Here is a 115,343-nt window from a genome sequence, read left to right as displayed (position 1 = left end):
AACCTATATGTGCTCGGCCATTGTGCAGAAAGTAACGGGACAAAAGATCGTTGATTACCTCAAACCCCGTTTATTTGAGCCGTTAGGCATTGAAGGAGCGGATTGGGAAGAAGATTCGCAGGGTATCAATACCGGAGGTTGGGGCTTGCGGGTACGTACCGAAGACTTAGCCAAGTTTGGCCAATTATACCTGCAAAAAGGCCTATGGAACGGCAAACAGTTGATTCCGAAAGCGTGGGTGGAAGAAGCTACAACCTTTAAAATACAGCAGCCCGCTCCCGCCAAACCTACCCGCTCCAATGACCAAAACGACTGGTTGCAGGGATATTGTTATCAATTCTGGCGTTGCCGACACAATGCCTTTCGCGGTGACGGCGCTTTTGGTCAATACACCATTGTAATGCCCGATCAGGACGCCGTCATTGCCATCACAAGCGAAACCTCCAACATGCAGGGAATTCTTGATCTGGTTTGGGAACATTTATTGCCTGCCATGAAGTCGCAATCACTGCCTGCCAATGCCTTAGCGAATAAGGAATTAAAACAACAACTGGTCGCACTGGCATTATTGCCTCCCAAAGGAGGGGTAATCCGCTCAACTGCCGCCAAAGTGTCGGGCAAATTGTTTCAGATAGAACCAAATTCATTGAATATAGAGAGCATATCACTGGCTTACCGCGAAGGCGACACCTACCAATTTTTCATCAAAGACAAGGCAGGAGAACATAGATTTATCTGCGGATTAGAAAAATGGGCCTTTGGCGAAACCGACCTCTCTCAACCAAACCTGGTTGTTTCTCCCAAAATAAAGAGAGAACGTATCTCTAAAATTGCCGCAAGCGGCAGTTGGAGAGAACCGAATACCTTTGAGATCACAATGCGTTATTATGAAACGCCTCACCGCGATTTTATCACCTGTAAATTTGAAGGAGATTCGGTTCAGGTAAGTTTTGATAACAGCATGAACCGTATGTCAGGAGCCAAAGATAAAAGGCCGGTATTGCAGGGAAAAACAAGCGTTTGATTCGGTGAAAGTGCAGAGGGTTGCTCACAACCCGACCGGTTGGGTTGTGAGCAACCCTCTGCACTCTTTATTTCCTCAAAAAGAAAGGCCTTCCAAATTTATTTGGAGGGCCTTTCTTTTTACTGTTGATTACCTATTAAAGAGGATTCTGCACAATGGCTTTGTTAGCATTCATCTCTCTTCTTGGAAAGAGGAATTCCCATTGCTTATCACCCGCCGGCATATCAAAAAGAACTGCGATAGACGCGATGGCGTTGGTTCCGTTTCTGTTCAAAGGTTGATTCAGGCGTTTCAAGTCAAGGAATCTGAAACCTTCACCCCACAATTCAACTCTTCTGTGGAAATATATCTCGCTTAACAATGTAGCACCGGTGCTTGTTGAAAGTTTGTAAGCAGCATCTCTTTTGCTGATCAGGTCAAACAAAACCTTGGCAGCATTGGCATCCTGTCCTAATTTAGCTTTGGCTTCTGCTTCAATCAAATACATTTCAGCGGCTCTCATGTAAGGCACATCACCCATAGCACTGGTAGAAGGAACACCCGGAAGTCTGAATTTTTGGTTTAGATAAGGTACTCTTACCCCACCCGGAGGAACGATTGAGTTGGCAGCAGTAGGTGCTTTTACCCACATTTTAGACCGAATGTCCGTAGTTGGGATGGCGTTATAAAGCAAACTGTTGATCACTTTAGGATACGTTCTGATAACGGTTGAGTTGTAATTGCAGGAAATATAAGAATGGTACCCTCCAAAGAACTCTGACTGATCTTCCAAGTGGTCAAAGCCCCACATCCACTCAGGGTTGCTTAAATCCTGAAAACCGTCCTGATATTGAGCTTCTGACATTGGAGCATAACCGGTTCTGGCTTCTGCGGCGTATTTCGCGGCATCGGCCCAGTTTTGTTGCGTAAGAGCTACCCGTGCCAAAAGGCCTTTTGTTACTTCCAGGTTTATGTGCGACTTGAAGGCTCTTGTTGTCTTTAACAATGTTGCCGCTTGTGCCAAATCTTTGTTGATTTGAGTATAAACCTCTTCCACCGTATTTCTTGCAAGACCTTCAGTAGTAGGTGTCAATACCAAAGGCACGCCCAATTGAGCGTTTGGTTTGGCAGCAGCATCGTACCGTTTGCCGTACAATTGAATCAGATTGAAGTAAGCCCAACCGCGCAAAGCCAGTGCTTCTCCTTTTATTTGATCTTTTTCAGCTTGTGTACCTGTTGCATTATCAATGTTGGCAATGGCAATGTTGGCATTGCCGATGGTTCGATAATACATCTCATAAGGAAAAATAGTCATCACGTTGGTGTCGGAGCGGTGAGCAGTCCATCTTGTTTCGCCCACGTGCCAGCTGGCGGCAGTTGCACCAATGATAACGTCTTCACCCATATGATCCAAAATGATCATCAGCGCAGGGTGTCCTGAATGCCCCTGTGAACTCTGGTAGCGGAGAATGAGTGCCCGATAAATACCGTTGATGGCGGCAGCTGCGTTTTTGGTGGTCGCATAAGCCGAGGCAGCATCAACGCTGGCAGTAGGTACAGTATCTAAATAAGTGTTCTCGCAGGAAGTAGCTACTGTACACAGCATAGCTACGAATGCTATTAATAATTTATTCTTCATGATTTTGTTGATGTTAAAGTGAAAATGAAATACCCATTACCACAGCTTTGGCAGAACTATACACGTTGCCGGTTGTACCGGAAAAGTTTTGCTGTACGTTCATACCGCTCCGGCGAGACTTTATAAAGAAGTTCTCACCACTGACATAAACTTGAGCGTTTTCCAAATAGAGTTTCTGAGCAATCAGTTTGGGTAAAGTATACGAAAGCGTTACAGTACGGATATTGAGATAGCTTGCATCGATCAACCAGCGGTCAGAATCGGCATTGAAATCAGTAGTACGACCGGCATCCATTCTTGGTACATCGGTAACGTCACCCGGTTTTTGCCATCTTCTCAAGATATCAACGTGCTTGGCATTATGATAACCGGAGCCCATCAAACTTTGGTAGGCGCCATCGTAAATTTTGCCGCCGATTTGATAGACGATCAACGCCGACAATGAGAAACCTTTGAATCTGAGGGTATTGGTAAAACCTCCCGTTGCTTTAGGGATAGAAGTACCGTTGTAATGATAGCGTGCGTTGTTAACGTTTGTAGTTACAGTATCACCCTTTTCGGTAACGAAAGAATTGGCCGTCTGAAAAGCGGAAGCTCTGTAAAGTACTTCCCCCGTAGCCGAGCTTATGCCCATATACTCTCTCAACCAAAAATCATAAATAGAACTGCCTTCTGTCAATTTTTTAGTTCCGTCAATGATCTCCTTACTCTCGTCAGGCATCTTGGTGATCTTGTTTTTCAGGCTGGTCACATTCAAATTAATGTTCCAGCTAAAGTCTTTCGTTTGAACCGGAGTAGCATTTAATTCAAACTCAACACCTTTGTTATACATTGTACCAATGTTTCTGGTTACGGTAGCAATACCGGCCGACAATGGTAAAGGAACGTCAAATATCAGGTTGGACGAGCGACGATCAAAATATTCAATAGTACCTGATATACGATTTTTCAAAAGACCAAACTCCAAAGCTACGTCGAACGCATTGCTGGATTCCCACTCAAGGCCACTGTTTCCTAAACTTAATTGAAGGATACCCGCTTCTGTAGCATTATTACGACCCAACTCAAAAAGCGGTTGCCATGCATAGTTGCTGATACCGCCGTCGTTACCTGTTTGGCCATACGAAGCTCTCAATTTCATCATGCTGATGACAGGAACCGCTTTCAGGAAGTTTTCCTGATCGATACGCCATGCACCGCTGGCCGAGTAAAAAGTACCCCAACGAACATCTTTGTAGAACTTACTTGAACCATCTCTGCGCGCTGAAAACGACAGGAAGTATTTTTGGTTGTAGTCGTAGTTGATACGTGAGAAAAAGCCTTCCACTCTACGTCTGTTGTATTGCGAATTAAGGTTGGTCGTAGTAGTAAAGTTTACCAATTCATAATTCCCGTCCACAACTTGTTGTGATCTTGAACCCTCCAGAATATTGTCGGTATAGTTATAATTTTCATGACCTACCAATACTTCAACGCCATGAGAGCCAAATGTCTTGCTGTAATTCAACAATTGGGACAGGTTGTAGCTTGTTATATTCTGAAAATCGTGGGAAGCTCTACCGGCAGGGGCGCCATCGCCGATTTCAGGGTTTCCAAAAGTTACATCGTTCAGGTTTGTAATGTCAGTACCCACATTGGCTGTAAACTTAAAGTTTTTCAGGAATGTGATTTCGGCAAAACCCCGACCGCCCAATACATTTCTACGGAAGTAATTTTGGTTAAGGATCGTTTCGGCAATTGCATGACGTCCACCGTTTTGAGGTCTGCTTGGAAGACCAAGAGCCGACAAATTACCATAATCCCATCTTCTTTGTCCGTTTTCAAGCGTCAGGAATGAGCCTGGGTTAGCAGGGTCATACGCATAAACAGGATAGATCGGAGCCATTCCTCTGGAGAAAAAGAAGGGGTTTACAAATGTAGTTCCACCATTGGCAGGAACATCGGCCTGATTGGACTTAGTGATCGTAGCTGAAATATTGGCTCCCGTTCTGAACCAAGGTTTCATTTGGCTGTTGACGTTCAAACGTGCCGTATAACGCTCATAATCAGAACGAATCAAAAATCCTTTGTCACTCAAATACGACAATGAAAGAAAATAATCTGAGTTAGTGTTGGAACCTGAGAAGTTAAGGCCTATTTCATCCCGATTTCCCTGGCGCATCAACGGTTTTTCCCAATTCAAATCATCGGCGCTGTAAATTAATTTTGCGTTTGGATTCAATTTTCCGTCGGTACCAACCAACTGCGCAAAGGGAACGTCATATACATTATAACCAACAAGGGCTCCCAGACCGGCAGAAGCATCGGCGCTGGCCTTATTGATCTCTACAGGGTTGGCGGCTCTATACGCAAAGTTGTTACGGTTAGCTTCCCACATCAATGGATAATAATCAGCCGGCCCAACGCGATCGTACTCAGGCAAAGCCCTGGTACTGAAACCTTTGGTGTATTTTGCGCTGATGGTATTTTTACCTTTTACTCCTTTTTTAGTGGTGATCATCACCACACCATTGGCCGCCCTGGCTCCGTAAAGCGCCGTAGAAGCCGCATCTTTAAGAATCGTAATGCTCTCAATGTCATCGGTGCTGATGTTGGCGATGCTGGCACTGTAAGGGATTCCATCCACTACATACAATGGATCATTTGAAGAAGAAATAGAGCCAAAACCTCTGATACGAATATCAGGAGCGTTGCCCGGCTGTCCGCTACCTGCGGTGGCCTGCACACCCGCAGAAGACCCTGCCAGTGCCTGAGCAACGTTGGTAATAGGCCGAGGTCCCAGTTTTTCTGCATCAATTTTAGCCGCAGAACCCGTAAATGAGGCTTTTTTAGCTGTACCAAAGGTAGTGATAACGACCTCATCCAGACTGGCCGCATCAGGAAGCAGTTTTACGGTGAAAGTAGTTTGGTTACCTACCGCAATTTCTTGGGCCGTAAATCCAACGTAGCTGAACAATAAACGGGCATTGGCAGGAACATTAATTTTAAAATTCCCTTCTCCATCGGTGTTAGTTCCGCGAGTGGTACCTTTCACAATTACGCTCACGCCCGGTAAGGCAGAACCATCGTCGGCGGTTACTTTCCCTGAAATTGATTTGTCTTGGGCAAGTACGGATGTACCTACCATCCCCCCCCAAAGGAGGAGAAACAGCAGTAAAGCTTTTCTCATAATGATTTAGTTAGTTGATAAAGTGTAACAGGAATGGATTTTTTTGGTGTGAAAATCCTTGCAATTTTAATGAATAAAACTCAATACCTTATTTTTTTGTTCATTTTTTTGAAAATTTAGGTACGTTTTTTGCTAAATATAATTTTTTCAGTTTTTAAAACTTCAAAAAATTATATTTAAAATAGTTTTTATTTTAAATATCTATTTTTTCCAAAATTGAAAATATTATAAAACAGACTTGGCTGACAATGCTTCCTTATGGCGATAACCCTAAAATGCCGGGTATTCCTCAGATTGAAAAATACCCGGCATTTTTTGGAGCGGACAATCCTGTTTTGAATACCCAAGTGCTCATCTTTATCTCTCCATCTCAGAAGTAAAAGAATAAGTCCCTGACCCGACTGCAAAAACGGCAAAGTTATTCTCGTATTTTATAAACCGTAATGCAACCGTATCGACAATGAGTTGCCCGTTTTCGGTGATGCTGCTTTTGTTTTTGGCAGGCAACCAAATTTCGGCTGTTGTGTTGGCGGGAATGGAAACTGTTAGTATAAAATGCCCGTTTTCAGTCTTCCATTCACTTCCTATTTTTCCTCTTACGGAGTTATAACTGCCTTTAACCCAGGTGAGATCGGCGGTTGGCTGCGGTTTGATCAGTATTTTTCGGAAGCCTGCTTCGGCAGCATTGATCCCTAACAGAGAACGATAAAACCATTCTGTGACCGAGCCAAACATGGGATGATTTTGAGACGGTGCATTGTCAGGATACTTCCATGTTTCCCAAAGTGTTGTAGCACCTTTGTCAAGCATGTACCCCCAACTTGGATAATCCCGTTGGTTAGCCACACGGTAGGCCAGATCATTTCGCTTTTGCAGACGCATCACATCAAAAAACATTTTTGTCGAGAAAATCCCCGTTGATACATGCCATCGGTGCCGCTCCAATTCGGCAATAAGCGCATTCAATGAGGCTTCTTTTTCGGGCGTGAAATCATACCAAAGTGCAAATAGCTGGGCAGCTTGCGTACCGTTGTCAAAGCGACCTGTACCGGGAATCAGGTATTTACGAATAATTGCACTTTTGACAGTTTGCGCTACTTTGGCGTATTGCGTAGAATCTATTTTTTTACCCAAAAGACCGGCAAATTCGGCCGCCAATTGCAAGTGATGATAATAAAACGCCGAGGCAGTAAAAGCTTCCGGTTTAGGGTCAATGGCTTCGTGGTCGCTGATGTCCCAATGAAACAGATTTTGGTCGGCTTTACTGCGCAAAAACGCGATTTGGCGCACCAACGCAGGATAACTTTCTTCCAAAACGCGCAGATCTCCGTAAAACTCGTACAATTGTTTTTGCAAAAATGGGAAGGCTAACTGCCAACCTAAAGGCCCGGATTTGTCACCCAACCCTCGGTCATCAATGCCCGTATTTGGGGCTATTTCGGTCATTCCTCCTTCAGGACGTTGGTCATTGATAAAATCGCGTACGGCTTTACGGTAAAAATTGGCCATGTCAAAATGGTACATAAAAGCTTCGGTAGTTACGACCATATCAGCTCCATAGCCCATTTTTTCCCTGCCCGGACAGTCGGATTGTACACTGAAAACGTTACTCAAAAAAGTCCATTGAGCGGTTTTATCCAATTGATTGAACATGGCATTGGAGCAACTGAATTCACCATTCGAAGCTAAGTCGCTGTTCATGCGTAAGCCTTCCAATAGCTGGAGCGTTGGCTTTTGCGTAAGCCCCGTCACTTCTACATATCGAAATCCGTGAAAAGTAAAACGCGGTGCCCACGTTTCAATCCCCTGTCCTTTTAAGATGTAACTATCTTCCTGCCAAGCGGTTGGTGGAGCACCCGGCCCGCCCTTAAGGTTCCATATCTGTTTGATTTGTCCCGCCACGGTCGTTAGGTAATTCAACGTTCCGTCGGGATGGACATCTTCACCATAACGCAATGTAATTTTAGTACCTGCCGCGCCCTGAACGTTGATGCGGGCAACGCCTGCAAAATTTTGCCCCAGATCGAAAAGATACACTCCCGTTTTAGGTTCAGTGATACGCACCGGTTTCACAACGGCCGTCACTCGAATCGGAGGTTGCATCTGCACAGATAATTCGCCGTCAGGGCCATTTGTAACAACGGCATTTTTCCAATTTGTCAGTTTAGCCTCAGGGCTGAGCCACTCTGTCTGCTCCAAACGAGCATCATACTGTTCGCCCAAATACACATTGTTACGCACAACGGGGCCGGGAGCTGTTTGCCAATATTCATCGGTCTTGATGCGTTCCGTTGTACCATCCGTATACACTATTCGAAGTTCGGCCTTCACACACGGCCGACCGGTTTGCTGCACATCGCGCAGATTAAAGCGACCGAACAACCGCAGCGGAAGCGGATTGTACCAGCCATTGCCGAGCATTATTCCGGCAACATTATTACCGGAACGTACCAACGCAGTAATGTCATGCACTACATACAAAGCCTGTTTTCGGTGGGCTGTCCAACCGGGATCAAGTACATTATTACCGATTTTTTGGCCGTTCAGATAAGCTTCATAATAGCCTAAACCACAGATGTATAGGCGAGCAGAGGCTACTTTTTTATTCGTTTTAAACGTACGACGAAAAAGCGGCATCGGGTCATTTTGATAAAAATCTTCGTCGCGATCAAACTGTTTACTACCATCACCGATCCATTTTGCCTGCCGGTCAGCCAAGGTAAGCATGGCCGTTTCAAACCATGCCGGTTGGCTCCACGCAGAGGCTTCACCGTTGGCATCATATACCCGAACCCGCCAATAATAACGCGTAAAAGATTGCAGTGCCTGACCGTTGTATTCAATATGAAGGCTTTGATCTGTGGTTACTTTACCGCTGTTCCATACAGCACCTTTGCCTTGGGAGATTTCTTTGAGATTTTTACTTACAATAAGCTCATACGCCGTTTGTCGCTGATTTCTTATTGAAGCTGTTAGCGTCCAACTTAAGCGTGGTTTGGGAGTATCAATGCCAAGAGGATTATCAATATATTCGCAGGTAAGCCGGTCCGGCTGCAAAGGAGAAACCGCCATGACCGACACCGAATGTATTATAAATAGAAAAGCGGAGGCAAAAAGGGCTTTCAAACGAGTACAGATTTAATTTTACCTTGGTAAAAGGCGCTGACTCGTAATAACTATTCATAGTTTGTCTTAGGTAACTGATCTATTTATCAGGTCCATAATTATTGGCAAGTAATTTAAACTCTGTTATAATCTCCTGAAGATAAGGGTGGTCCCAGCGAAAAATAAGAGAAAGATAGTGGGTGACATCCGTATCCGGAATCTGAGCATCTATCTTTAGAAATTGGCTGTCGTTAAATTCTCTAAACCAACCATCAAATTTTTTAGCTCGTGCTGTGTGTTTGAAATCTGCTGTTTCACAGAGATATAGTAATATTCTTTCCTGTTGATGACTAAAAAAATCTTTACAGATTGCGGCAACTGTTATTGGGATCAAAATATCCGGAGGAACTTTAGTAACAGGAGTTTTTATCCTTTCTATCACTAATTCATAAATTTGATCAGCAATTTCTGCTTTATTTTCAAACAGATAAGGAGTAGCTTTAAATCTTACTTCATAAAAAACACTGTGAGCAGTACGAAAAACATATCGAAGGTTATCATGTTCCAGTACTGCAAAATCATACTCTTTCCTCATTAAGCTGATGTTTCTTTACTTCTCTTTTCCAATTCAATTACTACTTTTTGAATTTGTGGATCAGTGGCAAATTCTTCCTGCATTTGACGCTGTATTTCACGTTTTTCAGCTGCCAATCTACGCACAAGCATCAAACCCTTAGATGGCATTTTTGAAGAAGTATTTTCAGCCGTTTTCATTGCTTTACTAAAATTGTTAGTTTCAAAAATAATGATTTGCCTTCTTAAAAACAATAATATACATTTTATCCCTGCGCCAACAACGCCAGCCAAGCATCTTTTAGCCTTCCTTCGTGAAGAAACTGTTTTGCCAACAGAATAAAATCTCCCCCTAAATTATTACTCTTAAAGCCTTCTATTTCAAACAATTGAGGCAATTGTTCAATATTCCCCAATCGTCCTAAGTCATTCTTGGAAAATGCCGGATTGGATTTGATAAAGTCAGGAATGTTGTCTACGCCAATGCCTCTTTGAGTGCTTGGCTTGGGAATTTCGAACAGCGCCTCTCCCGATGCGCGTGCGTACCAATCGCCGCCCATGCGGGCTACCCAGTCGGTTTTGCGTTGGTCAATGCGCCCGTTCTCGTCCAGAATATCTTCTGAAAAGTGTGCTAACAACACTTCGCAGATCACTAAATTGGCCGCGCCGCCTTCTTCGCCCAATGAAATAATTTGCTTTACCTTACATTCAAAAACCGCCTTCGATTCTCCTACGCGCGGCGGCTTTACCACTTGTGAAGGCACTTCCGTAAATCCTGCTTTTACAAACTCATTCGTTCCTCGTGGATATTCACAACTCGCTAACGACATTTGCTCTACCATGGCATAATCGACCATATTGATCACAACTTCGTCCACTTCCTGCACATTTTCGAAGGTGTGTTTATTGGTAGCGTCGCGCACGCGGCGATTGGGTGAAAAAATGAGCGTAGGAGGTTTTGTACCAAACAAATTGAAAAAACTGAAAGGACTTAAGTTAACATTTCCGTCTTTGTCAACCGTACTGGCAAAGGCAATCGGGCGCGGGGCCACCGCTCCCTGCAAATAATGATGAATGACCGGAACAGGAACGTCCTGTGGATTGATAGTAAGCATGACACTTTTTTATTTGGCCGGCAAGATAGTCGTTTTTACTTCTCCAAACCCGACTCTGATTTCTCCTTTTTGAGCAAATCCACGAATAATGATCGTGTCATAATCTTCCACAAACTTCCGTACCGAGCCATCCGGAAAGGTAATGGGATTTTTGCCGCCCCAAGTCAATTCCAGTAACGACCCAAAACTGTCGGGATCTTTACCCGAAATTGTGCCTGAAGCCAGCATATCTCCTACATTCAAATTGCACCCATTTACCGTGTGATGCGCTATCTGTTGTGCCACCGTCCAATACATATTTTTGAAGTTGGAACGACAGAGAAGATATTCGGAATTCTGATTTTCTGATTTTGGCAGAAGATACACTTCTAAGGTAACATCAAAGTTTTGACGGTTTTGCCCATTTAAATACGGTAAAACTTCGGGAGCTTGCTCAGTTGCAGGCACGCGGAAAGGCTCCAGAGCCTCCGGCGTGACTACCCATGGCGAAACCGACGAAAAGAAGTTTTTCGCCAAAAAAGGCCCCAATGGCACATATTCCCATTTCTGAATATCCCGCGCCGACCAATCATTGAAAAGCACAAATCCAAAAACATGATCTTCCGCTTCATCGACCGAAATACTGTCCCCGATCTCGTTACCTGTGCCAATAATGGTCGCCATTTCCAATTCAATGTCGAGGCGTTTGGTTGGGCCGAAAATGGGCGGTTGCGTTTCATCCGGGCAGGTTTGTCCTTTGGGGCGATGGAAGTTTGTACCTGAAACATAAATGGAAGAAGCTCGTCCATGATAGGCCACCGGCAAATGTTTCCAATTAGGCAATAAAGCGTTTTGAGGATCACGGAACATGGCCCCTACATTGAAGGCATGTTGCTCACTGGAATAAAAATCAGTGTAATCGCCCACTTTGACGGGCAAATGTAAAACCGCATCTTTTTGAGGGATCAAAAAATCTGACGCATACGTTTTAAAAGGGCTGCAGGAATCTTCAAAAATTTGCTGCAAAACCTGCCTCACTCCCACTCGAACAGCTTTGCCGGTAGCCATAAAATCATTAAGAAACTCTTGTTTAAAAACACTTTTGTCGAAATCAATACCCCCAAAAGCGCCCAGATCGGCTAATTTCGGCATATCAATGATCCAAGGGCCAAGTGCTACACCAACTCTTTTAGCACTTTTTGACGTTGAAAAAATGCCAAAAGGCAAATTATAAATGGAAAAATCGGAGTTTTTATCAATGGAAATCCACATAAAGAAAAGGATTGGATGAGTACTGAAACATGAACGAAAAACGACGCTTTTAGCTTGATAATTTTACTCCAACCAACTTCGGTAATACTGCCCATCGTCAATTTTCAGCGCCTCTTCGGTGATCATTAAAGGTTTGAATGTATCGATCATGACGGCGAGTTCAATGGTTTCTTTTTTGCCGATGCTTCGTTCGTACGCGCCGGGCGCCGGGCCGTGCGGAATACCGCCCGGATGAAGCGTAATGTGTCCCTGTTCAATATTATTACGGCTCATAAAATCGCCATCCACGTAGTAGATCATCTCGTCGGAGTCAATGTTGGAATGATTGTAAGGCGCCGGAATGGCTTTGGGATGATAATCATATAAGCGCGGACAAAACGAACACACCACAAACGCACTTGTTTCAAACGTCTGATGCACAGGCGGCGGCTGATGAATACGGCCGGTAATGGGTTCAAAGTTATGAATAGAAAAACCGTAAGGGAAATTATAGCCGTCCCACCCGACCACGTCAAAAGGATGCGTAGGATAAAGCATTTCGTAGATCTTGCCTTGCTTTTTGATCTTCATTACAAAATCTCCTTTTTCATCGTGTGTTTCGAGTTCTTCGGGAAGCTTATAATCACGTTCGCAGTAAGGTGAATGTTCAAGCAACTGTCCAAACCAATTTCGGTAGCGTTTAGGCGTATAGATCGGATGAAATGATTCTGCAATGAGCAGCCGATTATCTTCTGAATCAAAGTCAATTTGGTAAATCATTCCGCGCGGAATGACCAGATAATCACCGTATTCAAAGGAAATATTTCCGAATTGAGTGCGCAATTTTCCTGAACCGCGATGAATAAATAACAGCTCATCCGCATCGGCATTTTTATAGAAATAAGTCGTCAATGAGTGTCGCGGTGCGGCCAAACTGATATGAACATCATTGTTGACCAACAACCGTATTCTACTTTCCGGATAATCATCTTTGGGCGGTACTTCGAAGCCTTTCAATAAGCGCGCTTTGATGCCTTTCTCAACCGCAATTTTGGGCGAAACATCCGTCTCGGACAAAATCTCTTTGACCATCGTAGGCCGATGAATATGGTACATTAATGACGACATTCCGTCGAAGCCGATCGTACCAAACAGTTGTTCGTAATACAGTCCTCCGTTGGGCTTCTCAAATTGCGTATGCCGCTTGGGAGGAATTTTGCCGAGTTTATGATAAATAGGCATGACTTTTCTTAGTAAGATACAAAAAAGTATGCGCTAAGTTACAAAATAAAAATGCTAAGGCAATAGTTGCCTTAGCAAATATTCAATAAAATAGAACGCTGATTATTACGATTTTTATGTTAGCTCATATCAATCAGCGTTCTGAAAACTCAGGCCATCTGTATGGATTTTAGCCCTTTTTGTTGTAAAAATGCCATAGCGGCTACCCACAGAGCCACACCACCGATAAGCAGGTCACCCCAAAACGACAGTCCAAACAGCTGAAGAGCTACGATCACAAGGCTGTCGATCACCCAAAGAATGTCCAGCACGATGACAAATTTTACCATTCCTACACGCAACGGTTGCTGACGTGATTCGAACAAAACCAATCCCGCAAAAACCAACAGAAATACCCCTACACCAACAAAAGGCAAGGTAGATGTGATGCCAAAAATATTGGCAATGGCATTTGGAAAAAGAATGAGCAAAAGTGCTGTAGCGCCCGAGCTGACGCCATTGAGAAGCAATACATTTTTTAACGTTGTCATGTTTTATCAATTGTTTAATTCGGTAGCAAATGTAGATTTGTCCTGAAACTCGCTATTGATATTTTACGACAAAATGAAATTACTCGCATTACATCTGCACAGCATCATGGAATATGCCCGGTGGAAAGGGGTGTCATTTTCCGTTATGACTCAATTGATGCAACATCCACCCCATGATTTTTTTGCGGAAGCAGCGGTTGTGAGTGAGGAAGATTTTTATGCTGTACTGGAATATGTTGTCAAAAACAATGATGACGATTCGTTGGGAATTCATTTGGGGAAGTTTCTGAATCTGAATGCGTTGGGCCTGATTTACCGAATTTCGCTCCAAGCTGCCACTGTGGAAGAGGCTTTGCATTATTTGCAAACGTATCTGAATACAACCTTTCCGATCATTGAGATTAAAACTGCCGTTAATGAAACTTCGGCAGTTATTCAACTTAACATCAATAACAATAAATCGCTGCTCAATCGCATCATTTTGGAATATGCATTAACAGTCATGAGCCGCGAACTTTCGATGATGACTGCCGAGCAGGCACAAATACGACTGTATTCTCCTTATTATCAGGTAGATTACCCTTCGCCTTGGAATCATGACCTTTCGTTTTCATTGGATTTTACAGCAACAATTTTGAAGGCCACGTTGCAGGACAAGAGCCGCCTTCAATTGGATATTTTGATTCCTGAATACCTTAAATTGCTGGAAAGTTTAAAAGCCGAGCAAAGTTTCAGTAATAAAGTAAAAATCGCTTCTCTCCACATGGCACGCCCCGAATTGCCTGATCTGGAAATGATTGCCGACGCTTTTCATCTAACTCCGCGCACGCTTCAACGCAGACTGGGCGATGAAAACGTCACTTTTCGCCAACTCACAGATGACCTCAAACGTCAGATCTCTGCGTTGCTCATTCGCCATGATCGTTTTTCAGTCTCGGATATTTCCTACGTTTTGGGCTATTCAGAACCCGCCGCTTTTATTCATTGCTTCAAAAAATGGCACGGCGATTCACCGGAAAGAGTGCGAAAAAGCTTTTCAGGTGGATGGAATAAGTAAAGTTGAATTTACCTCGCAGCCAGTTCGGGAAGATTCAGATTTCCTTCCTGATACAGCAAGTTAAATTTCAGACTCGTGGTTTTCCATTGTTCACCCAGTTTTGCCAATTCAAATTCGTAGGTTCCGTACACTTTCCATACATCGCCGCCTTCCGCATTTGGTAAGTGATGGATCGCGGAGCCTTTGCAAAAAACGTTAGCTATGCCGCCTTGAATATGAATTTCAAAATTGGAAAGGAAATGCAATGTAAAGGCAAATTTGGGCAGAAAACCACTCCATGCCGCAATGATATCATCAGCCTTAGTTGGAGCGGCAGGTTGCCCGCTCATTGAAGAGTAATCCAGCAACACTTCATCGGCCAAACTATGTCGAACGGTTTCCCATTGATGCTTATCGGAACCGTTAAAAATGGCAATGATATTTTTGGTTATCAATTGTTCAACAAGTAGTTCTTCCATGATCTTTTATTAGTTAAAACTGTAAAAAGGCAGTAAGTTCATCAACCAACATTGCAATAACGCAACGTTGATTTCTCTAAAGCGGGACTAAAATGTTATGCCAAGCTACCACTTCAACGGAGACATTCTTAAACCTCAACTGCCCAAATTGACGCGGTCGCCGTGGGATTTGGGTTCTGAAATAACCAAAAAACATAAATCCATTTCCTGCTCATTGCTGATCTGATGCGGAATTTGGTTGGGAATATGAATACTTTCATTGGCACCTACACGGTGCGTTTGGCCATCGATCAGAAATGTGGCGATACCCGACAGAATATAGAAAACCTGTTGGGTCTTTTGGTGAAAATGCAACTGCTCGGCCGTATGTGGCGGCATTCGTTCCTGAATCACACTCAGGCTATCGGACTTCAGCAGGTGCCAACCGTCGCAATTATTTCCCCACGTATAATGTTCGGCGTTTTGGACGGAAAGGGGCGTGATTGTATCTCTCATTGAGTAAAACCGGAAAATAAATGTTTTTAAAGATTGACGCGCATCTAAAAATGTCAAAATCAATCACAGAACAATGATACTCAAAAATCGAGTTTTTGCGGATTTCAGCAAAGTATTTAGCTTTTCTATTTTTTTCGCAACACTTTTCACGCTTACCCTCAATGCCCAAGATCTCCGTCCGCCGGCCTATCCGCTCATTACGCATGACCCGTATTTCAGCATCTGGTCGGAAGCCGATCGTCTGACAGACGTAGCCACCACACATTGGACGAGCAAGCCGCAGTCAATGGAAGGAATTATACGCGTGGATGGAAAATCCTATCAGTTTTTAGGTGCCACACCGATCAAATACCGATCTCTTTTACCCACAGGTGCCGATGCCAATGTATCGGTCAAATATACGTTCGACGCTCCGACCGAGGCATGGAAACAAAACAATTTTGACGATTCAAAATGGCAAACAGGACGCCTTCCTTTCGGTTCTCACGCCAACCGCTGTCACCTCTCCTGGACCAAAGGCGGCGTTTGGATCCGGCGAATATTTGATTGGGATGGAGCTGCTGATCTCAATGCGCTTCGACTTATGCTTGCTTACAACGATGAAGTGGAAGTGTTTCTCAACGGCGTTCCGGTCTTTGAACACCACAACGTAGCCGAGGATTATCGTTCGTATGTTATCCCTGCGAAGGCATTGGAAACCCTCAAAAAAGGTCAGAATATCCTGATGATCTATGCCCTTCATACCAGCGGCAACGCGTTCATTGATATGGGTTTATCGCAGGAGATCAAAGAAGCGCCACTGCCTGCCGCCGAGCAAATAAGTGCGGGACTAACGGCTACTAAAACCTTTTACAATTTCAAAGCGGGGGGAGTTAACTTAGCGCTCAGTTTTCTGTCACCACTGCTATTGAATGACCTCGAAGTAACTGCCCGCCCGGTGAGTTATGTCACGTTTGATGCTCATTCCAACGACGGCAAATCGCATGATGTACAACTATTCATGGGTCTTTCCGGCGCCATCGCCACCAACCTGCCCAATCAGGAAGTGGTAGCGCAAAGCGGCAAAGGTTCGGGTTTGCAATGGTCGTCTATCGGCACGAAAGAACAACCGATGTTGAAAACCAAAGGCGATGATGTACGCATTGATTGGGGCTATGCTTACTTAGCCGTTTCCCAAACTGCGAAAGCTCAACTTACAACCGGCAACTTCTCGGCCTTGAAAGAAAACTTTGTTAAAAGTCAAAATTCTTCCGCAAATACCTCCTCAGGAGTAGCTTCGGATCTGGCGATAAGCGCCGTTATTGATTTAGGAAAAGTGGAAAAAATCAACAAAATACAGCACGTATTAGTGGCGTACGATGATTTGTTTTCCGTGCAATATTTTGGCGAAAACTTACGTCCCTGGTGGAATCGAACGGGCAAAGTGACCGTTGAGCAACTCTTGGCCTCTGCCGAAAAAGACTACGATAAAGTCCAAACAAAATGTATAGCTTTCGACAAAACAATAGAAACGGATGCGTTGAAAGCAGGCGGCAAAGAATACGCTGACTTGTGTAAGTTAGGATATCGTCAGGCCATTGCCGCGCACAAAATAGTCGCTAAATCCAACGGCGAACTGCTGTTCTTTTCAAAGGAGAATTTCTCTAACGGCTCTATTGGAACGGTGGACGTAACCTATCCATCGGCACCTTTGTTTTTGGCGTACAATACCGAATTAATGAAAGGGATGCTGCGTCCTATTTTTGATTACAGCGAAAACGGGCAATGGACCAAACCTTTCCCCGCGCACGACGTAGGCACCTATCCACTCGCCAATGGTCAGACCTATCCTGAAGATATGCCCGTGGAAGAAGGCGGAAATATGTTATTGCTTACGGCAGCCGTGGCGGCTGCAGAAGGAAAACCGGATTTTGCAAAAAAACACTGGGTTACGCTTTCTACTTGGGTAAAATACCTCGAAAAAGACGGATTTGATCCTGCCAATCAACTTTGTACCGACGATTTTGCGGGACATTTGGCGCGCAACGCCAACCTCTCCATCAAAGCCATATTGGGAATTGCCGCTTATGGACAACTCGCTCAAAAATTAGGCGACGCTGCCACGGGCAAAAAATACCTTGCGCTGGCCCGCGATATGGCCACCCGCTGGCAGACAATGGCAGACGTAGGCGATCACTACGCCCTGACGTTTGACAAAGGCAATACATGGTCGCAGAAGTATAATATTGTTTGGGACAAACTGTTGAACCTTAACATTTTCTCAACTTCAGTAGCGGCAAAAGAAATCAAGTATTACCTCAAAATGCAGCAAAAATACGGCCTCCCACTCGACAGTCGGAAGACATATACTAAATCAGACTGGATTTTATGGACAGCGGTATTGACTAAATCTCCTGCTGACTTTCAGGCGTTTGTTTCTCCTCTTTGGAAATTTGCCAACGAAACCCAACCCCGCACACCCCTTACCGACTGGCACGAAACCACCGACGGTAAACGTGTAGGCTTCACCGCTCGCTCAGTAGTAGGCGGGTATTATATGAAGGTATTGGAAGCAAAGCTCATGAAAAACCAGACGAAGTAACGTCTTTAAAATAGGGTTACAGATCGGGACAAATCCCAAGAAAGATGACCGGTCGGGTTGTGAGCAACCCTCTGCACAGGACTGCACTGTCCGCCGCTGCTCACAACCCGACCTTTCAAATGCTCTAAAATTTATACCAATATATCCTACACTATACTTCTGCCAAAACAGGCATTTGCACATTTTTCAAGGTATATTCAAACTGATTCAATTCTTCTTTCATCTCTTCCAAATACCGTTCCGCCTCATTCCTGAGCGACGGAATGAGTTCTTTATAATACGCGATGCCTTGCAGGAGATTCGCTTGGAACAATTGCAGGTAGCGCATTTTTTTAGTTGTCAGGCTGTTCCTGTTTTTCTTCAATTCATCGTCGAAGTATTTTACGTACATCTTGAGTTCATTCACAAAAAAGTTGGAACGCTTCACCGAATTGAGCAAGTTGAGGCGACCGTAAATATGATCTACCATCTGCTGTAACGTAAATATTCCCGAAAAATACGCCAGATTTGGTCCGGGACATATCGTGACGGCTTTAAGGTTATGAGCAGGTTTGAGGCCTTCACTCAATAACATCGAAGCTCCAAGTCCCTCGCATAAACAATCCTTTTCGGTCACTTCAGCCAATTGTTGTTCATATTCTTCCGTTGAAAGGTTCCGGTCTTTCAGTTGATTGATCTTTAAATGCTGGTATTGGCGCGAAGCCGCACAAATAGGTATTTCGGTAAATTCTGTATTGGCTACCAAAAACTTCTTATAACAAGGGCTTCCGGGTCGATTTTTGGCAATACGCGCTGCCAGTTGATACTGCGCCGAGCTTTTTCGAAAATTATTGAACGGAATACCCAACGGTGACGCATAGCTCAGGTAGTAATCGTCCGGTTTGGCCGTAGCCAAAGCGTTAAGCGTACTTTCGTCCACACTTGTTGCTTCGGGAACAAGCAAAAACGGACTTCCCCAGCCGGTAGCATCTGCCTGATAATGATCCAATAAAAAGGCATTTTCGTTGGCCGTACCAATGCCTCCCTGCACTGTAATACGAAGGGCCGGCTGCGTTTCAAAAACAGCAATTCCTTTGGCGGTCAGTGCCTGATTGCACATTGTCCATAGCTCTGCTGCCAGTGCTTCACGGTTGGATTTGAACTCTTCCATAATAGGTCCCAACAAAAGACCATCCGTAGCAAACGCGTGACCTCCGCAGTTCAATCCTGATTCAATTCTGAACTCTGATACCCAAAGACCTTTTTTTGCCAGTATTTTTCCCTGCGTCAGAGCTGAGCGATAATCACTTACTTTCAGCACGATTTTCTTCTTTAAGTAACCTACGGCATCAGGGAAAAAGTCGCTGAATGAATCAATGTAACCATACAGGCGTGGATTATAACCGGCGGAAAAAACCACCGACGATTCCAGATCACTTTGTGCAAAACCCCGCAAACTAGAAAGAGCATCCGAAAATTCTTTGGGAAGCATTTCTCCGGCTTTGGTATAATTATTTCTATCCACCTTCGCCATGATATTAACGTCTATCGAACCGGCTTTGATCTCACTACGCAATTGTTGTTGCAATTGCTGTTTGGTTTCTCCTTCTTCGAGTTGCATCATTTTTTGATAAAGCACTTTGGCTGCTGAGTTCTCAGGCAGGAGTTCAAAATACTTTACAATTTCATTTCCAAGTGCAAACGGCAGGTTTCTCAGGGTTTCAACCTGCTGTTTCACAATCCGATTGACCAGATTTAGGTAAGATTGAATGCGTTTGGCGCGCCAATCTTCCACCTGAGTGGTAATTGGAATAAACGATTCATTGACCCAAGGACTGTATAACTCACGAAGGCGCTCCATTAGCTCATCTTCAATGATGGATATAACCGATGAAATCCCAAAGCGCGCTACTTTAATGGGTGTTTCCATCGTAAAACCCAAACCCATGACAGGAATATGAAAGCTATGTTGTGTTGACATATTAAGAAACGGCGTTTTAATAAATGATTTAAATGGTGGGTTGAATCTACCCGCACATCAAACATCGACGTTTCTCTCTATCAAAACGATGACATCCATCAGGAATACCTCTCTTAACCATAAATGGCGGCCTGCTTATTTGTATTTTTTTTGAATCATTTAACAAATTAGTAAGTTTACACTTCGGTGTATAGTCTATCGACTACTAACACTAATTCTCTAAACAAAACACTCAAAAATCAAATGAAAAAAGTAGTTGTACTTCTTTTTGTTCTCATTTCAGCAGGTGCATCGGCACAAGGTATCAAGACGCCGTCTCCCAGCCCTACCCAAACACTTAAACAGGATTTTGCGCTTTCTTCCATTGAGATCAATTATTCCCGTCCGGCCGCAAAAGGACGGAAGATTTTTGGGGATCTGGTACCTTTCGGTAAAATTTGGAGAACAGGCGCCAACGCCGCTACCAAAGTAACCTTCGGAGAAGATGTAAAAGTGGGCGGAATGCCCGTAAAAGCAGGTTCTTACGCTATTTATTCCGTTCCAACGGCCAACGAATGGGAAATAATCATTAACAAAGGTGCCAACAACAGCGGTTTGACAGGCTATAAAACCGAAGACGATGTAGCTCGTTTCAAAGTCAAATCTATGCAATTGCCGATGATGATCGAATCTTTCACCATCATTTTGGGCAATTTGACCGCTTCTTCTGCCGACATTCAGATCCTGTGGGAAAACACGGCCGTACAAATCCCCGTGGAAGCTGATATTGATACTAAGATCATGGCGCAGATCAATTCAGCCATGACGGTAGACAGTCGTCCGTATTTCCAAGCGGCTACTTATTACTTTGAAACCGGCAAAGACATCAACAAAGCATTAGAGTGGGCTAACAAAGCCGTCGAGGCACAGCCTACTGCGTTTTGGGTAATGCACCTAAAAGCAAAAGTTCAGGCAAAAGCAGGTGACAAAACAGGCGCAAAAGCCACTGCTATGAAATCCATTGAACTGGCGAAAGAAGCCAAAAACGATGATTATGTAGTTTTGAATCAAAAGTTGATCGCAACTCTATAGTGCCGTGCCGGTTCTTATTTCAACGCTCTTCTCTAAACAGGAAGAGCGTTGTTTTTATAGAGATTGCATTTATCTTAAAGATGAGCTAATTATATTATAAAGAAGCAACTACCGAAGTAACTATCTCGAAGTGAATCACCACCTCAGAGAGGTGCAACATTTGTAGCAATGATTTGAGTCTCAAACGTTAAAGCTTCGGAGAAGCACAACCTGAATTTTAGGTTGTGCTTCTCCGAAGCTTTGTCAATAATGGATGATATTGAACACTACAAATCTTATGCTTCTCCGAAGCTATACCAGTGACGCAGCTCTCCGCAGGTTGTGTCTCCACAGCCCTTCACTGTAAGTAAACAATCTCAGGGCTTCGCCAATAAAAACTCCTTCACCAACTCCAATTGATCGGTACTGAGAAAATCAGCGCCGGCTTCGCGGAGTTTTTTCCAAACGACGGGATCTTCCGGGCAAGCCCACAGACGGAGTTTTTTGCCTTCGGCATGTACTTTTTTTACCAGTTGGCTCAGTTTCTGAAACTGCTCCTCGGGCATATCGCCTTTACCCCGCCACGAAAGATGATTGGAATAATTATCACTCACCACAGGCATGAGCTGAGCGCTGAGTTTCTTGCCCAAATCCACCGGACGGCCATCCAGAGAGGCTAATCTTTCTTTTGAATTTTTCAGCGTTTCAATGGGTCGGTTGCCCGAAATGAACAAGGTCACCGGACCTGCTTTCGCGCTGTTACCTTTATAAGAAGTAAAGACAGCTCGGTAATTTTGGAGTAACTTTTCCAATGCTTTATACGTACTTTCGGCTTCGGTCTTGAAATCTATCATGAGGTATACCGGTCCTTTATAACCTGCATATACCTGATTCCCATTCAGTGCCAGCCGCTCGGCCAACGGCTTTAAATATAGGTTTTCCAACGAATGCGCCGGATTAGTAAACGTTGGGCGTTCGTGCGAAACAAACAGTGTATCGTTGATCAAATATACATCAGCTTCTACACTCGTAAATCCCTGATCTAAAGCATCCCACAATGGGCGCGACTGTTCGTAATCATTGTGCGCATGGGCGTTGGGGAGCGGTATTACATCTGCCTTTACAGGCGGTGTTTGTAGCCTTGCAATGGGTTGAACCCAAGCCGTTTCCATGTCTCCCGCGCTGAAAGGGTTGTATTTGGGCTTGTTCGAAATGATCTTAGCGCGCACCATCAGATCATTTTCGCCTAATGTATAACTTGCCTCAGTACCTTTGATTTCTTGAAAAACCTCTGTTTTTGCCTTTCCTTTTTTCAGCCCGATCAACTGAATGGTATAACTCACATTTGGTTCAGCTTTTACCCGAAATGCAAAACTCACGGGTGTTTGGACAAGATTTTCCAATTCCACGCCCGAAGTAGCATAAAACCGCCCTGCTTCCAACGATTCGATCAGTGAACGAGGCGACAGATCTGCGGCATTGACCATCACCCAGCCACGGCCGGTGTTGCTGTATTCCAAACCAAAAAATTGATAGTTATGACTGTCATCCGTTGCTAAGCCGTACATCAGCGGGCGGCCCTGTTGCAGAAAATGCGTATTGATCTTATCCCACATTACCTCTGTTCCGTCACGTTTTTCATCTCCATAATTATGCACTAATGGATGCCCATTGAAGACCTCAAAGAAACGCTCATACCGCAATTGCATCAGATCCTGCGCCGTAATGGCATAATAAAAATTAGGGTGATTGATGTGCGGAAACATCGGCTGCCCTGTTAAGCGACGCTGTGCCACCACCAGATCAATGTTATTCTGCATTACCTCTGCCACGCTGTTGCCTCGTTGCGGGCGAATGAGATTTTGCACGTTGGTCATGTTGATGTGAATCGGCTTGCTGTCATAACTTGTCGAAACCTCTTCACTTTTAATGATCAGAAATTTTCCGGGATCATCAAAATAACTGCGGTACTCCTGTAGATTTTTAAGACGTACTTTCAGCGAGTCGTTGGGGCCTTTTTTGTAAGACACCCAATCAGGGCCAAACGTGCGCAAATAGCGCTCAAACGTACGCCGCCGCTCAGGAACGCGCGGCACATTGACCCACTTTTCTCCTTCCTGAAATGTATTATGGTCCGATAAACCCACGAAATTGTAGCCATTGGCTTTGTACCAATCCATAATCATTTCGGGATAATCGTCGCCATCGCTCCAGAGCGAATGTGTATGCAAATTGCCTTTGTACCAGTTTTGGGCGTAAGTCGTGGAGAAAGTGGAGAAAGATGCAATGACCAGAAGTAAAGAGAGCAGTCTCATGTGGGGTAGAAATTACGTATAATGGAATAAGGCTTTTCCAGGCAATTTCTAATACTACCTTCAGTTTAGTGGAAGGGACTATTTTTGCTAAAAAATAGAACGCTGATTTTTATGATGTTTATGCTAAATCATGCTGTTTTACATAATAATCATAAAAATCAGCGTTCTATTACCAAAACTACAATTTCCTTTTAGCTCGTTCGTATTGAATCGGCCAATGCACATCGTGCCCCAATTCATAGGCCGCCAAGAGCGGGAAAGTCGGATTGCGAAGCGATTCACGGGCAATGAGTACTAAGTCCGCTTTATTGGCAACGATGATCTCATCAGCTTGGGTCGCTTCAACGATCATGCCTACTGCGCCTGTTTTGATACCGACTTTCGTCTTAATGGTTTCGGCAAAAGGCACCTGATAATTAGGCCCGGCTTTGATCACGCCCGGAGGAACTAAGCCACCCGAAGAACAATCAATCAGATCAACGCCGTTTTCGTGAAGGATTTGCGCCAAGGCAACTGAATCATCAATGTTCCACCCATCGTCTACCCAATCCGTGGCAGAAATTCTTACGATAAGCGGAAAATCTTCGCCAACAATGGTTCTCAGTTCATTGACAACCGTAAGCAGTAGCCGAATACGATTTTCAAAACTGCCACCGTATTCATCACTTCGTTTATTGACCAATGGCGATAAAAACCCATTCAGTAAATAACCGTGCGCCGCATGAATTTCAATTACCTGAAACCCTGCTGCCAACGCGCGATGCGCTGCCGCTTTAAAATCTTCAACGACCTGCTGAATTCCTTCCGAAGTAAGCGCCAATGCGTATTTATTCTCCGCCGCTAACGGATATTCACTTGCTGCTACAGGCTGCCAACCGCCTTCTTCGGGAATGGCATATCGGCCACCGTCCCACGGTTTATGTGAACTGGCCTTATGTCCGGCATGAGCCAATTGGATTCCCGCGACGCTGCCGTTTTGGCGAATGAAATCGGTAATACGTTTCAGAAAAGGAATGTGTTCATCTTTCCAAATTCCCAGATCACCGGGTGAAATACGGCCTTCCGGCGAAATAGCCGTGGCCTCGGTCATCACTAAACCCGCACCGCCTACTGCTCGACTGCCCAGATGGACCAAATGCCAATCGTTGGCAAAACCATCGGTAGAAGAATATTGGCACATGGGCGAGATCGCAATTCGGTTTTTTAATTCAATGCCTCTAAGGCGCAGGGGAGAAAATAAATCAGGCATAAACAAAAACAGTTATGTAAAGCAATGAAGTGAGGGGCTACTTTGCTTTACATAACCAATAACGGTGTGCATTTAGTTTTATGTGTTAGGGCATTTTTCCAAGCGTGGTCACCTGCGTCAGGGTATCAGCCTTCTCCTCATTCTGTTTCTTCTTTCTGAAATATCTTCTAAACAGGATATTATGTTGTAATGCCTCCATGTTTTCGTCCAGCTTGGCCGAGCCGCTTTCCAAATTCTGAAGTAGCCCTCTTACGTTGTTGGCCGTTTTTTCGTCATGAAGAAGAACGCCAACCGTACCGGTTCTGTCGTTGGCAATTTGATTGGTGGTTTGCTGTAAATTGGAGACCAATGCCTTGGCCGAAGTGGAGGTTTCATTTAAATTTCCGGAAGTTGTTTTCAACGAATTGACCGTTTGTTTCAGATCATTGTACATCTGTTTGTCGGTCATAAGATCATTGACAAAATTACCCTGCGTGTTCAGGTTTTTGGAAAACTGCGCCAATGCTACCGTCGTGGCCTTGGCATTGACCGTGGCCGATTCCAAGCCTGTCAGGGTTGAATTAACTTTTTGGTACAGATCATCTTTGGTGAGCAACTTACCGATAGAGCCTTCGCCACCTTTGATTCCACGCACCAATTCTTTAAAATCGGCGGTAATAGCCAGTAAATTCTTGTTATTTTCCTGTAATGTTTTCAGCATATCCTGCTGAGAATCTTCCTTTTGCACATGAAACTGATAGCCATCTTCTACTTCTTCCGAGGCTGCGGTGCCGCCCGATAACACAATAATGGTATTACCGATCAACCCATCCGTACTGACTTTTACATGGGCATCTTTTTTAATAAACTTCTTAGAGGATTCTTCAATACCGAAAGTAACTTTTACTTTGGAATTTTCGACAAAGTCAACGTGTTTTACGGTTCCTACTTTAACCCCCGAAAACCATACATTGCTTCCTTTGGTTAAGCCGTTTACATCATCCAATATGGCGTAGGCGTCAATTTTGCTGACGAAGGTTTTTCGCAGGGTTCCTACCATCAGAATACCTCCGACCAAAATAAGAACGCCCAGCACCACAAAAATGCCTACTTTTACTTTATAACTTTCAGACCGTGTTGCAGATTTCATATTAATCCTGAAGTTTTGGTTCTATAAAATTGTAATCATAAAAACTGCGAATGCGAGGGTCGGCATTTCCGAAGACCTCATCAAACGTGCCTTGGTAGGCAAATTTTCCATCAAACAAGATGGCTACTCTATCACCTGTTTCTTTGGCACAGGTCAGATCGTGCGTTATGATGATGGAACTGGTGCGGTATTTTTCTTTTACCTGATTCATCAAATCGTTGATTTCCTGACAGGTAATCGGATCCAGGCCTGCCGTGGGTTCATCATAGAGCATGATCTTTGGATTCATAATGAGCGTACGTGCTATGCCGATCCGTTTGCGTTGCCCCCCCGAAAGTTCTGAAGGCATTTGATCCAGTGTTTTCTTCAAACCCACAGATTCAATCACCTCGTCTACCGCTTTGTCGATTTCTTTGCGGGTCATGTTTTTAACATTTCGAACGAGCGGAAATTCTAAATTTTCACGCACCGTCATACTGTCATACAGAGCACTGTTTTGAAAAGAAAAGCCGATTTTCATTCGTAACTGATCAAGTTCCTTCGAATTCAGATGGGAAACTGATTGACCAAAAACATTTACTTCTCCACGGTCGGGGGTTAGAAGCCCGGCGATGATCTTGATCAACACCGACTTGCCCGTTCCAGAACGTCCCAACACTACCACATTTTCATTTTCATACACATCCAAGTTCACGCCCGACAATACATGCAGACTGCCGAATGATTTATATAAATTCTTTATTTCAATCGTCTTATCCATGATTGTATGCGATTTTAACGGAACCAGTTAGTCACTTGAACAATAAATAATTCTTCCAGAAAAATCAGAAACATGGATAATACCACTGCCGAATTGGCGGCCTGTCCTACTCCCTGTGTGCCGTTGGCCGCATTAAAGCCTTTATAAGACCCAATCATGCCAATCGTAAAACCAAAAGAGATGGCTTTGATCACCGCCGTAGCCAGATCCAGAAATATAATATTGTCAAACCCCCGCTCCAGGAAGGCCACCAGATTGGTATTTTCGTTAATGGTTACATTAAGAAAAGCCCCCGTTAATGCCAGAATAGCGCAATAGAAAGACAAGATCGGGATAGTAAGCGTAGCAGCCGCTACCCGTGTAACCACCAGAAAACGAATGGGATTGACCGCCGAAACCTCCATGGCGTCGATTTGTTCGGTTACTTTCATAGAGCCTAATTCTGCCCCGATCCCGGAACCGATCTTACCCGAACAGATCAAAGACGTAACAAGTGGTGCCAATGCTTTTACAATGGCAATGGTCACCAATGAAGGCAACCAGGAAGTGGCCCCAAATTCCAACAATGAAGGGCGTGATTGTTTGGTAAAAACGAAACCCGTCACAAAGCCTGTCAATGAAATCAGGGGAAGTGACTTCAAGCCGATGGAATAACATTGTCGAAGAAATTCATTAAACTCAAAGCTGCCGGAGAAAGCCTCTTTGAAAAATAACTTCATAAATTCAAAAGCATCGTAAAATCCTAATAACCAATCATCTATTTTTTCGGAGAAGACATGTTTCGCAGATTCGCCGTTCATAATTCAGTAAGTGCTCACGCACGGGTTAATCGTTCATACGATGAATTATGAAAAAAGCATTCCAAGGAAAATTGTAGAAATTTTTCCCCACAAGCCATTTAGGAGTTAAAAAAATGGCCTAAATGCCCCAAAATGAGTAAGAAATGAAGGTCACTAAAAAAGAATAGTGATTTGAGGACAGCTTATATGGAAGAAATGTTTAAAAAGTCCGCGTCATTTTCATGTAGGGAATATCCCCTTTGAAGAAAAGGTCGCCCTCTTGCTGCATACCGAAATGCTCGTAAAAAGGTTTGGCGTCCAATCGCGCATCACACCAAATAGCGATAGCTTTAAGTGCTATAGCGCGCTCAAATACGGTTTGAAGTAAGGCACTTCCTAAGCCTTGGCGTTGAAAATCGGGGTGCGTGGCAAATTTCCTAAAACGTGCAATGCCCTGTTCATTCACAAACAAAGAAATCACCGAAACCTGTTGATCATCTACAAAATAGCCAAAATGGAAACCCTCTTCGTCTTCGGGGACTTTAACAAAATCAAGGGATTTGTCGGGCCACAGTACTTGGTGACGAAGTGGATACGTATCGGCAGCAGTAATGGAACGAATCATAGTTGCAGAAATAAACTTACCCGGCTGACGAAACTACGGGAGAGGTATCTGAAGCACCCGTCCGATGATCTCAAACCGTTAGACGGATAGAAAATCTAATTTTGAGTACTGAAGATGCCTTGCGGGTCGCACTTTTTGGCCAGAAGTTCTTTCATAAATTCATAATCAAGCAACTCAATGTCCATTAGGCGGGTCTTATGCAAATTTGCCCAAGCGGCATCATAATTCCCTTTATGAAACTCCAGCACGGATTTTTTGAGGTATGCGGTCGCAAAAGTTGAATCAAGACGTATAGCACGGTCAAGGATTTGTTCTGCTTCCAGAATTTCCCATTTATCGCTGCTTTCCTTAAAATGTATCAAATCAACGGTGGCCAGATCGACCAACAACCCCACATTGGTAGAATCAAGATCAACACCTTTACGAAGCATACGTTCTGCATCGGTGATATGGCCCTGTTGAAAACATACTACCCCTAAGCCCCAGAAAGTATCGGCATTTTGTGGATTAAGCAAATAGGACAAATTGAAGCGATAGCAAGCTGTATCAAGATCCCCTTCATCCAGGTACTCCCAAGCACGAGCCGAGAAAAACTCGCTGGCTTCTTTACGATTGGCGAAATTCTGATCACAATCGTTCAAAAAATTTATTTCAAATTCAATTTGTTCGACACTTTTGGTGGCTTCACCAAAAAGCGGCAAAAGGTGAAGGTTTTTCACCACAGTAGCCTCGGAAGCGGCACCGGTTGCTTTGTTACTTGTATCTGCCGGACGGCTGCTCGTAACAAACTGCATTGTTTGTGCTTTACTTTCCAGCACAATAAACAAACCGAATACCAAATAACTAAATGCCTGTATTTTTTTCATCGCTACCAACTCATCAGAACGTCTTATAAAACGCTGCTTTCAAAGGGTTATTATTCAATTTTTACTTTTTTCGTCTTTTAAAAGTATTTTTTGGCGGCGCGGAAGTCTTCTTTTGAGACTTCGCCTGTTGGGGTTTCGAATGTACAACTTTTTTGTTTTTCTTTTCATGAAAAGCGCCCTTAAAAGTTGGGTCATCTTTTCGTCGCTGATCATCCAGTTCCCGCAACATTCCCTGTTGTTCTTCAAAAGGTGTTTCAGGTACTTCCAATGCTTCCGGCAAAGGCTCGCGCGGAATGGTCATTCGAATGATCTTTTCGATCTTGCAATGTGATAATCATCCGCAATGGTCACAAAAGTGATGGCATTTCCTTCCTGATTGGCGCGTCCCGTCCGTCCGATTCGGTGAACATAATCTTCATAGATCAGCGGCACGTCAAAATTAACAACATGACTCACTTGGGTTACATCAATGCCACGGGCAGCAACGTCGGTTGCGATCAAAATTCGAACGTTTCCTTCTTTAAAGGCTTCCATTGCGTTAATACGCGTATTTTGGCCTTTATTGGCGTGAATGACCCGTACTTCGTCTTCAGAAACTACCTTCCGTTTCAGGAACTTATAGATATTCTCAGCGTTTTCGCGAGAGCGGACAAAAACCATCCCCCGTTCAAAAACAGCTTTATCCTGTACCAATAATTCAAGAAGATTGATCTTTGTTCTAAAGTTAGGCACATCGTAAATGATCTGATGAACGCGTGCAGCGGTGGTAGCCTGGGGCGTCACTTCAACACGAATGGGCGCTTCCAAAAAATTCTCCGAAAGCCGTACCACTTTTTCAGGAAATGTAGCCGAGAACAGCAGATTCTGGCGTTTCCGGGGAATGACTTCCAAAATCCGATTTATCTGCGGCATGAAACCCATGTCCATCATCTTATCGGCTTCGTCCATCACCAAGGTCGTCAGTTGCTTAACCACGATCTCGCCCCGCAGGTATAAGTCCAGAAAGCGTCCGGGTGTAGCCACTACGATGTCAACGCCTTTTTGAAGCGCTTCAATCTGGGTTTTAGGGCCTAAACCACCATAAATGGCAATATGCCGCAAATCAGTATATTTTGCCAATTCTCCCAGTGCCGCACCGATCTGCATCACCAATTCACGCGTAGGCGCAAGTATAAGTGCCCGCGGGTGTTGGCCCTGCGCATACTTGATACGCATCAATAACGGTAATACATATGCGGCGGTTTTTCCCGTTCCGGTTTGTGCAATTCCCAATACATCATGCCCCTGCAATACAAGCGGAATCGCCTGTTCCTGAATGGGTGACGGCACCTCATAGCCCGCATCAGCAATGGCATTAAGCAACTGGCGGTTGAGGTCAAAATCTTCAAAATTCATCTGAATTCAATAAATCAATGTTGAATGCGGAGCAAACGCCAAAGGCTGTTTTCGCTCCGCTACTCACGCAAAGTACACGAATTGTACGTAAAGCCCAAGTGTAAGGTTAGCAAAATATACCGCGATAAGGTTCATTAACTTGGTGATTTTCACGATTTAAAACGAGGAGAAGTTGCCCAAATTACACAAAGTAAGACTGTCCCGATAAAATAGTATCCCTACACCTTTCTTAAGCTCTTCTGTGATATTTTTCTAATTTTGTTCAAAATAAAACAAAGCAGATGTTTCTAAAAACCATAGAAGTTCAAAATTTTCGAAGCATTTCAAACCTAAAAGTTGAAGATTTAGGACAGATAAATATTTTCACGGGGAAAAACAACTGTGGAAAGACAACTTTATTAGAAGCTGTTTTTCAATTAGTTGCTTGGCATATTGGGGGCTTACAGCAGCTAAACTCTTTAAGAACCTTATCAAAAAACAATACTGATTTTTCAGGTTTTTTCTATAATATGAAGGAAGACTCTTCAATAGTTATAAATGGCATTTTCGATGAAAAATCCTATCAGCGAACTGTAACTATTCACTTTACCAAAGCTATAAACATTTTCAACGAAGAAAATACTAAATATTTACAATCAAACCTATCAGAAAGGCAAAAAGGCAGTAAACAGTCAGAACCTATTGTAGGTAAAGCTAAAATTAAAGATGGAGATATAATATTTGAAGATATAATGCAAGCACCAACTTTGTCTTTACGTTGCAATTTTCCAATTTTCAAAGTTTTTGAACATGGCAATTTGATTAGAAGTTTATCAGATATTATAATAAATAAACAAAAATCTAAAGTACTTGAGTTGTTACAACAGATTGATAATCGCATCAAAGATATTGAAGTTGTTGATAATGGAATTTTTCTTGATTTAGAGAATTTTCCCAAATTTATCCCTATTGAGATTAGTGGGGATGGCTTACGAAGAATCTTAAGCGTTATTCTATCTATTTACGGCGTTGGAAAGGGAGGAATGGTAATGATCGATGAAGTTGAAAATGGCCTGCATTTTTCCACAATGCCTAAATTCTGGCGAGGCCTTATCAACGCTGCCCAAGATATAGGGGTTCAGTTGTTCATCACCACACACAATGAGGAATTATTACAATCATTGAGTAAAACTGCTCAAGAGGGCCCGTATAAACAAATGCAGCCTAAAATAAAATACTACAATTTAAAACGTTATGAGAATGACGAAATAGTGGCTTATAAGTACGACTTTGATAAGTTTGATTTTTTAATTTCAAACGGCAACGAGATACGATAAGGTCATGAATAGAATTTATATTGAGACTACCAATCCCGAAAACGATAAGAAAACCAATGAATATCGTTTTTTTGAATATCTCTTAAGGTTATTGGGTTTGGAAGCTGAACTTATAGGAATTGGGGGTAAAGAGAAATTAAGAGCGTTTGAAAATCAATTCAAGGACACTACTAAAAGTGGAGATAAGAACCTTGTTATTATTGATGCCGACGGTGAGTGGAATATTGATAACTGGGATTTTGAATCAGAATCCGAAAAAATAAGTAGTTTAAAACAAGAACTAGGGGTAGAATTTGAGTTATTCTTTTTACCAAATCATGAATTGCAAGGCGATTTTGAAACCCTTTTAGAAGCAATTGTTGCTGTTGGTCATAAAAGAGTCCTTGATTGTCATATTCAATTTGAGAATTGCATTGAAGGCTATGAAGAATATATAACCCCTAATCGAAAAGCTCGTCTATATAGCTACATTACATCTTTTAGGAGAAGTCATAAACAAAATGAAAATTTCAAAAATAAAGGAGATTGGTTCTTTGACAATGAAGAGCTTTGGGATTTTAACGTTGATGGCTTAGAACCGCTAAAAAGCTTCATATTGAGTCATTTTTAACAAAATTAAATTCTCCTTAAAGGGGTAATTTTGCGACCTTCGTGTCGGTCTTTGCGATCTTCGCAGTTAAATCTAAATTCTTTTTTCATCGACAAATAGCCTATTTTTGTGGTTTGATATTTATCTCCAATCCGGTCAAAGATGAAAAAACTTTTACTCTTTTTGCTTCTCCCCTTCTTTGTTCATTCACAAGGATTTATCAACAGAAAACTGCTGAAATCTCTCAATAAAATAGATTCCAACCAAATCAGAGCACATGTCGAATATTTGGCGGATGATAAATTAAAGGGACGTATGCCGGGGCAGGAAGGGTACCAAATGGCCGTAGATTACGTAAGCGCACAATTTAAATCGATGGGTCTGCTCCCTGCCGGTGAAGCAGGAGGTTATACGCAAAAAGTACGCTTAAGGAGATCAATTCTGAAAAAAGAAGGGTTGGCTCTTCGCATGAATTTGAAGAACGGTGAGTCAAAAACACTAGAGTACGGCGCTGAATACCTGCTGTTTCCTCATCCGGAAAAAACTTCGGTTGACCTCTCAGCTCCGATGGTTTTTGTAGGTGCCGGGTTTGATCGACCTGAAATGGGCTTTAATGATTATAAAAATATTGATGTTAAAGGCAAAGTCGTGGTTGTCATGAAAAAAATACCCGACAGCTTGGCCGCAAATGTGAAGCTGCACCTCAACTACGCCGCTACTACCCAGGAATATGCCATAAGAAATGGTGCTATCGGAATTTTGACCTGTAACTATATCACCACTACGGCGCAATTTAAAGCACAAGCCAATACCATGACCTCCACCGGACAAATAGCTTCCATGAATGAGAATCAAAAAGTGGTAGGGTCTATTTCGCACCGTGGACTGCCTTTACAAATTGCGGGTTCTATCTCCATAAAAATGTTGAGTGATCTTCTGAAGGCAGAAGGGTTGAATTTTGAAAAGATCGGCGAGAGAATGGATCGCGGTGAAAACGTGAGCATTGATCTTGTATCCACGCTCCAATCAAGCTATACTACTCAACACGAGGACTTTATAAGCTATAATATTATTGGAAAAATTGAAGGAAGCGACCCTGAACTGAAAAATGAATACGTAGTTCATACTGCCCACCTTGACCATTTAGGCATAGGAAAAGCAGTAGATGGAGATTCGATCTATAACGGGGCGCACGACAATGCTTCCGGGGTAGCATGCGCGTTGGAAATGGCTCGTATGTATACCAACTTGAAGAAAAAGCCCAAGCGTTCTGTCCTTTTTGTGATCGTAACTGCCGAAGAAATGGGATTGTTGGGTTCGGCCTATTTTGCCTCTAATCCTACGGTGCCCAAGTTTTCGTTGGTTGCTGATGTAAATACCGATATGCCTACCATCATTGCTCCTTTGGAATCAATTTCGGCGTTGGGTGCCGAGCACAGCAGTTTGTCCGAGGTGGTGGCGCAAGCGGCAAAAGCTCTGAAATTGGGCGTGGAGCCTGACTTAGAACCCAAAGAAGGGCGTTTTGTGAGAAGTGATCAGTATAGTTTTGTAAAAGCAGGCATTCCGGCTCTGCATGTCAAATACGGCAGCAAAACTTCAGTGCCCAATTTCAATCTTCTGGAATCAGTCAAAAAATGGCGTGAAGCCACCTACCATAAACCTGCCGACGGCTTCGCAAACGGCATTTTTTATTGGTCTGCCGGACGCAAATATGCTCAACTCAATTTTTTGATCGGCTATTTAGTAGCGCAAAATCCCGAACGACCCACTTGGAAAAAAGGCGATTTTTTTGAAGTGAAATAAAGAATTAAGCGCGTCTCAGTTTCTCGTCAAGACACTTAAGCCAATTCCTTCAAAGCCTTCACCAATGCGTCCAGGTCGTCAGTTGTGGTAAATAAATGCGGGGTTACGCGCACGCCGTGAACGTTGGCATAGTCGATGGCAACCGTCCAGATTTTGTATTTGTCCATGAGCATTTTGGCGAGATCGGCAGGTTTGAGTTTAGTTACGCCTACGTTGGCAATCGCACCGTGGCGTTTGGGGTCGGCGGGTGTGTTAACCACAATCCCCGGATGATTTCTCACTTGCGATGTCCAATAACTTTGTAAATAACGAAGACGTGCTTCTTTGCGTTGAATACCGATCTTTTGGTGAAATTTGATAGCATCGGCCAAGGCCAAATCCGTATGAACCGGATGCGTACCGGTGTGGTTTAGTTTACGAATATCATCGTCGGGATAATTGGTCTCACCTATCAGCGGCCAAATCTGCTTGATTTTATCTTTTTTGACATACAATAATCCTGCTCCCAACGGGCAGCCGAGCCATTTGTGCAAACTGCTTCCGTAATAATCGCAATGCAGATCCGGAATTTTAAAATCAAAATGACCTACAGCATGGGCACCGTCTACCATTACTTCCACGCCTTTGGCATGCGCCATGTCGGCAATTTTTTGAACGGGCAGAATATGACCGGTCACGTTGATGATATGACACACCATCAGCATTCGCGTTTTGGGCGTGATGGCCTGCGCATACAGTTCCACAATTTCTTCATCGGAAGCAGGATGATTGGGCACTGAAATTATTTTATTGACAATTCCGTAACGACGTGCCTGCTGTTTGAACATATCCACCATCGCACCATAATCCTGCACTGCCATCACGACTTCATCTCCTGATTTCCAGTCTATCCCGGAAATAATCGTATCCAACGACTCGGTGGTATTGCGAGTAATGACCACTTCCTCGTGCGAAGCTCCTACCAAATCGGCCAGTTGTTTTCGCACTGTTAATTTATCGTCAAATTGCCGCGTCCGCATATAGCGTGACGAAATCGGATTAATGTCGCGAATATGTTGAATGTACGACTCAAGAACTTCATTAGAAGCCAACACGTAATAACCGTTCTCTAAGTGAATGAAATCTTTGGTTACGGTAAAACCTTTACGTAACTCAGACCAAAATACTTCATTTTGAGCCACTTGCTGAGGCGATTGTGCTTCCACAGATGACATAAGTACCTCTAAATTAATTTGCGGCAAAGCGGCCAAACCGGTCAGCGATTGGAGAAATTGACGTTTGTTGATGAGCATGAAGAGGACGGCGTTTAGAAAGAATAAGGATAGTTTTCTGTAAAAATAGGGAAAACAGCGCTCAAACTTCAATGTTATCAACAGTAAAAAAAATAGAAGATAGAATCAGGTTATTGATTACTTTTGCAACGTGAAAGCAATTATTTCAAGACTTTTATTAACCATTTACCTGTTTTCAGCTACTGAGTTCAGTCAGTTGTTGAAGCTGCCGGTACTTATTATACATTTTCAGGAGCATCAGCAAAAGAACCCTTCCATTTCGTTTTTTCAATTCCTCCATCATCACTACGCCATTAATCACGCAGACGACGGCGATGCCGAACGGGACAATCAACTCCCTTTTCAGTCGCACGATAATTGCAGTTCGTTTCAAGCCCCCATTTATCTCTTTTTGACGTTCGTACCACTAACCCCGAGTGTGGTAATTCTTTCCAAAGAAAAAACGTCTTTTTATTCGGATTCGCATCTTCTTTCGGCGCACTTGGATTCCATTTGGCAGCCGCCCCAATTCGTTTAATGAATAACTTCTGAGCGAGCTATTCAGCTCACTTTCAATCCTTCATCGGTTTCGATGAGGGTGTTCTGTTATTTCATTAAATTCTATTTTTATGTTAAATTCAATCATTGAGTTTTCCGTCAGGAATAAACTCATCATCGGGCTGTTTGTCATCGCCCTCCTCGGCTACGGCACCTACGAAGTCACTAAACTCCCTATTGACGCCGTTCCCGACATTACCAACAATCAGGTTCAGGTCATCACCATTGCTCCGTCTTTTGGCGCGACCGACATAGAACGTCTCATTACGTTTCCCATTGAGCAAGCCAACAGCAATATTTCCGGAATGCACGAAATCCGAAGTTTTTCCCGATTTGGCCTGTCGCTTGTGACCATCGTGTTTGACGACGAAACTGATATTTATTGGGCTCGTCAGCAGGTATCCGAACGCTTGCAAAAAGTACAATCAGCTATTCCTCAAGGGGTTGGTGTACCCGAATTGGGACCTGTTACGACGGGTTTGGGTGAAATTTACCAATACGTGGTGCGTCCCAAAGACGGCTATGAGAGCAAATACAACGAAACCGACCTGCGCACCATTCAGGATTGGATTGTCCGTCGGCAATTGTTAGGAGTAAAAGGCGTGGCCGAGGTCAGCAGTTTTGGCGGCAAACTCAAACAATATTCCATTGAAGTAGACCCCGCAAAGTTACAGGCCAACAACATCACCATCAACGACGTATTTAAAGCCCTCGAAAACAACAATCAAAACACCGGCGGTTCGTACATCGAAAAAGCTTCCACCGTTTTGTACATCCGCAGCGAAGGCTTGGTCGGTGGCATGGATGACATCAAAAATATTTCCATCAAAAGCCTCAGCGGCGGTACGCCCCTATTCATCGGTGACGTGGCCGACGTAAAAATCGGTTTTGCCACTCGTTTCGGCGCCATGACTTACAACGACCAAGGCGAAGTGGCCGGGGCCGTGGTGATGATGCTGAAAGGGGCAAACAGCAGCGAAGTGATTAAAGTGGTAAAAGAGCGCATTGCCCAAATTCAGAAAACCCTGCCCGAAGGCGTAGTCATTGAGCCGTTTTTGGACAGAACCAAAATGGTGAACAACGCCATCGGAACGGTAGAAAAAAACCTCTTGGAAGGGGCGTTGATTGTGATTTTTGTGTTAGTGCTGTTTCTGGGTAATTTCCGAGCAGGGCTTTTGGTGGCATCAGTGATTCCGTTGGCGATGTTGTTTGCCATTATCATGATGAACCTCTTCGGCGTCAGCGGCAATTTGATGAGCTTGGGGGCGCTGGATTTTGGGTTGATTGTGGATGGAGCCGTGATCATTGTCGAAGCCGTCATGCACCAACTGTCTCACAATAAGAAATTCAGCGGCATTGCACAGCTTAGTCAGCCACAAATGGATGCTGAGGTAAATCAATCGGCAGGCAAGATGATGAACAGTGCCGTGTTTGGTCAAATCATCATTTTGGTGGTGTATCTACCCATTTTTACCCTACAGGGCATCGAAGGAAAAATGTTCAAACCCATGGCGCAGACGGTGGCGTTTGCGTTGTTGGGGGCATTCATCCTGTCACTGACCTACATTCCGATGATGAGTGCAGTGTTTTTGAGTAAGAAAATCAAACACGACCTCAATTTCTCGGATCGACTCATGGCTAAGGTGGAAAATGCGTATCAAAATGCCCTGAACAAAGTCGTTGATTTTCCCAAAACGGTCTTAATCGCTACGCTCTCGCTTTTCGCTCTTGCACTTTTTGTGTTTTCAACCTTAGGCGGTGAATTCATTCCTGCCCTCGAAGAAGGCGATTTTGCGGTAGACACGCGGGTGCTGACGGGCAGCAACTTGACGACGACGATTGTCAATACTCAAAAAGCGGCTCATATTCTCAAAAGTCGCTTTCCCGAAGTGGAAAAAGTGGTGACCAAAATAGGCAGCGGCGAAGTTCCGACCGACCCCATGCCGATGGAAGCCAGCGATATGATGGTGATTTTGAAGGACAAAAGCGAGTGGTCTTCGGCAAAAACGTTTAACGAATTGGCCGAAAAAATGGGAGTCGCCTTGTCTGAAATCCCGGGCGTAACGGCCGGTTTTCAGTATCCGGTGCAGATGCGGTTCAATGAGTTGATGACGGGAGCGCGGCAAGACGTGGTTTGCAAGATTTTTGGCGAGGATTTGGATACGTTGGCGGCTTATGCTCATCAATTGGGAAGCCTCATCAGCACCGTGGAAGGGGCAAAAAATCTGTACGTAGAGTCGGTATCGGGGATGCCCCAAATAATTATTCAGTACAATCGGAATGCCATTGCCCAGTACAACCTCAACATCGCCGACATCAATCGGGTGGTCAATACAGCTTTTGCGGGACAAAGCAGCGGAATGGTTTTTGAGGGAGAAAAACGCTTTGATTTGGTTGTACGCCTCGGCGGTGAGCAAAAAAAGGACGTAACCGCCGTTCAAAACCTGCTGATTCCTACGCCGCAGGGAACGCAAGTTCCGCTGTATCAATTGGCTGATGTTCAAATCAAAGAAGGCCCGAATCAAATCCAACGCGAGGATGCCAAACGTCGGATTGTGGTAGGGTTCAACGTTCGAGGCCGCGACGTACAGACAATTGTCACCGAACTGCAAGCCAAAGTAGAGAAACAAATTCGTTTTCCTGCGGGCTATTACGTGACTTACGGTGGTGCATTTGAAAACCTCAACGCTGCCAAAGCCCGCCTCATGATTGCCGTACCCGTGTCGCTGATTCTGATATTTTTACTGCTCTTTTTTGCCTTCCATTCGGTCAAACAGGGCTTGCTGATTTACTCGGCCATTCCGCTGTCGGCCATTGGGGGTATTTTGTTTTTGGCGATGCGCGGGATGCCGTTCAGCATTAGCGCAGGGGTAGGATTTATTGCGTTATTTGGCGTGGCAGTGCTGAATGGCATTGTACTGATTGCAGAGTTTAATCGTCTCAAAGCAAGTGGATTAGATGATACAAAAAACATTGTTTTGAATGGCACAAAAGTGCGCCTTCGTCCCGTTTTGATGACGGCGTTTGTTGCATCCCTCGGCTTTTTGCCGATGGCTCTCAGCAACGGTGCAGGGGCCGAAGTGCAGCGCCCCTTGGCCACAGTCGTAATTGGCGGTCTGCTGATAGCTACTTTTCTGACGCTGTTTGTGCTGCCCGTTTTGTACATGGTTTTTGAAAAAGTGGGTATTAAACCTGTTAAAAAAACTACTGCGATTATTCTTTTATTGTTAGGTTTTTGGGGCAACAACGTCCATGCTCAAACGCCCATCACCTTGCAGGCGGCTATTGATACAGCTCTAAAGAACAACCTGTTGGTAAAAAATGAAAAACTGATTTCGACCTACCAACAAGCGTTGCTGAAAACGGCCAAGAACTTACCGCAGGCCAATGCCACCGCCGAAATCGGGCAAATCAACAGCGCCTACGTGGATTCAAAAATCAGCATCGGGCAGGCATTCAGTTTTCCGAGAGTCTATTCCACGCAAAAAAGTTTGTTGAACGAAGAATGGAAACGAAGCCTTTTGGCGGTCAATGTACGGGAAGTTATGTTGAAAAAACAGGTGACGCAGGTTTTTTACGGCTTAATGTACCTGCAACAAAAACGACAATTGCTGCAATTTGCCGACACGCTTTATACCGATTTTTTCAAAAGAGCCGAGTTGCGTTTGTCGAAAGGTGAAAGCAATGTGTTGGAAAAAGCCACCGCCGAAACTCAATTGGGACAAATTACGACGCAACTCAATCAGCTTTTGCAGGATATTGACATGATGCAGTTGCAGTTTCAGTTGTTGCTCAATACTTCCACCCCTTTTACCCCTTCTGCCAACAACTTCAAACTCGCAAGAACGGCCGCTGAGATGTCATTAAACGAGCACCCGTTTATGCAGTTGCTGAAACAGCAACAAGCCATTACGACCGCCTCCGTCGAGGTCGAAAAAGCACGACTGCTGCCCAATCTTTCGGTGATGTACAGCAACGGTAGCATCCGGGGCGTGGGGGCCGACAATAAAACCTATTCGGGCATGCACCGATTTCAGTCGGTGCAGTTGGGGGTAGGGATTCCTATTTTTACGGCGGCTCAAAAAGCCCAAATCAATAGTGCCAAAGTGCTTCAACTTGTGGCCGAAAGCAATTATTCGGTGGGTTTGCAGTCGCTCGATATTGAGTACAAAACGGCTCAAAATCAATACGATAAATTCGCCCAAACGGTGGCTTATTTTGAAAGTACGGCCCTGGCTAACGCCCGTTTGATTACGTCGACGGCCAACCAACAGTTATTTGCGGGAAACATCAATTACCTCGAATGGGTGCAATTGGTGAATCAGGCCACGACCGTCCGAAACGATTACGTAGATGCCGTTCGAAACCTGAATGAGGCCGTTATCCAACTCAATTATTTCAACAACAAATAGACAATCCCCATGAAAAATACCATCATATTCATCGCATTGCTTGGCTTATTGACCGCCTGCGGCAGCAAGACGCCCGAAGAACAAACGGCGGCGGCGCCAACCAACGAAAACGCCATCAAACTCACCGAAATTCAAATCAAAAACGCAGGAATTGTGACGGGGCCTTTAGAGCAAAAGCAAATTTCCTCGGTTTTGAAAGTAAACGGGAAGATAGAAGTACCGCCACAAAACGTGGTTTCCATCAGCGTACCGATGGGCGGTTATTTGAAAAACACGGATTTGTTGGTGGGAATGAACGTGCGCAAGGGGCAATTGTTGGCTGTGATTGAAGACCAGCAGTATATTCAGTTGCAGCAGGATTATTTGACGGCCAAATCAAAAATCAATTTTCTGGAAAACGAGTACCTGCGTCAAAAAGACCTGAATCAAAGTAAAGCCAGCAGCGACAAGGTCTATCAGCAATCGGAAGCGGAATTTAGAGGGCAGCGGGTATTGTTGAGTGCTTTGGCCGAAAAGTTAAAATTGGCGGGTATAAATCCAGCGAAATTGACCGAAGACAATATTTCCCGAACTGTCAATATTTATTCACCCATCAGTGGTTATGTTTCAAAAATCAACAGCAACATCGGCAAGTACGTTTCACCGACCGAAGTGATGTTTGAACTCATCAATCCGACCGATATTCACCTGGCGCTGAAGGTGTTTGAAAAAGACGTAGATAAACTCTTTATCGGGCAAAAAATCATGACTTTTACCAACAATCGCCCCGATAAAAAATACCTTTCTGAAATTATTATGATTGGAAAAGACCTCACCGCAGACCGCGTGAGCGAAGTACAGTGTCATTTCAAAAACTACGACAAAGCCCTCATTCCGGGAACGTACATGAACGCCGAAGTAGAGATCAAAAACAACAGCGCTTACGTATTGCCCGAAAATGCCATTGTGCGCTACGAAGGCAAACAATACGCTTTTCTTAAAAAAACAGCAACGCAGTTTGAAATGAAAGAAGTACAAATCGGCAACACCGAAAACGGCTTTACTGAAATTTTCAACTCTGACACAACCCATCAAAATTTTGTGGTGAAAGGAGCGTATACGTTGCTGATGAGTCTTAAAAATAAGTCGGAAGAGTAATTGAAAATCACAACGCGGCTGATACTGATTTTTCGCTCGTTTGCGTAGGCAACGCGAACGAGCGAAATGTGCGTTTGTAACGCTTTCCTTTTATATGTTACCCTTCCGCATCTCCTTCACGGCATAATCTGCCGCACGGGCGGTAAGCGCCATATACGTAAGGGATGGATTCTGGGTAGAAGTGGAGGTCATGCAACCTCCGTCGGTCACGAATACATTTTTACAGGCGTGCATTTGATTCCACTTATTAAGCATGGACGTTTTAGGGTCTTTCCCCATGCGAATCCCGCCCATTTCGTGGTTTTCGTTGCCCGGCACTCGCTTGGTATCCATCGTTTTGATATTGGTGAAGCCCGCCTTCGTAAACATTTCCGTAAACTGTTCGTAAAAATCTTTCACCATTTTCATGTCGTTATCATCAAAATCGACCGACATGCGCAATTGCGGAATACCCCAATCGTCTTTCAAATTAGGGTCAAGACGTATAAAATTGCTTTCTTTTGTCAACACTTCGCCCATCATATTGGCACCCATATTCCAGCCATTCTCCGAAGGTTTCTCCAAATGTTCTTTCAGGCTTTCGCCCCAAAAATCATCGTTTGAATTGCCGATTTTAGACGACCCAACTGACGCCGCATAGCCCCGAAGAAAATCCGTTTCCTGTTTAAATACATTTCGAAAACGCGGTAAATAAGCGCCGTTGGGACGCTTACCTTCGGTCGTAGTATCATGAAATCCATCGTATTCAGCCGAAACTCTGCCGCGATAATTATGAAACCCAATGTATTTTCCCAACACACCGCTGTCATTACCAAAGCCGTTTGGAAAGCGATTGGACTGAGAATTGAGTAAAATCAAATTGGAATTAAGTGCCGAAGCATTCAGGAAAATGATTTTAGCGTAATATTCCGTCATCTCCTTGGTGTTGGCGTCAATAACGCGTACACCTGTTGCCTTCTTTTTTTGTTCATCGTAAATGATCGAATGCACTACCGAATGAGGTCGCAGGGTCATTTTGCCGGTTCTCTCGGCCCACGGCAAAGTGGAAGAATTCGTACTGAAATAGCCACCGTAGGGGCAACCACGCTCACAAAGCGTCCGATGTTGGCACTTGGCACGGCCTTGTGCATAATGAATTTGTTTTGGCTCGGTGAGATTAGCGGTTCGACCAATAATAATATGGCGGTCTTTATAATTCTTCGCAACCTGTTGACTGAAATGTTTTTCAACACAGCTCATTTCGTGAGGTGGCAAAAATTCACCATCGGGCAGACTTGGCAGACCGTCTTTGTTACCCGAAATTCCCGCAAATTTTTCTACATAACTGTACCAAGGTGCAATGTCGGCGTAACGAATAGGCCAATCGACCGCAAAACCATCACGGGCGGGGCCTTCAAAATCAAAGTCCGACCAACGCTGCGTCTGGCGTGCCCACAACAACGACCGCCCTCCTACCTGATAACCACGCATCCATGAAAAAGGCTTATCCTGCACAAACGGATGCTCATAATCTTTAACCACAAAATGCAGCGTAGCTTCGCTAAATATGTAATGACCGCTCGACGCAGGGCTTTTTTGTTTGATCTCCAGCGGGACTTGTCCTAAATGCGGAAATTCCCACGGATTTTTCATGGCCGTTGGGTAATCGGTAATATGCTTTACATCGCGTCCGCGCTCCAGAACGAGCGTTCTTAATCCTTTACCGGTCAACTCTTTGGCCGCCCAGCCTCCGCTTATTCCTGTGCCGATGACAATGGCGTCGAAAGTACGTTCTTTAATGGAATCAATGTTTAAAAAGGACATCTGCTTGTTCTTAATTTCTGAGTGGGTTACTTCTAAAAAAGTCAACTCGGTTTTGACTTACTGCCTCTTCAACAAAAATAACAGAAATTCATTTCTAAATACACATACTGAAAGGTTGGATGCACCCGTTCCAAACTTTAGAAAATTGACGCATTATCACCAAAAATATCCATTCATCAAGCCCCGATTCCATTGCTTTAAATTGCGTTGCAGTCGATTGAATTACTATCTACTTTTGATACACAATAACAGCCTGAAATAACAGAGAAAGCATTCAAAAAACTAAAATAGCCATGGAAACAAACAGATTATATCGTATTACTAATCAATCAGTTATTGGTGGAGTTGCCGCAGGGATGGCGCACCATTTCGAGATAGATCGTGCACTGGTACGCTTCCTGTTCGTGATGGCCTTTTTCTTTACCGCAGGAATACCCGTTGTAATGATCTATATTATCTTGTGGGCAGTATTACCCCCGGCCATCAAAGAGTCAACGGATACGAACGTGATTCGTATCTAAGGGTTGAAGTGAAACAGTGTTTGCAACTGAATGCCGACTTTCTCTCGAAAGTCGGCATTTTTTGTTCCGGTGAAGTGCTGCAATAAGTGTTGCCGGATTCTCAAATCCAACATGTGAAATATTCAAATCCAACTATATACTATGGTCTCAAACCCACTTTCTTTATTTTTCAGTCAGAAACTTTACCCACCGAAAGCCAACAAAAGCCACCAACATAAATCCGATGATCACGCCCCAAAGGACATAATAACCGTAAGCCGCAGCGATTTGTCCACCCAAAACAGGAGCCGCCACCTGTGCAATCGAATAGCACATGGAGTACAGGGCAGAATACTGCCCACGCGTTTGAGGAGTAGAACGTTCGATTGAAAACGAATTCATGAACGGCATTGCGAGCATTTCGCTAATGGTAATGGTAACAACAGCAAAGGGCAGTATCCAGACAAATCCCTGAAAAACAATGAATAATAGATAACTGAATCCGCAAAAAAGAATGCCCCAGCTAATGAAAGTAAGTTTAGGGCGCAACGGCTCAATGTTATAGATCAAAATCATTTCAAAAAGAGCCACCAACAAGCCGTTGGCACCCAACAGCAACCCAATATGAAATTCGCTGACGTGCAGTTGCGTTTTCCAGAAAACGGGCACAATGCTGAAAAACTGCATAAACCCAATGGCAAACAAAATAGTAAATACCAGGAAACGCATATAAATACCGTCCCGAAAAGCCGATTGCGGCAACGTTATTACGGCATCGGTGTTTCCCTCGGAAGCATGCACTTTGTTCCGATTTTTGAGCAATAAAACCAATACCAGCGCGGCAGAAATATTGGTGATACCGTCGGCAATGAAAAGGTATTTGTAACCAATGGTTGCGAAAAAACCACCCAATGCGGGGCCGATCGCCCAACCCAAATTGATAGCCAAACGATTGATGGCATAAGAACGTGTTCGATTTTCGGGCGTACTGTAAAAAGCAATGGAGGTAGAATTGGCCGGACGAAACGCTTCTCCTACCAGGCTCAAACAAAAAGTAGTAGCACACAAAGTAGGCAACGTATGCATTTGCATCAACACAAAAAACATCATCCCGCCCAGCGCTAAACTCCCAAACTGAACGTAATAATGGCCTACTTTATCGGTCAATTTACCCCCAAAATACGTCCCCAAAATACCTCCTGCTCCCGCACAACTCACGACCAAACCGGCATTGGGAAGGCTGAAGTGCAACGCCTGCGTCAGGTATACGCTCATGAATGGAATGACCATCGTTCCGGAACGATTAATAAACATGACAAAGGCTAAAAGCCAGATCTCGCGGGAGATACCGCCGTAGGCATTTCGATAAAGAGTGGCTGTTTTCTGTAACATGATGCAGCAAAGTTACATAGAACTCTTTTTGATAAGGCTTTCATCAACCAATAAAATCGCAGAAATCAGCCCTTTGTCGGTTACTATATATTTACCTATACTTTCAAAATACAGGTTTCCATCGAATTGAATTACAGGTGAATGGAGATTTACGAGCGTCCGAAAATACCCGAATTTTGTCTCAATCAAAATCAATCTTTCACCTTACAATTCAACAACCATGAAAACGCTTAAATTATCCATCGCCTTGGCTTTACTGCTTACTGTGTTCTCTTGTTCAAAGAAAAATGACCCCATGCCCTCGTTCGACATTACGAGTGCCACTCAAAGTCTGGTACGAGTCAACGGATGTCAAAATGGGAACAGCCTGTTTGAAATCAGTTTGTTTTATACCTCATCACGGGATTTGAGTCGCTACTATGTTGATCTTTCCGTAGATTATCTTTTTGCCAATGGACAAAGCGGTAATTACAGCGATAATACCGCTCAATGGGATGGCCGTAAACTAATGGCCCAAAGCTGTACGGGTTTTGGAAGTAATAATTACATTGATCTGACGATCTATGCGATGCTTTTTGAAAAAGATGCGGAGGGTAATAAAACAGGTAATCCAATCGTGAGGGCTAACCCCGTAACAGTGCGTTTAGGAAAGCCTGCGGGGAGTAATTAAAGGGTGTTCTATTAACTATCGGACGGTTTGAAACCGTCCGATAGTTAATAAATCTACAACGAAACGCCTCGTTTCCAAGGGATAAAATCATCCTGTGCTAAGCGCTGAGCGTGAGTGAGTTTGCCGCTGGCTACCTGAATAATTTCTTCCAACAATGCATCGGCATTTTGTTGAATGGTTTGCTCTCCCGTTACTACAGGGCCGCAATCAAAATCAATGACATCCGACATTTTATTGGCTAATGTTGAATTGGTCGCTACTTTCATTACCGGGCAAATCGGGTTTCCCGTTGGTGTTCCTAAACCTGTCGTAAAAAGAATCACGGTCGCGCCGGCCGCTGTTTTACCCGTAGTGGCTTCTACGTCATTGCCGGGCGTACAAACGAGTTGTAACCCTTTTTCCGAAGATATTTCGGTATAATTTGTCACGTCCTGAATCGGAGCAGAACCACCTTTTTTGGCGGCGCCCGCCGATTTGATGGCGTCGGTAATGAGTCCGTCTTTGATATTTCCCGGCGAAGGGTTGAACGCAAACGCTGAACCGACAGCGTCGGCTTTGCCCGAATAGTCGCGCATGAGCTTTTCAAACTTGGCGGCTTTTTCTTCCGTGACGCAGCGATTCAATAATTCCTGTTCCACACCATGCAATTCAGGAAATTCTGCCAACAATGTTTTTCCACCCAAGGCCACTAAAATATCCGACACTTGGCCCAATACAGGATTGGCCGAAATTCCCGAAAATCCATCTGAGCCGCCACATTTCAACCCTATCACCAATTCCGTAATAGGCACATCTTCGCGCTCATGTTGATCGGCTTTGATCAAACCTAAGAATGTTTGTTTGATCGCCCCTGACATCATCTCGGCTTCAGTGCCCTGTTGTTGTTCAAAAATGTACAACGGCTTATCAAAATGCGGACTGCGTTTGTGTATTTCATCCATCAAAATCTTTTCTTCGGAATTCTGACACCCCAAACTCAACACCGTAATACCGGCAACGTTAGGATGTACAGCATACGACGCAAACAACGAACACAGCGTATGCGCATCCTGCCGCGTACCGCCGCAGCCACCTTCGTGGGTCAGAAATTTGATACCGTCTACGTTCTTAAAAGGCCGCTTTGTTTCACTTAAAGTACCGGGGGATACCATGCCAACAAAAGGCTCGATCTTTTTGATGACATCCATTTGGCCGTGCTGATACAGATGCAGAAATTCACGTACCTGATCACGATAAAGATCAGGTTGGGCATATCCCAATTCACGCTCAAAAGCGTCTTTTAGGGTCAACACATTGCGGTTTTCGCAAAATACCAACGGTATCACCAACCAATAGTTATACGTACCCACTTTGCCGTCTGATCGTTTGTATCCTTTGAAAGTACGTCCTACCCATTTGCTCACATCAGGCGGTGTCCAGCTATACGGTTGGCGCTTGGCAGTGCTGTAAGGCTCCGAATCATGTTTCAAATTATAGGTTGTAATGGGCTCACCACGTTTAATAGGTTGCGAGGCGCGGCCCACCAACACCCCATACATCATGACGGCATCGCCAATGGCTAAGTCCTGCGTTACGAACTTATGCTTGGCGTAAACGGTATAAGGCAATTCGTACTTTTCTCCTTCAAAATCAACCACTTCTCCCGCCGGCAGATCGCGCAGGGCTACAATAACGTTATCGTTAGAGTTTACTTTTAAGACTTTATGCAACATTTTAGATGGGTAAATTAAGGAAAAAAGCGATAGATTTCTTTACGGGGCATGATTCGGGCAAACACCAATATTTCCCTTCCACATAGAGACCGATACGATAGTCTCCTATCCGAATTCGATACGCATTTTTATAACCGGATAATTTCTTGAGGTTTGGAATATCCTGAAGCTTCTTAGCTTCTCTAACTGACAGGATTATATTTTGAAGCAATGAAATTACTGAATCAGGTAACTTTTTAGCATCTCTCAAATAAGCATTTTCGTAATCGTATTTCATAATGCTACTTCTCAAAAAGCCATTTTTCAAATTCCTGTTTATCTTTTTCGGTAGCCCTTCCCTCTTTCTTTCCCTCCTCCATTGCCAAATACAAGGCTGTATCTTCTTCTTCCTCGGTAAGTTCGCGTTGCTTTATTTCAATATCCAATGCTTTAAGTACACTCATCAAAGCCTTTTTTTGTTTAGGAGTTACTTGTATGTCCAGCATGAGGCGTTGTTTTCGGAGTGTTGCTGTTGCTGCCATTCTCTTTTGTTTTTTTGGTAAATTTAGAGAGATTATGATTTCTATCAAAAGCGATTCAGCGTTTTGTGTTTACTTTTGCGCAACTGATCTTGATTAAGCATTCCCATAATCACACATTCAATCAATCAAAATAATGGAATACCGTATCGAAAAAGACACCATGGGCAAGGTAGAAGTACCGGCCGATGTGTATTGGGGCGCACAAACCCAGCGTTCTATCATGAACTTCCCGATTGCACAAGATATTAACAAAATGCCCAAAGAAATCATTCGGGCATTTGCATACCTGAAAAAAGCCGCTGCTATCACAAACTTCGAAGCCGGCATTCTTCCTGAAGACAAGAAAAATCTGATTTCGCAAGTATGTGACGAAATTCTGGACGGCAAACTAAATGATCAATTTCCGTTGGTGGTTTGGCAGACAGGTTCCGGAACGCAGTCAAACATGAACTGCAACGAAGTGATCGCCTACCGCGCGCACGTTATCAATGGCGGCTCATTGTTGGATGAAAAGAAATATTTGAATCCCAACGACGACGTCAACAAATCGCAATCGTCTAATGATACCTTCCCCACAGCAATGCACATTGCGGCCTATAAAATTCTGGCGGAAGTGACCATTCCCGGCATCGAAAAACTCCGTAATACGCTCAAAGCCAAGTCAGAAGCGTTCAAAGATGTGGTAAAAATCGGCCGTACGCACTTCATGGATGCAACGCCTCTGACACTCGGGCAAGAGTTTTCAGGCTATGTTTCGCAATTGGATCACGGTCTTCGCGCCATTAACAATACCTTGGCGCATTTGTCAGAGTTGGCGTTAGGCGGTACTGCCGTTGGAACGGGAATCAACACTCCGAAAGGTTATTCCGAAAACGTAGCGGGCCACATTGCCGCTTTGACGGGTTTACCTTTCATTACTGCCGAAAACAAATTTGAAGCCTTGGCCGCTCACGATGCCATTGTGGAAGCGCATGGTGCCTTGAAAACGGTAGCTGTAAGTTTGATGAAAATCGCCAACGACGTTCGGATGCTTTCATCAGGTCCGCGCGCGGGAATAGGCGAAATCTATATTCCTGACAATGAGCCCGGTAGTTCTATTATGCCTGGCAAAGTAAACCCTACGCAGTGCGAAGCCATGACGATGGTGGCCTGTCAAGTGATGGGCAATGACGTAACCATCAACATTGGCGGCTCAAACGGCCATTTTGAATTAAACGTATTTAAGCCTGTCATGATCTATAACTTTCTGCACTCGGCGCGTTTGATCGGCGATGTGTGCGTGGCTTTCAATGATAAATGTGCGGTTGGCATCGAACCTTTGACCGAAAACATCCGTAAACACGTGCATAATTCATTGATGTTGGTAACGGCCTTGAACCCAAAAATCGGCTATTACAACGCCGCCGCCATTGCCCAAGACGCCCACAAACGCGGCATTACGCTCAAGCAGGCGTCGCTCGAATTTGAACTCAAAGGACTTGACTTCACACACATGACGTCCGAGCAGTTCGACGAATGGGTTCGCCCTGAGGATATGGTGGGTGGCTTGAAGTAAGTAATACTTAGAATCGAAAAAGTTTAAATGTAAAATTTCAAATGTAAAAGTTTGGTTCTTGTTCCTGTGGAAGTCGGCTGCACTTGTAGCCGACTTTTTTTGTTTGCTTCAAAATATATACAAATTTGTATATATACATTTTTGTATATATTTTTGTCCGTATAAATAGTTTAAAACAATGAAGAATCAAGTAGGCCCTCCGGTAACAGGCAATGACTTTTTTGGACGTAAGAAGGAACTTTTGCAAGCTTGGGATTTGCTGGACAATGGCAATCACTTACTATTGCCGGCACCAAGGAGGGTAGGCAAAACATCTTTTGTGCTCCAACTGAGAAAAGATGCTCAAAAACACGATTGGAAGGCCATCTATTTTAATGTGGAAGACGGCAACGATGAAACAGGTTTCATGCGAATGTTTGTGGAAGCCCTCAAAAAGGAAGAAAATTGGTTCAAAAAAAATGCTAAAAATACGTTTGATTCCATCGGTAAAATAATGTCATCGCTGGAAGCCGAAGTAGAAGTACAGGGAGTAAAAACAACACTAAAATGGAGCAACGCCGCTAAAAGCGACTTAAAACGTGAATTGGAAAAGTTGTTAGAGGATACGGGAAAATGCCTGATTATTATTGATGAGCTTCCTGTTTTACTTTCACGGTTAGCCAATATTCCCGAGGGCAAAGGAAGAACTGGCGATTTTCTGCACTGGTTGCGGTCATTTCGGCAAAATCCTGATTCTGAAATACGTTGGATTTTTTGCGGCTCTATCAGCATGGATACTTTCGCCGAACGTCTGGGTATCACCAAAACCATCAATGATTTGTACTCTTTTTCATTAGGTGCTTTCGGTGAGGAAGAAGCTCGACAGTTTTTGCAACAATTGGCCACTGACCAAAAAGTTTCGATGCCTACAGAAGTGCAGGAAGCGTTGGTTAAAGCCGTAGGATGGCCGTTGCCATACTATTTACAACTGCTTTTTGCACAACTCAAATTCATTCATAATCAACCAAATGGACTGGCGCTTACCACTGAACACGTGGCTTTGGCCTTTGAAAGGGCCTCCGATTCTTCCAACTTAAACACATGGATTGAACGTCTGGAAGAACAGCTTGCTCCAACTGATGCCAAATTGGCCAAAAACTTATTGGATATACTTTGTTTAAAGGAAAAAGGATTCAGGCGGGACCAATTAGAACAGGTCTTGGTTCGAAATAACGTAACGCCGGAAGAGGTTAAGGACAAAACGGCGTTTCTGCTCAAAACCCTCACCCACGACGGCTATTTGATTGAACATACGGGCGAATATGGTTTTCGTTCCCCGCTTTTACGTAATTACTGGTACAAACAACGTTTACAATGAACGACTCACCTTTCTTTTTACCCATGCAACGACTCAGCATTTTTATGCCGAGTCGATTAAGTGACGATGAAATAAAATTGCTGTTTTATGCCCGCAAAGACATATTTGATTCGCTCATAGACAGCCTGAGCCACGAAGAAAAAGGAAGTATTCCACAACATCATCTGATTGTAGGTCAGCGCGGTATGGGCAAAAGCACATTGCTTAAGCGGTTGGATGTCGCCCTGCGTACCGCTCCGCTCAATGCGCAATTCATTCCGTTTTCTTTTCCGGAGGAGCAATACAACATCGACCGTTTATCTAAATTTTGGCTCAATAGTTTGGATGCCTTGGCGGATACGCTTCAAACCGAAGGGGAGGAAGAAAAGGCAACGCAATTGGACGAGCAAATCGCTGATTTGAGTCGTCTCAAAAATGAGCAGGAATTGAGCCAAAAAGCGTATGACTTACTGCAAACCACCGCCCAACAATTAGGAAGGCGTCCTGTTTACTTACTCGACAACCTCAATTTGATTTTTGAACGTTTGGCACAAATTGAGCAATCTAAACTCCGAAAACTGATCACCGTTTCTGATGCGCCCATTTTTATCGGAGCAAGCGCCGACCTCCTCAACGGCGACTACACAGCTCCGTTTTACGATGCATTTCAAGTACACTATTTATATAAGCTCACCTTCCCGCAAACACTTGACTTGCTTCGCCATTTGGCCGAGATTACCAATAATCCTGATTTTAAGAACCAACTGAATCAAAATATTCCGCGTCTTGAAACCCTACACGCACTCACGGGAGGCAATGTACGTACCGTTGTGATGTTGTTTGCGTTGGTTTCACGCGGGTTGTCTTCGGATGTTTTTCAGGATTTAGAAGCGTTGATTGATCAAATGACGCCTTTGTACAAAGCCCGTTTTGAAGAATTAGCTCCCCAAGCCCAAGTGGTCATTGATGCCGTGGCGTTGAATTGGGATCCGTGCAACCTGGAAACCCTCCGTGAGCGTACTTCTTTGGAAAACAGCCAATTATCCATTCAACTCGACCGCTTGGGCAAAGCGGGGTGGACGGTAAAGCTGGGCAAACGAAAAGCCGCTTTTTACGAAATCAGCGAACGTTTCTTTAACATTTGGTACTTATTGCGCCGCGCCAGCCGCCGCCAACGCCGCGATTTGGTGTGGCTTTCCCGCTTTTTACAGGCATGGTTTACCAAGCCCGAATTGCAAGACCACGCGAAGGAATTCACGCGTGTTGTAAACGAAAAAGAGAAAATTCATGATTTATCCTACGGCTTGGCTTTAGCCCGGGCCTTGGGAGGCAAAAGTGGAGAAAAGCTCAAAGAAAAGGTTTATAAGCGCCTACTGGAACTGTATGATGGGGATGAAATAAAATTGGAGGAGACAATGGGCGTGGTTATGAGTGAGGTGAAGGAGGAATGGGTGAATATTTATAAAAAAAGTAAAGCTTGGGATTGGTTTCATATAGCATGGGAATTAGAAGACGATGGTAAGATAGAAGAGTCAGAGAATGCATACAGAGAAACCTTTAAGCTAAGTTCCGAAAATAATTTTGATTGGGTAGGAATAGCTAATTTGCTTTCAAGTTTAGGAAGAAATGCAGGCTCAAAACAGGCCTACCAAAAAGCCCTGAAAATAGACCCTGAAAATACCGACGCCAAAGAAGGGCTGATGATCTTATTAAGAGACAAACTCGGCAAATTAGCCGAAGCTAAAGAGCTTTTTGAAGAATTAGAAACAGCTAATGCCGAGTTACCACAAGTCGTAGCATCTGCACTCCACGAAGCCGTTTTTGCCGCCTACGACCAAAATTGGGGTCAGGCGCGGGAATTTTGGAGACACGCTTTAATGCAGATACAGGAAACTCAACCAACGGAAAAATTACAAAATTGGCATATTGCGGCGGCCGTTACTGTTCGATTAGGCTACGGCGACAAGTTGGTGGCTATGTTTCGGGAAACGGGACGCGACCGCGTGATGCGTCCTTTGTACGAAGCCATCATAGCCCTTAACATAGATTCGGAAGAATATCTTTCTACCCAAGTAGCCGCCGAAGTGCGGGAAGTGGCTTTGGCCATTTTTCAATTCATGAAAGCCTATAATCAACCTTCCACTGATTCTTACAACGCCTAACAACATAAATCCAACACCTTACAATGCCGATAATACGGTTGACTTACTCCATTTAGGAAACCGATGTATTCAGGATTAACTTTGAAGAATTTCTCATAAACAGTCTGAATCAATGAATATTATTGGCAATTTAGCCCTCATCCTTACTACCCTTTGTTACTTTGGCCTTGCCTCTATGGCAGGAAAACCCATCCCCGGAGGGGATAGGGGCATGGGGCACGGTCTTGCTCTCTTTTTTTTATTCATAGGATTAACCATTGGGCTTATCGTCATTACGGTGATCATTTTTCTAAAAGATGGTTTTGAATGGGTTTCGAATAGCTCCACCCTTCGAAATTCGTTGATTGTAGTTGGGATATCATCCCTGTTGGTGATGGCTTTTTACACCGCTATGGGTGAAGGCGGCGCACCTTGGATTGTTAAATTTCTCGGAAAATATACCATTGTCTGGTTGATACCACCCTTTTTAGTAGGCGGATTTATGTTGCTGAACACTTCTTTACAGGCTTATGTGCCAAGTGCTGTCTGGCAGTGGCCGTTCAAATCTATCGCATTCGTAAGCGTTTTATGTTGTGTACTAATGGTGGGGGAATGGCTCATACGTATTCCGATCAACATAGTTCAAAGGGGCAATGCAAGAAAAGCCTACGACGATACTCGCAGACAGGAGTTTTTGGCTCAAATTGAACGGAATAACCCCGGTACCGAGATGGTCCTGATTCTGGGTTTTACTACCAAATACCAAGATAAAGAAGTGCGGGAAGCAGCCCTTGACAAAATCAAGTCCAATCCTCAATGGCAGGAATACCTCACTGACCGTTTACAAACCCCATGGGCCGAAGAGATTTTTCGCTTTTTGGCCGACAATGATGTGGAAAACAGACAACTTTTTGTCGAGCCCATCAAAGCAGGAATTTTGATGATGGCGGAGAAATTCAAGGACAGTATGGCGCGAACCCATACGTTTCATGAAGGTCAATTTTATTGGGAAACGGAAGCCATCCTTCAAACCGTCGCCAAATTCCAAGATTTCGGTGTTGACTATGTACCTGCCATACGAAAACTGCGAAAGGCGTTGGATACGCCGCTTAAAAGCTACCAACAGGCGGCCAATTTAAGATGCATTCCATTGCTGGACGCGTGGCTGAAAAAGCATGAATAGACGGCAACTGCTTTTTTGTAAATAAAGACGACATATAATAGGAAATAGGTACAGAGGCTTCTAAAACGCCTTACTATACCAAAGTAACGCTTTAGTATTCCAAATATACCGTTGAATAAATCTATTTGGGCTCTCTTTCCTTTTTGCCCTAGTTTTGACGTATGTATCTCACATCACAACATGTTTTGTGAAGAGTCATTCCTTCAAAACCCGAAACCCGTTATGATTTTTCTCGGAAATAATGCACTAACGCTGACCTCTGTCTGCCATTTTAGCTTTAGTTCAATGGTTGAACAATCAACTCCTTCGGATAATTATATGGCAGTTCATTCCTTCTTACTTTTACTTTCAGTGACCGGCTTTGTCGTTTGCATGTTTGTCATTGCAGGAGCTATTTTCAAGATAAGCGGTTTGGATTGGATTTCAAAGCAGCCCATGTTGCGCACAACTTTCGTTGTTCCGAGTTTAATTGCCATTCTTTTGATTTCATTTCTGTCACGAGGCGAGGCTCCGTGGATCGTGCAACTTCTTGGCAAGAAAGCGGCGGTATGGTTATTGATTCCTTTATTGACCGCAGGAACGGTTATCCTCACCACTACTTTCCCAAAATCGCCCCTTCCTTCTCGTTGAAAGTGCTTATCCCGGTGGATGTCTTTTTCTTTTTTATCGTCAACCCCAACGCTCATTCTGATAGGGCTATCCAAAAACGCAATTCATTTTCTGAAAGTTGGTAAAAGTAGGAACTACGGTTCAAAAGCCAAAAATTGCGCCTTAAACGACGAAAAAAACGCCTTATTAAGTCCAGGTTTTTTGGCCCATTCGTTGGCATTACCTTTGAACTATGAAAAGGGACCTCTAAAAACCCATTTTCGTACCGATAAAACAGCTAAGAAAACAATAACCTTCAATTACAGCAATGGAAGCAGCATTTTGGTTTGACTCTTGGGAAAAGGGCGGTTTTTATACCGGCTTTCACCGTCATGACATTCACCCTTACGTTTTAAAATATTTCACTCCAACCGAATTACGGGACAAAACCGTCCTCGTCCCACTCTGCGGTAAAAGTTTGGACATGATGTATTTAGCAGCTTTTGCCGATAAAGTCATTGGCGTTGAAATCGTAGAGAAAGCAATTTTGGCGTTCTTTCAGGAAAATAACCTGTCTTATACTCAACCTGACGCCAACACTTACATAGCAGGTAATATCACGGTTCTTCGTAAAGATTTTATGGCACTTACTCCGGAAGAAGTCGGCCCTGTTCATTTTGTATACGACCGCGCTGCGTTGGTAGCACTTCCGACTTCGATGCGGGAAGCGTATCTATATGCCATCGACCGCTTGACCGACATTGGTACGCAATCTTTGGTTATCACATTGGAATATTCTCCATCGTTGCCATCGGCACCGTTCAGTATTTCAGTGCAGGAAATGGAGGATTATTACGGAGCAGGGCATTTTATAAATTTGGCAGAAAGTCCCTTGCTGATGCAGCACGGTATGGTGCGGCGCTGGAATTTGGAGTTTTTGTACGAACACGGTTTCTTCCTTACCAAACATACAAACGGCGTCATTTTACACAAAGAAGAACAGGAACAGGCAATATGTTACTGATATTTTTTTCATAAATGAACAAACACAAAGAGCGCCGGGGAATTCCTCAGCGCTCTTTGTGTTTCAATCAATTTTATAAAACTATACGTCGCAGATGAGAACGCATTTTTTCAGCGACTCCAGCATTCCTGCTTTATCCTTGGCTTTAGGTACAAATTCCTGCCCGATGTAGCCTTTGTATCCTGTGGCCACGATGGCTCTCACGATGGCCGGATAGTAGATTTCCTGCGTTTCGTCGATCTCATTACGGCCCGGATGGCCGCCTGTGTGGTAATGGCTGATGTACTTTCCGTAGCGTTGAATATTGCGAATATGGTCTCCGCTCATGCTCTGCATATGGTAAATATCATACAGCATTTTGAATTTCTCTGAACCGACCATTTCGCAAAGTACAGCTCCCCATTCCAGATTATCGCACTGATAATCAGGGTGACTGGCGCGTGAACTCAACAATTCCATTGTCAATGTAACACCGTATTTTTCGGCCAATGGCATAAGGCGTTTGAGTCCTTTTTGGCAATTCAACAAGCCTTGATAATCTCCTAATCCGTTACGGTTTCCTGAAAAACAAATAACGTTGGTCACACCCGCAGCCTGTGCCTGCGGGAGCAGTTCTTCGTAGCATTTTACGATGACATCGTGGTTTTTAGGGTTATTCAAAAAGCTTCCCAAACCCGTTTTTTCCGGCCAGGGATCTGCCCAGCCCATGGCTGAGGTAAGGCCGTATTTCTTCATTATTTCCCATTCCTTCGGTCCGGTAAGTTCAATTGACTCAATGCCCATGTCTTTGGAGGCTTGGCAGAGTTCTTCGAACGGAATAGAGGCGTAGCACCAACGGCTGACGGAATGTTTGATATTGCCTTTTAATTTGAGAGGTTCAGCGGCCATAGCTTCAGTCGTTAAAACGGTAGAGAGGGTTACTGCCGACGCGCCAAGCGTCTTGATGGCGTCGCGGCGGGAAAGGTTTGACTTCATTGGAGATTTTATTTTTTAAAAGAGACACAGAAACATTTTCTAACGCATGCTTACAGGTGTAACTATAAACTACAGGGAGATAATACTGCTTAGTAGATTATAGAAGTGCCGGTTAAATGGCATAAAATACACCCAAATTACCGCTTGATAATTTATACCGTTACCTTTTGTAAATACTCCATCTAAAGAGTACTTTACTTGTCATTAACCTAAAAGAATAGCAAATATTCGCTATTGCCGGCAAACTAACCTGACTCTACTTTTGCACTTCCTCTAACTCTAATCCTTAATAAAGGCCACTATGAAACATGTATATTGTCGTATTTATATCATCATATCCTTACTGATTACTGTAATGAATCTTTCTTTTGGACAACCGGAACAGCAAAACAGGTTACGTCCCAAAGAATACCTGATAATTACCTTGAAAAAAGGCGTTTATATTAAAACTGATCTGCCTGAGTTCAAAAAAAGCATACAGGAAAACGGGATAGAATATGAAAAAATCCAACAAAAATATTTTCAATTAACGAAACTTAAATCTACAGATACCCTTGATATAAATGAGTATGCAGCATTAAATAAAGCACTTCATGTAGAACAATTCCCACTCCGCTGTGCCTATTCCTTAAAAAATATCAATACATTTTATGACAAACTGGTTTCTTCAAAATCAGCGAAGGCTAACAGATCTAACAGATCAGTTTGTTCAATTGATAATTTGGCCCTCACCTTTACTGCCTGCTATTATGATGGAACCACATTGGATGAAATAAGGGCGCAATTGGACGGTATAGCTACCGTTTATGCCGCCTCAACACTTACCCATAATGCCACTCAGTCAACGGCTCTTGTCAATTCCTGTCAGACAGTTTCATCCGCCGCTCCAATGCACTACCAAAATTTAATGCGTATCAAACCGACTTTATGGGGTAGCGGCTCTTGGGCTTATGGTAAAAAAGCCAACATGGTGATCATCGAATCTCAGGGTGATACAACCTATAATCATTGTGAATTGAATCACCGTACGGGGCTGAACTTGGTGAATTTAAGCGCAGAAGGCAGTTCGTACAGCCATTACTACTGGACGTTGGGAACGCTCATTGCAGATCACAAAAAAAAGCTCAGTACCGTCACTGATTGTTTGGGTATCGTGCCCAAAGTAGGTATAAATGGAGTGATATTAATAAATGAAGAAGTTACCTGCAATCAGGGCACAACAAATGACATTTCCAAAAACAACCGATACAATGCCCTGTTGGAAGGAATCAACCGGGCAAATGGCGGCGATGTGCTGCTGATGGCTTTTCAGACAGATGCTTTCCGGCCTGTCGATGAAGACAGTAACATAAAAATACTCACAAAAATTGCGGTCGAATGCCTTAAAATCATCATTGTTGAAGCTGCCGGCAATGGAAGCGAACGTTTAACTATTGCCGACAATTCAGGAGCTATTATCGTAGCAGCAGCTCAGCGGTCCGGGAGCAGTTACGTGGTTGAAAGTACAAGTAATTACGGTACGCGAATCAACTGCTTTGCACCGGGCTATCTGCTGAATGTCCCTGATATAGGCGGCGGTTACAGTAACTATTGCTGTACCTCGGAAGCCGCAACAATTATGGCGGGTGTCATTGCAGGTTTGCAATCCCGCTACAAAGCAACAAAAGGGCGCTTTTTTACCCCACAGGAAATAATAAGTGCCATTGATGCCTGTAACACTCCAATCAACGGAAAAAAAGTATATGACAACAGTGGGCGATTGGCGCAGGGGAAACGAATTCCTTTTGCCGATAAACTCTGGGAAAAATTACCATAACTATCTATAATTCATAAACTACACTAAACAATGAAAAAAGCAGTCAAATTTGGAACCCCACTAGGTCAGGATTTTTTTGAAAATAAACCTGACTCAACATTAAATAAGAGTATTACCGAAAACGGGATCAAGGAAATTTTAGCACGATTTGAAGAAGGCGCTGTTCCAATAACTAACGCCCGCCAAGGATATATTTTCCCGGAAGAAGTCTTTCGACGGTTGGTCAAAAATGTAGACGGGAAGAAAATAGAAGGCGTTGCCGTCAAGTTTGCACTTAATTCAGTAGGACATCTGCATCTTGTTTTTCTTCCCATTGAGAAACAACCTGACGGTAGTTACACAGTTGACTATGCAGACGCCGAAACCACCTACCAAAGTATTCCTTCGGCACCTGACCCCATCCTGTCTATTCCACCACATGGTGCCTAAAAACGATGCCGGCCATACTTAACAAGATATTTCTTTATGGCTCCTTATTTATAGGGGTTGTGCCGATGGGCATAGCCCTCTATAACTATTTCTTTCTCAAACAGCAGCATAAATGGGTACTGTACAAAATTGTATTTCATCTACTCATTGTGTGTGTATCAGTCTTTGTCCGGTTTAAAGGCCCCAATTTTTTCCTTTATTACATTTTATGTTTCGGGTTAGCCATAACGATCCATTTCATTTTTGTTCGTTATTACAACCGATCAATTGTAAGAACAGTTGCCCGGCTTTCTACGGTCCTGTACCTCCTCTTCCTGTTATTGGATGCCTTTGTACTGAGCGGTACCAATACCTACAAAAATTCCAGTTTTACGCTTTTTGATTTTTGGGCAATTACGGTTATTATCATCTACTTAGGGCAAACCTTAAAAAACACCCATATACGACGATTGCGAGACTACCCTATGTTCTGGATCAGCATTGGCATCGCGATTCCTTATCTGGCCAGTTTGCTGCATTTTTTGTTATCATCGTCTGCTTTAATTATCAATATCAAATTGTTCTTCGTAACCGAAAATATGTCTTTAATGGGAAATATAGCAGGGAGTGTGTTGCAAGCCATCGGATTTTGGAAATGTAGAAAAACCGCCATTGATGAAACTTTATTTAAAAAAATTTAGGGTATTTATTTTCGTTCTGTTGCTCTACGCCATAGACACTGCGGCGCAGCAGATTGATTTATCTTTAAGCCTGCTTGCCAATTATCCAAACAAGCCTTATTACCCAACTGACAGCATCGTGTTGGAATCTGAACAAAACACGTTGCTTATTACACTCAAAGCACAAAACCACAATCCGGCAAAATTCCTTTGCACTTTGACCGATGGAGTCGCCATCAACGATACTTTTTCTTCTTCCGGCGATATCCTTCTTAAAAATCTTGCAGGAGGTTCCTACACATTCAGTGCCCGGCAGGTAAACACTCAGACCACCAATACAATCCATTTCACCATTAAGCCTTTACTATGGCAAAAGGTCTGGTTTTTACCCATGATCTACAGCTCTCTGCTTTTGTTAGTGGCAGCTATTGTTTATCTGTTTGCCATGTATAAATTTCGTAATCGGATCAGGCTACAGGAAATTCGTAACGAAATTGCCTCCGACCTCCACGACGATGTAGGCAGTACGCTCTCCAACATCAGCTTTCTGAGCGAAATGGCCAAAAAGAAATTTGAAAAAAAACCGGAATCTGTTTTACCGATTTTAGAGCGTATTCTGGAAGAATCTAAGGAGATGGTCCAGACCATGCGCGGCATGGTCTGGACCATCAATCCTGAAAATGACAATGCTGCCGATTTTATCGACAAAGTACGCGCCTTTGCAAACGAAATGTTACAAAACCGTGAAATAGAGCTTCAATTCAGAAATGAAATACCTGAAAATCAACCCCTAACAATTGAACAACAACGCAATTTGTTTCTTGTTTTTAAAGAACTTGTGCACAATATTGCCAAACACTCCGGTGCTACAAAAGCCAATATCACTATCAAAAAACATGATAATTGGCTCAGTGCAAAAATCACTGATAACGGATGCGGGTTTGACAGCACACAGGTTTCGGAAGGTAACGGCCTTAGGAATTTACAACAACGAATTGCGCAGTTAGAAGGCAAAATAGAAGTGCAATCTACCGAAGCCGAAGGAACCACCACCAAATTCGTCATCCCTCTCTAAAATAACTATAATTCGCTATTTCCTTTTTTCATTTGATAGCCGACATTTGCATTGGGTGTGCCATCCACCCCGCCCCTTTCTTTTTCACTTCTCACTCCTCAAACTATGATCCGAGTAGCTATTTTTGATGACAACAGTTCTTTTGCCGGCAGTTTGGAATTGCTTCTGAAAGACAGTGATGATTATGTGCTTGTGGGAGCCTATCAAAATGCCCTCAATACCCTGCAAAAAGTAGCTAAATCTAAACCCGATGTAATTATTATGGATATCAAAATGCCCGAAATTTCGGGTATTGAGGCGGCAAAAATAATCAAGAAGGAGCATCCCGGCATCCAAATTATGATGCAAACCGTTTTTGAAGACGATGATAAAGTATTTGCAGCCATTTGCGCAGGAGCATCCGGTTATATTCTTAAAGGAACTTCCCCGGACAAAATTCTGGAAGCAATTGCCGATGTTTATACAGGAGGCTCGCCAATGAGTCCAAGTATTGCCCGCAAGGTCCTTTCCTTTTTTCAATCTCAGCAAACAGCCCAACCGGAGTTCTATGATCTTTCAAAACGTGAAAAAGAAATTTTAAAATACCTGGTCGAAGGTCACAGTTATAAGATGATTGCCGAAGCTTGTTTTATCAGCTTCAATACCGTTAATGCTCATCTTCGTAAAATATACGATAAGCTTCATGTCAATTCTTCTCAGGAAGCCATTTCAAAGGCGTTGAGGCAAAAAATAGTTTAATTTTTTGCCTCTTTTATTATCCCCTCTTTTAAAACAAAAGAGGGGATTTTTTTTGGGCAAAAATAGCAAATATTCGCTATTCCAATTAATTATTTATCTCTGCAATTTTGTATCGTTCAATAAATAAAATTACACCAAAAACGAGCAAATTTTAATACTCAAAAAAAATACATTCCTGTATTATTAATTACATATAATTAATTTTTCTATTAAAAAAATAGTAACAAAAAACGGCTTATCATTTCTAGTATATACTTTTTCTTTCTATTAAACCAATACGTCATAAATAAAAAGTAAATCAATAAACCATCTGCAATCATGAATATTCAGGAAATAGCATTGCCGGTTACGGAATATATAAATGAAGTAACACAAAAGTCCATGATTTTTCTGCATCATACTGCCGGTGGCCATCGCCCGGATGCCGTAATAAACAGTTGGAAAAATGACCGGGACAATAACGGAAATCCTATAAGAGTAGCCACTTCTTTTGTCATAGGAGGTATATCAACCACTACCAATGATACTGCGTATGACGGAAAAATTGTCCGTTGTTTTCCGGAAAGCAAATGGGCCTATCATCTCGGGATAGGCGGAGCACTGCTCAATAAAAAATCAATTGGAATTGAACTGTGTAATTATGGTCCATTAACGTTTCAGCCGGGGCGAGGTTTTGTAAACTATGTCAATACAATTGTCCCTGAGGCCCAGGTTATAGAGCTACCGGTTCCATTTAGAGGCTATAAATATTACCATAAATATACAAATCGCCAACTTGATTCTTTAAGTCAACTGCTCAATCAGCTTTGCAGCCTATATTCCATTAACCGTAATCTGGGTCTGAAAGCAAGTCTTACTGCCAATGCGGCCAATCCTGCTATTGCCTTCGGAGTAAACCCCAATGCGTTGAATGCTGCCTCAGGTATTTGGACACACACCAATGTACGTCAGGATAAGAGCGATTGCTCCCCCCAACTTCCCTTGATTTCCCTTCTAAAAAGCTTATAAAACAGTACCGCGATTACCGAAAAGCGTCAAATAGAGTAGGTAAAATTAAACTCTTACTACACAAAAATGGCAAAAAGAGCATTAGTTGTGGGCATTAATGATTATGCCCCAATCGGCGCAGGAGGCCCTGATTTACGAGGATGTGTCAACGATGCCCGCGACATGGCAAATACACTCGTGATCTGCGGTTTTCCTGCCGCAAACATCCGGATTTTGACCGACCGGAATGCAACACGGGCAAACATCAGCAACCTCTTGGCTTCGCTGGTTGCGGGAGCAGTGGCAGGTGACTCCATTGTTTTGTTCTATTCCGGTCATGGAACCAGAGTAGCTAATGTAGGCGCTGATTTCGAAGTGGACGGCTTGGACGAAGCTATTTGTCCACATGATTTTGCGTCGGCAGGAGTGATGAAAGATGACGACTTCAAAGCACTATTTGCGGGTTTAAAAACGGGCGTAAACCTTGAAGTAATTTTTGATTGCTGCCATTCAGGCACCGGCACTCGGCTTCTGGTAGTGGAAGGTGGCGGCATGTTCTTTGATGAAGCAGACCAATATACCGGAGCTCGCTTTGTTGCTCCCATGCTCGAAGACGAATTTTATTTTACTCATCAAAATGAGCTTGGGAAAAGAGGAAAATCGCTTCACACTACGCGAGCCCTCGTACCCGTTGCAGGGTTGAATCATACCCTGTGGGCCGCCTGCAAAGACAATCAGGTAAGTATGGAAGGCCCGATAAACGGCCAGACACGCGGCTATTTTACCTATCATTTTTGCCGTTGTTTAAGAGCGGTCAATGGTAACATAAAGCGGTCATTGCTGGACACTCAGGTCGCCAATGCGCTTTCAGCCATGGGAGCGGCACAACGCAATCAGACGGAATCCCAAACCGCTGAGTTCAGTCAAACAATTTTCTCATAGTCTAACGCTGTAAAGAAATGGCAAAAGATCATTCCGAAAAAGAACAAAAAGCAAAGGAAGAAAGCAAGCCGGCCGACCTTCAGGATAATACAGGTGGTGAAGTTACAAAAGCTGAAAAAGCAGCCGTAACCGAGCAAACCAAGAAAATCATTGGTCAACTCAGCAAAAAAGCCGGCGAAAGAGAAGAACTCACCATGAGCCGAAGCGGCGAAGGCTTTGGGGCAGAATTGGGGAGCCTTGACTTCCGAAATATGATCGGCGGGCCGCTGCAGGCGGCCATTGATGCACAGGTTGCTTCGTCAATAGCATCTGTTGACTTCATTAAGAAGGTCGGATTTAATGAAGATGGCACCATTGTTAATGTCCAATTTAAGAAAACAGCAACGACAACTCCGCAACCAACGGAAGATAATCCAAATCCGGCGGCAACTACTGAAAACCGAGAAATCTCCGTTCCTCTTTTGGCCTGCCTTAACATTCCTTTCTTACGAATTGAATACGTAGATATTGACTTCAATGTCAAACTCAATTCGGTAGATACGGCTTCTTCCAGTCAATCATTGGGTATTAATGCCGAAGCTTCAGGTGGATTTGGGCCCGTTCGATTTAAGGTATCCGCTTCTTACCAACGGCAATCTTCTACCGGCACAGAGGTGAAGAGAGAATATTCCATGAATGTAAAGGTTAGAGCAGTACAGGATGAGATGCCCAAAGGCATTGAACAGGTCCTTAATTTACTTCAATAATTTACCATAGGGCTTCTTTATCACAGGAAGCCCTATACTTAAACTTTTCCCTATGATCACATTAGCTGAATATTTAGGTTTTATCTTCTCGGAAATATCGGCAGCCCGTAAGATGGCCGATGAAAGCGCCGTAGAAATCGCAAAGAGTTATGCCAAAGATGACATTATGAAGTTCTTTTCCATTCCAAGGTTCAAAATCCCGACAATGGAGTTAAAAATACCGGTTGCCATTTCAGGGATTAAATTCAAGTCTGTCTTGAAACTTAACCTGACCTCTGACGAATTTCGTAGTTTTATCCGTAGTCAATTACAGAAAATTGAGCAGGATATTTTTATAAGAAAAAACAAAATCATGGCCGGGCCGCAAAGATTTGAACTATCTCCTAACATATTTATATCCAGGCCCTCTGTTGTAAGAGAAGTGGAAACCAGAGACGGAAGTTCATCTGAAACAGAAATTATGAGTCTATATTCGTTATTGACGGAAAATCCGGAATTATCGGACAATAACAACGTATTAAGTATTAAGCTTTCGCAAATTTTACAGCTCTTTTTAGAAGAAAAAAACTTATCAAATGATTACAAAAGCTTCTATGTTCAAAATGAACCATTTGCAATACTTATCAACGCCGTTGAAATAAAAATTAAAAACACTACCGTAGTTATAAAAAATACGATTGAAAATTTATTGGTAAATCCCGAAACTCAGGTAATTAAAGAGATAGCCAACGATATATCTATTTTTCAGATCAATACAAAAATCATTGAAGACGGTTTTTTTATACACTCTGTTAAAGATGAAAATAATACCGAAAGGCCTATAGTTGAATTTGAATAGGTTTAAAACTTTACTTTACGCTAAAAATGGAAAGCACTTACCACGAAAAGTTCGACAATATTTCCGGTTGTTTAAAAGAAGTCGGTCAACTATACGAATTGCATTTACAAAAAAATATGAATTTAGGATTGCAGGTTACTAAAGTTGTTAAGGAAATAAAGCAATTTTTTGAAAAAGAAAATGCGCCTTCAAAAATAGCTAAATGTGCCTCCTTATTAAGTGAAATTGATATAATAGACCGAGGCTATCATCCCAATTCTTTTTTAAAGATTGAGCACCCAAAACGAGAGATGCAGTCTATGCTCTTTTATAAAATTTTACAGGAAATAAATGCCCTGATCACCTATGAATATGAACAGATCCAAGACCGAATCAATCAAGCTGAAAAACTAATTGAAACCATTATTTTGTCCGCTCTGCAAAATAGAATCATTGATCCGAATCAATTATCTACGCCTCCGTCCGGCGAAGCATTGGAAGAATTATGGAAAATATTGGCTGAGCACGAAGTCCTGTTTCTCATCCAACGCAAAGCGTTGTGTCTGGTTTTTAAAAACGATTGCTTAGTCAGCCTTTCCAGGGTTTTATCGCTGATCCATTAACCATATCATATTACTATACCGGATACCGCCGTGAGCGATCTTCTTAAAATTGTACTTGAAAAAGGCGCTCCCGGTCGTTGCCTCAACTTTCCCGCCCCACCAAAAACTCCGCAAATTCTATCATTGGCCGTTTACGCTCCGACGAAACAGGCAAATTTTCCAGTGCCTCAAAACCTTTAGCGAAGTAGTCATCAGCCATGGTTTGGGCTATTTTATCAATGCCGAGTTGAGTATAAATTTCCGTTATAGCAGCTACTTTGGCAGCGGTATCGTAAGTACCTGGCTCAAGGCTCAGCCACTTATTTAGCTTCTGTTTGGTTTCTCCTTCGGCCAACAAAAGAGCTTCAATGAGCATAAATGTTTTTTTATTGGCCATAATATCACCCCCTACCTGCTTGCCAAATTTTTCGGGGTCGCCATACACATCCAACAGATCGTCTTTGAGTTGGAAACCCAGCCCCATATTGACGCCTGCGTCGTAAAGCAGTTGGGTCGTAGCGGTGTTGGCTCCTGCAATTATTCCGCCAAGTTCCATCGCAAAACCCAACAACACCGATGTTTTAAGACGGATCATGCCAATGTATTCTTCCTGCGACACATCCGTACGTGTCTCAAAATTCATATCCAACTGTTGCCCTTCACATACTTCGGCAGCGGTACGATTGAAGCGCTTTATGACGCGCGGCAATTGAGCCGGCTCCACGTCCAGCAATAATTCATACGCGTTGACCAACATCACATCGCCCGAAAGGATCGCGGTATTGGCATTCCATTTTTCATGCACCGTGGGTTTACCGCGCCGAAGCGGAGCTTGATCCATGATGTCGTCGTGCATGAGGGTAAAGTTGTGAAAAACCTCGACGGCAATGGCGGGATTAAGTGATTTTTGCCAATCGTCAATAAAAAGGTTGGTCGACAGAACGGTCAATAGCGGGCGCAAACGCTTGCCGCCCAGTGACATAATATAACGAATGGGTTCATATAATTCGGCGGGCTGCTCGCCATATGCTGTATTTTGAATCTGTTTTGAAATAGCTTCCAAATAAGGTTGAAAAGTCATCAGAATTGTGGGTTATCTTTTGCCTATTTTTAGTTATTATAGGTTGATTATTAAACGCTTGCAAATAATGCCTGACAAATAACAATTAACGTTTTAATGGGTTTCGAGCCAAAAATAATGGAACTTATGGGTATAACGGCCGGCTGACGAAAAAGTTTTGAGTATCTTGCGCGAAAACACCGGCAATTTCTGTCCTTGAAACGATTTAACCCTTTGCAAAACTTCATCTTAAAACTACCCACAACTTTTAACCTTATGTTGCGCCCTTTACAAGCTTATTTTTTCACCTTTTTCTGTTGCTTTTTACTCATAAGCTGTGCGTCATCACAGCCTCAAACGTCGTCACAAACAACAACTCAAACGACCAATAAATGGCGCGATCTGGTGGCTAATTCGCCCGTTTTTCGCCAAAACCATACGGGTTTTGCCTTGTATGACATTGAAAAACAGGAGACAGTAGCAGAATATCAATCGGACCGTTATTTTACGCCGGCCTCCAACACCAAACTTTTCACCTTATATGCCGGACTGTGCCTTTTGGGTGATTCCATTCCGGCCCTACGATATATAACGACGGGCGACTCATTGATTTTTTGGGGTACCGGGGACCCCAATTTATTACACCCCGATATGCCTTCAAGCCAAGTGTTTGATGTGCTTAAAAACTGGCGCGGGCACCTTTTTTATTACCCCAACAACTATATCGGAAAACGTTTCGGGCCCGGTTGGTCGTGGGGCGATTATACTGATTATTATCAGGCCGAAATTTCTCCGCTTCCGGTATATGGCAATGTAGTTCGTTTTACCAACAGTACCGTCAGCCCGCGCATTTTCAAAGACAGTCTGCGTACGGCAGGTTGGTCAGATGAGTTTAAACTGTCGCGGGAAGAATACAATAACGGCTTTTTTTCTACGGGATGGCCAACGAAATCGTTCATTGAAGACCTTCCTTTCCGAACTTCGGCTAAATTGACGGCGCAGTTATTAGCTGATACGCTTAAAAAAGAGGTTAGAATACTAAATACAGTACGGCCCGGCACTCCGTATCAAACGTTGAAAGGATTGCCGATAGATACATTGTACCGACGTATGTTGCAGGTAAGTGATAATATGTTTGCCGAACAGATCATGCTGATGTGCGCTACGCAGTTGGACACCAACAATTTGGGCGTTGAAAATAAGCAAAGCATCGACTACGTTAAAAAACAATTTTTGGCCGATCTGCCCGATGAACCCATTTGGGAAGATGGCTCGGGATTGTCTCGTTATAATTTGTTCACACCTCGCTCCATCATAAAATTATTACAAAAAATATACGCTAAAGTTCCCGATCAACAGCGGCTTTTTGGAATGATGTCCATTGGTGGCAAGGCCGGAACGATCAAAAGCCAATACAAATCCAAAGAACCGTTTGTATTTGCCAAAACAGGTTCTTTATCAAACGTCTATTGCTTAAGTGGCTTTGTACGCACCAAAAAAGGCAAAGTTTTGATTTTCAGCCTTATGAATAATAATTTCATTGTTAAAACCGCCGAAATCCGTCGGGAAGTCGAGCGGGTTTTAACGGAAGTGTATGAGAAATATTAAGTGCCTGAGCATAATTAAACACCTCAGGTTGTGAGCAACCTGAGGCACCCTGCGTGTGGATGGTTGCTCACAACCATCCTTTTTTCCGGTGACGGTGTTTGCATGAGATACCTCAGAGACACCCTGCCGGAGAACGCAATTTGATCGATCATCCATAGAATCAGATACAACCATGACTGCTTCAGAACAGATAAAACAATTCAATGCCGGCCGCGATGCGCTTTTGCTCGCGCATAAATACGAGCGGATGACCGAAGACCTGTATCGTTTTTTTCGCGCGACGAGCCATTTGTTTTACGATGATTTTGCGCAGCATTTTTCTACCGCTGATAGCTCCCGCGTGTGGGGATGTGGCGATCTGCATTTGCAAAATTTCGGCACGTATAAAGCCGAAAATCGATTGGTCTATTTTGATCTGAATGACTTTGATGAGGCTATGTTGCTTCCTGTCACCTGGGAATTGAGCCGTATGTTGGTGAGTATTCATTTGGCCGCCGAGGAATTGGATCTGGAAGAATCTGAATCTACCATTATCATTAACGCTTTTCTGGACAGTTATACCAAGACGCTTTCTTCCGGAAAACCCATTGATATTGAACGGCGTACCACTACGGGAATGTTGCAGCAATTCATGGAAAAACTGGAGAAACGCCGCCGAAAAGATTTTATCAAAGAGCGCACCATTAAGATAGATAATGACCGCAAGCTTAAAATTGACGATGAAAAAGTATTGAGCATTGCGCCCAAAAAAAGGGCAGAAGTAGAGAAAATGGTGATGGCTTGGCAACAGCAACACCCGAATCCTTTTTTCAAGAAAATATGTGACGTTGGCATTCGAGTAACGGGAACGGCGAGTTTGGGCTTGGAGCGGTATGTATTATTGGTAGAAAGTATGAACGAAAAATCGTATTTGCTTGACCTGAAGGAAGCTCGACAATCGGTTTTAAACTCCTATATTCATTTGCCGCAACCCGTCCGCGCAAGCGAAGCCGAGCGCATTGTGATAATCCAGCAGCGCGTCAATAATGTGCTGCCAACGCTTTTAAACGTGGTAGAAGGTGAATCTAAGTCATACGTTCTGAAAGAGTTACAACCTGAGCAGGACAAGTTTGATTTTCATGAATGGGACGGTGAATTGGAATCGTTGGAGGCATTGATTCGCACGATGGGTACGCTGACCGCCTCCGGGCATTTGCGCAGTTCAGGGCGGCAGGGTTCTTCGATTGCCGACCAACTCATTGATTTTGCGCAGGAGACTCAATGGCAAAATGATCTGAAGGCGTATTGTCAGGCATATCCTACCAAAGTGCATCAGGATTATTTTGATTTCTGTGAAGCATACGATGAAGGTTTTTTTATAGGCTAACGCGTTATCTCCGTGCAGTCACTTTTCAATTTTTTGGAAGACATCAACCGCTTACCGGAAGAAGCCAAAGCGTTGATCCTTGCCAAAACAAAGATCAATAAATATCCCAAAGGGCATTTGTTGTTTCATCAGGGTCAGGTTTGCCATTACATGTATTTCATGGCCAATGGCTTGGCGCGCATTTACCATTGCAAAGAAGACAAAGAAGTGATCGACTGGCTGGCCACATCAGGCAATCCGTTTACCGCAATTGACAGTTTTTATTCCCGACAACCGAGCCGCTATAACATCGAATTGCTCGAAAACTCGGAAGTTTACGCTTTTCTTTACGACGATCTGGAAGAATTGTACCGCAACTTCCACGCCTTTGAGCGCATCGGTCGACTCATAACGATGGATCAGTTTCTGATCTTACAGGAACGCATCGATATGATTCAATTCCAGAATGCTCAACAACGTTACGAAACATTTCTCAAACGGTTTCCCAACCTCCAAAATCGACTTCAACTCACTCATATCGCCTCCTATTTAGGCATTTCGCTCGAAACCTTGAGTCGTATTCGAGCTAAGTATTGATTTTTTGACTTTTGTCAAATGAATTCTCTTTTTGCCATGCCACTTTTGTTGCCTAACCATTTGCAGCAATGGACAAGACAATTTGGGTTTATATGTGCGGGCTTCACAGCCTCTTCTTCGCGGTTTTTCACGCGTGTTTTTGGAAACTGTTTCGGTGGAACAAAGACCTTCAAAAGCTCACTTCGTTAAACAGGGCAGTAATGCAGATCCTTAACCTTCGCCTCACTTATTTATTTTTGTTTTTAGCCTTCGTTTGCTTTCGTTATCCTCAGCCGCTTTACAGCACCGAATTGGGAAATGTACTGCTCATTGGATTTTCGATTTTTTGGTTGGGGCGCACGGCAGAGCAATTTATCTTTTTCAAATTTGACCGGCCGGCCATTTATATCTTCACGGCTTTGTTCATTCTCGGTTCGATTGTTTTTTTAATACCCATGCTTTAATAAACTGTTATTCATACCCTTATGAACCTAACGTCTATTCACCGAATTACGGGAATCATCATTGCCGTGTTTGCTTTCGCGCACTTGTTCAATCATGCTATGGCGTGGTTTGGTATTGAAACTCACCGAGAAATCATGGAATCGCTCCGCGTGGTTTATCGTCAACCTTTTGTTGAAGTATTACTGATCGTTTGCTTTGGGTTTCAGGTATACAGCGGCATCAGGCAAGTCATTTATTTAAGAAAGCAGCCTTCTCTAACGCTCAATGAACGTTTGCAACTCTACTCAGGAGTGGTTTTTGCCTATTTCATTGTCCAGCACATTCCGGCGGTACTTTTCCAACGAACCTACTTTACGTTTGACACTAACTTTTACTTCGCGGCTCGCGTAGTTCTGGAAGCGCCGTTCAAATTCTACTTTGTACCTTATTACTTTTTAGGGATCATGGCATTCGGATTACACGTCGCCGCTACCCACCGCAAAAAAGTGGCTTCAATAATCGATAAAAAACAGGCCGATCTTCAAGCCTTATTTATCATTTTTACAACGCTTATGATCGCCCTTTTCATTCTTTATGTGTTCATGGGCGGCCATTTTCCAATTGTTATTCCGAGGGAATATAATGTTTATTAAGAAATAAGAAATACAAACATTGCGTTTCAATAGGACGGGATAAAATAGCTGTAAAAAAAAGCAATACTTTCGGCTAAATTTGTCAGGTTATAAATCAAAAACACATTATTTGAACTTGTTGGGGTTTTTACCATTAGATGAATTCAATTTCCGGAGTCTAACAAAAAGTCAATAAATTTTGTCAGAATTACCTGTTTCCGCGTATATACTGACAAATGAACAATGCCTTGGCGTCGTTTGGAGATTTACAGGCAATGAATTCCAAAAATGACACTCAACAAAGCAGACAACAGGGAATTGAATTTTACCAAATGACATACCATTATTGCTAAGATTTCATACGCAGCTGATTACCCACATCATGAACATTATCAGGCTTTTATTCTTTTTTCTGATCGGCACCTCTGCGTTTGCGGGCGGCATCAAAGGCAGCGTCAAAACCGCTAAGGGTGAGCCGCTTGCGTATGCTGCCATTGCGATAAAAGGAACCAATCTGGGCACCATGGCCAACTCCGACGGCCACTACGAGTTGGCATTGCAACCCGGGCGTTATGAGGTTATTTTTCAATATTTAGGTTTCAAAACCATCGTTAAATCGGTTGACGTAACCGCTGATTTTCAAACCTTTGATGTTGTCCTTGAAGAGCAGGCGTTAAACATCAACGAAGTAAAAGTAGGCTCTAAAAGCGAAGATCCCGCGTATACCATCATGCGGCGGGCCATCGCCAAATCTCGTTTTCATGCGTTGCAGGTAGCTTCGTACAGCGCCCGCGCCTACATCAAAACGACAGGAGTAGCGACCAAAATTCCGTTTTTTGCGGAAAAAGCCCTTAAAAAAGAAGGCATTGAAGAAGGTCGCCCGATCTTGAACGAAAGTGTGAATGAGATCACTTTCCGTCAACCCAATAATTACCAACAACGTATTATTTCTACCCGTAACAGTCTGGATAACAGCGCACCCAGTCCCAACGCATTTGTGTTGGCCAGCTTTTACAACCCTACAATTGGCGATGCCGTGTCGCCGCTGTCGCCCAAAGCATTTGGCTATTATAAATTTGAATACGAAGGTTCGTTTCGCGAAGGCGATCTGGAAGTAAATCAGATCAAAGTTATTCCGCGCTCGTACGGCGAAGGCGTTTTTAAAGGCCAAATTTACATCATCGAAAACACTTGGGCGATTCACAGTTTGAACCTTCAAACCACCGTTCAGAGCCTTGATGTAGATGTTAAACAGGTGTTCAATCCTATACAGGCAGTGTGGATGCCAACCAATCTCCAGTTTCGGTTCGGCGGCTCCATGATGGGATTTTCCGGGGAGTTCAAATACGTCGTTTCGATGACCTATAAAAACCTCAACGTCAATCCTGCCTTCAAAGAATCGATGGTCGTATTGGATGAAAAATTTGAAAAACCCGCCAATGATCTGACAAAAAAAGACCTGCGCACCAAGAAACTCAATGAGCTTGCCAAACAACAGAAAGAGGTGTCAACCAAGCAGATGCGCAAGATCATGAAGGAATATGAAAAGCAGGAAAAACGCGAACGCAAAGAACAAAACGAAGACATCAACGTAGTTCGCAATGACTCCATCATCATTGATTCGATGGCTAACAAACGGAGCGATACTTTTTGGAATGAAATTCGTACCATTCCGCTCACCGAGATTGAAACTAAAAGCTACAAACATTCCGACAGTCTACGCATTGTAAAGCAAATAGCAATCAAAGCCGACAGCAGCAAAGCGAAAAAGGATTCTTCTAAAGTAGACTTTATCAGCATTTTGACGGGACGTTCATTTCGGCTTTCCAAAAATTGGGCCTTAGATTATGAAGGGCCTTTTAATCCCCGAAATGCAACGTACAACACCGTAGATGGCTATGTATTGGAAAGCAGTTTTAATTTCAAACGGCGCTTCAATCGTGACAATTCATTCTATGTCAAGCCATTGGTACGTTATGCGTTTGGTCGCGAAGCTGTATCCGGAACGGTATCGACCGGTTGGATCGGAAGACGGCGTGGCATCTCATTGACCGGCGGGCGGTATGTGTCGCAATTCAACTCTGACAATCCTATCAATGCCAACATGAATACTACTGCTACGCTGTGGTTTGAGAATAATTTCATGAAGATCTACGAAAAGGATTTCGGACGATTATCTTTTAATTACGCTCGTTTGGCCGATGTATTCAGTATTACGGGAGGTCTGGAATACGGTCGTCGCTACGAATTATCCAACCTCGAAAATGCCCGTCCCTGGATTCGTTGGAATCAATTTGAATTTACGCCCAATGCGCCCTTCAATCAGGAATACAGTGATCGCCTTGGTGCCAAAGAATCCAACTATCGCTTTCAAACCCACGAAGCGCTCACCTTTGATGTTTCAATTACATGGCGCCCCGGACAGCAATACCGCATTTACAACGGACGCAAACGGTACATGAACAACAAAAACCCTGCGGTGGTTTTTCAATACACTAAAGGCATTCCAAACATCGCCAACAGCGTCGTGGATTATGATCTGGTTGAATTAAGCCTTCGGCAGGATGTGCAAACGGGTGTGCGGAGCGAGTTGCATTATACTTTTTCAACGGGTACGTTTCTTAATAACCGCAGCGTCTATTTCATGGATTATAAGCACTTTATGGGCAATCAGGCCTTTGTACAATACGGTGATGCTTTTTCGCAATTCAGGGCGTTGCCTTACTACAAATACAGCACCTCGCAGCGTTTTCTGGAAGCGCACATAGTCAGCGAATCACGTCGCTTGCTGCTGACGCGCATTCCCTTTGTGCGTTTGGCCGGTCTGAAAGAAAATCTCATGGTGCATTATCTTCTGACGCCTACCCTTCCTCATTACACCGAATTGGGCTACGGACTGGACGGCTTAGTGCCGGGCTTTCCCTTTTTCAGGGTGGAAGCAGTAGCGGTATTCCAAGATTTTAAATACCAGCGAACTGTTTTTCGACTCGGAACAACGCTGAAATTTGGACGGTAGAGACGCAAAATTTTGCGTCTCTACATTTTACGTTCTTGTTGGTGAAAACTCTGAAAATGGCACAAAATTACCTCGGAGAGGTTTAACCTTTGTAGAGATGATTTGATTTTGAAGCATTCAGGCTTCGGAGAAGCCTAACATTAACTCATTTATGGTAAAGCTTCTCCGAAGCTATTTTTGAGATGCCGTTGTTGATGATAACACCGAAACTCTCTTTTTGCATTTGCGACCGGTTTATTGATAAAAACACTAACAATGGCACACAGGCACCTAGGACATGACAAATTTACTATTGATCACCACCATTACTTTCTCTGTGGCACCGGCGTTTTTTTGAACGTAATTGAGGCAAATTGCTGCTTTTTGTTTTCTTAATTCCTCATTATCATATACTTCTACAAACACTTTCCCGAAGTCTTCGGCGTTGGCTACAGTCTGAGCGCCGCCGAGTTGAAGTAAGTCTAAGGCTTCCTGAAATTTTTGATAATAAGGCTGTCCGAAAAAGATCGGCATTCCAAATACGGCCGGCTCCATTGTGTTGTGCAATCCATCCCGATAACCTCCCCCCACAAACACAAAATCAGCATAGCGATAAACGGAAGAAAGCATGCCCACTGTATCAAGAAAAAGTAGCGACGCATTCTCATTTTTACTACCCTTTACTAACTCGCTGTAAATCAGCGATTCTGCATTTACTGCCTCTTGCCATTTGGCAATTTGCTCGGCGTTGATCTCGTGCGGAGCAACGATGACTTTGAGCGGATGCTTAAAATTATTCAGGAATGAAAAAACCACTTCCAAATCATCAGGCCAAGCAGAACCTACAATCAACAAAGGGATATCACCTTTAAATTGGTCAATAATGGGAAATGTTTTGGCTTGTTTGGCAATTTGCACAACCCGATCCAAACGCGTATCACCGGCAAGTATAACTTGGTTATAGTTAATTGATTTCAGCAAATTTTCGGATTCCTGATTTTGTACTAAAATATGGTCGAGGCAAAATAATACATTACGGTAAAAACCGCCGTAAGCTTTAAAAAACAATTGATCAGGGCGAAAAATAGCCGAAAACAACACAGAAGGTATCTGCCGTTTTTTAAGTTCCTGAAGGTAATTCGGCCAAAATTCATACTTGATAAACAGCGCCATATCGGGCCGAATCACATCCAAAAACCGCGTTACGTTAGCAGGCGCGTCGGCGGGCAAATAACACACTAAATCTGCCTGATCGTAGTCTTTTTTGTTTTCATAGCCGGACGGTGAAAAAAACGTCAGCACGATCGTAGCCGTAGGATATTGCCGGCGACACGCCTCAATCACGGGGCGCCCCTGCTCAAATTCGCCCAAAGAAGCCGCATGAAACCAGAAAGTAGGAGTTGCTGATTCTGGATTGGCGATTTTGGATTTTGGATTTATGTTTCCCTTTTTCCGTTCTTCATATTCCTTGTTCCATCTTTCGATCAATTGCCAAGCCTGCTCCTGGCCTTTTACCCATAGGCGAGTTTTGAGGTGAAAAAGAGCTACCAAACGGGCGACGCCCTGCGCAAGATAAATTCCAAGAGTGTAGATGAAAGCGAACAATTTTTGGTAAGGTTGTGTTTTCTTGGCAAAGCTAAACGGTTAGGCGTTAAAAGAAGAAGCAACGTTTAAAATTTACACCATTAGTTAAGTCGGTCAACAAAACATTTTATACAATGAATTGGAATAAACTCAATGATAGTGCCCAATTAGAGGAAATCAAAAAAGAATCGCACCAATACCCCGTTTTGATTTTGAAACACAGCACACGCTGTTCTATCAGTTCTGCCACCCTTGGACGATTGGAACGCAACTGGAAGCAAGACGAAGTGGGTGATTTGAAACCTTATTTTTTGGATCTGATCGCGTATCGCTCCGTTTCAAATCAAATTGCCCAAGAGTTTGGCGTAGAACATGAATCGCCGCAGGCCATCGTGATTCGCAACGGTGAAAGCGTGTACGATACGTCGCATTTTGACATTACGTTTGATGCCATCAAAGCGCAGGCAGCAGCATTAGTCTAACTGATTTCTGCAATAAATGGAACACTGATCAGGATGATCTTTATGATAAAACAGCGAAAACCATAACAATCATACACAATCAGTGTTCTAACTATTACTGCTCAATCGCCGCAAAATATTCCTTGATCTTTTGGGCTTTATCTTTGCCCACAAACTGCGCGATTCGTTCCACATCTGCCTCACGAATAGCCTTTACGCCTCGAAATTCTTTGAGCAAATTAGCGGCTGTCTTTTTACCGATCCCTTCAATGTTTTCCAATTCACTCACGAACGCATTTCGGCTGCGCTTGTCGCGGTGGTAGGTGATGGCAAAGCGGTGAGCTTCGTCGCGAATTTGCTGAATGAGGCGCAGCGATTCTGATTTTTTATCAATGTACAACGGCAACGAATCTTCAGGGAAATAAATCTCTTCCAATCGTTTGGCAATGCCTACAATGGGGATTTTACCGTAAAGATCCAAGGCTTTGAGCGCATCGCAGGCCGCGCTGAGCTGCCCTTTGCCTCCGTCTACAACGATCAGGTCGGGCAAGCCGCTCTCTTCTTCCAAAACCCGCGTGTAGCGGCGCGTCACCACCTCATGCATACTCGCGAAGTCGTTAGGGCCAATGACGGTTTTGATGCTGAAATGCCGATAGTCCTTTTTCGACGGACGGCCTTCCTTAAAACACACCATCGCCGCTACGGGGTTGGTTCCCTGAATATTGGAGTTATCAAAACATTCGATATGATGCGGCAGGTTTTTGAGTTGAAGGTCGGCTTTTAATTTAATCAATACCCGGTCGCGGCGATTGGTGGTGGCGCTGGACTCGATCAATTGACGTTCAGCCTTTTCTTTGCGGAAAAAATGCACATTTTTGAGCGCCATTTCCAGTAAGCTTCGTTTATCGCCGATCTTCGGAATGGTGACTTCTGCCTTAAAATCGGTGGTAATGTCAATATTCGAAATGATTTCTTTCGCCTCGCTTTCGTACGTAGTTCGCATTTCAAACAGCACTAATGCCAGGATTTCATCGTCAGGTTCGTCTAATTTTTTCTTGATTTCGAGCGTTTGGGCGGCCATAATATAGCCGTTCACGATTTTAAGGTAATTTACGTACGCCGCGTCTTCGTCGGACGCAATGGCCACTACATCTACATTTCCGATCTTGGGGTTAATGACGGTCGATTTGGCCTGAAAGTTTTGCAGCGTTTCCAATTTCATCTTCCATTCATGGGCTTTTTCAAACTCCATTTTTTCGGCCGCCGCGATCATATTTTGCTTAAAATAATTCTGCGGAATGCTCATTTGTCCTTTCAATATCTGATGAACGGAAGCTATCTCCTGATCGTACTCTTCCAACGACTGCCTTCCTTCACACGGACCTTTGCAGCGTTTTAAATGAAATTCCATACACACCTTGAATTTGCCCGCTTCGATATTTTCGGGCGTCAGATTAAGGTTGCAGGTACGCAACGTATAGAGCTCACGGAACATGTCCAACAAATTGTACATCGAACGCAGATTCGCAAACGGCCCGTAGAATGTTCCCGTTTTTTTATCCAACCGGCGCGATGTCTCAACCCTTGGGAAAGGCTCATTAAATACCTTAATGAACGGGTAGGTTTTATCGTCGCGCAGGAGAATATTGAAGCGTGGCTGGTAACGCTTAATGAGTTGGTTTTCGAGCAATAATGCATCAAATTCCGTATGCACAATAGTATATTCTATCCGACGGATCTGACTCACCAAGCGTCGCGTTTTGCGATCAGGATGGTTCTTAACAAAGTAACTGCTAACGCGATTTTTGAGATTTTTGGCCTTTCCTACGTAAATTATCTCTCCTTCTTCGCTAAAATAACGATACACTCCCGGTTCGGTCGGAATTTTAGCTAACTCTGCTTTGGCTTCAAAAACGGGCATATTGGTTCATTTTTACTAACTACAAAGTTCGCCAAAGTTTGGCTAAAAAATGATTTTTTTTTACTGCTTAGAATTTCAAAATAACAATTTAATACAATTTTAACTTTGATTATTTATCTTTACTTTTCCCTACGGCAAGTCGGTATTCTTTTATCTCCTTATAACACCAAAAAGAATTATACCATGACACTATTTCTATCTACCATTCAAAAGGTTCGCCTTTTGAAGCTAAAATGGACAATCATTCTGTTTTTCTTATGCTCCCATCATTTCTCAATTTTTGCTCAAAATCAACTTTATAACAAGGTCAATCAAGCCCGCTCTACAACTTCTGCCACAAGGTATACGCTTTTTACAAGAGCTGCGGTGTCGACAAATATAGCCGTCGATACCGCTTTTGTAGCAGGCGCATCTATTACGCGATTAGTAGTCAACAAATCAGAAGTGGAACGAATAGCAAGCGAACAAAAACCATTTATTCAACTCTCCGTTCCGGTCACCGCTAATCAAACCATTGAATTGGAGCTCATTCCGCACTCTATCTTTTCACCTTTTTTCAAAACAACCAATGCAGCAGGAGCCACCAATCCGATCATTGACCTTGGTTCGTACTATCACGGAATTATCAAAGGAGATCCTCAATCCATGGCATCGATCAGCATTGTAAACGGAGAAATGACGGGGCTAATCTCTTACAAAAAAGGAAATTTAAATCTTGGCAAAGAACCCAAATCTTCCAATTACATTTTATATAACGACAAAGACCTTAAGAATAAGAAAGATTTTACCTGCTTTGCCAAAGAGCCAACGGTAAAAGCAATGGGGCAAAATCTATTGGTTAACCCTTCCAATGTAGCGTGCGGCTCCATTCAGGTTTACATTGAAGCCGACCATCAGATATACATGGATAATGGTTCAACTATTGGAAATACGGTCAATTACATCAATTCAGTTTTCAGCAAAGTGGCTACGTTATATGCCAACGAAGGAATTTCGGTGGTTATTTCTGAAATAAAAGTCTGGGATACTACCGATCCGTATATTGGCGCTACAACTTCAGGTATGGCACTTGACTCATTTATAGCCAAGGTTCCGCCCAGCTTTAATGGAAGACTTGCCCACCTTTTTTCGGGGCGCTATATCGGAGGAGGCATGGCTCTTTTAGATGCACTTTGCGATAAGTCACGGGCTTACGCGGTAAGCGGAAACATGTATTCCTATATTCCTGATTTACCGTTCTTTTCATGGAGTGTGATGGAAGTTGCGCATGAAATGGGGCATAGTATCGGCTCCCCGCATACCCAAAGTTGCTCGTGGCCGGTAGGAGCACTTGACAATTGTTACACTCCCGAAGGCGAATGTGCTCCCGGCCCGGCTCCAACCAATGGGGGCACGATCATGAGTTACTGTCACTTAACTGAAACCGGGATCAACTTAGCCAATGGTTTTGGGCCGTTTCCGGGGGATTTGCTTCGCGCCAAAACTCAGCTTTGTCTGGGAAGCGCTATCCCGCCAACGGATCTGGCAACCTTAGAAGTATATGACACTCAAGCGCTTATATCGTGGAAGCACTCTGTAGGTGTCTACACGATTGAATATCGTCCCATATCTTCGGTCGACTGGATCTCTGCCGGCACAACCAGTGCGAAAAACTTATTTCTGACTTCTTTAACTCCCAATACAGCCTATGAATGGCGAATCAGCATCAATTGTTCGGGCTACGTTACATCTACATTTACGACCAATTCTACACCTGCGCCTCCTCTTTATTGTACTACTTTTCATAGCTTCGGCTGCAATGCCGGACTCGCCATAAACAGTGTACAAATTGGCGACAGCCTTCTTAGTAACTTTTCCGGGTGTATTCCCGGAGGATATGGTTTTATTACATCTCCCACGCAGAAACTGGTGATCGGTCAAACCTATAATCTTAGGGTAGGCATGGCCGAATACTATAATTTTGGCCAATTGGCCATATGGATCGATCTAAACAAAGACTATCAATTTCAGGAAAATGAGAGGGTTTTTAATACATCTACCGGCCTGAAAGAGCCTATTACGGGGTCATTTACCATACCCATTGACAGCCCGTTGGGCAAAACGAGGATGAGACTGATTCTTGATTTTTCTGATACACCTACTCGTCCTTGCGGCCCCTATATTTATGGAGAAGCGGAAGATTATTACGTCGATATCGTCCATCCCTGCGAACAACCCATTACCCTCAACAGCCCAACTGATGATTATATTACCGGAAGCATTCTTAAGCAGACAAATTTAACCATTAACGCTGCCAACAAAATCGGATCCGATACAAACATAACCTACCAAGCAGGAAATTCCATTACGCTCAAAGCAGGATTCCAGGCAGATTCCGGGGCGGTTTTTAAGGCGCATATTGCGGGCTGTAATTAGGATAAGAGGACATCTCTACCAGTGTGTCGGGTTGCTCACAACCCGACATCCTCTCCGTAACTCTTCAGCAAGTTCTGTGCTATTGGGCTGTGAGACACAGCCCTTGGGTAAGGTAAGTTTTCTCAATTATTTCAAAGAATTCGCGATTTGCAAATCGCAAATTCTTTTCGAAGCCAATCATTATACTTTATCTTTCGCAATAGATAATTGCACGATTTCCTTCCTGTTTTCGTTACTTTACCGCTTCATTTGCATCCGGTTTGCAATGAATTTTATTTTTCAAAACATAACAGCCGATTATTCCTAATTATCATGAGAAAAAGATTCTTATCAGCAGTTCTCATTTTCATCACCTTTGGAGTTTTTGCCCAAAACGATGATTATCAACACGTTATCAGCGTACAATCAGGCGTGAGTCTGTTTTCTCCTTTTCGGGGGAAAATCACGAGTTCACAGGAAGCTTCGGATACAACAGTTTCCTTTTCTTCCGGCAAAGCCTACAATTTCCCCCAAATCAATGTGGCTTACGATCACGGCATCAACCGGTGGTTTTCGATCGGCGGGGCTGTCAGTTACAACAAAGTTTCGTTGGATTTGAAGGATGTTGTTTATAACAAAAAAGAAAATCTGGGAGATGTAAAACTGAATGTATCACGCGTTACGATTGGCGCTCGGGCGCTGTTTCATTACGGCAATGCCAACCGACTCGACATGTATTCAGGCGTACGATTGGGAATCGGCATTTGGGGGGTCAACGCAAGTTCGAGTTCAGTAGATAACAAACTGGACGAAGTTTTTAAGGAAGCCGGCGGAAGCGGCATTTGGCGAACCGTTATTGGCAATAAACTCGGTGGAGGTTTTGTGTTACCCCAAGTCCAAGTGATTTTGTTTGGCCTACGCGGCTACATCACCGAAAATATCGGCATCAACGGCGAGCTTTCCGCAGGCAGTCCTTATTTTGCTTCCATTGGTCTAAATTATCGGTTTGGCAGCGGCTATTGAGGCACTTACCACCTTATGCGTCAGACGGGACGGGCATCCCCATTCAAAACCGTCTAACGCATAAGCAGCTGCCCAACCCATCAGGCACTACAGATTACTCCAGCACAAATACAATCGGCATGGTAAATCTCACCCTTACAGCACGGCCCGATTGTTTGCCGGGCTTCCATTTGGGCATCAATTTCATGACGCGCAAAGCTTCTTCATCACAACCAAAACCAATGCCGCGTATTACATTGATGTTGGACAACGAGCCATCAGGCTCCACCGTAAAATTCAGGTATACACGACCTTGAATATTGCTTCTTTGAGCAGGGCTTGGATAATTGAGGTTTTTCATTAAAAACTTCTGCAACGCTTCCGACCCTCCCACGTATTGCGGATCTATTTCCACTTTATCAAAGATCTCGGGCGCTTTGGCTTCTACTTCGGCGGGTTTTGCGGTTTCAGGGGCAGCAATGTCTTCGGGAGGAGCCACGATGGCTACCTCTTCATCGCCCGTGCCCTCTATTGTTTCCTGTCCCGGATTGGCTTTTTCGAGTTCTTCTACCGGGGGCGGAAGGTCTTCGTGAGGCGGATTTTCCATTACTTCAATCATGCGGTAACGTACAGTAGTTTGCTTCGGCAATTCTTTGGGCTTCTCCAACTCGGGCAGCGGTTTTTCTTCTTTGGGGGCTAAGTTCACATCGCTTAATGTCACTTCCTTCATTGAATATTCCGGCTCTTTCGTCGCCAATTTTCCATAAATGGTTGGGCCGATGAACAGCAGTAAAAAGATACCGATACCTAATAAAACGGCATTGCGCAGAACACTTGGATAGGCTTTGCGGAGATCGTAAGCTCCGTAGGCACGGTGGCGATTCATGAAAACTATGTCGTCCAGGGTCATAGTTTCGCCGGTCTCGGCCAAGGCCGGGAAAGGATAATTGTAAGTACTCATGGCTATTTTTAGTTTAAAATCAGTTCTTTTTTAACACGACAGAGAATAGTTGATCATTTACATTTCCATCCACATACAATTGATTATCAATATTTTTTAACGTTACTAACATTACTTCATTTTGCTTATCAGGGGAAAAGGTGGCCTTCAACAAACGAGTGTCACGGTCATAGCTATACGCCGCCATTTTGCGATTTTGGTAATTTCCGTATTCCAGTACCACAACATTTCCCATATCAAAATACACTTTGGTTAGTCCTACGGATAGGTCTGTGCTTTGGGAGAAAGGTTTGCGCTTTGGCACCACTTCGTAGCTTCCACTCAACTCATTAGTCGCATTGGTAGGCGAAGGAAAAACTAAAATTAACGGCAATACAATAGCCGATAGAAAAATCAATCGCTGAATAATGTTCGTTTGCGTTTCTCCTTTAAAGGATCGAAAAAAGAACGTAATTACCTCTTTGTAATGCAATGACAAGAGATACAACAGCCCCAAGACAAGAATAATGGATTGAAGCAATGCGCCGGCATTGAGGTGATAGAAAATATTGATAAACAGAATGTTCAGTAAAACAGGCAATAAAATAACTCCCCCCAAAAGCCGCGTTTTCGGAAAGAGCAACAACAACGACCCACCCAATTGAGCAAATGCTACAATTAACGCAAACGGATAAGAGTAGCCAAAATAGGCCCACGTTAGCCACTCTCCTGAAAGTTCAGTCATCGGTTGATCAAGCATGGAAACCGGCACTTGAAATTGTAATTTGAATATCTTCTTCCAACCAAACAGGGCAATTCCAAAGGCCAAAGCATAACACAGCGTATTCAGAACAGAGAAAAAAAACGAGGCATTGTTTCTCTTTTTAAAGTGCCAATAAAAAGAAAAGATCAACGCCGCGATAAGGGCTGCTCCGGCCGCTGAAAACACCATCGGCGGGCTTATCCACGCAGGACGATAATCACGCCCAACCTGTAGAATCAACGCACTTCCGGCAAGTCCGGTAAATAAGCAGGCAATAATCTTCTGCGCCAATGAATGAGCATTCATAGCTTTTAAGGTTAAAAATAATAAAGGGTTTAGAAATGGCAGATAACGTTTCGAGAAGTAATCGTCCGGCAATCAACAATTACTTATCCGAACTATACTGATGAAGAAAAAAGTTTTATGGCTGTTAAAAGGTGTTTGTTTTGTAAAGACACAGCTCCGCCTGAAAACCAAAACAGGTTTGGTTGATTAACAAAACTGATCTTCAAAAATGATATCTCAGGACACAAAAGCAATTTATGTCGGCATTGCGTATCGGTACGGCGCTTTCCGAAGAAACCACGTTCCCAACGAATATGCCACACCGCAAACGCCTACCATCCACATGATGCCGGAAGTAGACATAAAACTCCAGTAACCCTGTGTCACGCCGGACAAAAATGCCATAAGCATCAGGAACAATCCAACGCCTAAAATAAGCGCGCTGCGTAGCGCAAACGGGTACGACTGCCGCAGATCATAGGCTCCGTAGGCTTTATTACGGAATTCAAAAATAATATCATCCAACGAAGCATTATCGAGTTGTTCTTCCGTCATGGCCACTTCGTGTCGGTAGGTTTCACGTAAATATTTTACCGCCTTGGTATTAGCTTCTTGGGTGATTTTCTCCAGTGCCAAATCAAAATTGTACCCTTTCCAAAGGTATTCTTCTGCTTCGCAGGCCAAATGATCGAGCAATTCATTGACCAGAGCGTCGTTGGTGCTGTTTCCGATAAGGTGCTCATGCAACCGGTTCAATTGTTCGGAGGTTAGCTTTTTCATATCAAAAAAGTCGTTAGAGATATGCCGTTAAGGATTTTTTATCAACTATGTATTAACAACAAAAAGGCTAAAAAAGTGGCAATTCTTCAGCCTAATGTTAATCCCTGCTGAGATTGGAGAAGGGTTTGCATTGCTTCCACAAAGCGTTCAAATTCAGACACTTTCTGAATAGCGGTTGCGCTTCCGCTCGGCGTGAGAGTATAGTACTTGCGCAACCGCCCATCCACTTCCTCCGATTCGGTCAGCAAAAAACCTTCCTGCTCCAACTTATGTAATACAGGATATAGGGCACCGAAAGTCAGGGTTATTTCGCCGTTAGTTCGCTCCTTTACTGATTGAGTAATTTCGTAGCCGTACATACGTCCCTGCTCAGCCAGCAATTTTAACACAATTGTTTTGAGAGTTCCACGTAAAAATTCGTTACTTGTTGCTTCCATAAGATTTAAAGAGTGATTTATGAGAGCAAATATATATAAGTTTTTTATATATTAAAATCTTACACTGTTTTTTTCTAAAATTTTAATTTCAAAACCCGGCAATAACTGCATCATTTTGATTTCACCGGGCGTTATAGCTAAAGAGGACAAAAACAGTTTAAATGATCTTTCTCTTAATTAAATTACTAATCAGTAAGTCTTATCACTATGAAAAACGGATTTTTATGGGCTTCCGGATTGTCTGCGGTGCTGATAGTTTTGATTCAAGCCTGCAAATCAGACCCTGACCCCAATGAACTCAATTCGCTTACGCTGACCTTCGACCACCGTGTCGGAGATAAATCCCTTACGTTAGGCACCGATACCTATCAAAACGCTTCCGGAGAAGACTTTGTGGTGACCACCTTCAATTATTTTATCAGTAATATTTCCCTTAAAAAATCAGACGGCACCACTTATACTTACCCACAGGATTCGAGTTATTTTTTGGTCAGAGAAACGTTTCCTGCCTCCAAACAAATTGTTTTAAAACGAATTCCCGCGGGTGATTATACCGCCGTTACGTTCACCATTGGGGTAGACAGCCTCCGCAATACGATGGACATCAGTCGCCGCAAAGGAGTGCTTGACCCCGGCGATGTATCGCACGACGACGGTATGTACTGGTCGTGGAATTCAGGCTATATTTTCATGAAATTGGAAGGTAATTCTTCGAAAGTCGAACCCGACCCCGCAGGAAATCAGAAATTCAGGTACCATATAGGAGGGTACGGAGGCTACAACGCCAAAATGTTCAATAATCTCCGAACCGTGACACTATCGTTAGGAGCCGTACCTGCTAAGGTAGGCCCTACTCAACAACCTGCCATTACGATCATCACGGATGTGGCGAAAATATTTGATGGAGTTCAGAAGATCAGTTTAGCCGCCAATTCTACCGTCATGTTTTCGGATTATTCCTCCACCATTGCCAACAATTACGCTTCCATGTTTCGGGTGTTGGAAGTAAAAGAATGAGTGTAGTTATCAATGAAAAAAACGCTTAGTATAGGGTTGTCTTTGGGGCTTTGGGTATGGGCTGCGTGCAGTCGCACGGGGGATACGCCCTCTCCGACCGATCCTGATCCTTCAGCCGATAAAATCGAAGTACCACAACCAAGCTATTTTCCTGCAAAGACGTACGATTTAGCTGCTAATCCTGTTACTCTCAATGGTTTTCAACTCGGAAAATCATTGTTTTATGATGGAATATTATCGCGTAACGGCACCATCGCCTGCGGAACATGCCACCAACAAACGTCGGCTTTTACCCATCACGGCCACGACCTGAGTCACGGCATCGACGACAAAATAGGCTCGCGCAATGCGCCTTCTATTCAGAATATGGCTTGGGCCAAAGAATTTTTTTGGGATGGTGGTGTGCAGCATTTGGATCTTTTTCCGATTGCTCCGATTGAAAATCCCGTTGAAATGGACGAGAAGTTATCCAACGTACTGCAAAAATTACGCGATAGCAAAAACCCCAATTACCCCGAACTTTTCAAAAAAGCGTTCGGAAGTACAGAAATCACGACGGAACGATTCATGAAAGCACTTTCGCAATTTATGGTGATGTTAGTGTCGAACAATTCACGCTATGACATCTACCTGCGGGGCACAACCAACGCCCTCACCGCTACTGAAAAAGAAGGGCTTACGCTTTTCAAACAAAAATGCAGCAGTTGCCATTCGGGCGAATTATTTACGGATCAAAACTACCGAAACAACGGCTTGAGTATTGATCGCAACCCCGATCAAGGTCGTTTTACAATTACGCAAAATCCCGACGACCGTAATAAATTCAAAGTCCCGAGTCTCCGCAATGTAGGCTATACAGCGCCTTATATGCACGATGGCCGTTTTACCACGTTGGAGCAGGTGTTGGACCATTATGCGCAAAACGTAAAACAAACGCCCAATCTCGACGGTTTACTTCAGCAGGAAGGAAAATTGGGAATAGCACTCACGGCCGACGAAAAACAAAAGATCATTGCGTTTCTGAAATCACTTTCCGACGAGCAGTTTGTTCAGGATACGCGTTTTTCTGACCCGGGATTTGGGCATTCCTTCTAAATAACAGGCATTCACTTTGTTATGCTGAATAGCCCGTTTTGTTTCATCTCAAAAAACAATTACTTTCGAATTGGTTTTTGAATAAATAACTGCAAAAATGTTTTCAACGGCTGCTTTTGCCAACATGATACGGAAAACGTACACAATGCCGGAAGGAAACTCGCCGCTTTTGTGCTGGGATATTATTCAAATGTACCGAGCCGCATCAACTCATCTGCATCGGGATCTTGCCGGCTTAAAATCCATTGAGTCCAATAAAAAATGGTTCTTAAGCCTTGATTTCGGCGCAATTCTGCAAAATGAATTTACGATTGTTATCACCGATATTGAGCAAAAGATAGAGTGGGTAAGTTCATCGTTTCAGCAAATGACGGGCTATTCAAAGGGTGAAGCTATCGGCAAAAATCCTAATTTTTTGCAGGGGCCAAATACAGACCGCGAACAGTTCGCCTTTTTGAAAGTACAAATAGCGGCACGGCAAAAAACCGCCACCAAGGTCGTCAATTATCGCAAGAATGGTAATGATTATATTTGCCAGGTCGAAATAATACCCATGCTGAATCGAAAAGGAGAATTGGTAAATTTTCTGGCCATTGAAAAAGAGGTGAAATAACGTGGAAAAGCCGGCAACATATTCGCCTCATCAATGTCCGCGTTGTCAACGGTCGTTTGAATGCAAACCATTCCTTTCGGCTCAATGCGCCTGTTTTCAATTTGCGATTCCGAGCCAAGTGGCTCTTTTTATAAAAACAACCTATGATGGCTGCTTATGCCCGACATGCCTTACAGAATTGATCAATGAGCCAATTTCTTCCAACCCATCATTAAACCATGACGTTAAAGAATTGTCTCAGTAGCAGCATTTTACGAACCGTAAAAAACCTCCAATCTCTTAACTGTTCTTATACCTGAATGAATACCTTGAAATTTTATTACTCAACGCTCACCACTGCTGTAATTACGGCTTTATTGGTGGGTTCCTGCCAAACGAAAGAGACGGAAGATGTGCTGGAAGAAGGCTCCTTTAAACTCATTCAGACCCAAATCTTTGAAAAATCCTGTGCTACTTCGGGTTGCCACGCATCAGAGCAGGACGCTGCTTTTCGGCAACATGGCTTAGTATTGAAAGGCGCGGCATCTTACGACAATTTGGTCAATAAATTTGCCAAAAATACAGCCGCCAACGCCGATTCCATGCGCTTGGTCATGCCGGGCAACGTGGCAAAAAGCTTCCTTTTCACCAAGATCAATTGCAGCGCGGCTTCACAGTTGGCCGGCAAACAATACGGCAATCCCATGCCTTTGGGTGCCAATGGGCTTTCAATAGGCGAAATTGAATTTGTCCGGAAATGGATCGAAGCCGGCGCGCCTCGTTCGGGCGGTTCGGCAGATGCTTCTTTGATCACCAATTCGGTTCCGCTTTGCGGCTCTACTTTTGGAAGTACTTTCACGGCTTTAGAGGCTCCCAAAGCCGCCGATGGTCTGCAACTCCACTTAGAACCCTTTGAGGTAGCCAATACCTATGAGCGGGAGATTTTCGTTCGTAAACCCGTCGGTAATACAACTGAATTGTACATCAATCGTGTACAATCACGTATGCGCCCCGGCAGTCACCATTTTATTCTGTATGACTTTAAAAACCAAAACAGCTTGCCTACCGAAGGTCAGGTACGTGACCTCCGCAACTCCGACGGCACCAGCAATTTGCTGACATTTCTGAGTATGCAGAACCACATTTTCTGGGCAGGTACTCAGACGCAGGAACACGATTATCAGTTTCCGGAAGGAATTGCGCTTCGCATTCCCGCCAATTATTCGTTTGATTTTAACTCGCACTACGTCAACAAAACAGCGGGTAAAATTCCCGGTGAAGTGTACGTCAATCTTTATAAACTGGCGAAGGAAAAAGTCAAAATTGTGGCTAACTCACTTAATTTAGCCAACGAAAGCTTCACTTTAAATGCAGGTCAACGCTCGGTAGTAACCAAGACATTCACGTTCTCAAAACTTACCAAAGTACTTATGCTGACTTCTCATACGCATAAATTGGGCGAGAAGTACGTCATCAAAATCGTGGGCGGTGACCGCAATGGCGAAATCGTTTATGAAAGTACTGATTGGGAACATCCACTAATCAAAACGTTTGCCCAACCCATCGAATTGAAAAAAGGGGAAGGGCTGATGTCAGAAGTAACGTACAATAACATTACTTCCAAAACCGTAAAATTCGGCCTCACCAGCGAAGATGAAATGGACATTATCTTTGGGTATTATTACGAACAATAATACCTTAAAGCAAGCCCTGTTCCTGCGCAAAATGCAATAACCCAAGGGGTGTATCAATGCCTGTCTTACGGGAAATATTCCGTCGATGGGCATTGATCGTAAATTCACTGATGGAAAGTTTTTCGCTGATCTGTTTGGTTGTAAGCCCCTGCGCTACCAATTTAATGATTTCCAATTCTCGGGCCGTAAGCTGGTATTTTACTGCAAACCCATCGGAGAGCGCAGCAGGTTGAGCTATTTCTTCTTTAATTTCGGGGAACCATGTTTCTCCTGCACTTACCGCTGATACCGCTTTTTTGATGATGGCTGCATCGGCCGTTTTGAGCAGAAAGCCGGAAGCGCCGAGGGCTTGTGCTTCTCGCATAAATTGAGGTTGCCCATAGCTCGTAAAAACGATCACTTTCACTTGCGGGAAATCCTTGCTGATGATTTTTAATGCACTAAAGCCGTCAATTTTAGGCATATTCAAATCCATCAGCACTACATCGACCGCATTTTTATACAGAAAATCAATGAGTTGGTGACCATTATGCACCGAAGGAAACAGTACAACATCGGGAAGATCGGTCAGTACGCTGCGCAAACCGTCGAGCAGCAACGGATGGTCATCGGCGAGTAAAAGACGCATACATTATTCAGCAGGATAAAGATTATCAATTACGATCAGCGTACCTCCATCAGGCCCTCGACTGATCTCAATCAGACCGTTCAGGTACGCTACTTTGGCTCGAATAGAGCTCAGTCCTTTGCCTGTTGCCGTGGTTGAATCAGCCATTCCAACGCCATTATCTTCTACCATCAGGGCTATTCCGTTGTCATGTTCTATCGCTTCTACCGTGGCATGAGTAGCATTGGCATGTTTTACAATATTCTGAACCAATTCCTGAATGATCCGAAATACTTCATTCAGAAACGAAATGGGATATTTTTCCTTGTCTTCAAAACCCACAATAATGGTGTCAAGGTGTAATTTACCGGAGATATTGACGGTTTCGGCCAGATCTTCCAGGGCGTGTCGAAAACCGTAGCGCTCAATGAGCAACGGCGTAAGCCGATGACTGATATTACGAACCGTTCCACTGACCACCCCCAATACTTCATACGCTTTGGAAAGTTTAGGCCTGCTTTGAGCGTCTGAAAGTCCTTTTTCCAGTACTGACGAAACATTGAGCGCCGCCAACGCCAGCGAAGCATTGACATCATCGTGAAGCTGATCGGCTATTTTGCGGCGTTCATTTTCTTCGGCGGCTACGATTCCCTGAATCAGATCAAGTTGGCGTTGTTTTTCCAATTGTTCCAACTCACTCTGTTTCAACGCCAATGCCTGTTGGTTCCGAATTTGTCGATTTCGCAGGTACAACCCTAAAAAACCAATGGTCAACAATGCCATCCCGATAATTGCCGCATAGAAAATGCGTTCCCGACGAATTTGCAATTCACGCGCGTTTTTTTCTTCATTCAATCTGACCACCTGCTGCTCTTTTTCCCGTAATCCCACTTTAGCCAATACTTGCTGAACAGCACGATAACGGTTCAAATTTGTCAATGAATCTTTGATGGAATAATAAGTCTGTACATTTTGAAGTTGGCCCGTTACATTGCCCCGCGCCTTTTGTAATTCGGTCAAATATTCATAATAATACAGTCCGGTAGCAGAATAAGGCTGTTTTTTGGCCAATGAATCAAACTTAAGTAACGCCTTTTGGGCTTTATCAAACTCCCCGTTGATGGTCAACGCATGGGCATAATACATTTCGGGTGGGATAAAATAAAATGCTGCGGTATATCCTTTTGCTAAAGCTTTTTCGTGATAACTCAGTGCCAATTTATTTTGTTTCTCATGTTCTGCAATAAGCCCCAATGTGGTAAAATAGTTGGGAAAGGGAATCTCTTTTTCAGGCAGCTGAAGCAAATTAATGGTTTGTTTTAAGTAAGCCTTCGCTTGCTCAAACTGCCCGATGGTTGCTTTTGAAAATGCCATTTGTGTCATAAAAATGGGCGTTTGTGCAGGAACCAAGTTGGGCTTTATAACTACTTCATTGATCAAATCCGCAAATTTATTGGTGTTAGCATAATCAGCCAGTAGTAAATTTTGTTGAAGCATATAGAAATAAACACTGGGTACCGGATTACGAAACCAAAAGTTGCTTCGTTCATAAAAGCGGGGCCTGTGAGCAAATGTAGGGTCTTTAGCCAACTCCAACAAAGCTTCGGCTTCCGCTACCTGCTGTGCCGGGTTATCCTCCAAAAAGTTAACAACGAAGTTATAACGTGCTGTGAATTCCGCATTTTTATCTTTGAGCCCCTGTGCAAGTTGAATAGCTTGGCGATAATAGTTTTCCCTGGATTTATCATCGTTAGGCGGAATTCGATTGGCAGCATGAAAGGTATAGAGAAAAGAAAGGTTTTCCGAGTCATTGGCGGCTTTAGCCGCCGCCTCTCCCAATGCCAAATATTTGATGCAAGAATCAACCTTATTCCAATGGCTATACAAGAGTACAATTCCCGTTAGTCCTTCCCGGTACTGTTGCGAATTTGGCGGGGCATTTTGAAGGACTTTTTGGTGTAATTTTGCTGATTCTTCAAAAATCCCAAACGATTCTTTGGCCCGCGCCCACGCCATGAGCAGCATGTGCGCCCACTCCCATTTACCTGCTTTTTGCACGCGAGGCACGTACTCTGCCAACCATTCGTAACTCAGCTCAAGATTTGTTTTGCCCGTATCCTGAATCAAATCACAGGCTTGATGAAAAGCAGTTTCATTGAGTTCTTTTTGTTGCAGTGCCTTCCACGTAGCTTTTACTTCATTTTCAGCAGTAGAGGCAGATTGAGCGGTTGCTGAATACGTTGACCATAAGAAAGCAAATACGAGGGTAAAGCAGCATATTTTCATGGTGCGTGACGATTGAGTTAAGTAAATATACTAAATATTTTTGCTGTTATTGTCGGTGAGGTTTACGGTTCATCTCCCTTTTTACTCTTATAATCAAAAAATTATCCGCTCTCTCCATGATAAATCGTCGTACTTTCATTCAGAACACTGCTGCCGGCGCGGCGGTCACGTTATTTTCTCCCTACGGCATTGCGGCTCCGCGCGCCACCAAATACCGCACCGCACTCATCGGGACCGGTTGGTGGGGAATGAATATTTTAGGAGCGGCCATGGCGGCGGGACAATCAAAGGTGGTGGCGATGTGTGATGTCGACCCAAACCAAATGAGTAAAGCTGCCGCCGAAGTAGAAAAACTGACCGGCGATAAACCCAAACAATACCGCGATTTTCGCGAATTATTAGCAACTGAAAAACCTGAAATTGTCATCGTTGCCACGCCCGACCATTGGCACCCGTTGATCTGCATTGCCGCCGTACAGGCAGGGGCGCACGTATACGTAGAAAAGCCTATCAGTCATACCATCAACGAAGGAAAAGCGATGGTGGCGGCAGCCCGCAAAACGGGGAAAGTGGTGCAGGTAGGCACCCACCGCCGCGTATCGCCGCACAATATATCGGGCAGGGATTTTATACGTTCGGGCAAAGCAGGCAAAATCGGGATGGTACGCACCTTCGTGCATTATGGCGGCGGCCCGGGACAGGTAACACCCGACAGCGAAGCCCCTAAAGGAATGGATTGGGACATGTATTGTGGCCCGGCACCTTTACGACCGTTTAATACCAAAATTCACACGAGAGGTTTCCGTCAATACCTCGATTTCGCCAACGGAACTTTGGGCGATTGGGGCATTCACTGGCTCGACCAATTGCTTTGGGTCATGGAAGAAAAATACCCACGAAAAGTATTCTCTGCGGGTGGACGCGCCATTAAAACCGACAACACCGACGCCCCCGATCATCAAGTAGCCGTGTACGAATTTGAAAACTTTACCGCCACTTGGGAACATCGTCAGTTTGCGGGAAATAACGCCGAAAAAACGCACCCGCAACAGGCCGTCGGGTGCTATTTCTACGGTACGGAAGGAACATTTCACATGGGCTGGCTCGACGGTTGGACATTTTACCCAACTGACTCCAAAAAGCCAATCATTCACGAAGACGCCAAACTGGACCTGCCCGACCAACAAAACATTACCAATCTGTGGGCCAACTTTCTGGAGTCCATTGAGAAAAAACAACTCCCCGTGTGCGACATTGAAATCGGTCACCGCTCTACCAACATGGCGCTTTTGGGTATGCTTTCCATGAAAGCCGGCAGAAGCGTGGAATGGGATGGTGAAAAGGGTATCATCAAAAATGACCCCGAAGCCAATAAGCTCCTCCAAAGAGCCTATCGTAAAGGGTGGGAATACCCGAAAGTGTAGCTATCTTAAAAACCGCAAAACCGAGAAATGTAAAATGTAAAACCGCAAAAGTGAGATGTCTGCTTTTGCGGTTTTATGCTTTTAACCATAAATCATACTTTTAGTACATTTAGGTCTTTTTAAATTAATTCTATCAATTACTTATGAAAAAAATTCTTTTCTTTTTATTCATTCATACGTTCCTACAGGCCCAAAACTTCAAAAACCCATTGCTTCCTGCCGGTGCCGATCCGTGGTCTATTCATAAAGACGGCTTTTATTATTACATGCACACCACCGGCAATAACCTGACCATTTGGAAAACAAAGGACCTGGCACAACTCGGTAATGCCGAAAAAACTACCATATGGACTCCGCCCTCCACCGGAGCATATTCAAAAGAAATCTGGGCACCCGAACTGCATTTTTTGCAAGGCAAATGGTACATCTATTTCGCCGCCGATGAGGGCCGCAACCGTAATCACCGTTTGTATGTATTGGAAAACTCCTCGCCCGACCCTACGCAAGGCACATGGACGATGAAAGGACAGTTGAAAACACCTCAAGATAAATGGGCTATAGACGGCTCGGTTTTTGAGCACAAAGGGCAACTATATCTTACATGGTCGGGTTGGGAAGGTGACGAGAACGGTCGGCAAGATATTTATCTGTGCAAAATGAGTAATCCGTGGACGTGCGTTGGCAATCGCATCCGCATCTCTGACCCACAATTTGAGTGGGAACAACACGGACTGCTAACGCATCCCGGTCCCGATGACAAACCCATCGTTTTGGTCAATGAAGGGCCGCAATTCCTGAAAAGTCCCAATGGAAGAGTTAATATTATCTTTTCAGCAAGTGGATGTTGGACAGATTATTACGCCTTGGGTATGATCCATGCCGCTCCAACCGCCGATCTGATGAATCCTGCTTCCTGGAAAAAACATCCAACGCCCGTTTTTCGGGCAAATAACGTTCAAGGTACTCATGCCGCAGGCCACAACAGCTTTTTCAAATCGCCCGATGGAAGTCAAAATTGGATTCTGTACCACGCCAATTCAGAAGCCGGCCAAGGTTGCGGCAAGCAAAGAGCGCCCCGTATGCAGCCTTTCACATTTACCGCCGATGGGGTTCCTGTTTTCGGAAGCCCACTGCCGCTTGGGATAGAATTGTCTATTCCGAAAGTAAATTGATCCAAACGACTTCACGATTTCATACCCTTGAGGTCTTTCATAGTTCGACCAGTGAAACTATGTGAGACCTCACACTCTACATTGCCGCTCCTTTTCATAAAGCTGCAAGGACCGCTTGATAATTTCCGGCAGTTGCTTTAGTGATACATTGGGATATATCTCTATATTTCGATGGATATTCCCTCTACCTAACTTTGTAAATTCATGTTACCTCGTACTGTCATCTTTACACTCCTATTCTGCAAAGCAGCTTTTCAGAGTTAATGGACTTTCCCGTTGCACTTACTTACCCTGTTTATCGTACTAATTGAGTGAAAATGCTGCACAAAACTCTCCTTTTCTCTCTGCTATTTTTAGGATGCACTTCCTATGATTTTGCGCAACATAAAGTTAGTTACAAAAAAAGTGACGGTTTGCCGGATATTACCCCTTATGTAGCGTATAGAGCAGACAGTTCAGAAAAATTAACTTTTGAGCAGGTACGAAAAATGCCCTACTCGGCTTTTATACCTAACGGTAAAGTGGGTATAAATCTAGGGAATACTAACATTCCCTATTGGTTTCGGGTAGATTTTGCAGATTCGGTGGCAGTTGAGGATTTATATATTTCTATACTGCAAGGCGAGATACAAATGGTGGATGCTTATTCTGTTAACCAACAAGGTAAAGTAAAAAACTGGAAAACAGGTGTCATGCGGCCATTTAGCAGTCATTTTTTTCGATCTAACCTAATGGTTTTTGACTTAGGAAAAAATCCTGAAACGTTTTATTTAAGAGTAAAATCCAATGATATTTTTCTTCCACTGGCTTTAAGCAGTATTCAGCCATACGTTAATTATTCTTACCGTTTCAGCTTTTTAATGGGGGGATTGATCGGGCTCATACTAGCTTTGGCAGCCTATAATTTTCTTTTATTTTTCTCTCTTCTTGATCGTACATTTTTATACTATTCTCTACACGCTCTCTGTGTTTCTTATATTGTATTACGTGAGCAAGGCTTCAATCACATGCTTTTTTGGCAAGATAATCCTGCCGCGAATTCCAATGTAAATACATCTTCGTTCATTACTATCTTTTTTGCCATACTCTTCATTACTAAGTTTTTAAACACCCGTGCGTTGGCCCCGAAAGTGCATTGGTTACTCGTCCTATTATGTATAGCAGGAGGATTGATGTTGCCATTGGAATGGTTAAGTGGTAACAACCGAGTATTGGTTGATAGGGTTTCTCAGTTATTGATTATCCTGATTAATTTTTCTTTTCTTTTTACAGGATTCTATATTGCATGGCTCGGCTACCAACCTGCCAAATACTTTATTTTAGCTTGGTTTAGTTGGTCATTAGGTATTATTATAGGCCTATTAGGCGTCATTGGTATACTGCCATTACAAAGTTTTTTGGTTCAACATTTTTGGGAGATAGGCGCAGCTCTTGAAATTATCTTAATGGCTTTTGCCGTTTCCTACCGCTTCAATCTCTTTCGCAAAGAAGCGCGTGAGGCGCAAACGTTGGTCTTGCAACGCTCCGAAGAAAATGAAAAGCTGTTGGCAGAACATAACCGTATTTTGGAGGAAAAGTTGCAAATGGAGCAGAAACAAGCAATTCCCGCTTCGACTCACGCGATTGATGTTCTTTTGGAAAAATTACAGACAGAACGCGGAAAAAACAAAAAATTGGCCGTTTCAACCTTAGAAGGCGTATTGCTGCTCCCGATTCCCGACATTATTCGTCTGGAAGGGTTGGGAAGTTATTGCACTATATACCTCACGCAAAACAAAAAGATCATAGCCTCCAAGCCGTTGGTCGAATTTGAACCCATGTTGGACAAAGCTGATTTTTTGCGTGTCCATAAATCACACATCATTAACATCAATTTTGTGGAGCGTTATGTAAGAGGCGAAGGCGGTATGGTCGTCATGGCCGACGGCGCAGAAGTGAGCGTATCGCGGGCGATGAAAAGCGAATTATTAAGTCACTTAAACATTTCATAATCGGGTAATTTGTCAACTAAATTCGTATGTCTAAAAAACTCTTTCCCGCTTTTCAGCAACTCAACCTTGCTATTCAGCAATTGCCGATTTTTTGCAGAAGAAGTTTAGGCAGTTTTAGCTTCCGAACGACGCAATGGTGCGTCGCCGAAACCCTTTAACTAACGACGATCATGAATCCTAAAATGCTCTTTACCTTCAATGCAGTTGTCTGCTTTTTATTCAGTGTGCCTTTGATGTTAGTCCCTCAGATGATCATGGAGATTTACCTTGTTGATAAAACCAATGTCGATCCCGCCGCATTTGTACTGTCGCGCGGTTATGGCTCGCTTATGTTCGGATTGGCCATAGCGCTCTGGACAGCCAAAGATGCGGGTCCTTCGGTAGCTCGTCGCAGTATATTGTACATGATTGCCGTGGCCAATGCCCTGCTGACCGTTGTGCATATTTATTCCTATTCGATCGGGGCAGAAAACAGTATGGCATTAACAATTGTAGCATTGGGAGTTGTACTGGGTGGATGGGCAGGAATGTTATTGGCAAAAGAAAGCGGCTTAAAACTGGCTTAGCAAAAATCAAGTCGTTTACCTTTTTGATCATCGTCCCTACCATTATTGGGGGGGGGCAATTTCAGGAAGTCCAACCTTAGTTTTGCCTACCTAATTTCCAATCATTCATGTCTATGCTCCTCATTGCCGACGACCACCGACTCTTTGCCGACGGGCTCCGTTTTATCATTGATTATGCTACTGAGTATCAGCTGGCAGGAGTTGTTCATACGGGCAAAGAAGTAGTTCCTTTTTTAAAAAATCGCAAAGTAGATGTACTGTTATTGGACGTGGATCTGCCTGATAAATCGGGAAGTGAAGTAGCCAAAGAAGTGCGTATAGAATGCCCTTGGGTAAAAATATTAGCCATATCAATGCTCAATGATTACGATTCAGTACAGATGATGCTCGGGGCGGGAGCGACGGGCTATTGTCTCAAAAGTGCGGGGAAAGATGAATTATTTGCAGCACTCGCGGCAGTAAGTCAAGGGGAAGTTTATGTAAGTCCTTCTTTATTTCCTGTGATGATGAATGGGCAAACGGAACAAAAAACTCACTTCAAAAATCCACTCCATGAATTAACTAACCGTGAAATTGAGGTAGTAAGGGCGTTTGCAAGCGGCAAAAGCGTCAATGAAATTGCAGAATCGTTGTTTTTGAGTAAACATACCGTAGAAAGTCACCGTAAAAATATTTATGCCAAACTTGATCTGCACAGTATCAGCGAATTGATGGTATTTGTTCGTAAAAATGGCTTACTTTAGTTACATGAATGGATGTTTTTTCTTCAGGTTATGGGTGGCACTGTGGTTGATGCAAATACCTGCATTGGCCCAAAAAAAGTATTTTGTGAGCTTGATTGATACCGAGACAGAGCTGGCACAGTCTACGGTATATGCTATGTTCAAAGACTCCAAAGGTTTTGTGTGGTTTGGTACAGCCCAAAGCTTAAGCCGTTTTGATGGGAGCAAGGTCAAAAATTACCCTACTCTAACTACGATACCTCACAATAAACAGGTCAATGCGATTGTAGAAAATTTCAATGCCGATTTATGGGTTAGTATCGGAGATTATTTGGTGAGGTTTGACCGTAAAAAAGAAAAATTTGTACCCCTAAAAATCCCAACACCAACGGGGCCGGATTTTATGAAGGGCTGGCCCATAGCTATGGTTGGCACAAAGGTTTGGTGCATTTCCCCGCTCACCCAAGAGGTATTTTGTTACGATTATACAAGCCGAAAAAAAACCGTTTTTTTGACCAAAATTCCTTTCTTGACGAACAACAACAACTACTTCAACGGTAGCTTTTACGACCATAAGTCAAGTCTATGGCTGCACCTTACCGAAGGCGTTTTGAAGTTTGATATAAACACTTTCCGGTCAACGTATTTTTTCAGTAAGCATGCACGCAACCAATTGGGAGAGCCTACTTCTTTTTTTTCGGTATCCCTTCAAAAAGACAGCGTTATTTTAGCCGGTACCGGCCGAACTGTGGCTATGCACATTGACTCAGGCGAGTATCAGGTTATTAATCCATTGCGTGTTTTTGTTGAGCAATACAATTCTATCGTTACATTGCCCAGGGCTCACTTTGATTTTAGGAGAGAGTATGGCGATGGCCCGGTTTGGATCAGACGCTCTTTTGGGGTTTTTAAACTCAATCCGCTGTTGCCTAAATTTGAGAAAACAACCCAAGCTACCCACGAGGCATTCACCCCGGAAACCTCAGTACGCTCTATGTTTTCTTTGAACGACAGTATAGTGAGGATAGGCATGAGAAACCGCAACTATTTGTACAACAGACGCAGTAAAAATTTTCAACAAATCTCCCAAAATCACCCCTTGATAAATGCAGTAGGCCAAATGTTAGCTGCCAAAGAAGGCTACTGGATAGCCTCTCCCCAAAAAGGACTTGCACTGTACAATCCACAGAAAAATAGACTACAGTATTTTCCCAATCCCGATACTCTCAAGCCCGAAAACCGATTTGCAAATCTACTTTTTAAGGTAATGGAAATAAGCCCCGACGCGTTGTTGATTTCGAGCGAAGCGGGCTTGTTTATTTTCTATAAAAAAACGCACAAATACTTCAGAATTCCTTACTTTGGCAAGGCATTGGGGCGTTATCCACTCCAAGACAGGGCAGGAAGGCTGTATATTTCAAACGAAAATCTTCACATTGGGCGGCTGCGCGATACAGTTTGGATACCCGAAAAAACGCTACCTATCTCTCATAGATTCAGAAACGGTTTTGAAGACACGCTGAATCAGGTGATTTGGGGAGCTACTACGAATGGGCTCAAAATGATTGATCCCAAAGACTGGTCATTGCGCGTTTGGGAAGTTAAAGACGGCATGAATAATCCCTATATCTATGATGTTTTGGTGGACAAACAGGGAATGGTCTGGTTTAGTACCAATCGAGGCTTGTCGAGGCTTGACCTGAAAACCAAAAAGATTGATAATTTTAAGCTATCGGATGGGCTTCAAAGCTACGAATTCAACTCCAATACGGCTCATGTAGCATCCGATGGCGAATTTTTTTTTGGCGGGGTACGCGGATTCAATCATTTTTACCCTGAAAATGTTCAGTTCAATACTCATTTGGCGTTACCTATTTTAACCGATTTCAAAGTTAGAGAAAAACCCTTTCAACTTCCTGTGTCTATCGGTGAGGCATCTAAAATTCAATTGAATGCTGCCGAAAGTACCTTTTCGATTGATTACAGTGCTATAGATTATTTCTCCAACGGCCAAAACACCTACCAATACCGACTCAAAGAGCTTGACAGCACATGGATTCAGGCCAAACAGCAAACCACCGCGCGATTTGTGCAGGTACCGGCGGGGAATTATACGTTTGAAGTAAAAGCCGCCAACAGCGATGGTCTTTGGAATCCCGTGCCTACCGGTTTACTGATTGAAATTGAGCCACAGCTATGGGAGACATTATGGTTCAGAGTCGCCATGCTCTTACTTTTACTGTTAGGCATTTATGGTTTTTACCGGTATCGATTGTATGTGATAGAGCAGCGACAACGAAGCGAGATGACCGTCATGGTCAAAACCCAAGAGGCAGAACGAATGCGCTTTGCCCAAGATCTCCACGACGGCCTTGGGGCCAATCTCTCGGCTATCAAATTGATCTTAGGACTGATAGATCACCCCGAATCGCGCCCCTTCAAAGAAAAAACCGAAGCCATGCTCGACGAATCTCTCGACGACCTCCGCCGTTTGATCCATGCCATGAGTCCCCGGAATCTGGAGCGGCTGGGATTGGTAAAAGCCCTCCGGGAAATGACCATCATCATTAATCAAACCGGTAAAATGGACATAAAATTTACCGCCGACGATTTTCCGGAATCCATACCTTCTGAACTGCAAATCAACCTGTTTCGCATTGCCCAAGAGCTTTTTCAAAACGCCATCAAACATGCGCAGGCTAAGCACGTTACGCTTACATTGCGCCGATTGCCCCACAGCTTACAACTCCACTACACCGACAATGGACGGGGCTTTGACACCACAAAAGTCGCCACCGTTGGTAATGGTCTATCCAATCTCCAAACTCGTTCGCAGTTAATCAATGCCACCTTTGACCTCCAGTCAGCCCCTAATAAAGGAACAAGTGTGCGGGTAGAAGTACCGTTTTAAGAATTGATTGCTCATTCATTGTGCCCGGCTCCTCCTCCAAAGAGCCGGCTATACGTATTTCTACGTACTCAAAATACCCTAATCAGGGGATGCGCGACATGCCTGTGGTTTCGACCTTTGTAAGATGAGACCCAAGCAAAATTCATGGAAATGGCACTTAGTGATTTTGCTATCGACGATAGCAGTAATGATGGCGGTAGTCGGGCTGTTGTTCGGCTAGAATTTATCCGATTATAACAGCACAAAAGACTTAAACCAAGCCATGAAGCTACCCGAATTGGGGGGCAGGCCGCGATGAAATAAATGGAAGTTTTGTATCGGAAATCATTATAACAATGCCCTGCAATGAACATACTGCCCTTTACCCTCACTCCCATTCATACTGTGGTTCTCCCGGAGCACGGTTCCGAGACAAACACCCTCACACTGCTGCGAGGCAGTGTACATGTAAAGTACGACGATATTGTGCGTCTGGAAGGTGATCGCAATTATACGCGCTTCATATTGGCCGACGGCCGTAAAATTCTTACATCTCGAAACATTAGTTTCTATGAGTCGCTCCTACCCGAGTATTTTGTGCGAGTACATAAGCGGCACCTTCTTAACCGACGCTACATGATCGAAAAACGCAAAGGATACGTGCGGATGAGCGATGGGGTGGAAGTGGAGGTAGCGCGCAGAAAAAGAGGGGTTGTAAATATCCATGATTTATAAGTTTGAAAAAATATAAAGGAAGACCATTTTAAATGAATAAAACTATGAAATTACCCATTTTTTTACCATTTCTCTTTGTTTTTGTTGGAGTAGTAGTTGGACATACTGCTCACGGACAAAGCTTATTTCAACTACCAAAAGTCTCTGCCACACCATCCGGTTGCTTGTCAAATGAAAAAGGCTACATGGTTTATAATACCACCGACAATAAGATATACTATTGTAACGGCACCAACTATCAAGCTTTGAGTGGAATTTCTACCAACTTCTTTTCATTGGATGGTTACTCTATTGTTTCTCAGGGAAAGATAAAATTGAGTGGCTTGAAGCCAAATGAAGGAGCTGTCAAAGACAAAATTTTAACGGCAGTTGATGACTTTGGAAATATAGAATGGAAGACTGCATCTGCCGGTAGTGGTGGAGGAAGTGCAGGGTTTTCTGCAATAGGAACATCTCCCGGAGGGTCAAATGGGCAGAATTTTACCGGTAACACTTACACAAAATTAACAATTTTTAATATTGAGGAATTTGATGATGCGGCTCAATTTAGTGGGAATACTTTCACCGCAGCTACTGCAGGAGTTTATCACTTTGATATAAAACTTTCTCTATTTCCAGTAACGATACCTGTTCCGGAAGCAACTATTGCTACTATCCAAATTCGTAAGAATACAAGTACTAATATACGTGTTTCAACTCAAGCTATTGTTTTGGGCGGTGTGGACTTTAATTCATCATTTAACATTAAGTTAGCTGAGAACGATACTATTGAAATTTATGCCGGTACAACAGCAGGTTATACCATGAAGATAAATGGGGGGTTAAATCTGAGTTTTGGGGGATATAAAGTTTATTAAAATAATCTTGTAATGAAAAATATAAAGGTACATACCCTTCGAAGACATATTAAAGTCTTAACTTTTTCTATAAGCTGCATTATTTGCAAATTATCCTATGCTCAAACTCCTGCAATCCAACTTGATACCGCAACTGTCAAAGAAGGAACGTATAGGGCTATTGAAATTCGTCCAAGCGGTAGTTTCAACAGTAGTAATAAATTTTATATATCCGTTGTCACAAAAATTACATGGAGTGCTTCGTCGAATCCCAATGACCCAAAATATATCAATGAATTTACCAATGAATCACCCATAGAGAAATGTAAGCACAAATACGTCTTTTGTTATGAAGCCCCAATTTTAGGGATTTACCCTATATCAGGAGATAATAGAACGATTTGGAATGTTGAAAGAGTGTATTCTGTTTTTTCGACATCGCCATATATAAAAACAAACTTCACACCCACTATTGCTACAAATGGCAGTAATAATTTAGTATGCACACCCTGTGAGCGAGATACGCTGCAAATAGTAAATCTTTCGGAGACAATCAATAAGTCAGCTTACCAAGTGCCAAGGGAAGCTACGGTACATCATTATTTTTTGGTAAGAGATAAAAATAACGATCCCGTTGAAGGGGCTGTCTTGAAGTATCAAATTAGTGGAAGCCCGGAAATCATATCTTCTCCCCCAACCAAAGAGTCCGGTTTAGCCGATTTGACAGTGAAAGTTGGCGGCGAAAATGTAGAGAGCATTTCAGATGACATAATTTCGGCAGGTACACAAAAAGAAATCAGTTTTGTTGATGTGGCGATTGCCAATAAAAGTTATGAATTACTTTCAAATGCTTTTGAAAACCCTTTTTCAATTTCAGTCATTGATAAAGCCGAGCCAACCGAAAAAGAATTTGGAATAGGATTTGAAATTGGCGTGGGAGCTGAGCTAGTCGAAGGAACAAAGTTTAGAGTTGTCCCTATTAATTTTGAAGCCGGAGTGGCAAGCATTGGCATAGGAGGCACTTACTCACCGTCTTTAACATTTGTTCCAGACAACTCGAACCCTAATATATGGCAGACCAAAATCGCCTCACCACTTGGAGTCAAACTTAATGGCTCGATTGGCCCTAAATTTGAAGGAGAGGTGGGTGTTTTTGGGGTAGAAGGCGGAGCATCCATTGAATCAGAAGCGAGTCTATCGTCTGTCGAAGAATATACCTATAATTTAGATGTGACAAATACAAATCACAAATTCTTTTTGGGTGCGCAGCTTTTTTCCTTGGGTGTTAAATTGGCCCCTGGCGGCTTTTTGCTGTCCAATTTTTTATACCGCCTTGCCGGTTTTTCAGGATTAGCTAAATCAGAAAAATACGGCTTTAACGTTGGCACACAATCAAGCTTTAATGCCGGAGTGTCGTTTAGTATTTCAAAGGAAATTTCAAAAAATGGAGAGGGAGCAAATTTTGGTATCGGTTTGGGTGCTGAGTTCAAGGCAGGTCTTTCGTCCAACGTTGAGTTTGCCTTAGAACAAACTCAATCGGAAGGGGTGAATTTCTCAACGACAATTTCTGCCGGAACCGGTGTAAACGCGGGAATAGCGATAGGTCTTAGTGCAGAAGAGTTAGAGGATAATCTTGAGGAGAACCTTGCTCTACCTTTTTCTTTGGCGTCTTACGAAAGTCAAAATAGTTTTGCCACTGTCTTGAACAGGCATTTAGAATCGTTCGGTGGTAATTTACTTGATGCATCTGTAGCATTCTCTAATGAGACAAACAAAGATATAGCCGGAAAGTCATATAAATTGAACTATGTGAACAAACTTACTTACAGTAAAAAAGCCATAGATAGAATTGGACTGCTATCAAACAATTTTGTATCTAAATTTTTTGAAGATGGTAATACTTTGAAAGCTCCTTTTACTCTCGTAAGCAGCGCTCTTAGTGGGTCCGGAAGTGCGTTTAAACAAATCAAACAATATCAGTCACAAGCCTTTGGAAAACCAAAAGGAACATTAAATACGGCAGACTTTTCAACTAGTAATACCAAAGAAGTTACTAACATTAATGACTATTCGATTGGTTTTGGATTAACAGCTTTTTTAGGAGTGGAATTTGAACTAGGCTATAAAGAATGGAATAAATATACCCTTCCCTTTAAAGAATATAAGTACGCAAAAGATGTTGACAGACTCTTACCTGTCATAGACTACCCTGACATTGAGTCTAACGTCCAACTGCCTACCTCGACCCCATTGGCTACCTTCATTTCTAATCTAAAGACGAGCATTGACAACACAGATATCAGTGCCCTTAATGCTGCCAAGAGTTTTGTTACAGAGGGGTCAAGTTTCTTGTCGAGCGTAGCACTCACTTTCTCCAATAGTCAAAATGGAACAACTTTAAGATTGGGATTGGATGCAAAGCCTTTTGTGAGTAGTGTTAAAAACGCACGTACAAACACCACCCCCAGCACTTTTACCTTCAACATCCCTGCGAGCAATGCGGCTTTCAATACAGGCAATGAAGTGCTTTTTAAATACTACTATCCTGAAAATCAACTGAGTGCAGCTACGCTAAGTGATACATTCAAACTTGTAACAGATGTATTCTTTTTAAATGCTCGCAACGGCAACACCAACCTGACAACCGCTCCAAATGGCAACTTTACCGTCAATACAACCTTCAATACTCATGAACTTGAACTGGCAGGTCTACCTCTCACCCTTACGCCTAAAGTTCTTTTTCAACCCATTGGCAGCAATACTTGGGAGATAATCGGCGATGTTAACCAAACCATCAACTTCAACCGTTTGGGTATCTTCGCCATAGGTGTATCGCTTCAGAAAGATTTTGATCCTCCTACTATTACCGTCACCCCACCTGCTTCTTTTGTTGATGGGCAAAATTTTCAATTTACTTTGACTGACAACCTATCGGGAATAGATTGGAGCAAAACCTATTTTATTTGCAACGGTACAATAGTACCCTACCAAAGAGTAGGCACAAGTAATTCGGTCAATATCCCCATTGCCAGCCTTCACGTAAGTGGCTCGCCACTTCCCGAGACGTTTTCCATTCAAATCCGTACGATTGATTTGGCATACAATAAAAAATCATTTTTCAATACCTATCCTTGTTCTAAAAACATCAAATTTATCAGCATTTTGGGTGGTGGTTCAACCCTCAACAAACACCAAGCCCTCGAAACCATTGAAGTAAGCGGCTCGGCGGTTATTCCACCATCAATTGAACTCAAAGCGGGCAAAGCTGTTTTACTAAGCCCCGGTTTTAATTCAGAAAATTCAGGCGGTTATTTCAAAGCAGAAATCGGCGGATGTAATACTTCCGGTGTCCCGGCTCAACCTGCCAATTTTATGGTCAGTTCAGCTGCCGTATGCAAAGGACAAGTAGGGGTGGTTTATACAACTCCTAATGTAAGTGGTGTAACCTACAACTGGTCCTACACCGGTACGGGTGCTACGATCAACGGTGCCGGCAATAGCATTACGATTAATTTTGCTGCTAATGCCACTGCCGGGACACTTTCCGTAACCGCCACCAATGGCGCCGGCACAAGCCCTTCGCTCACCCTCGCTATCAATGTCAATACGCCCCCCACTCCCCCTACCGCCTCAGGTGTAACAATAACTTCCGGCTCGACAGCAAACCTCACGGCTACGGGATGTACGACGTATAAATGGTACAGTCAGCCTGCTTTGGGAACGGCGATTCATACCGGACAAAACTTTACCACTCCCGCCTTAACTACCACTACTCCTTACTACTTGGCCTGCAACAATGGCACTTCCTGCGAATCGTCCCGTGTACCGGTAGTGGTAACAGTCCAATAAGTCATTTTCATCCTTTATACGAATATCAATGAAAAAGCATCTATTCATTTGCTTCTGCCTGTTATTGTTTCAAACGGGATTTGCCCAACAATTCCCCACCTTCGATTGGGCAAGAGTGGCCAGCGAAGGCTATCCTACCATTCCTTCAGTTGGTACTAATTATAGTTCTGACATACGCCTCATTAAACGTGATGCCGCAGGCAATTTGTATGTAAGCGGGCAAATCAACAAAGCCATGAAGTTTGCCAATACCGATATATATTCCCAAGATTATTTTGGTAACAACTTTGGATATTACCTCATGAAATTGAACCCAACCGGCGAGACCATCACTTGGGTAAAAACGTTGATGTATGCTGATATTACAAATTTTGAATTGGATGCTGATGGCTTCATCTATGTTGAATCAATGGGAAGTGGCGGAGGTACGCTTAAATATGGAGATGCTACTGCAGCAGGAGGAACAACCTATCCTAATGTGAATGGAGATGCTCTTTTGTTTAAAATCAATGCAGGCAACGGTAATTTGGTTTGGATAAAAAAACCAAATTCATCAGGGGTTGGTGGTGCAAACTATCCATTCATTCAAACAGACAATACAGCCATTTATGCCACTGATGTATTGGGACCCAATGCTAACAACAGCACCACCAACAGAGGGTATAGAGTCTTTAAAGCAACAAAAGCAGGAATTGATGCTGACCCAAGTTTATATATCAACAACAAAGTTTGGGTATTGGATAAAGATTGGTTTGCGGCCAATGTTGACCCTTTGTTTGAAAACCATATTTTTGATATGAAATTGACCCATAACAAACAAAGCCTTTGGGTGTACTTAAAAACGGGCGATGTTTGGATCGATGATTTTTCCAATCAACAATTCGATACAACAGAAATGATTGTGATTCGTTTGGATAATCTCAATGCTGCCATCCCAACGGTTGGTTTTATGAGGAGGTTTCCATCCCTTCATTGCCCGGATAAAGGACAGTTAGAAATTGATAGCCAAGGGAATGTGCTATTAACAGGTTTCTTCGGAGTAAGTCCTACCTACAATTCTCCAATAGTCAATGGAAACGGCACCGTAACTTTTGCCGGTACAACGTATGAATTTCCGATGAATAGTCAGAAACAATTCATCGCTAAATTTTCACCAACCGGTGCCGAAACTTGGATTAAATTTTATGATATTCAAATCCCCTATCAGTTTCGTAGCCTTACGCTTGATGCCAATGATAATATGTATGTGGCTAACGGCAGTTATCCAACTATGCAAACGATTGGTTCTTTCACAAGTATCAATGACCCTTGGTGGGTAATGAAACTAAAACCCAATGGCGACCAAGTGTACATGTGGTCGAATGAAGAAGGAGGCTCAAACAACAGTGACCCTGTTTTGTGTGGAAATGGAGATGGAGTTTTAATCGGAACAAACGGCGGCGGAGGTAAATATGGCACAAAAGAAATTGTCAGGTATAGCAGTTTTGTATTGTCAAATCTCAAACATTCAGGCACTACAAAGCCATTTGAAGAACTGAAGAGATTAAAAAATATCAATACCGGTCAAGATGTATTAAGTTATTACAGTTCACACCCTACCAAATTTACTGAATTAGGAGGCAACCTTGTTTTCTTTGCCTGGGGTGGTGCTGCACTTGGAAGTGATTGCTATTTATGGAAAACAGACGGTACTGAAAACGGAACCACCTCGCTGACTGCAATGTATAAGGGAGACCCAACTCCTACTCAACCGTATAGTGGTGAAACCTTAAAGACTCCAACTCACTTGTATTTTGAAGGTCAAAGTAGAAACTCAACTACCAATAATTTTCAACAAGATATATGGAAATCTGACGGTACAGTGGCAGGTACGGTTAAAATCAAATCTTTTGATATGGGAACCACCACGATGCCATCGGGAAACGCTAACGGACTCACTCCCTATGACATTCGGGATATAAAATTCAGCAATGACTTGGTGTTCTTTACGATGGCCGATGCAACAAATTCAAAAATAGATTTATGGAAAACCGATGGAACCGAGGCAGGTACAGTTCGACTTTATGAAGGATGTCAATCACAAATATCATCTTTCAATAATTATATTTATTATTTTATCAAAGGAATACCCGACCCCAATTTCGGCAGTGTTCAATACACACTCAGACGACACAATGGAACATCCGGCGGTTTTGTTAAAAACTTAGCTTCAACGGCAGCAGCAAATATTCCAAGATTTTTTGGAGTTGTCAATAATCAATTATTGTTCGTTGCAGATGGTACTATCGTACTCAATGGCAATAATGTAAATTCAGGCATGGAGCTTTGGAAAACTGATGGAACAGGGGCAGGAACAGTTATTGTAAAAGACATAAATCCGGAAGTATCAAATAATTTTCCTCCCGGCCCTTTTTCTTCCGGAAAAAGCTCAATTACTTATGCAAATCAGGATAATAGTTTAAATGGTATAATTAAAGAACCGGCCTTATATAATCGAAGCATCATTCACAATAACATTCTGTATTTTGGAGCAGATGATGGCATAAATGGTCGCGAATTATGGAAATCTGATGGCACAGAGGCAGGAACAGTTTTGATAAAAGACTTAATACCAGGAACATATACTGATATATGGGGACAGACATACCCAAGCGGTTCTGACCCTTATAGCTTCTTTGTATTTCAAAATAACCTTGTATTTACCAGTTGGGCTCCCGGCTCAGAAAATATAGCATTGTATAAATCAGACGGAACAAATGCAGGAACTTCTATATTGAAAAATTATGTCAGACATGGTATTTCATACAATTATAGTGTACCGGTTAGTTACGCTGTTTTGAACAATAATCTATATTTTTCCGGAAAAGAACAGCCCAATTCCTTGATACATCCTACTTATAATGAACCATTTACCGGGAATTTTAATGAACTTTGGGTAAGTGATGGAACACCGGATGGTACAAAACAATTAAAGAATCTTGTCAAAGGATGGCAAGCATTTAATCCAATGAATCTTTATTCATGGAGTGGGAGCCTATATTTTTCAATGTATGGAGCTATCGCACCAAACATTTTTGTTACCCCAACCGAATCAGAGCCTTGGAAATTCACCCCAGCCCCTTGCACAAATCCTGCCCCGGCAGGTCCATTAGCCACCGCACCCACTATTTTGGCAAGCTATCCGGCTACCATTAAAGCCAATGGCTGCCTTGGCATTGTAAAATGGTATGCCGCAGCATCGGGAGGTTCCCCCATTTTTACGGGAGATAATTATACAACGCCACTGCTCAATACAACTACCACTTATTACCTTACCTGCACGTTCAATAATTGCGAAAGCCAGCGCAGCCCGGCTACCGTAACTGTCAATCAGCCCAACTGTACTACACTCCCTTCACCACCTACCTGCAACGGCGGCAGCGTAGTAAACGGTAACAGTATCACCCTCACGGCATTGGGCTGTACTGAGCAAACCCGTTGGTATAATCAACCCACCGGCGGATCACTTTTAGGACAGAACAACACATTCACCACGCCCAATCTCACTACCCCCACCACTTATTATCCCGTGTGTTTTGTGCAGGGCTGCGAAAGCGCCCGAACGTTGGCGGTGGGTATTACGATCACCCCATCAAGCGGCCAAGCCCTTGATTTTGATGGAGTGGATGATGTAGTTACAGTTCCTGAAAATGTGGGTTTTAATGCTCAAAACTTCACCATGGAAGCATGGGCGCGATTTGATGCGAATAACAGAAGTCAACAAATTATGGATAATAGTCAGAGGTTTATGGGCTTTTATTATTCCCAATCCGGGAGTTCTATAAATATAGGTTTCATAGATAATACGGGTAATGAACGGAAGGCCGGATTTAGTTTTACACCAACAGTAGGTACATGGTACCATTTTGCAGGAAGCTTTAACAATTCTACCAAAGAAATGTACTTTTATATCAATGGTGAATTACAAGATATTCAGATTATAAATTACACTCCTAATCAATCAACTTTGGGAGTAAAGTTAGGCATCAATTATGGAACAAATGACTCATACTTAGATGGCAGAATGGAGGAAGTAAGATTTTGGAATGTAGCAAGAACAGAAACCCAAATCGGAGCAAGCTACAATACCGAATTGAGTGGCAATGAGAGCGGCTTGGTTTTCTACTATAAATTTGATGGAGAAGCCACTTGCGACGTACAGGATTGTTCGCCAAACCAGTTGCATGGTACGCGTAACGGCACCACAGGAACAAACAATAAACCGCAATTTGTCAATACAAGCGTCGCACTGACCGATGTGGCCTGCGGCGTTTCGAGTGCCTGTACACTGCTCAACCCCTGCCCCACTTCTCTGCCTATTGCCTCCCCCAACTATACTACCGAGACCCTAATCCGCCAAGCCAATGCTGTAAACGGTGGTATTTCAGCCACCAACCAAATCACCAATACCGCCAAAATCACCTACGAAGCTCGTTCGGTTACGCTCCATGCAGGTTTTGCAGCACAGCCCGCCAACACAGGGTATTTTAAAGCTCAAGCAGGCGGCTGCAATTAGTAATTCAAAGAATTGCCTATTCCATTTTTCAAACCTAAACCTTTCTAAAAAAATGAAGACCAACACATTTATCCTCATTGTATCCGCTTACAGCCTGTTATTGGGCTTACCGGCCGTTTTTGCACCCGGTATGGCCTTAGAATATTTTGGCGGCACAGTCGGTAACATGAATGAACATTCTTCCATCAATTTTATCGGTGGCTACCAATTGGCGATGGGTTATCTGGGTTTTATCACTTATCGCTCTACCAACAGCGCGGTACGTCGGGGATGGTTATTAGCCATCGCCTTTTTAACCATTTTTGCCATTGGTGTCTATGTTTTCAATATCAATGTCAGAAACATGCCTCCCACCAAAACCCTCTATTTTGATATGGCTATTTGGGCTGCTATGGCTTTGGGGGCTTTATATTTTAGAAGTAAAGAGTAAAAGCCGGCAAGGTGTTTTTTATTCAAAATCACCAAAAAATAATACGCAAATCTCCAAACAGCTTTTCAAAAACACGCTCAAACTTTAAACAACCAAAGCAATGAAAGCTTTTATAACCCTGTCGCAAGTCTTCTCTTTGCGCAGGGCCATTTTACCGAAGCGATGTTCAATGACATGAACAGAGGTGAGCCAATGGGTTAATTCTTCTGCCATAATGTAAACATAAAACCGCAAAAGGATTAAGCTCCTTTTGCGGTTTTATGTTTATCAATTTTACATCTTTCGGTTAAAACATTTTTTCACACAAACCGGGCAGACGCAAGGCCTGCTCCTACGAATTTATTTCACCACCGGCGGCGTGTAAAATTTCCAGGTGGATTTATAATCGCGACTCAATTTTTTGTTGGTCATCACGGCTCTGACCATATCCACAGGCAATGAATTTTGCTGCATCACTGCATCGTGAAACTGCTTGTAGGTCATTTTTTTGGTATCCACTAATTCTTTCTTCAAAGCATAGAATTGGAAGGCTCCCGTCATGTAGGCCAACTGATATAGAGGCTCGTAGCCACCCACAAACGACCGACGCACTTCTCCCTCGGCATTGGCGCGCTCGTGGCCTACGCGGTCGACGAGGAAGTCAATACACTGCTGTGGCGTCCATTTACCTAAGTGATAATTGAGTGAGAAAATAATACGGGCACAACGGTGCATCCGCCAGAACAGCATCCCCACTTTGTCTTCGGGCGACTGTGGAAAGTTCATGTCCCACAAGATCATTTCCCAGTACAACGCCCATCCTTCGGTCCAGAAAGGCGTGCGAAAACGACGGTAAGTTTTGTATCGATTGTTCATGAAACCCTGTAAATGATGCCCGGCAATAAGTTCATGGTGTACCGTAGCGCGCGAGAAATGCGGATTGTTGCCGCGCATACTCATCAGTTTATCTTCGTGCGACATCGCCGCCGTTGGGTACGAGATCAAGATCGTTTCGCCACCCAAAAAGAACGGGCTGAATTTCTGCCGCTCGGCCGACATCATGGCCATACGCCAGGTTTCTTCGGCAATGGGCGGAATCGTGATCAAATCTTTTTGTTTCAAAAACGACACCGACTCGTTGTAAAGTCGCAAAATCATTTCAGGCTGTTTACCTACAGGCACCATGGAATTTTTTACTTTTTCCTGTGCCTTTTTCCAATCATCGCCAAAGCCCATTTCGCGCGAGGCTTTCAGCAGTTCGCGGTCGCACCACGCAAATTCTTTGTTGGCAATGTCGATGAGTTCTTCGGGAGTGTATGAAATGAATTCAAACTCCAACTGACGGATCAATTCGTCTCTACCCACCGCTACGCCGTTGATGCCGCTGCCATCGTCTTTGAACGGCACCGTTGCTTTGGCTTTTTTATTGAAGAGATTGGCGTAAGAAGTCAGAAGCGTATCTACTTTTTTGTAAGGCTCAGGTACCCACCATGTGAAGTTTGGATCGTAAGCGTTATAGAATTCAAAAACACTTTTAAGCGCCGATTTTAATCCGGTGGCCGTTCCGGCGGCACGCTCGGCCAACGCGGGGTCGATCTTATCCATTTTGGCCGCTGCCTTACGCGCCTCGGTTATTTCCTGTGCCAGTGCGTTAAATTCAATGGCAATCTGCTCTCCATTGACGGCAGTACCGCGTCTGCGTGATTTTTCAAGAGCGTATATCTTGTCGGCAAACGGAAACCATGCTTGAGTTTGAGCCACTTCCGTTGCTTCTTTGCCTAATTCACGAATGTCCACCTGTAGGTTGCGTTGAAACAACACATAATCTACCTGACTATCGACAGGCAATTTGTCAAAATCCATTTTTTGGAGTTGTCCGAGGTAATCATTTGTGAGTTTTTCCAAGCGTTGGCGGCGCTCGGGAGAGTTTTCAATCACGTAAAAACGCGTAAGACTTCCCCGGTCAGCCGCATAATTGGCCATCAAATGATGTACTTCACTCGTTTGTTGGTACAGAGAATTAATGGGAGCAGGTTGGGCGTACACAACAGACAAACCTGAGAAGGTAAGCAATGCGCTCGCCAAAAAGTGTTTAGGAGAAAACATGTAACAATAAATAGTTAGTTTAATGATGAAAGGGCTTAATCAGTGCAATTCAGATCGTTTTACCAAAGATGCTGAATGGTAACAAAAATAACCAAATGTGTTGATTTATTACACGACAGAAACGTCTTTAAACAAAAAAGCGAAGGGTAACCAGTACACCTTCGCCTTTTTATACCATGCTTATGTTCGTTATTTCAAATACCGAAAATCTTCGTCACCTTTCAATTGCACCAATACTTCGTACATGAGATCAATGACACTCTGCACATCATCTTTATGAACAGTCTCGACGGTGGTGTGCATGTATTTGAGCGGCAAAGAGATCAGTGCCGAAGCAACACCTTCCGTAGCGTACGCAAAGGCATCGGTGTCAGTGCCCGTTGAACGACTGACCGCTTGGCGCTGAAATGGAATTTTTTTCTCTTCCGCTACGCCGATCATCATTTCCAACACATTGTTTTGCACGGCCGGGCCGTAGCACAATACGGGACCGCTTCCGCATTTCATATCGCCCTGTTCTTTTTTCTTGTACATCGGTGATTGCGTGTCGTGCGTTACGTCGGTACAGATCGCCAAGTCAGGTTTGAGGCGACGCACGATCATCTCCGCGCCGCGTAAGCCGATCTCTTCCTGAACTGAATTGACAATGTAAAGCGTAAACGGAAGATTGATGGCGTTTTCATCCAACCGACGCGCCACTTCGGCGATCATAAAACCACCGATGCGGTTGTCCAACGCGCGCCCTACGTAAAAGCGGTTGTTCAATTCAAACAATCCGTCTGAAAACGTAGCCACCGTTCCGACGTGAATGCCCATGTCGTGCACTTCCTGTTTGTTGGCCGCGCCTACGTCGATGGTCAGATCAGAAACTTTGGGAGCGGTATCTTTGGCCAATTCCCGTACGTGAATGGCAGGCCAACCGAATACGCCTTTCACAACTCCTTTTTTGGTATGCAAATTGACCCGCATCGAAGGCGCAATGACAGCATCCGAGCCGCCGTTGCGAATCACATAAATATACCCATCGTCGGAGATGTAGTTGACAAACCAGGAAATCTCGTCGGAATGAGCTTCAATAACAACTTTGTAAGGTTTTCCTTCATTGATCACGCCCACGGCGGTGCCGTAAGTATCCACGAAATAATCGTCAATGTAGGGTTTTAAATAGTCCAACCAAATCTGCTGACCCGACGATTCAAAACCCGTTGGCGAAGCATTGTTGAGGTAGGTATACAAAAATTCGGTGCTTTTTTCGTTCATTTTTACTTTCGTTTATAGATCCTTGCGCCTTTCGGCGAACTGTCCTTTACTTGAGCGATCAATTGATAATGTTGTCGCACAAAATTAGCAATCGGTGGGAAATACTCATGCTGATGTTCGGTTTTTCCTTCGGTGTTCATAAAACTCCCGTTCAGATCCACAAAAATGGCGGGTTTATTTTGAGTCATGTCCTGTAAGAATTCTTTGACGCGTACATCATGAAGCACACTTGGCCAATAGATTCCGATGGTATACGTTGCCCGATAGCCCATCGGTAAACCCGTATAAACATAAAAACGGTCGGCATAGCCCCAGATCACCAAGCGGTCGTCGGGTGTCGTATTGGCTTTGATGATTTTTACTACCTGTTTATCAAACCCATCGTGCCAAAGTTGCGCAATAGGTTTTCGTTCAATGAGATTAAAAACCCCCTGTCCCAATCCGCTCACCAACAAAATTCCAAAAACCCAATCTTTCAATCCTACGCCGATATTTTCCGAAGATCTGCTTAAAAGTACGCCGATAAGAAATGTAAGCGGTACCGGTAGAAAAAGGGTGTAGTGTGTGAAAGGATTGCCGGATTGTAAAATAGCGTAAAATGTAACGAGCAAATAACAAACCGCGAACAACAAAAGCCGATTCGTTCGGTTTACATTTATCTTTTTAACGATACCTGAAAAACTAACCA

93 protein-coding genes and 1 pseudogene (2 of these 94 only partly in view) are annotated in these 115,343 nt (G+C 43.4%); 54 read left to right on the top strand and 40 right to left on the bottom strand.

The genetic code is table 11. The features are described from left to right. Nucleotides 1-1,024, top strand: the 3' portion of a protein-coding gene (locus ACQY73_RS26435) for a serine hydrolase domain-containing protein (protein ID WP_428656928.1). It extends 560 nt beyond the left edge of the window; the window shows 1,024 of its 1,584 coding nt (coding positions 561-1,584); the start codon falls outside the window, past its left edge; the stop codon is at nt 1,022-1,024. A 136-nt stretch (nt 1,025-1,160) separates the two neighbouring features. On the opposite strand, the gene ACQY73_RS26430 is transcribed toward ACQY73_RS26435, so the two are convergent. The 9 genes from ACQY73_RS26430 to ACQY73_RS26390 all read right to left on the bottom strand — a co-directional run bounded on the left by ACQY73_RS26430 (nt 1,161) and on the right by ACQY73_RS26390 (nt 13,606). Then, nucleotides 1,161-2,642, bottom strand: coding sequence for a RagB/SusD family nutrient uptake outer membrane protein (locus ACQY73_RS26430; RefSeq protein WP_428656925.1), 1,482 nt, complete (start codon nt 2,640-2,642; stop codon nt 1,161-1,163). Between the two features lie 13 nt (nt 2,643-2,655). Continuing rightward, complete coding sequence (locus ACQY73_RS26425; RefSeq protein WP_428656922.1) at nt 2,656-5,811, bottom strand: SusC/RagA family TonB-linked outer membrane protein; 3,156 nt, start codon at nt 5,809-5,811, stop codon at nt 2,656-2,658. Nucleotides 5,812-6,168: 357 nt separating this feature from the next. Next, on the bottom strand, nt 6,169-8,937 hold the full coding sequence (locus ACQY73_RS26420) for a family 78 glycoside hydrolase catalytic domain (protein WP_428656920.1): 2,769 nt from the start codon (nt 8,935-8,937) through the stop codon (nt 6,169-6,171). Between the two features lie 79 nt (nt 8,938-9,016). Next, nucleotides 9,017-9,511 carry a DUF6169 family protein gene (locus ACQY73_RS26415; RefSeq protein ID WP_428656918.1) on the bottom strand — a complete coding sequence of 165 codons (495 nt, stop codon included), beginning with the start codon at nt 9,509-9,511 and terminating at the stop codon, nt 9,017-9,019. Further along, nucleotides 9,511-9,690, bottom strand: a complete 180-nt coding sequence (locus ACQY73_RS26410; RefSeq protein ID WP_428656915.1) for a hypothetical protein — start codon at nt 9,688-9,690, stop codon at nt 9,511-9,513. The genes ACQY73_RS26415 and ACQY73_RS26410 overlap by 1 nt, the downstream gene beginning before the upstream one ends. Nucleotides 9,691-9,755: 65 nt before the next feature. Continuing rightward, on the bottom strand, nt 9,756-10,604 hold the full coding sequence (locus ACQY73_RS26405; RefSeq protein WP_428656912.1) for a flavin reductase family protein: 849 nt from the start codon (nt 10,602-10,604) through the stop codon (nt 9,756-9,758). A gap of 9 nt (nt 10,605-10,613) precedes the next feature. Beyond that, nucleotides 10,614-11,855 (bottom strand): fumarylacetoacetase, encoded by a 1,242-nt coding sequence (gene fahA / locus ACQY73_RS26400; RefSeq protein ID WP_428656909.1) that lies wholly within the window; start codon nt 11,853-11,855, stop codon nt 10,614-10,616. A 63-nt stretch (nt 11,856-11,918) separates the two neighbouring features. After that, nucleotides 11,919-13,076, bottom strand: a complete 1,158-nt coding sequence (locus tag ACQY73_RS26395; protein WP_428656906.1) for a homogentisate 1,2-dioxygenase — start codon at nt 13,074-13,076, stop codon at nt 11,919-11,921. Nucleotides 13,077-13,225: 149 nt separating this feature from the next. Then, nucleotides 13,226-13,606 (bottom strand): hypothetical protein, encoded by a 381-nt coding sequence (locus ACQY73_RS26390; protein ID WP_428656904.1) that lies wholly within the window; start codon nt 13,604-13,606, stop codon nt 13,226-13,228. A gap of 73 nt (nt 13,607-13,679) precedes the next feature. On the opposite strand from ACQY73_RS26390, the gene ACQY73_RS26385 reads away from it, so the two are divergent. Continuing rightward, nucleotides 13,680-14,663, top strand: a complete 984-nt coding sequence (locus ACQY73_RS26385; RefSeq protein WP_428656901.1) for a helix-turn-helix domain-containing protein — start codon at nt 13,680-13,682, stop codon at nt 14,661-14,663. An 8-nt stretch (nt 14,664-14,671) separates the two neighbouring features. Here the strand turns inward: ACQY73_RS26385 and ACQY73_RS26380 are convergent, their stop codons facing one another. After that, nucleotides 14,672-15,121: a nuclear transport factor 2 family protein gene (locus tag ACQY73_RS26380; protein ID WP_428656898.1), complete on the bottom strand. Its 450-nt coding sequence runs from the start codon at nt 15,119-15,121 to the stop codon at nt 14,672-14,674. Between the two features lie 135 nt (nt 15,122-15,256). Next, the gene (locus ACQY73_RS26375) at nt 15,257-15,616 is read right to left on the bottom strand and encodes a cupin domain-containing protein (protein WP_428656896.1); all 360 of its coding nucleotides are present in this window, start codon (nt 15,614-15,616) and stop codon (nt 15,257-15,259) included. A gap of 73 nt (nt 15,617-15,689) precedes the next feature. Between ACQY73_RS26375 and ACQY73_RS26370 the strand changes: the two genes are divergently transcribed. After that, a complete protein-coding gene (locus tag ACQY73_RS26370; protein ID WP_428656893.1) occupies nt 15,690-18,197 on the top strand; it encodes a glutaminase domain-containing protein in 2,508 nt (835 codons plus the stop codon). A 151-nt stretch (nt 18,198-18,348) separates the two neighbouring features. On the opposite strand, the gene ACQY73_RS26365 is transcribed toward ACQY73_RS26370, so the two are convergent. Further along, nucleotides 18,349-20,157 (bottom strand): hypothetical protein, encoded by a 1,809-nt coding sequence (locus ACQY73_RS26365; RefSeq protein ID WP_428656891.1) that lies wholly within the window; start codon nt 20,155-20,157, stop codon nt 18,349-18,351. Nucleotides 20,158-20,400: 243 nt separating this feature from the next. Here ACQY73_RS26365 and ACQY73_RS26360 point away from each other — a divergent pair, with 243 nt between their 5' ends. Next, nucleotides 20,401-21,228 carry a DUF2911 domain-containing protein gene (locus ACQY73_RS26360; protein WP_428656888.1) on the top strand — a complete coding sequence of 276 codons (828 nt, stop codon included), beginning with the start codon at nt 20,401-20,403 and terminating at the stop codon, nt 21,226-21,228. A gap of 356 nt (nt 21,229-21,584) precedes the next feature. Here the strand turns inward: ACQY73_RS26360 and ACQY73_RS26355 are convergent, their stop codons facing one another. The 8 genes and pseudogenes from ACQY73_RS26355 to ACQY73_RS26320 all read right to left on the bottom strand — a co-directional run bounded on the left by ACQY73_RS26355 (nt 21,585) and on the right by ACQY73_RS26320 (nt 30,325). After that, complete coding sequence (locus ACQY73_RS26355; RefSeq protein WP_428656886.1) at nt 21,585-23,522, bottom strand: histidinol-phosphatase; 1,938 nt, start codon at nt 23,520-23,522, stop codon at nt 21,585-21,587. Between the two features lie 178 nt (nt 23,523-23,700). After that, nucleotides 23,701-24,771, bottom strand: a complete 1,071-nt coding sequence (locus tag ACQY73_RS26350; RefSeq protein ID WP_428656884.1) for an NADH:flavin oxidoreductase/NADH oxidase — start codon at nt 24,769-24,771, stop codon at nt 23,701-23,703. 85 nt (nt 24,772-24,856) lie between these two features. Beyond that, nucleotides 24,857-25,900 (bottom strand): MlaD family protein, encoded by a 1,044-nt coding sequence (locus ACQY73_RS26345; RefSeq protein ID WP_428656881.1) that lies wholly within the window; start codon nt 25,898-25,900, stop codon nt 24,857-24,859. A gap of 1 nt (nt 25,901) precedes the next feature. Beyond that, a complete protein-coding gene (locus ACQY73_RS26340) occupies nt 25,902-26,660 on the bottom strand; it encodes an ABC transporter ATP-binding protein (protein WP_428656878.1) in 759 nt (252 codons plus the stop codon). Between the two features lie 14 nt (nt 26,661-26,674). Further along, nucleotides 26,675-27,460, bottom strand: coding sequence for an MlaE family ABC transporter permease (locus ACQY73_RS26335; RefSeq protein ID WP_428656875.1), 786 nt, complete (start codon nt 27,458-27,460; stop codon nt 26,675-26,677). A gap of 199 nt (nt 27,461-27,659) precedes the next feature. Next, the gene (locus ACQY73_RS26330) at nt 27,660-28,064 is read right to left on the bottom strand and encodes a GNAT family N-acetyltransferase (protein ID WP_428656873.1); all 405 of its coding nucleotides are present in this window, start codon (nt 28,062-28,064) and stop codon (nt 27,660-27,662) included. Between the two features lie 95 nt (nt 28,065-28,159). Beyond that, a complete protein-coding gene (locus ACQY73_RS26325; protein ID WP_428656870.1) occupies nt 28,160-28,930 on the bottom strand; it encodes a tetratricopeptide repeat protein in 771 nt (256 codons plus the stop codon). A 61-nt stretch (nt 28,931-28,991) separates the two neighbouring features. Continuing rightward, nucleotides 28,992-30,325, bottom strand: a pseudogene (locus ACQY73_RS26320) (DEAD/DEAH box helicase). 281 nt (nt 30,326-30,606) lie between these two features. On the opposite strand from ACQY73_RS26320, the gene ACQY73_RS26315 reads away from it, so the two are divergent. The 3 genes from ACQY73_RS26315 to ACQY73_RS26305 all read left to right on the top strand — a co-directional run bounded on the left by ACQY73_RS26315 (nt 30,607) and on the right by ACQY73_RS26305 (nt 34,033). Beyond that, nucleotides 30,607-31,641, top strand: coding sequence for an AAA family ATPase (locus ACQY73_RS26315; protein ID WP_428656867.1), 1,035 nt, complete (start codon nt 30,607-30,609; stop codon nt 31,639-31,641). A gap of 4 nt (nt 31,642-31,645) precedes the next feature. Beyond that, a complete protein-coding gene (locus ACQY73_RS26310) occupies nt 31,646-32,251 on the top strand; it encodes a hypothetical protein (protein WP_428656864.1) in 606 nt (201 codons plus the stop codon). A 141-nt stretch (nt 32,252-32,392) separates the two neighbouring features. Beyond that, nucleotides 32,393-34,033 carry a M20/M25/M40 family metallo-hydrolase gene (locus ACQY73_RS26305; protein ID WP_428656861.1) on the top strand — a complete coding sequence of 547 codons (1,641 nt, stop codon included), beginning with the start codon at nt 32,393-32,395 and terminating at the stop codon, nt 34,031-34,033. Nucleotides 34,034-34,068: 35 nt separating this feature from the next. Here the strand turns inward: ACQY73_RS26305 and ACQY73_RS26300 are convergent, their stop codons facing one another. Continuing rightward, entirely contained in the window at nt 34,069-35,325 is a 1,257-nt protein-coding gene (locus ACQY73_RS26300; protein WP_428656858.1) for an aminotransferase class V-fold PLP-dependent enzyme, read from the bottom strand. Between the two features lie 130 nt (nt 35,326-35,455). On the opposite strand from ACQY73_RS26300, the gene ACQY73_RS26295 reads away from it, so the two are divergent. The 3 genes from ACQY73_RS26295 to ACQY73_RS26285 all read left to right on the top strand — a co-directional run bounded on the left by ACQY73_RS26295 (nt 35,456) and on the right by ACQY73_RS26285 (nt 41,411). Continuing rightward, entirely contained in the window at nt 35,456-35,842 is a 387-nt protein-coding gene (locus ACQY73_RS26295; RefSeq protein WP_428656856.1) for a hypothetical protein, read from the top strand. A gap of 91 nt (nt 35,843-35,933) precedes the next feature. Beyond that, entirely contained in the window at nt 35,934-40,274 is a 4,341-nt protein-coding gene (locus ACQY73_RS26290; protein WP_428656854.1) for a CusA/CzcA family heavy metal efflux RND transporter, read from the top strand. A 9-nt stretch (nt 40,275-40,283) separates the two neighbouring features. Beyond that, a complete protein-coding gene (locus tag ACQY73_RS26285; protein WP_428656852.1) occupies nt 40,284-41,411 on the top strand; it encodes an efflux RND transporter periplasmic adaptor subunit in 1,128 nt (375 codons plus the stop codon). A 90-nt stretch (nt 41,412-41,501) separates the two neighbouring features. Here the strand turns inward: ACQY73_RS26285 and ACQY73_RS26280 are convergent, their stop codons facing one another. Beyond that, nucleotides 41,502-43,214: a GMC oxidoreductase gene (locus ACQY73_RS26280; protein ID WP_428656849.1), complete on the bottom strand. Its 1,713-nt coding sequence runs from the start codon at nt 43,212-43,214 to the stop codon at nt 41,502-41,504. A 293-nt stretch (nt 43,215-43,507) separates the two neighbouring features. On the opposite strand from ACQY73_RS26280, the gene ACQY73_RS26275 reads away from it, so the two are divergent. Further along, entirely contained in the window at nt 43,508-43,735 is a 228-nt protein-coding gene (locus ACQY73_RS26275; RefSeq protein ID WP_428656846.1) for a PspC domain-containing protein, read from the top strand. Nucleotides 43,736-43,897: 162 nt separating this feature from the next. On the opposite strand, the gene ACQY73_RS26270 is transcribed toward ACQY73_RS26275, so the two are convergent. Beyond that, nucleotides 43,898-45,106: an MFS transporter gene (locus tag ACQY73_RS26270; protein WP_428656843.1), complete on the bottom strand. Its 1,209-nt coding sequence runs from the start codon at nt 45,104-45,106 to the stop codon at nt 43,898-43,900. Between the two features lie 220 nt (nt 45,107-45,326). Between ACQY73_RS26270 and ACQY73_RS26265 the strand changes: the two genes are divergently transcribed. Beyond that, nucleotides 45,327-45,776 (top strand): hypothetical protein, encoded by a 450-nt coding sequence (locus tag ACQY73_RS26265; RefSeq protein ID WP_428656841.1) that lies wholly within the window; start codon nt 45,327-45,329, stop codon nt 45,774-45,776. A gap of 53 nt (nt 45,777-45,829) precedes the next feature. On the opposite strand, the gene ACQY73_RS26260 is transcribed toward ACQY73_RS26265, so the two are convergent. The 3 genes from ACQY73_RS26260 to ACQY73_RS26250 are packed head-to-tail and all read right to left on the bottom strand — an operon-like array spanning nt 45,830 to nt 48,009. Continuing rightward, a complete protein-coding gene (locus ACQY73_RS26260) occupies nt 45,830-47,488 on the bottom strand; it encodes a UxaA family hydrolase (RefSeq protein ID WP_428656839.1) in 1,659 nt (552 codons plus the stop codon). A 1-nt stretch (nt 47,489) separates the two neighbouring features. Beyond that, nucleotides 47,490-47,765: a type II toxin-antitoxin system RelE family toxin gene (locus ACQY73_RS26255; protein ID WP_428656836.1), complete on the bottom strand. Its 276-nt coding sequence runs from the start codon at nt 47,763-47,765 to the stop codon at nt 47,490-47,492. Between the two features lie 4 nt (nt 47,766-47,769). Beyond that, on the bottom strand, nt 47,770-48,009 hold the full coding sequence (locus tag ACQY73_RS26250) for a hypothetical protein (protein WP_428656834.1): 240 nt from the start codon (nt 48,007-48,009) through the stop codon (nt 47,770-47,772). Between the two features lie 133 nt (nt 48,010-48,142). Here ACQY73_RS26250 and fumC point away from each other — a divergent pair, with 133 nt between their 5' ends. From fumC to ACQY73_RS26220, 6 genes are all read left to right on the top strand, one after another. Further along, nucleotides 48,143-49,564, top strand: a complete 1,422-nt coding sequence (gene fumC / locus ACQY73_RS26245) for a class II fumarate hydratase (RefSeq protein WP_428656831.1) — start codon at nt 48,143-48,145, stop codon at nt 49,562-49,564. 178 nt (nt 49,565-49,742) lie between these two features. Continuing rightward, nucleotides 49,743-50,921 carry an AAA family ATPase gene (locus ACQY73_RS26240; RefSeq protein ID WP_428656829.1) on the top strand — a complete coding sequence of 393 codons (1,179 nt, stop codon included), beginning with the start codon at nt 49,743-49,745 and terminating at the stop codon, nt 50,919-50,921. Continuing rightward, nucleotides 50,918-53,062, top strand: a complete 2,145-nt coding sequence (locus tag ACQY73_RS26235; RefSeq protein ID WP_428656827.1) for an AAA family ATPase — start codon at nt 50,918-50,920, stop codon at nt 53,060-53,062. Before ACQY73_RS26240 ends, ACQY73_RS26235 begins: the two co-directional genes overlap by 4 nt. A gap of 112 nt (nt 53,063-53,174) precedes the next feature. Then, on the top strand, nt 53,175-54,224 hold the full coding sequence (locus ACQY73_RS26230) for a hypothetical protein (RefSeq protein WP_428656825.1): 1,050 nt from the start codon (nt 53,175-53,177) through the stop codon (nt 54,222-54,224). Nucleotides 54,225-54,446: 222 nt separating this feature from the next. Beyond that, nucleotides 54,447-54,854, top strand: coding sequence for a hypothetical protein (locus ACQY73_RS26225; RefSeq protein WP_428656822.1), 408 nt, complete (start codon nt 54,447-54,449; stop codon nt 54,852-54,854). A 286-nt stretch (nt 54,855-55,140) separates the two neighbouring features. Continuing rightward, on the top strand, nt 55,141-55,836 hold the full coding sequence (locus ACQY73_RS26220; RefSeq protein WP_428656821.1) for a thiopurine S-methyltransferase: 696 nt from the start codon (nt 55,141-55,143) through the stop codon (nt 55,834-55,836). An 81-nt stretch (nt 55,837-55,917) separates the two neighbouring features. On the opposite strand, the gene ACQY73_RS26215 is transcribed toward ACQY73_RS26220, so the two are convergent. Further along, nucleotides 55,918-56,811, bottom strand: a complete 894-nt coding sequence (locus ACQY73_RS26215; protein WP_428656818.1) for a hydroxypyruvate isomerase family protein — start codon at nt 56,809-56,811, stop codon at nt 55,918-55,920. Nucleotides 56,812-57,166: 355 nt separating this feature from the next. Here ACQY73_RS26215 and ACQY73_RS26210 point away from each other — a divergent pair, with 355 nt between their 5' ends. The 10 genes from ACQY73_RS26210 (at nt 57,167) to ACQY73_RS26165 (ending at nt 65,643) form a co-directional block, all read left to right on the top strand. Next, entirely contained in the window at nt 57,167-58,627 is a 1,461-nt protein-coding gene (locus tag ACQY73_RS26210) for a S8 family serine peptidase (RefSeq protein ID WP_428656815.1), read from the top strand. Nucleotides 58,628-58,657: 30 nt separating this feature from the next. Further along, nucleotides 58,658-59,056 (top strand): hypothetical protein, encoded by a 399-nt coding sequence (locus ACQY73_RS26205; protein ID WP_428656813.1) that lies wholly within the window; start codon nt 58,658-58,660, stop codon nt 59,054-59,056. A gap of 5 nt (nt 59,057-59,061) precedes the next feature. Then, the gene (locus ACQY73_RS26200; RefSeq protein WP_428656811.1) at nt 59,062-59,736 is read left to right on the top strand and encodes a hypothetical protein; all 675 of its coding nucleotides are present in this window, start codon (nt 59,062-59,064) and stop codon (nt 59,734-59,736) included. Then, nucleotides 59,711-60,790 (top strand): sensor histidine kinase, encoded by a 1,080-nt coding sequence (locus ACQY73_RS26195; protein ID WP_428656808.1) that lies wholly within the window; start codon nt 59,711-59,713, stop codon nt 60,788-60,790. The genes ACQY73_RS26200 and ACQY73_RS26195 overlap by 26 nt, the downstream gene beginning before the upstream one ends. A gap of 105 nt (nt 60,791-60,895) precedes the next feature. Further along, entirely contained in the window at nt 60,896-61,528 is a 633-nt protein-coding gene (locus ACQY73_RS26190) for a response regulator (RefSeq protein ID WP_428656806.1), read from the top strand. 318 nt (nt 61,529-61,846) lie between these two features. Continuing rightward, nucleotides 61,847-62,536, top strand: a complete 690-nt coding sequence (locus ACQY73_RS26185; RefSeq protein ID WP_428656804.1) for a peptidoglycan recognition protein family protein — start codon at nt 61,847-61,849, stop codon at nt 62,534-62,536. Between the two features lie 66 nt (nt 62,537-62,602). Then, nucleotides 62,603-63,457: a caspase family protein gene (locus ACQY73_RS26180; RefSeq protein ID WP_428656801.1), complete on the top strand. Its 855-nt coding sequence runs from the start codon at nt 62,603-62,605 to the stop codon at nt 63,455-63,457. Nucleotides 63,458-63,474: 17 nt separating this feature from the next. After that, nucleotides 63,475-64,203, top strand: coding sequence for a DUF2589 domain-containing protein (locus ACQY73_RS26175; protein ID WP_428656799.1), 729 nt, complete (start codon nt 63,475-63,477; stop codon nt 64,201-64,203). Between the two features lie 52 nt (nt 64,204-64,255). Then, on the top strand, nt 64,256-65,041 hold the full coding sequence (locus tag ACQY73_RS26170; protein ID WP_428656797.1) for a hypothetical protein: 786 nt from the start codon (nt 64,256-64,258) through the stop codon (nt 65,039-65,041). Between the two features lie 26 nt (nt 65,042-65,067). Further along, the gene (locus ACQY73_RS26165; RefSeq protein WP_428656795.1) at nt 65,068-65,643 is read left to right on the top strand and encodes a hypothetical protein; all 576 of its coding nucleotides are present in this window, start codon (nt 65,068-65,070) and stop codon (nt 65,641-65,643) included. Between the two features lie 82 nt (nt 65,644-65,725). On the opposite strand, the gene ACQY73_RS26160 is transcribed toward ACQY73_RS26165, so the two are convergent. Continuing rightward, nucleotides 65,726-66,703, bottom strand: coding sequence for a polyprenyl synthetase family protein (locus ACQY73_RS26160; RefSeq protein WP_428656793.1), 978 nt, complete (start codon nt 66,701-66,703; stop codon nt 65,726-65,728). 255 nt (nt 66,704-66,958) lie between these two features. Here ACQY73_RS26160 and ACQY73_RS26155 point away from each other — a divergent pair, with 255 nt between their 5' ends. From ACQY73_RS26155 to ACQY73_RS26130, 6 genes are all read left to right on the top strand, one after another. Beyond that, the gene (locus tag ACQY73_RS26155; RefSeq protein WP_428656791.1) at nt 66,959-68,290 is read left to right on the top strand and encodes a D-alanyl-D-alanine carboxypeptidase/D-alanyl-D-alanine-endopeptidase; all 1,332 of its coding nucleotides are present in this window, start codon (nt 66,959-66,961) and stop codon (nt 68,288-68,290) included. A gap of 172 nt (nt 68,291-68,462) precedes the next feature. Continuing rightward, the gene (locus ACQY73_RS26150; RefSeq protein ID WP_428656788.1) at nt 68,463-69,656 is read left to right on the top strand and encodes a DUF2252 domain-containing protein; all 1,194 of its coding nucleotides are present in this window, start codon (nt 68,463-68,465) and stop codon (nt 69,654-69,656) included. Between the two features lie 12 nt (nt 69,657-69,668). Then, nucleotides 69,669-70,232 carry a Crp/Fnr family transcriptional regulator gene (locus tag ACQY73_RS26145; protein ID WP_428656786.1) on the top strand — a complete coding sequence of 188 codons (564 nt, stop codon included), beginning with the start codon at nt 69,669-69,671 and terminating at the stop codon, nt 70,230-70,232. 68 nt (nt 70,233-70,300) lie between these two features. Next, nucleotides 70,301-70,675 carry a hypothetical protein gene (locus ACQY73_RS26140; protein ID WP_428656783.1) on the top strand — a complete coding sequence of 125 codons (375 nt, stop codon included), beginning with the start codon at nt 70,301-70,303 and terminating at the stop codon, nt 70,673-70,675. Between the two features lie 21 nt (nt 70,676-70,696). Beyond that, the gene (locus tag ACQY73_RS26135; protein ID WP_428656780.1) at nt 70,697-71,308 is read left to right on the top strand and encodes a hypothetical protein; all 612 of its coding nucleotides are present in this window, start codon (nt 70,697-70,699) and stop codon (nt 71,306-71,308) included. A 361-nt stretch (nt 71,309-71,669) separates the two neighbouring features. After that, the gene (locus ACQY73_RS26130) at nt 71,670-74,303 is read left to right on the top strand and encodes a DUF5686 and carboxypeptidase regulatory-like domain-containing protein (RefSeq protein WP_428656777.1); all 2,634 of its coding nucleotides are present in this window, start codon (nt 71,670-71,672) and stop codon (nt 74,301-74,303) included. 270 nt (nt 74,304-74,573) lie between these two features. On the opposite strand, the gene ACQY73_RS26125 is transcribed toward ACQY73_RS26130, so the two are convergent. Next, nucleotides 74,574-75,887, bottom strand: coding sequence for a 3-deoxy-D-manno-octulosonic acid transferase (locus ACQY73_RS26125; RefSeq protein ID WP_428656775.1), 1,314 nt, complete (start codon nt 75,885-75,887; stop codon nt 74,574-74,576). Nucleotides 75,888-76,000: 113 nt separating this feature from the next. Between ACQY73_RS26125 and ytxJ the strand changes: the two genes are divergently transcribed. Then, on the top strand, nt 76,001-76,348 hold the full coding sequence (gene ytxJ / locus ACQY73_RS26120) for a bacillithiol system redox-active protein YtxJ (protein WP_428656773.1): 348 nt from the start codon (nt 76,001-76,003) through the stop codon (nt 76,346-76,348). Between the two features lie 94 nt (nt 76,349-76,442). On the opposite strand, the gene uvrC is transcribed toward ytxJ, so the two are convergent. Then, nucleotides 76,443-78,248: an excinuclease ABC subunit UvrC gene (uvrC, locus tag ACQY73_RS26115; protein ID WP_428656771.1), complete on the bottom strand. Its 1,806-nt coding sequence runs from the start codon at nt 78,246-78,248 to the stop codon at nt 76,443-76,445. A 183-nt stretch (nt 78,249-78,431) separates the two neighbouring features. Here uvrC and ACQY73_RS26110 point away from each other — a divergent pair, with 183 nt between their 5' ends. Next, nucleotides 78,432-80,663 carry a 3-coathanger stack domain-containing protein gene (locus ACQY73_RS26110; RefSeq protein WP_428656768.1) on the top strand — a complete coding sequence of 744 codons (2,232 nt, stop codon included), beginning with the start codon at nt 78,432-78,434 and terminating at the stop codon, nt 80,661-80,663. A 312-nt stretch (nt 80,664-80,975) separates the two neighbouring features. Beyond that, the gene (locus ACQY73_RS26105) at nt 80,976-81,665 is read left to right on the top strand and encodes a hypothetical protein (RefSeq protein WP_428656766.1); all 690 of its coding nucleotides are present in this window, start codon (nt 80,976-80,978) and stop codon (nt 81,663-81,665) included. Nucleotides 81,666-81,759: 94 nt separating this feature from the next. Here ACQY73_RS26105 and ACQY73_RS26100 read toward each other — a convergent pair whose 3' ends face one another. From ACQY73_RS26100 to ACQY73_RS26085, 4 genes are all read right to left on the bottom strand, one after another. Then, on the bottom strand, nt 81,760-82,605 hold the full coding sequence (locus ACQY73_RS26100; RefSeq protein ID WP_428656764.1) for an energy transducer TonB: 846 nt from the start codon (nt 82,603-82,605) through the stop codon (nt 81,760-81,762). Nucleotides 82,606-82,624: 19 nt separating this feature from the next. Further along, on the bottom strand, nt 82,625-83,653 hold the full coding sequence (locus tag ACQY73_RS26095) for a hypothetical protein (protein WP_428656762.1): 1,029 nt from the start codon (nt 83,651-83,653) through the stop codon (nt 82,625-82,627). Between the two features lie 234 nt (nt 83,654-83,887). After that, complete coding sequence (locus tag ACQY73_RS26090; protein WP_428656759.1) at nt 83,888-84,412, bottom strand: hypothetical protein; 525 nt, start codon at nt 84,410-84,412, stop codon at nt 83,888-83,890. A gap of 86 nt (nt 84,413-84,498) precedes the next feature. After that, the gene (locus tag ACQY73_RS26085) at nt 84,499-84,849 is read right to left on the bottom strand and encodes a PadR family transcriptional regulator (protein ID WP_428656757.1); all 351 of its coding nucleotides are present in this window, start codon (nt 84,847-84,849) and stop codon (nt 84,499-84,501) included. 207 nt (nt 84,850-85,056) lie between these two features. Between ACQY73_RS26085 and ACQY73_RS26080 the strand changes: the two genes are divergently transcribed. From ACQY73_RS26080 to ACQY73_RS26060, 5 genes are all read left to right on the top strand, one after another. Beyond that, entirely contained in the window at nt 85,057-85,866 is an 810-nt protein-coding gene (locus ACQY73_RS26080; RefSeq protein ID WP_428656755.1) for an MbnP family protein, read from the top strand. 12 nt (nt 85,867-85,878) lie between these two features. Then, nucleotides 85,879-86,961, top strand: a complete 1,083-nt coding sequence (locus ACQY73_RS26075) for a cytochrome-c peroxidase (protein WP_428656753.1) — start codon at nt 85,879-85,881, stop codon at nt 86,959-86,961. A gap of 97 nt (nt 86,962-87,058) precedes the next feature. Continuing rightward, the gene (locus ACQY73_RS26070; RefSeq protein ID WP_428656751.1) at nt 87,059-87,574 is read left to right on the top strand and encodes a PAS domain-containing protein; all 516 of its coding nucleotides are present in this window, start codon (nt 87,059-87,061) and stop codon (nt 87,572-87,574) included. Nucleotide 87,575: 1 nt separating this feature from the next. Then, entirely contained in the window at nt 87,576-87,818 is a 243-nt protein-coding gene (locus tag ACQY73_RS26065; protein ID WP_428656749.1) for a cysteine-rich CWC family protein, read from the top strand. 55 nt (nt 87,819-87,873) lie between these two features. Then, nucleotides 87,874-89,247 (top strand): hypothetical protein, encoded by a 1,374-nt coding sequence (locus ACQY73_RS26060; RefSeq protein ID WP_428656746.1) that lies wholly within the window; start codon nt 87,874-87,876, stop codon nt 89,245-89,247. A 4-nt stretch (nt 89,248-89,251) separates the two neighbouring features. On the opposite strand, the gene ACQY73_RS26055 is transcribed toward ACQY73_RS26060, so the two are convergent. Then, a complete protein-coding gene (locus ACQY73_RS26055; protein WP_428656743.1) occupies nt 89,252-89,875 on the bottom strand; it encodes a response regulator in 624 nt (207 codons plus the stop codon). 3 nt (nt 89,876-89,878) lie between these two features. Next, nucleotides 89,879-92,140 (bottom strand): sensor histidine kinase, encoded by a 2,262-nt coding sequence (locus tag ACQY73_RS26050; protein WP_428656740.1) that lies wholly within the window; start codon nt 92,138-92,140, stop codon nt 89,879-89,881. 119 nt (nt 92,141-92,259) lie between these two features. On the opposite strand from ACQY73_RS26050, the gene ACQY73_RS26045 reads away from it, so the two are divergent. The 12 genes from ACQY73_RS26045 to ACQY73_RS25990 all read left to right on the top strand — a co-directional run bounded on the left by ACQY73_RS26045 (nt 92,260) and on the right by ACQY73_RS25990 (nt 111,310). Next, nucleotides 92,260-93,564 carry a Gfo/Idh/MocA family protein gene (locus ACQY73_RS26045; RefSeq protein ID WP_428668540.1) on the top strand — a complete coding sequence of 435 codons (1,305 nt, stop codon included), beginning with the start codon at nt 92,260-92,262 and terminating at the stop codon, nt 93,562-93,564. Between the two features lie 143 nt (nt 93,565-93,707). Beyond that, nucleotides 93,708-94,736, top strand: coding sequence for a glycoside hydrolase family 43 protein (locus ACQY73_RS26040; protein WP_428656737.1), 1,029 nt, complete (start codon nt 93,708-93,710; stop codon nt 94,734-94,736). Between the two features lie 317 nt (nt 94,737-95,053). Continuing rightward, a complete protein-coding gene (locus ACQY73_RS26035) occupies nt 95,054-96,727 on the top strand; it encodes a 7TM diverse intracellular signaling domain-containing protein (protein WP_428656735.1) in 1,674 nt (557 codons plus the stop codon). Nucleotides 96,728-96,753: 26 nt separating this feature from the next. Continuing rightward, nucleotides 96,754-96,885 (top strand): hypothetical protein, encoded by a 132-nt coding sequence (locus tag ACQY73_RS26030; RefSeq protein ID WP_428656733.1) that lies wholly within the window; start codon nt 96,754-96,756, stop codon nt 96,883-96,885. Between the two features lie 12 nt (nt 96,886-96,897). Beyond that, on the top strand, nt 96,898-97,293 hold the full coding sequence (locus ACQY73_RS26025; RefSeq protein ID WP_428656731.1) for a hypothetical protein: 396 nt from the start codon (nt 96,898-96,900) through the stop codon (nt 97,291-97,293). 107 nt (nt 97,294-97,400) lie between these two features. Then, the gene (locus ACQY73_RS26020) at nt 97,401-98,036 is read left to right on the top strand and encodes a response regulator (protein ID WP_428656729.1); all 636 of its coding nucleotides are present in this window, start codon (nt 97,401-97,403) and stop codon (nt 98,034-98,036) included. After that, on the top strand, nt 98,023-100,926 hold the full coding sequence (locus tag ACQY73_RS26015) for a triple tyrosine motif-containing protein (RefSeq protein ID WP_428656727.1): 2,904 nt from the start codon (nt 98,023-98,025) through the stop codon (nt 100,924-100,926). Before ACQY73_RS26020 ends, ACQY73_RS26015 begins: the two co-directional genes overlap by 14 nt. 345 nt (nt 100,927-101,271) lie before the next feature. Further along, nucleotides 101,272-101,640: a LytR/AlgR family response regulator transcription factor gene (locus ACQY73_RS26010; RefSeq protein ID WP_428656725.1), complete on the top strand. Its 369-nt coding sequence runs from the start codon at nt 101,272-101,274 to the stop codon at nt 101,638-101,640. A gap of 44 nt (nt 101,641-101,684) precedes the next feature. Further along, nucleotides 101,685-102,497 carry a hypothetical protein gene (locus tag ACQY73_RS26005; RefSeq protein WP_428656722.1) on the top strand — a complete coding sequence of 271 codons (813 nt, stop codon included), beginning with the start codon at nt 101,685-101,687 and terminating at the stop codon, nt 102,495-102,497. Nucleotides 102,498-102,509: 12 nt separating this feature from the next. Continuing rightward, a complete protein-coding gene (locus ACQY73_RS26000; protein WP_428656719.1) occupies nt 102,510-106,325 on the top strand; it encodes a 3-coathanger stack domain-containing protein in 3,816 nt (1,271 codons plus the stop codon). 28 nt (nt 106,326-106,353) lie between these two features. Next, the gene (locus tag ACQY73_RS25995) at nt 106,354-110,880 is read left to right on the top strand and encodes a LamG-like jellyroll fold domain-containing protein (protein WP_428656717.1); all 4,527 of its coding nucleotides are present in this window, start codon (nt 106,354-106,356) and stop codon (nt 110,878-110,880) included. A 52-nt stretch (nt 110,881-110,932) separates the two neighbouring features. Then, nucleotides 110,933-111,310, top strand: coding sequence for a hypothetical protein (locus ACQY73_RS25990; protein WP_428656716.1), 378 nt, complete (start codon nt 110,933-110,935; stop codon nt 111,308-111,310). Nucleotides 111,311-111,394: 84 nt separating this feature from the next. Here the strand turns inward: ACQY73_RS25990 and ACQY73_RS25985 are convergent, their stop codons facing one another. From ACQY73_RS25985 to ACQY73_RS25970, 4 genes are all read right to left on the bottom strand, one after another. Continuing rightward, nucleotides 111,395-111,523, bottom strand: a complete 129-nt coding sequence (locus tag ACQY73_RS25985; RefSeq protein WP_428656714.1) for a hypothetical protein — start codon at nt 111,521-111,523, stop codon at nt 111,395-111,397. Between the two features lie 126 nt (nt 111,524-111,649). After that, nucleotides 111,650-113,395: a DUF885 family protein gene (locus ACQY73_RS25980; RefSeq protein ID WP_428656712.1), complete on the bottom strand. Its 1,746-nt coding sequence runs from the start codon at nt 113,393-113,395 to the stop codon at nt 111,650-111,652. A gap of 189 nt (nt 113,396-113,584) precedes the next feature. Continuing rightward, nucleotides 113,585-114,655, bottom strand: coding sequence for a M42 family metallopeptidase (locus ACQY73_RS25975; protein ID WP_428656709.1), 1,071 nt, complete (start codon nt 114,653-114,655; stop codon nt 113,585-113,587). Nucleotides 114,656-114,657: 2 nt separating this feature from the next. Beyond that, nucleotides 114,658-115,343: the 3' end of a hypothetical protein gene (locus ACQY73_RS25970; RefSeq protein WP_428656707.1), read on the bottom strand. Its footprint extends 805 nt past the window's final position; 686 of the gene's 1,491 nt are visible here — the last part of the coding sequence; the start codon falls outside the window, past its right edge — the gene reads right to left on this strand; its stop codon occupies nt 114,658-114,660.

It is taken from the genome of Runella sp. (assembly GCF_965279615.1).
Taxonomy (GTDB): domain Bacteria; phylum Bacteroidota; class Bacteroidia; order Cytophagales; family Spirosomataceae; genus Runella.
The sequence above is the reverse complement of the archived record's forward strand: the minus strand, read 5'-3'. Positions and strand labels throughout refer to the sequence as shown.

Bases quoted from the DNA above. Each gene is read 5' to 3' on its own strand.
- ACQY73_RS26200 (WP_428656811.1), top strand. From the start codon at position 59,062: ATGCCGGCCATACTTAACAAGATATTTCTTTATGGCTCCTTATTTATA.
- ACQY73_RS26305 (WP_428656861.1), top strand. From the start codon at position 32,393: ATGAAAAAACTTTTACTCTTTTTGCTTCTCCCCTTCTTTGTTCATTCA.
- ACQY73_RS26265 (WP_428656841.1), top strand. From the start codon at position 45,327: ATGAAAACGCTTAAATTATCCATCGCCTTGGCTTTACTGCTTACTGTG.
- ACQY73_RS26375 (WP_428656896.1), bottom strand. From the start codon at position 15,616: ATGAGAGATACAATCACGCCCCTTTCCGTCCAAAACGCCGAACATTAT.
- ACQY73_RS26050 (WP_428656740.1), bottom strand. From the start codon at position 92,140: ATGAAAATATGCTGCTTTACCCTCGTATTTGCTTTCTTATGGTCAACG.
- ACQY73_RS26110 (WP_428656768.1), top strand. From the start codon at position 78,432: ATGACACTATTTCTATCTACCATTCAAAAGGTTCGCCTTTTGAAGCTA.
- ACQY73_RS26385 (WP_428656901.1), top strand. From the start codon at position 13,680: ATGAAATTACTCGCATTACATCTGCACAGCATCATGGAATATGCCCGG.
- ACQY73_RS26130 (WP_428656777.1), top strand. From the start codon at position 71,670: ATGAACATTATCAGGCTTTTATTCTTTTTTCTGATCGGCACCTCTGCG.
- ACQY73_RS26000 (WP_428656719.1), top strand. From the start codon at position 102,510: ATGAAAAATATAAAGGTACATACCCTTCGAAGACATATTAAAGTCTTA.
- ACQY73_RS26310 (WP_428656864.1), top strand. From the start codon at position 31,646: ATGAATAGAATTTATATTGAGACTACCAATCCCGAAAACGATAAGAAA.
- ACQY73_RS25975 (WP_428656709.1), bottom strand. From the start codon at position 114,655: ATGAACGAAAAAAGCACCGAATTTTTGTATACCTACCTCAACAATGCT.
- ACQY73_RS25985 (WP_428656714.1), bottom strand. From the start codon at position 111,523: ATGGCAGAAGAATTAACCCATTGGCTCACCTCTGTTCATGTCATTGAA.
- ACQY73_RS25995 (WP_428656717.1), top strand. From the start codon at position 106,354: ATGAAAAAGCATCTATTCATTTGCTTCTGCCTGTTATTGTTTCAAACG.
- ACQY73_RS25980 (WP_428656712.1), bottom strand. From the start codon at position 113,395: ATGTTTTCTCCTAAACACTTTTTGGCGAGCGCATTGCTTACCTTCTCA.
- ACQY73_RS26275 (WP_428656846.1), top strand. From the start codon at position 43,508: ATGGAAACAAACAGATTATATCGTATTACTAATCAATCAGTTATTGGT.
- ACQY73_RS26210 (WP_428656815.1), top strand. From the start codon at position 57,167: ATGAATCTTTCTTTTGGACAACCGGAACAGCAAAACAGGTTACGTCCC.
- ACQY73_RS26345 (WP_428656881.1), bottom strand. From the start codon at position 25,900: ATGAAATCTGCAACACGGTCTGAAAGTTATAAAGTAAAAGTAGGCATT.
- ACQY73_RS26060 (WP_428656746.1), top strand. From the start codon at position 87,874: ATGAATACCTTGAAATTTTATTACTCAACGCTCACCACTGCTGTAATT.
- ACQY73_RS26260 (WP_428656839.1), bottom strand. From the start codon at position 47,488: ATGTTGCATAAAGTCTTAAAAGTAAACTCTAACGATAACGTTATTGTA.
- ACQY73_RS26225 (WP_428656822.1), top strand. From the start codon at position 54,447: ATGATTTTTCTCGGAAATAATGCACTAACGCTGACCTCTGTCTGCCAT.
- ACQY73_RS26285 (WP_428656852.1), top strand. From the start codon at position 40,284: ATGAAAAATACCATCATATTCATCGCATTGCTTGGCTTATTGACCGCC.
- ACQY73_RS26040 (WP_428656737.1), top strand. From the start codon at position 93,708: ATGAAAAAAATTCTTTTCTTTTTATTCATTCATACGTTCCTACAGGCC.
- ACQY73_RS26195 (WP_428656808.1), top strand. From the start codon at position 59,711: ATGAAACTTTATTTAAAAAAATTTAGGGTATTTATTTTCGTTCTGTTG.
- ACQY73_RS26070 (WP_428656751.1), top strand. From the start codon at position 87,059: ATGTTTTCAACGGCTGCTTTTGCCAACATGATACGGAAAACGTACACA.
- ACQY73_RS26355 (WP_428656886.1), bottom strand. From the start codon at position 23,522: ATGAGACTGCTCTCTTTACTTCTGGTCATTGCATCTTTCTCCACTTTC.
- ACQY73_RS26290 (WP_428656854.1), top strand. From the start codon at position 35,934: ATGTTAAATTCAATCATTGAGTTTTCCGTCAGGAATAAACTCATCATC.
- ytxJ (WP_428656773.1), top strand. From the start codon at position 76,001: ATGAATTGGAATAAACTCAATGATAGTGCCCAATTAGAGGAAATCAAA.
- ACQY73_RS26180 (WP_428656801.1), top strand. From the start codon at position 62,603: ATGGCAAAAAGAGCATTAGTTGTGGGCATTAATGATTATGCCCCAATC.
- ACQY73_RS26390 (WP_428656904.1), bottom strand. From the start codon at position 13,606: ATGACAACGTTAAAAAATGTATTGCTTCTCAATGGCGTCAGCTCGGGC.
- ACQY73_RS26085 (WP_428656757.1), bottom strand. From the start codon at position 84,849: ATGGAAGCAACAAGTAACGAATTTTTACGTGGAACTCTCAAAACAATT.
- ACQY73_RS26170 (WP_428656797.1), top strand. From the start codon at position 64,256: ATGATCACATTAGCTGAATATTTAGGTTTTATCTTCTCGGAAATATCG.
- ACQY73_RS26415 (WP_428656918.1), bottom strand. From the start codon at position 9,511: ATGAGGAAAGAGTATGATTTTGCAGTACTGGAACATGATAACCTTCGA.
- ACQY73_RS26360 (WP_428656888.1), top strand. From the start codon at position 20,401: ATGAAAAAAGTAGTTGTACTTCTTTTTGTTCTCATTTCAGCAGGTGCA.
- ACQY73_RS26075 (WP_428656753.1), top strand. From the start codon at position 85,879: ATGAAAAAAACGCTTAGTATAGGGTTGTCTTTGGGGCTTTGGGTATGG.
- ACQY73_RS26055 (WP_428656743.1), bottom strand. From the start codon at position 89,875: ATGCGTCTTTTACTCGCCGATGACCATCCGTTGCTGCTCGACGGTTTG.
- ACQY73_RS26030 (WP_428656733.1), top strand. From the start codon at position 96,754: ATGTCTAAAAAACTCTTTCCCGCTTTTCAGCAACTCAACCTTGCTATT.
- ACQY73_RS26165 (WP_428656795.1), top strand. From the start codon at position 65,068: ATGGAAAGCACTTACCACGAAAAGTTCGACAATATTTCCGGTTGTTTA.
- ACQY73_RS26255 (WP_428656836.1), bottom strand. From the start codon at position 47,765: ATGAAATACGATTACGAAAATGCTTATTTGAGAGATGCTAAAAAGTTA.
- ACQY73_RS26185 (WP_428656804.1), top strand. From the start codon at position 61,847: ATGAATATTCAGGAAATAGCATTGCCGGTTACGGAATATATAAATGAA.
- ACQY73_RS26395 (WP_428656906.1), bottom strand. From the start codon at position 13,076: ATGCCTATTTATCATAAACTCGGCAAAATTCCTCCCAAGCGGCATACG.
- ACQY73_RS26370 (WP_428656893.1), top strand. From the start codon at position 15,690: ATGATACTCAAAAATCGAGTTTTTGCGGATTTCAGCAAAGTATTTAGC.
- ACQY73_RS26240 (WP_428656829.1), top strand. From the start codon at position 49,743: ATGAAGAATCAAGTAGGCCCTCCGGTAACAGGCAATGACTTTTTTGGA.
- ACQY73_RS26025 (WP_428656731.1), top strand. From the start codon at position 96,898: ATGAATCCTAAAATGCTCTTTACCTTCAATGCAGTTGTCTGCTTTTTA.
- ACQY73_RS26410 (WP_428656915.1), bottom strand. From the start codon at position 9,690: ATGAAAACGGCTGAAAATACTTCTTCAAAAATGCCATCTAAGGGTTTG.
- fumC (WP_428656831.1), top strand. From the start codon at position 48,143: ATGGAATACCGTATCGAAAAAGACACCATGGGCAAGGTAGAAGTACCG.
- ACQY73_RS26330 (WP_428656873.1), bottom strand. From the start codon at position 28,064: ATGATTCGTTCCATTACTGCTGCCGATACGTATCCACTTCGTCACCAA.
- ACQY73_RS26270 (WP_428656843.1), bottom strand. From the start codon at position 45,106: ATGTTACAGAAAACAGCCACTCTTTATCGAAATGCCTACGGCGGTATC.
- ACQY73_RS26010 (WP_428656725.1), top strand. From the start codon at position 101,272: ATGAACATACTGCCCTTTACCCTCACTCCCATTCATACTGTGGTTCTC.
- fahA (WP_428656909.1), bottom strand. From the start codon at position 11,855: ATGTGGATTTCCATTGATAAAAACTCCGATTTTTCCATTTATAATTTG.
- ACQY73_RS26005 (WP_428656722.1), top strand. From the start codon at position 101,685: ATGAAATTACCCATTTTTTTACCATTTCTCTTTGTTTTTGTTGGAGTA.
- ACQY73_RS26335 (WP_428656875.1), bottom strand. From the start codon at position 27,460: ATGAACGGCGAATCTGCGAAACATGTCTTCTCCGAAAAAATAGATGAT.
- ACQY73_RS26250 (WP_428656834.1), bottom strand. From the start codon at position 48,009: ATGGCAGCAACAGCAACACTCCGAAAACAACGCCTCATGCTGGACATA.
- ACQY73_RS26190 (WP_428656806.1), top strand. From the start codon at position 60,896: ATGATCCGAGTAGCTATTTTTGATGACAACAGTTCTTTTGCCGGCAGT.
- ACQY73_RS26280 (WP_428656849.1), bottom strand. From the start codon at position 43,214: ATGTCCTTTTTAAACATTGATTCCATTAAAGAACGTACTTTCGACGCC.
- ACQY73_RS26095 (WP_428656762.1), bottom strand. From the start codon at position 83,653: ATGAATGCTCATTCATTGGCGCAGAAGATTATTGCCTGCTTATTTACC.
- ACQY73_RS26015 (WP_428656727.1), top strand. From the start codon at position 98,023: ATGGCTTACTTTAGTTACATGAATGGATGTTTTTTCTTCAGGTTATGG.
- ACQY73_RS26220 (WP_428656821.1), top strand. From the start codon at position 55,141: ATGGAAGCAGCATTTTGGTTTGACTCTTGGGAAAAGGGCGGTTTTTAT.
- ACQY73_RS26230 (WP_428656825.1), top strand. From the start codon at position 53,175: ATGAATATTATTGGCAATTTAGCCCTCATCCTTACTACCCTTTGTTAC.
- ACQY73_RS26215 (WP_428656818.1), bottom strand. From the start codon at position 56,811: ATGAAGTCAAACCTTTCCCGCCGCGACGCCATCAAGACGCTTGGCGCG.
- ACQY73_RS26175 (WP_428656799.1), top strand. From the start codon at position 63,475: ATGGCAAAAGATCATTCCGAAAAAGAACAAAAAGCAAAGGAAGAAAGC.
- ACQY73_RS26135 (WP_428656780.1), top strand. From the start codon at position 70,697: ATGAACCTAACGTCTATTCACCGAATTACGGGAATCATCATTGCCGTG.
- ACQY73_RS26035 (WP_428656735.1), top strand. From the start codon at position 95,054: ATGCTGCACAAAACTCTCCTTTTCTCTCTGCTATTTTTAGGATGCACT.
- ACQY73_RS26155 (WP_428656791.1), top strand. From the start codon at position 66,959: ATGTTGCGCCCTTTACAAGCTTATTTTTTCACCTTTTTCTGTTGCTTT.
- ACQY73_RS26425 (WP_428656922.1), bottom strand. From the start codon at position 5,811: ATGAGAAAAGCTTTACTGCTGTTTCTCCTCCTTTGGGGGGGGATGGTA.
- ACQY73_RS26205 (WP_428656813.1), top strand. From the start codon at position 58,658: ATGAAAAAAGCAGTCAAATTTGGAACCCCACTAGGTCAGGATTTTTTT.
- ACQY73_RS26350 (WP_428656884.1), bottom strand. From the start codon at position 24,771: ATGCCTGATTTATTTTCTCCCCTGCGCCTTAGAGGCATTGAATTAAAA.
- ACQY73_RS26105 (WP_428656766.1), top strand. From the start codon at position 80,976: ATGAGAAAAAGATTCTTATCAGCAGTTCTCATTTTCATCACCTTTGGA.
- ACQY73_RS26300 (WP_428656858.1), bottom strand. From the start codon at position 35,325: ATGCTCATCAACAAACGTCAATTTCTCCAATCGCTGACCGGTTTGGCC.
- uvrC (WP_428656771.1), bottom strand. From the start codon at position 78,248: ATGCCCGTTTTTGAAGCCAAAGCAGAGTTAGCTAAAATTCCGACCGAA.
- ACQY73_RS26325 (WP_428656870.1), bottom strand. From the start codon at position 28,930: ATGAAAAAAATACAGGCATTTAGTTATTTGGTATTCGGTTTGTTTATT.
- ACQY73_RS26150 (WP_428656788.1), top strand. From the start codon at position 68,463: ATGACTGCTTCAGAACAGATAAAACAATTCAATGCCGGCCGCGATGCG.
- ACQY73_RS26380 (WP_428656898.1), bottom strand. From the start codon at position 15,121: ATGGAAGAACTACTTGTTGAACAATTGATAACCAAAAATATCATTGCC.
- ACQY73_RS26430 (WP_428656925.1), bottom strand. From the start codon at position 2,642: ATGAAGAATAAATTATTAATAGCATTCGTAGCTATGCTGTGTACAGTA.
- ACQY73_RS26405 (WP_428656912.1), bottom strand. From the start codon at position 10,604: ATGCTTACTATCAATCCACAGGACGTTCCTGTTCCGGTCATTCATCAT.
- ACQY73_RS26100 (WP_428656764.1), bottom strand. From the start codon at position 82,605: ATGAGTACTTACAATTATCCTTTCCCGGCCTTGGCCGAGACCGGCGAA.
- ACQY73_RS26365 (WP_428656891.1), bottom strand. From the start codon at position 20,157: ATGTCAACACAACATAGCTTTCATATTCCTGTCATGGGTTTGGGTTTT.
- ACQY73_RS26235 (WP_428656827.1), top strand. From the start codon at position 50,918: ATGAACGACTCACCTTTCTTTTTACCCATGCAACGACTCAGCATTTTT.
- ACQY73_RS26140 (WP_428656783.1), top strand. From the start codon at position 70,301: ATGGACAAGACAATTTGGGTTTATATGTGCGGGCTTCACAGCCTCTTC.
- ACQY73_RS26160 (WP_428656793.1), bottom strand. From the start codon at position 66,703: ATGACTTTTCAACCTTATTTGGAAGCTATTTCAAAACAGATTCAAAAT.
- ACQY73_RS26080 (WP_428656755.1), top strand. From the start codon at position 85,057: ATGAAAAACGGATTTTTATGGGCTTCCGGATTGTCTGCGGTGCTGATA.
- ACQY73_RS26090 (WP_428656759.1), bottom strand. From the start codon at position 84,412: ATGAAAAAGCTAACCTCCGAACAATTGAACCGGTTGCATGAGCACCTT.
- ACQY73_RS26340 (WP_428656878.1), bottom strand. From the start codon at position 26,660: ATGGATAAGACGATTGAAATAAAGAATTTATATAAATCATTCGGCAGT.
- ACQY73_RS26315 (WP_428656867.1), top strand. From the start codon at position 30,607: ATGTTTCTAAAAACCATAGAAGTTCAAAATTTTCGAAGCATTTCAAAC.
- ACQY73_RS26020 (WP_428656729.1), top strand. From the start codon at position 97,401: ATGTCTATGCTCCTCATTGCCGACGACCACCGACTCTTTGCCGACGGG.
- ACQY73_RS25990 (WP_428656716.1), top strand. From the start codon at position 110,933: ATGAAGACCAACACATTTATCCTCATTGTATCCGCTTACAGCCTGTTA.